111 protein-coding genes and 1 riboswitch (2 of these 112 cut by a window edge) are annotated in these 112,583 nt (G+C 74.8%); of the genes, 40 read left to right on the top strand and 71 right to left on the bottom strand.

Annotation, left to right across the window (positions count from 1 at the left end; all coding sequences use genetic code 11):
- Positions 1-669: the 3' portion of an ABC transporter permease gene (locus KDL28_RS16600; RefSeq protein ID WP_252439573.1), read on the top strand. It extends 162 nt beyond the left edge of the window; 669 of the gene's 831 nt are visible here — the last part of the coding sequence; the start codon falls outside the window, past its left edge; it ends in the stop codon at positions 667-669.
- 243 nt (positions 670-912) lie between these two features.
- On the opposite strand, the gene KDL28_RS16595 is transcribed toward KDL28_RS16600, so the two are convergent.
- Positions 913-1,713, bottom strand: a complete 801-nt coding sequence (locus tag KDL28_RS16595; protein ID WP_252439571.1) for an esterase/lipase family protein — start codon at positions 1,711-1,713, stop codon at positions 913-915.
- Positions 1,714-1,825: 112 nt separating this feature from the next.
- Positions 1,826-2,992, bottom strand: coding sequence for a radical SAM family heme chaperone HemW (gene hemW / locus KDL28_RS16590; protein WP_256501873.1), 1,167 nt, complete (start codon positions 2,990-2,992; stop codon positions 1,826-1,828).
- A 28-nt stretch (positions 2,993-3,020) separates the two neighbouring features.
- On the opposite strand from hemW, the gene KDL28_RS16585 reads away from it, so the two are divergent.
- From KDL28_RS16585 to KDL28_RS16560, 6 genes are all read left to right on the top strand, one after another.
- Positions 3,021-3,848 carry an endonuclease/exonuclease/phosphatase family protein gene (locus KDL28_RS16585; protein WP_252439567.1) on the top strand — a complete coding sequence of 276 codons (828 nt, stop codon included), beginning with the start codon at positions 3,021-3,023 and terminating at the stop codon, positions 3,846-3,848.
- A 231-nt stretch (positions 3,849-4,079) separates the two neighbouring features.
- Positions 4,080-5,747, top strand: coding sequence for a nitrite/sulfite reductase (locus KDL28_RS16580; protein ID WP_252439565.1), 1,668 nt, complete (start codon positions 4,080-4,082; stop codon positions 5,745-5,747).
- A gap of 9 nt (positions 5,748-5,756) precedes the next feature.
- Positions 5,757-5,924 (top strand): Insertion element protein, encoded by a 168-nt coding sequence (locus tag KDL28_RS16575; RefSeq protein ID WP_252439563.1) that lies wholly within the window; start codon positions 5,757-5,759, stop codon positions 5,922-5,924.
- Positions 5,921-6,625, top strand: coding sequence for a phosphoadenylyl-sulfate reductase (locus KDL28_RS16570; protein WP_252439561.1), 705 nt, complete (start codon positions 5,921-5,923; stop codon positions 6,623-6,625). Before KDL28_RS16575 ends, KDL28_RS16570 begins: the two co-directional genes overlap by 4 nt.
- Positions 6,622-7,545: a sulfate adenylyltransferase subunit CysD gene (cysD, locus tag KDL28_RS16565; protein ID WP_252439559.1), complete on the top strand. Its 924-nt coding sequence runs from the start codon at positions 6,622-6,624 to the stop codon at positions 7,543-7,545. Before KDL28_RS16570 ends, cysD begins: the two co-directional genes overlap by 4 nt.
- 2 nt (positions 7,546-7,547) lie before the next feature.
- Positions 7,548-8,855: a sulfate adenylyltransferase subunit 1 gene (locus KDL28_RS16560; protein ID WP_252439557.1), complete on the top strand. Its 1,308-nt coding sequence runs from the start codon at positions 7,548-7,550 to the stop codon at positions 8,853-8,855.
- Here the strand turns inward: KDL28_RS16560 and KDL28_RS16555 are convergent.
- Positions 8,842-8,994, bottom strand: coding sequence for a hypothetical protein (locus KDL28_RS16555; RefSeq protein ID WP_252439555.1), 153 nt, complete (start codon positions 8,992-8,994; stop codon positions 8,842-8,844). The genes KDL28_RS16560 and KDL28_RS16555 overlap by 14 nt on opposite strands.
- 775 nt (positions 8,995-9,769) lie before the next feature.
- On the opposite strand from KDL28_RS16555, the gene KDL28_RS16550 reads away from it, so the two are divergent.
- Both KDL28_RS16550 and KDL28_RS16545 read left to right on the top strand, forming a co-directional pair.
- Positions 9,770-10,705 (top strand): sulfite exporter TauE/SafE family protein, encoded by a 936-nt coding sequence (locus KDL28_RS16550; RefSeq protein ID WP_252439538.1) that lies wholly within the window; start codon positions 9,770-9,772, stop codon positions 10,703-10,705.
- Between the two features lie 146 nt (positions 10,706-10,851).
- Positions 10,852-11,709, top strand: coding sequence for an LLM class F420-dependent oxidoreductase (locus tag KDL28_RS16545; protein ID WP_252439536.1), 858 nt, complete (start codon positions 10,852-10,854; stop codon positions 11,707-11,709).
- Positions 11,710-11,727: 18 nt separating this feature from the next.
- Here the strand turns inward: KDL28_RS16545 and KDL28_RS16540 are convergent, their stop codons facing one another.
- Positions 11,728-13,626, bottom strand: coding sequence for an FAD/NAD(P)-binding protein (locus tag KDL28_RS16540; protein WP_252439534.1), 1,899 nt, complete (start codon positions 13,624-13,626; stop codon positions 11,728-11,730).
- 149 nt (positions 13,627-13,775) lie between these two features.
- Positions 13,776-14,522 carry an N-formylglutamate amidohydrolase gene (locus tag KDL28_RS16535; RefSeq protein ID WP_252439532.1) on the bottom strand — a complete coding sequence of 249 codons (747 nt, stop codon included), beginning with the start codon at positions 14,520-14,522 and terminating at the stop codon, positions 13,776-13,778.
- Between the two features lie 208 nt (positions 14,523-14,730).
- On the opposite strand from KDL28_RS16535, the gene KDL28_RS16530 reads away from it, so the two are divergent.
- The 3 genes from KDL28_RS16530 to KDL28_RS16520 all read left to right on the top strand — a co-directional run bounded on the left by KDL28_RS16530 (position 14,731) and on the right by KDL28_RS16520 (position 18,628).
- Positions 14,731-15,837 (top strand): LLM class flavin-dependent oxidoreductase, encoded by a 1,107-nt coding sequence (locus KDL28_RS16530; RefSeq protein ID WP_252439530.1) that lies wholly within the window; start codon positions 14,731-14,733, stop codon positions 15,835-15,837.
- A 101-nt stretch (positions 15,838-15,938) separates the two neighbouring features.
- Positions 15,939-17,849: an ABC transporter ATP-binding protein gene (locus KDL28_RS16525; protein ID WP_252439528.1), complete on the top strand. Its 1,911-nt coding sequence runs from the start codon at positions 15,939-15,941 to the stop codon at positions 17,847-17,849.
- A gap of 2 nt (positions 17,850-17,851) precedes the next feature.
- Entirely contained in the window at positions 17,852-18,628 is a 777-nt protein-coding gene (locus tag KDL28_RS16520) for an enoyl-CoA hydratase-related protein (RefSeq protein WP_252439526.1), read from the top strand.
- Between the two features lie 82 nt (positions 18,629-18,710).
- On the opposite strand, the gene KDL28_RS16515 is transcribed toward KDL28_RS16520, so the two are convergent.
- Positions 18,711-19,301 (bottom strand): TIGR03086 family metal-binding protein, encoded by a 591-nt coding sequence (locus KDL28_RS16515; protein ID WP_252439524.1) that lies wholly within the window; start codon positions 19,299-19,301, stop codon positions 18,711-18,713.
- Between the two features lie 77 nt (positions 19,302-19,378).
- Here KDL28_RS16515 and KDL28_RS16510 point away from each other — a divergent pair, with 77 nt between their 5' ends.
- Positions 19,379-20,242: an NAD-dependent protein deacetylase gene (locus tag KDL28_RS16510; RefSeq protein ID WP_252439522.1), complete on the top strand. Its 864-nt coding sequence runs from the start codon at positions 19,379-19,381 to the stop codon at positions 20,240-20,242.
- Between the two features lie 4 nt (positions 20,243-20,246).
- Here KDL28_RS16510 and KDL28_RS16505 read toward each other — a convergent pair whose 3' ends face one another.
- A complete protein-coding gene (locus KDL28_RS16505; protein ID WP_252439520.1) occupies positions 20,247-20,603 on the bottom strand; it encodes a hypothetical protein in 357 nt (118 codons plus the stop codon).
- Positions 20,604-20,710: 107 nt separating this feature from the next.
- On the opposite strand from KDL28_RS16505, the gene KDL28_RS16500 reads away from it, so the two are divergent.
- Both KDL28_RS16500 and KDL28_RS16495 read left to right on the top strand, forming a co-directional pair.
- Positions 20,711-21,676, top strand: a complete 966-nt coding sequence (locus tag KDL28_RS16500; RefSeq protein WP_252439518.1) for a zinc-binding dehydrogenase — start codon at positions 20,711-20,713, stop codon at positions 21,674-21,676.
- Between the two features lie 136 nt (positions 21,677-21,812).
- Entirely contained in the window at positions 21,813-22,235 is a 423-nt protein-coding gene (locus KDL28_RS16495; RefSeq protein WP_252439516.1) for a MarR family winged helix-turn-helix transcriptional regulator, read from the top strand.
- 64 nt (positions 22,236-22,299) lie between these two features.
- On the opposite strand, the gene KDL28_RS16490 is transcribed toward KDL28_RS16495, so the two are convergent.
- The 3 genes from KDL28_RS16490 to lepA all read right to left on the bottom strand — a co-directional run bounded on the left by KDL28_RS16490 (position 22,300) and on the right by lepA (position 25,336).
- Positions 22,300-22,977: an MOSC domain-containing protein gene (locus tag KDL28_RS16490; protein ID WP_252439514.1), complete on the bottom strand. Its 678-nt coding sequence runs from the start codon at positions 22,975-22,977 to the stop codon at positions 22,300-22,302.
- Positions 22,978-23,040: 63 nt separating this feature from the next.
- On the bottom strand, positions 23,041-23,412 hold the full coding sequence (locus tag KDL28_RS16485; RefSeq protein WP_252439512.1) for a hypothetical protein: 372 nt from the start codon (positions 23,410-23,412) through the stop codon (positions 23,041-23,043).
- Positions 23,413-23,476: 64 nt separating this feature from the next.
- Positions 23,477-25,336, bottom strand: a complete 1,860-nt coding sequence (lepA, locus tag KDL28_RS16480) for a translation elongation factor 4 (protein WP_252439510.1) — start codon at positions 25,334-25,336, stop codon at positions 23,477-23,479.
- Positions 25,337-25,501: 165 nt separating this feature from the next.
- Between lepA and KDL28_RS16475 the strand changes: the two genes are divergently transcribed.
- The 4 genes from KDL28_RS16475 (at position 25,502) to KDL28_RS41530 (ending at position 29,462) form a co-directional block, all read left to right on the top strand.
- A complete protein-coding gene (locus KDL28_RS16475) occupies positions 25,502-26,251 on the top strand; it encodes a hypothetical protein (protein ID WP_252439508.1) in 750 nt (249 codons plus the stop codon).
- A gap of 202 nt (positions 26,252-26,453) precedes the next feature.
- Positions 26,454-27,335, top strand: a complete 882-nt coding sequence (locus tag KDL28_RS16470) for an SPFH domain-containing protein (RefSeq protein WP_252439660.1) — start codon at positions 26,454-26,456, stop codon at positions 27,333-27,335.
- 3 nt (positions 27,336-27,338) lie between these two features.
- Positions 27,339-27,572 carry a type II toxin-antitoxin system antitoxin gene (locus KDL28_RS16465; RefSeq protein WP_252439505.1) on the top strand — a complete coding sequence of 78 codons (234 nt, stop codon included), beginning with the start codon at positions 27,339-27,341 and terminating at the stop codon, positions 27,570-27,572.
- A 138-nt stretch (positions 27,573-27,710) separates the two neighbouring features.
- Entirely contained in the window at positions 27,711-29,462 is a 1,752-nt protein-coding gene (locus KDL28_RS41530; protein WP_252439503.1) for a GGDEF domain-containing protein, read from the top strand.
- A gap of 7 nt (positions 29,463-29,469) precedes the next feature.
- Here the strand turns inward: KDL28_RS41530 and KDL28_RS16455 are convergent, their stop codons facing one another.
- The 4 genes from KDL28_RS16455 to KDL28_RS16440 all read right to left on the bottom strand — a co-directional run bounded on the left by KDL28_RS16455 (position 29,470) and on the right by KDL28_RS16440 (position 33,213).
- The gene (locus KDL28_RS16455) at positions 29,470-30,342 is read right to left on the bottom strand and encodes an ABC transporter permease subunit (RefSeq protein ID WP_252439501.1); all 873 of its coding nucleotides are present in this window, start codon (positions 30,340-30,342) and stop codon (positions 29,470-29,472) included.
- Positions 30,339-31,289 carry an ABC transporter ATP-binding protein gene (locus KDL28_RS16450; protein ID WP_252439499.1) on the bottom strand — a complete coding sequence of 317 codons (951 nt, stop codon included), beginning with the start codon at positions 31,287-31,289 and terminating at the stop codon, positions 30,339-30,341. The genes KDL28_RS16455 and KDL28_RS16450 overlap by 4 nt, the downstream gene beginning before the upstream one ends.
- 89 nt (positions 31,290-31,378) lie before the next feature.
- A complete protein-coding gene (locus KDL28_RS16445; protein WP_308216012.1) occupies positions 31,379-32,041 on the bottom strand; it encodes a response regulator in 663 nt (220 codons plus the stop codon).
- On the bottom strand, positions 32,038-33,213 hold the full coding sequence (locus KDL28_RS16440) for a sensor histidine kinase (protein ID WP_252439497.1): 1,176 nt from the start codon (positions 33,211-33,213) through the stop codon (positions 32,038-32,040). Before KDL28_RS16440 ends, KDL28_RS16445 begins: the two co-directional genes overlap by 4 nt.
- A 170-nt stretch (positions 33,214-33,383) precedes the next feature.
- Between KDL28_RS16440 and rpsT the strand changes: the two genes are divergently transcribed.
- Positions 33,384-33,650: a 30S ribosomal protein S20 gene (gene rpsT / locus KDL28_RS16435; protein ID WP_252439495.1), complete on the top strand. Its 267-nt coding sequence runs from the start codon at positions 33,384-33,386 to the stop codon at positions 33,648-33,650.
- Positions 33,651-33,720: 70 nt separating this feature from the next.
- Here the strand turns inward: rpsT and KDL28_RS16430 are convergent, their stop codons facing one another.
- Both KDL28_RS16430 and holA read right to left on the bottom strand, forming a co-directional pair.
- Entirely contained in the window at positions 33,721-34,806 is a 1,086-nt protein-coding gene (locus KDL28_RS16430; RefSeq protein WP_252439493.1) for a spore photoproduct lyase family protein, read from the bottom strand.
- An 85-nt stretch (positions 34,807-34,891) separates the two neighbouring features.
- On the bottom strand, positions 34,892-35,848 hold the full coding sequence (holA, locus tag KDL28_RS16425) for a DNA polymerase III subunit delta (RefSeq protein WP_252439491.1): 957 nt from the start codon (positions 35,846-35,848) through the stop codon (positions 34,892-34,894).
- Positions 35,849-35,961: 113 nt separating this feature from the next.
- Positions 35,962-36,082: riboswitch (SAM riboswitch) on the top strand.
- 8 nt (positions 36,083-36,090) lie between these two features.
- Between holA and thrC the strand changes: the two genes are divergently transcribed.
- Complete coding sequence (gene thrC, locus KDL28_RS16420; protein ID WP_252439489.1) at positions 36,091-37,377, top strand: threonine synthase; 1,287 nt, start codon at positions 36,091-36,093, stop codon at positions 37,375-37,377.
- Between the two features lie 42 nt (positions 37,378-37,419).
- Here the strand turns inward: thrC and KDL28_RS16410 are convergent, their stop codons facing one another.
- From KDL28_RS16410 to rsfS, 5 genes are all read right to left on the bottom strand, one after another.
- On the bottom strand, positions 37,420-40,386 hold the full coding sequence (locus KDL28_RS16410; RefSeq protein ID WP_308216011.1) for a DNA internalization-related competence protein ComEC/Rec2: 2,967 nt from the start codon (positions 40,384-40,386) through the stop codon (positions 37,420-37,422).
- Complete coding sequence (locus tag KDL28_RS16405) at positions 40,386-41,342, bottom strand: ComEA family DNA-binding protein (protein WP_252439487.1); 957 nt, start codon at positions 41,340-41,342, stop codon at positions 40,386-40,388. The genes KDL28_RS16410 and KDL28_RS16405 overlap by 1 nt, the downstream gene beginning before the upstream one ends.
- Positions 41,343-41,521: 179 nt before the next feature.
- Positions 41,522-42,373: a DegV family protein gene (locus KDL28_RS16400; RefSeq protein WP_252439485.1), complete on the bottom strand. Its 852-nt coding sequence runs from the start codon at positions 42,371-42,373 to the stop codon at positions 41,522-41,524.
- Positions 42,374-42,432: 59 nt separating this feature from the next.
- On the bottom strand, positions 42,433-43,056 hold the full coding sequence (locus KDL28_RS16395) for a histidine phosphatase family protein (RefSeq protein ID WP_252439483.1): 624 nt from the start codon (positions 43,054-43,056) through the stop codon (positions 42,433-42,435).
- Entirely contained in the window at positions 43,053-43,457 is a 405-nt protein-coding gene (rsfS, locus tag KDL28_RS16390) for a ribosome silencing factor (protein WP_252439481.1), read from the bottom strand. The genes KDL28_RS16395 and rsfS overlap by 4 nt, the downstream gene beginning before the upstream one ends.
- 234 nt (positions 43,458-43,691) lie before the next feature.
- Here rsfS and KDL28_RS16385 point away from each other — a divergent pair, with 234 nt between their 5' ends.
- Genes KDL28_RS16385 through KDL28_RS16375 form a run of 3 tightly spaced genes read left to right on the top strand, consistent with a single transcriptional unit; the run spans position 43,692 to position 45,392 of the window.
- Complete coding sequence (locus KDL28_RS16385) at positions 43,692-44,069, top strand: STAS domain-containing protein (protein ID WP_252439479.1); 378 nt, start codon at positions 43,692-43,694, stop codon at positions 44,067-44,069.
- Positions 44,070-44,083: 14 nt separating this feature from the next.
- Entirely contained in the window at positions 44,084-44,509 is a 426-nt protein-coding gene (locus KDL28_RS16380) for an ATP-binding protein (RefSeq protein ID WP_252439477.1), read from the top strand.
- Positions 44,510-44,513: 4 nt separating this feature from the next.
- On the top strand, positions 44,514-45,392 hold the full coding sequence (locus KDL28_RS16375) for a Vgb family protein (protein WP_252439475.1): 879 nt from the start codon (positions 44,514-44,516) through the stop codon (positions 45,390-45,392).
- A 67-nt stretch (positions 45,393-45,459) separates the two neighbouring features.
- Here the strand turns inward: KDL28_RS16375 and KDL28_RS16370 are convergent, their stop codons facing one another.
- Complete coding sequence (locus tag KDL28_RS16370) at positions 45,460-46,014, bottom strand: GNAT family N-acetyltransferase (RefSeq protein WP_252439473.1); 555 nt, start codon at positions 46,012-46,014, stop codon at positions 45,460-45,462.
- Positions 46,015-46,494: 480 nt separating this feature from the next.
- Here KDL28_RS16370 and KDL28_RS16365 point away from each other — a divergent pair, with 480 nt between their 5' ends.
- Positions 46,495-46,818: a hypothetical protein gene (locus tag KDL28_RS16365; RefSeq protein WP_252439471.1), complete on the top strand. Its 324-nt coding sequence runs from the start codon at positions 46,495-46,497 to the stop codon at positions 46,816-46,818.
- On the opposite strand, the gene KDL28_RS42135 is transcribed toward KDL28_RS16365, so the two are convergent.
- From KDL28_RS42135 to KDL28_RS16345, 5 genes are all read right to left on the bottom strand, one after another.
- Positions 46,802-47,203: a hypothetical protein gene (locus KDL28_RS42135; protein ID WP_372496989.1), complete on the bottom strand. Its 402-nt coding sequence runs from the start codon at positions 47,201-47,203 to the stop codon at positions 46,802-46,804. The genes KDL28_RS16365 and KDL28_RS42135 overlap by 17 nt on opposite strands.
- A gap of 97 nt (positions 47,204-47,300) precedes the next feature.
- Positions 47,301-47,648: a divalent-cation tolerance protein CutA gene (gene cutA, locus KDL28_RS16360; protein WP_252439469.1), complete on the bottom strand. Its 348-nt coding sequence runs from the start codon at positions 47,646-47,648 to the stop codon at positions 47,301-47,303.
- Positions 47,645-47,971 (bottom strand): hypothetical protein, encoded by a 327-nt coding sequence (locus KDL28_RS16355; RefSeq protein WP_252439467.1) that lies wholly within the window; start codon positions 47,969-47,971, stop codon positions 47,645-47,647. Before KDL28_RS16355 ends, cutA begins: the two co-directional genes overlap by 4 nt.
- 138 nt (positions 47,972-48,109) lie before the next feature.
- Positions 48,110-48,703 carry a nicotinate-nucleotide adenylyltransferase gene (gene nadD, locus KDL28_RS16350; protein WP_308216010.1) on the bottom strand — a complete coding sequence of 198 codons (594 nt, stop codon included), beginning with the start codon at positions 48,701-48,703 and terminating at the stop codon, positions 48,110-48,112.
- A 55-nt stretch (positions 48,704-48,758) separates the two neighbouring features.
- Entirely contained in the window at positions 48,759-49,718 is a 960-nt protein-coding gene (locus KDL28_RS16345; RefSeq protein WP_252439465.1) for an RNA polymerase subunit sigma-70, read from the bottom strand.
- 131 nt (positions 49,719-49,849) lie between these two features.
- On the opposite strand from KDL28_RS16345, the gene KDL28_RS16340 reads away from it, so the two are divergent.
- Entirely contained in the window at positions 49,850-50,416 is a 567-nt protein-coding gene (locus tag KDL28_RS16340) for a dihydrofolate reductase family protein (RefSeq protein WP_252439463.1), read from the top strand.
- 17 nt (positions 50,417-50,433) lie between these two features.
- Here the strand turns inward: KDL28_RS16340 and KDL28_RS16335 are convergent, their stop codons facing one another.
- From KDL28_RS16335 to KDL28_RS16325, 3 genes are all read right to left on the bottom strand, one after another.
- Complete coding sequence (locus KDL28_RS16335; protein ID WP_252439461.1) at positions 50,434-51,078, bottom strand: alpha-ketoglutarate-dependent dioxygenase AlkB; 645 nt, start codon at positions 51,076-51,078, stop codon at positions 50,434-50,436.
- Between the two features lie 27 nt (positions 51,079-51,105).
- Positions 51,106-51,675, bottom strand: coding sequence for a TetR/AcrR family transcriptional regulator (locus KDL28_RS16330; RefSeq protein WP_252439459.1), 570 nt, complete (start codon positions 51,673-51,675; stop codon positions 51,106-51,108).
- A 145-nt stretch (positions 51,676-51,820) separates the two neighbouring features.
- Entirely contained in the window at positions 51,821-52,192 is a 372-nt protein-coding gene (locus KDL28_RS16325; protein ID WP_252439457.1) for an SPW repeat protein, read from the bottom strand.
- 117 nt (positions 52,193-52,309) lie between these two features.
- Here KDL28_RS16325 and KDL28_RS16320 point away from each other — a divergent pair, with 117 nt between their 5' ends.
- Both KDL28_RS16320 and KDL28_RS16315 read left to right on the top strand, forming a co-directional pair.
- On the top strand, positions 52,310-53,086 hold the full coding sequence (locus KDL28_RS16320; RefSeq protein ID WP_252439455.1) for a maleylpyruvate isomerase family mycothiol-dependent enzyme: 777 nt from the start codon (positions 52,310-52,312) through the stop codon (positions 53,084-53,086).
- 223 nt (positions 53,087-53,309) lie between these two features.
- Positions 53,310-53,636: a nitroreductase/quinone reductase family protein gene (locus tag KDL28_RS16315; protein ID WP_252439453.1), complete on the top strand. Its 327-nt coding sequence runs from the start codon at positions 53,310-53,312 to the stop codon at positions 53,634-53,636.
- An 85-nt stretch (positions 53,637-53,721) separates the two neighbouring features.
- Here the strand turns inward: KDL28_RS16315 and KDL28_RS16310 are convergent, their stop codons facing one another.
- Both KDL28_RS16310 and KDL28_RS16305 read right to left on the bottom strand, forming a co-directional pair.
- Positions 53,722-55,314: a M28 family peptidase gene (locus KDL28_RS16310; RefSeq protein ID WP_252439451.1), complete on the bottom strand. Its 1,593-nt coding sequence runs from the start codon at positions 55,312-55,314 to the stop codon at positions 53,722-53,724.
- Positions 55,315-55,428: 114 nt separating this feature from the next.
- Positions 55,429-56,859: a vWA domain-containing protein gene (locus tag KDL28_RS16305; protein ID WP_252439449.1), complete on the bottom strand. Its 1,431-nt coding sequence runs from the start codon at positions 56,857-56,859 to the stop codon at positions 55,429-55,431.
- Between the two features lie 127 nt (positions 56,860-56,986).
- Between KDL28_RS16305 and KDL28_RS16300 the strand changes: the two genes are divergently transcribed.
- From KDL28_RS16300 to KDL28_RS16290, 3 genes are all read left to right on the top strand, one after another.
- Positions 56,987-57,697, top strand: a complete 711-nt coding sequence (locus tag KDL28_RS16300) for a response regulator transcription factor (RefSeq protein ID WP_252439447.1) — start codon at positions 56,987-56,989, stop codon at positions 57,695-57,697.
- Positions 57,694-58,794: a HAMP domain-containing sensor histidine kinase gene (locus tag KDL28_RS16295; RefSeq protein ID WP_252439445.1), complete on the top strand. Its 1,101-nt coding sequence runs from the start codon at positions 57,694-57,696 to the stop codon at positions 58,792-58,794. Before KDL28_RS16300 ends, KDL28_RS16295 begins: the two co-directional genes overlap by 4 nt.
- A 92-nt stretch (positions 58,795-58,886) precedes the next feature.
- On the top strand, positions 58,887-60,485 hold the full coding sequence (locus tag KDL28_RS16290; RefSeq protein ID WP_252439443.1) for a DUF4153 domain-containing protein: 1,599 nt from the start codon (positions 58,887-58,889) through the stop codon (positions 60,483-60,485).
- On the opposite strand, the gene KDL28_RS16285 is transcribed toward KDL28_RS16290, so the two are convergent.
- Positions 60,478-61,332: an AAA family ATPase gene (locus KDL28_RS16285; RefSeq protein WP_252439652.1), complete on the bottom strand. Its 855-nt coding sequence runs from the start codon at positions 61,330-61,332 to the stop codon at positions 60,478-60,480. The genes KDL28_RS16290 and KDL28_RS16285 overlap by 8 nt on opposite strands.
- A 104-nt stretch (positions 61,333-61,436) precedes the next feature.
- Positions 61,437-61,619, bottom strand: a complete 183-nt coding sequence (locus tag KDL28_RS16280; RefSeq protein WP_252439441.1) for a hypothetical protein — start codon at positions 61,617-61,619, stop codon at positions 61,437-61,439.
- 116 nt (positions 61,620-61,735) lie between these two features.
- Between KDL28_RS16280 and KDL28_RS16275 the strand changes: the two genes are divergently transcribed.
- The gene (locus tag KDL28_RS16275; RefSeq protein WP_252439439.1) at positions 61,736-63,859 is read left to right on the top strand and encodes a RecQ family ATP-dependent DNA helicase; all 2,124 of its coding nucleotides are present in this window, start codon (positions 61,736-61,738) and stop codon (positions 63,857-63,859) included.
- A gap of 104 nt (positions 63,860-63,963) precedes the next feature.
- Here KDL28_RS16275 and KDL28_RS16270 read toward each other — a convergent pair whose 3' ends face one another.
- Entirely contained in the window at positions 63,964-64,524 is a 561-nt protein-coding gene (locus KDL28_RS16270; protein ID WP_252439437.1) for a TetR/AcrR family transcriptional regulator, read from the bottom strand.
- 104 nt (positions 64,525-64,628) lie between these two features.
- On the opposite strand from KDL28_RS16270, the gene KDL28_RS16265 reads away from it, so the two are divergent.
- Positions 64,629-65,537, top strand: coding sequence for an SDR family NAD(P)-dependent oxidoreductase (locus KDL28_RS16265; RefSeq protein WP_252439435.1), 909 nt, complete (start codon positions 64,629-64,631; stop codon positions 65,535-65,537).
- Between the two features lie 6 nt (positions 65,538-65,543).
- Here KDL28_RS16265 and KDL28_RS16260 read toward each other — a convergent pair whose 3' ends face one another.
- From KDL28_RS16260 to KDL28_RS16175, 18 genes are all read right to left on the bottom strand, one after another.
- A complete protein-coding gene (locus KDL28_RS16260; RefSeq protein ID WP_252439433.1) occupies positions 65,544-66,806 on the bottom strand; it encodes a methyltransferase domain-containing protein in 1,263 nt (420 codons plus the stop codon).
- Positions 66,807-66,898: 92 nt separating this feature from the next.
- The gene (proB, locus tag KDL28_RS16255) at positions 66,899-68,068 is read right to left on the bottom strand and encodes a glutamate 5-kinase (RefSeq protein ID WP_252439431.1); all 1,170 of its coding nucleotides are present in this window, start codon (positions 68,066-68,068) and stop codon (positions 66,899-66,901) included.
- Positions 68,055-69,551 carry a GTPase ObgE gene (gene obgE, locus KDL28_RS16250; protein WP_252439429.1) on the bottom strand — a complete coding sequence of 499 codons (1,497 nt, stop codon included), beginning with the start codon at positions 69,549-69,551 and terminating at the stop codon, positions 68,055-68,057. The genes proB and obgE overlap by 14 nt, the downstream gene beginning before the upstream one ends.
- Positions 69,552-69,648: 97 nt before the next feature.
- On the bottom strand, positions 69,649-69,906 hold the full coding sequence (gene rpmA / locus KDL28_RS16245) for a 50S ribosomal protein L27 (RefSeq protein ID WP_252439427.1): 258 nt from the start codon (positions 69,904-69,906) through the stop codon (positions 69,649-69,651).
- Positions 69,907-69,918: 12 nt separating this feature from the next.
- Positions 69,919-70,239 (bottom strand): 50S ribosomal protein L21, encoded by a 321-nt coding sequence (rplU, locus tag KDL28_RS16240; RefSeq protein WP_252439425.1) that lies wholly within the window; start codon positions 70,237-70,239, stop codon positions 69,919-69,921.
- A 132-nt stretch (positions 70,240-70,371) separates the two neighbouring features.
- Positions 70,372-73,485: a translation initiation factor IF-2 N-terminal domain-containing protein gene (locus KDL28_RS16235; protein WP_252439423.1), complete on the bottom strand. Its 3,114-nt coding sequence runs from the start codon at positions 73,483-73,485 to the stop codon at positions 70,372-70,374.
- A gap of 175 nt (positions 73,486-73,660) precedes the next feature.
- The gene (locus tag KDL28_RS16230) at positions 73,661-74,464 is read right to left on the bottom strand and encodes a TIGR03936 family radical SAM-associated protein (RefSeq protein WP_252439421.1); all 804 of its coding nucleotides are present in this window, start codon (positions 74,462-74,464) and stop codon (positions 73,661-73,663) included.
- A gap of 182 nt (positions 74,465-74,646) precedes the next feature.
- Positions 74,647-75,180 (bottom strand): GNAT family N-acetyltransferase, encoded by a 534-nt coding sequence (locus KDL28_RS16225; RefSeq protein WP_252439419.1) that lies wholly within the window; start codon positions 75,178-75,180, stop codon positions 74,647-74,649.
- A complete protein-coding gene (locus tag KDL28_RS16220; RefSeq protein ID WP_252439417.1) occupies positions 75,173-77,131 on the bottom strand; it encodes a TIGR03960 family B12-binding radical SAM protein in 1,959 nt (652 codons plus the stop codon). The genes KDL28_RS16225 and KDL28_RS16220 overlap by 8 nt, the downstream gene beginning before the upstream one ends.
- 176 nt (positions 77,132-77,307) lie before the next feature.
- On the bottom strand, positions 77,308-78,183 hold the full coding sequence (gene dapA, locus KDL28_RS16215; protein WP_252439415.1) for a 4-hydroxy-tetrahydrodipicolinate synthase: 876 nt from the start codon (positions 78,181-78,183) through the stop codon (positions 77,308-77,310).
- A 94-nt stretch (positions 78,184-78,277) separates the two neighbouring features.
- Positions 78,278-79,069: a TspO-related membrane protein gene (locus tag KDL28_RS16210; RefSeq protein ID WP_252439413.1), complete on the bottom strand. Its 792-nt coding sequence runs from the start codon at positions 79,067-79,069 to the stop codon at positions 78,278-78,280.
- Positions 79,070-79,156: 87 nt separating this feature from the next.
- The gene (locus KDL28_RS16205; protein ID WP_252439411.1) at positions 79,157-79,987 is read right to left on the bottom strand and encodes an ABC transporter permease; all 831 of its coding nucleotides are present in this window, start codon (positions 79,985-79,987) and stop codon (positions 79,157-79,159) included.
- A complete protein-coding gene (locus KDL28_RS16200) occupies positions 79,984-80,814 on the bottom strand; it encodes an ABC transporter permease (RefSeq protein ID WP_252439409.1) in 831 nt (276 codons plus the stop codon). The genes KDL28_RS16205 and KDL28_RS16200 overlap by 4 nt, the downstream gene beginning before the upstream one ends.
- Positions 80,814-81,749: an ABC transporter ATP-binding protein gene (locus tag KDL28_RS16195; RefSeq protein WP_252439407.1), complete on the bottom strand. Its 936-nt coding sequence runs from the start codon at positions 81,747-81,749 to the stop codon at positions 80,814-80,816. The genes KDL28_RS16200 and KDL28_RS16195 overlap by 1 nt, the downstream gene beginning before the upstream one ends.
- Positions 81,750-81,847: 98 nt before the next feature.
- Positions 81,848-82,258 (bottom strand): nucleoside-diphosphate kinase, encoded by a 411-nt coding sequence (gene ndk / locus KDL28_RS16190; RefSeq protein WP_252439405.1) that lies wholly within the window; start codon positions 82,256-82,258, stop codon positions 81,848-81,850.
- A gap of 210 nt (positions 82,259-82,468) precedes the next feature.
- Positions 82,469-83,089, bottom strand: coding sequence for an FMN reductase (locus KDL28_RS16185; protein WP_252439403.1), 621 nt, complete (start codon positions 83,087-83,089; stop codon positions 82,469-82,471).
- Positions 83,086-84,180 carry an LLM class flavin-dependent oxidoreductase gene (locus KDL28_RS16180; protein ID WP_252439650.1) on the bottom strand — a complete coding sequence of 365 codons (1,095 nt, stop codon included), beginning with the start codon at positions 84,178-84,180 and terminating at the stop codon, positions 83,086-83,088. The genes KDL28_RS16185 and KDL28_RS16180 overlap by 4 nt, the downstream gene beginning before the upstream one ends.
- A 151-nt stretch (positions 84,181-84,331) precedes the next feature.
- Positions 84,332-85,009: a TetR/AcrR family transcriptional regulator gene (locus KDL28_RS16175; protein ID WP_252439401.1), complete on the bottom strand. Its 678-nt coding sequence runs from the start codon at positions 85,007-85,009 to the stop codon at positions 84,332-84,334.
- Positions 85,010-85,127: 118 nt separating this feature from the next.
- Between KDL28_RS16175 and KDL28_RS16170 the strand changes: the two genes are divergently transcribed.
- The 3 genes from KDL28_RS16170 to KDL28_RS16160 are packed head-to-tail and all read left to right on the top strand — an operon-like array spanning position 85,128 to position 88,956.
- Positions 85,128-85,637 (top strand): 2Fe-2S iron-sulfur cluster-binding protein, encoded by a 510-nt coding sequence (locus tag KDL28_RS16170; RefSeq protein WP_252439399.1) that lies wholly within the window; start codon positions 85,128-85,130, stop codon positions 85,635-85,637.
- Entirely contained in the window at positions 85,634-86,629 is a 996-nt protein-coding gene (locus KDL28_RS16165) for an FAD binding domain-containing protein (protein WP_252439397.1), read from the top strand. The genes KDL28_RS16170 and KDL28_RS16165 overlap by 4 nt, the downstream gene beginning before the upstream one ends.
- Positions 86,626-88,956, top strand: coding sequence for a xanthine dehydrogenase family protein molybdopterin-binding subunit (locus KDL28_RS16160; RefSeq protein WP_252439395.1), 2,331 nt, complete (start codon positions 86,626-86,628; stop codon positions 88,954-88,956). The genes KDL28_RS16165 and KDL28_RS16160 overlap by 4 nt, the downstream gene beginning before the upstream one ends.
- A gap of 80 nt (positions 88,957-89,036) precedes the next feature.
- Here the strand turns inward: KDL28_RS16160 and KDL28_RS16155 are convergent, their stop codons facing one another.
- The 8 genes from KDL28_RS16155 to KDL28_RS16120 form a co-directional block, all read right to left on the bottom strand.
- On the bottom strand, positions 89,037-89,585 hold the full coding sequence (locus tag KDL28_RS16155) for a DM13 domain-containing protein (RefSeq protein ID WP_252439393.1): 549 nt from the start codon (positions 89,583-89,585) through the stop codon (positions 89,037-89,039).
- 182 nt (positions 89,586-89,767) lie between these two features.
- Positions 89,768-90,178 (bottom strand): DUF4233 domain-containing protein, encoded by a 411-nt coding sequence (locus tag KDL28_RS16150; protein ID WP_252439391.1) that lies wholly within the window; start codon positions 90,176-90,178, stop codon positions 89,768-89,770.
- Entirely contained in the window at positions 90,175-91,644 is a 1,470-nt protein-coding gene (locus tag KDL28_RS16145; RefSeq protein ID WP_252439389.1) for a bifunctional folylpolyglutamate synthase/dihydrofolate synthase, read from the bottom strand. The genes KDL28_RS16150 and KDL28_RS16145 overlap by 4 nt, the downstream gene beginning before the upstream one ends.
- Before the next feature lie 10 nt (positions 91,645-91,654).
- Positions 91,655-94,297 (bottom strand): valine--tRNA ligase, encoded by a 2,643-nt coding sequence (locus tag KDL28_RS16140; RefSeq protein WP_252439387.1) that lies wholly within the window; start codon positions 94,295-94,297, stop codon positions 91,655-91,657.
- 41 nt (positions 94,298-94,338) lie between these two features.
- Positions 94,339-95,049, bottom strand: a complete 711-nt coding sequence (locus tag KDL28_RS16135; RefSeq protein ID WP_252439385.1) for a hypothetical protein — start codon at positions 95,047-95,049, stop codon at positions 94,339-94,341.
- 86 nt (positions 95,050-95,135) lie between these two features.
- The gene (locus KDL28_RS16130) at positions 95,136-96,662 is read right to left on the bottom strand and encodes an alkaline phosphatase D family protein (RefSeq protein WP_252439383.1); all 1,527 of its coding nucleotides are present in this window, start codon (positions 96,660-96,662) and stop codon (positions 95,136-95,138) included.
- Positions 96,663-96,715: 53 nt separating this feature from the next.
- Positions 96,716-97,939 (bottom strand): Cmx/CmrA family chloramphenicol efflux MFS transporter, encoded by a 1,224-nt coding sequence (locus KDL28_RS16125; protein ID WP_252439381.1) that lies wholly within the window; start codon positions 97,937-97,939, stop codon positions 96,716-96,718.
- A gap of 61 nt (positions 97,940-98,000) precedes the next feature.
- On the bottom strand, positions 98,001-98,492 hold the full coding sequence (locus KDL28_RS16120) for a cupin domain-containing protein (protein WP_252439379.1): 492 nt from the start codon (positions 98,490-98,492) through the stop codon (positions 98,001-98,003).
- A gap of 88 nt (positions 98,493-98,580) precedes the next feature.
- Here KDL28_RS16120 and KDL28_RS16115 point away from each other — a divergent pair, with 88 nt between their 5' ends.
- Entirely contained in the window at positions 98,581-99,456 is an 876-nt protein-coding gene (locus KDL28_RS16115; RefSeq protein WP_252439377.1) for a LysR family transcriptional regulator, read from the top strand.
- On the opposite strand, the gene KDL28_RS41525 is transcribed toward KDL28_RS16115, so the two are convergent.
- The gene (locus tag KDL28_RS41525) at positions 99,419-100,036 is read right to left on the bottom strand and encodes a QsdR family transcriptional regulator (protein ID WP_252439375.1); all 618 of its coding nucleotides are present in this window, start codon (positions 100,034-100,036) and stop codon (positions 99,419-99,421) included. The genes KDL28_RS16115 and KDL28_RS41525 overlap by 38 nt on opposite strands.
- Before the next feature lie 115 nt (positions 100,037-100,151).
- On the opposite strand from KDL28_RS41525, the gene KDL28_RS16105 reads away from it, so the two are divergent.
- Both KDL28_RS16105 and KDL28_RS16100 read left to right on the top strand, forming a co-directional pair.
- A complete protein-coding gene (locus tag KDL28_RS16105; protein WP_252439373.1) occupies positions 100,152-101,639 on the top strand; it encodes a carboxylesterase/lipase family protein in 1,488 nt (495 codons plus the stop codon).
- Positions 101,640-101,675: 36 nt separating this feature from the next.
- A complete protein-coding gene (locus KDL28_RS16100) occupies positions 101,676-102,110 on the top strand; it encodes a PPOX class F420-dependent oxidoreductase (protein ID WP_252439371.1) in 435 nt (144 codons plus the stop codon).
- A 107-nt stretch (positions 102,111-102,217) separates the two neighbouring features.
- Here the strand turns inward: KDL28_RS16100 and KDL28_RS41520 are convergent, their stop codons facing one another.
- From KDL28_RS41520 to KDL28_RS41515, 9 genes are all read right to left on the bottom strand, one after another.
- Positions 102,218-103,210: a DUF418 domain-containing protein gene (locus KDL28_RS41520; RefSeq protein ID WP_252439369.1), complete on the bottom strand. Its 993-nt coding sequence runs from the start codon at positions 103,208-103,210 to the stop codon at positions 102,218-102,220.
- A 146-nt stretch (positions 103,211-103,356) separates the two neighbouring features.
- Positions 103,357-103,671, bottom strand: coding sequence for a DUF6457 domain-containing protein (locus KDL28_RS16090; RefSeq protein WP_252439367.1), 315 nt, complete (start codon positions 103,669-103,671; stop codon positions 103,357-103,359).
- A 46-nt stretch (positions 103,672-103,717) separates the two neighbouring features.
- Positions 103,718-103,855 carry an MFS transporter small subunit gene (locus tag KDL28_RS16085; protein WP_252439365.1) on the bottom strand — a complete coding sequence of 46 codons (138 nt, stop codon included), beginning with the start codon at positions 103,853-103,855 and terminating at the stop codon, positions 103,718-103,720.
- The gene (locus KDL28_RS16080; protein WP_252439363.1) at positions 103,852-105,237 is read right to left on the bottom strand and encodes an OFA family MFS transporter; all 1,386 of its coding nucleotides are present in this window, start codon (positions 105,235-105,237) and stop codon (positions 103,852-103,854) included. The genes KDL28_RS16085 and KDL28_RS16080 overlap by 4 nt, the downstream gene beginning before the upstream one ends.
- 162 nt (positions 105,238-105,399) lie before the next feature.
- Positions 105,400-106,680 carry an ATP-dependent Clp protease ATP-binding subunit ClpX gene (gene clpX, locus KDL28_RS16075; RefSeq protein ID WP_252439361.1) on the bottom strand — a complete coding sequence of 427 codons (1,281 nt, stop codon included), beginning with the start codon at positions 106,678-106,680 and terminating at the stop codon, positions 105,400-105,402.
- Positions 106,681-106,879: 199 nt separating this feature from the next.
- On the bottom strand, positions 106,880-107,533 hold the full coding sequence (locus tag KDL28_RS16070; protein WP_305882213.1) for an ATP-dependent Clp protease proteolytic subunit: 654 nt from the start codon (positions 107,531-107,533) through the stop codon (positions 106,880-106,882).
- On the bottom strand, positions 107,530-108,147 hold the full coding sequence (locus KDL28_RS16065) for a ClpP family protease (protein WP_252439646.1): 618 nt from the start codon (positions 108,145-108,147) through the stop codon (positions 107,530-107,532). Before KDL28_RS16065 ends, KDL28_RS16070 begins: the two co-directional genes overlap by 4 nt.
- Before the next feature lie 167 nt (positions 108,148-108,314).
- Positions 108,315-109,781 carry a trigger factor gene (gene tig / locus KDL28_RS16060; protein ID WP_252439359.1) on the bottom strand — a complete coding sequence of 489 codons (1,467 nt, stop codon included), beginning with the start codon at positions 109,779-109,781 and terminating at the stop codon, positions 108,315-108,317.
- Between the two features lie 352 nt (positions 109,782-110,133).
- On the bottom strand, positions 110,134-110,856 hold the full coding sequence (locus KDL28_RS41515; RefSeq protein ID WP_252439357.1) for a (2Fe-2S)-binding protein: 723 nt from the start codon (positions 110,854-110,856) through the stop codon (positions 110,134-110,136).
- Between the two features lie 334 nt (positions 110,857-111,190).
- Here KDL28_RS41515 and gltB point away from each other — a divergent pair, with 334 nt between their 5' ends.
- Positions 111,191-112,583, top strand: the 5' portion of a protein-coding gene (gltB, locus tag KDL28_RS16050) for a glutamate synthase large subunit (protein WP_252439355.1). It continues 3,158 nt past the right edge of the window; only the first 1,393 of its 4,551 coding nucleotides appear in the window; it begins with the start codon at positions 111,191-111,193; its stop codon lies off the right edge, out of view.

The following is a 112,583-nucleotide window of genomic DNA, read 5'->3' as shown; positions in this document are numbered from 1 at the left end:
AACGGGCAGCTGTTCCCGGCCGCGGCGCTGGCCCTGGTGCTGCCGGTGTTCCTGCCGATCACGGTGGCCGTCGTCGCCGGCGACGCGATCGCCGGTGAGGCGAGCGCGGGCACCCTGCGCTACCTGCTGGCCCGGCCGGTCGGACGGCTGCGGCTGCTGGTCGCGAAGCTGGTCTCGGTGACGGCGTTCGTGCTGCTGGCCGTGCTGCTGGTGACGGTGACGGGCTACCTGGTCGGGGTGGCGGCGTTCGGGTTCGGGCCCGATGCCACCCTCGGCGGCGGGGGCGGGATCGCGTCGCTGTCCGGGGCGGTCCTCACGCCGGCCCAGCTGCTCGTCCGGACCGCCGGCACGGTCGCCTACCTGGCGCTGTGCATGCTCACGCTGGGCGCGCTCGGGCTGTTCTTCTCCACCCTGACCGACTCCCCGCTGGCCGCCGCCCTCGGCGTGCTCGCGGTGGTCGTCACGAGCGCGGTGCTGCTGCCGCTCGACGCCGCCGCCGCAATCCGCACATTCCTGCCCACCACCCACTGGCTGGCCTGGATCGACCTCTACCGCGACCCGGTCCTCTGGCCGTCGATCCGGCGCGGCGCGCTCGTGCAGCTCGGCTGGATCTCGGTGGCCTTCGGCGCCGCCTGGGCCAACTTCGCCACCAAGGACGTCACGAGCTGAGCGCGGGCCGGCGGGTCTCGCGCAGCCGGCACTCGGCCGGCAGCTCGGTTGGCAGCTCGGTTGGCACCGGCACTCCCTCGGCCCCGGCACTCCCTCGGCCCCGTGTCAGGAAAGCCACCATCAGGACACCTGGCGTCCTGATGGTGGCTTTCCTGACTGGGGGGCGGGCGGGGTGGGCGGGGGCGGGTGGGGTGGGCGGGGGCGGGTGGGGTGGGCGGGGACGGGTGGACGGGGAGCGGCGGGTCAGCCGGTTGCGGCGGCGCGGAGCGCGGCGCAGTCGGTGGGCGGGGCGAGCGGGTCGGCGGAGATGCCGCGCAGCACCAGACCGGTGACGGCCTGGTCGGTGGGCAGGCCCGAGTGGGCGACGCGGGACGTCGCGCACACCGACTGCAGCTCGACGTTGACCGCGCCGGCCAGCCGCGCCGAGTCGGGTGGGGTGACGGTCTGGTCGTCGGCGGTCCAGATCGACAGCCACGGCAGCGCGCCACCCACCCCGGCCCTGGCCAGCTCGGCCAGCTCCGCGCTGCCCGGCGCCAGCTGCCGGCAGGCGACGGGGCAGGCGTCCGGGGCCGAGGCCGCGCCCGCGGCGGCCACGGTCGTGCCGTTGAGCGGCGAGCCGAGGGTGACGACCCGGCGGGCCCTGGCCGCCCCGTCCGCACGGGCGACCCACAGCCCGGCGACCACCCCGCCCGCCGAGTAGCCAACGACGTCGACGGAGGGTGCGCCGGCGGCGAGCCGGTCGTCGACGGCCTCGTCGAGCACCTCCACCTGGGCGGCCAGGTCGCCGGTGCCGTCGCCGGCCAAGGTGAGGACCTCGGCCTCGCGCCCGGTCGCCTCGATTCGCGCGGCCAGCGCGCCCAGGCTCTCCCGCGACCCGCCGTACCCGGGCACCAACAGGACGGGCCCGAGCGCGGCCTGGTCGGGCCGGGAGTCGGGGTCGATCGACGGCCCCAGCCCCACGACCCAGCGCACCCCCACGACCACCGCCGCCACCGCGACGACCGCGGCCAGCAGCAGCACGAGCACCCGCCGTCGCGGGCTCACCGCCGTGCCGTCCCGTCGGGCCCCCGGCCACCCCCGCCGCGAGGTTCAGGAACCGGGCGGGGGGCGAGGGGCGGAGGGGCGAGGGGCGGAGGGGACGGGGGGTGGGGCGGCGTCACGCGGGCGCTCCGGCGAGCAGCGCGTGCACGACGCCGTCGGCCAGCAGCCGACCGCGCCGGGTCAGCACCGCGCGCCCCCCGTCGACGACGAGCAGCCCGTCGGCCGCGGCCCGCTCGGCGGCCGCGCGCCCGGCCCGGTCGAGCAGGTCGAGCGGGAGCCCGGAGGCCAGCCGCAGCCGCAGCATCACCCGCTCGGTGTGCCGCTCGCCCTCGGTGAGCAGCTCGCGGTCGGCCTCCGGGGTGCCCCCGGCGGCCAGCGCGGCGGCGTAGCGGGCCGGGTGCTTGACGTTCCACCAGCGGGTGCCGGCCAGGTGCGAGTGCGCGCCGGGGCCCAGCCCCCACCAGTCGCCGTCGAGCCAGTAGCCGAGGTTGTGCCGGCAGGCCGCCTCGGCGGTCGTCGCCCAGTTGGACACCTCGTACCAGGCGAAACCGGCGGCGGCGAGCCGGTCGTCGATCATCTCGTAGCGGGCGGCCGCGACGTCGTCGTCGGGCATCGGGAGCTCGCCGCGGGAGACCTTGCGGGCCATCGCGGTGCCGTCCTCGACGATCAGCGAGTACGCCGAGACGTGGTCGACCCCGGCCTCCAGGACGGCGTCGAGGGAGCCGCGCAGGTCGTCGTCGGTCTCGCCGGGGGTGCTGTAGATGAGGTCGAGGTTGACGTGCGCGAGCCCGGCGGCGCGGGCCTCCCGGGCCGCGGCGACGGCCCGCCCCGGCGTGTGGCGCCGGTCGAGGATGCGCAGGACGTGCGGGGCGGCGGACTGCATGCCCAGCGACACCCGGGTGAACCCGGCCTCGACCAGCCCGGCGAAGAACTCCGGCGAGGTGGACTCGGGGTTGGACTCGGTGGTCACCTCGGCCCCGGGGGCCAGGCCGAACGTCGAGCGGATCGCGCCGAGCACGGCGCCGAGCCGCTCCGCCCCGATCAGCGAGGGCGTCCCGCCGCCGACGAAGACGGTGTCGACCGGGCGCGGCCCGACGGTGGCCGCGGCGAGGTCGAGCTCGCGGCGCACGGCCGCCAGCCAGCCGTCCGGGGAGGCGCCGGAGCCGTCGGGCGCCCCGCCCAGTTCCGCGGCGGTGTAGGTGTTGAAGTCGCAGTAGCCGCAGCGGGCCGCGCAGAACGGCACGTGGACGTAGATCCCGAAGGGCGGCAGCACCGCATCCAGGGTAGGCGCGTCCGGCAGGATCCGACCGGTGGCCACCCTGCGCGTGCTGACCTTCAACACACTCGCCCCCGCGTACGTGGACTACGCCGCCCGCCGCGACGTGCTGCGCGCCGAGCTGCACCGGCTCGACCCGGACGTCGCCGCCCTGCAGGAGGTCGAGCCGGGCCAGGCCGCCGACCTGCTCGGGCCGGGCAGGCACGCGGTCCGCCACCGCAGCACCGACCCGGACGACCCGGTCGGGGCGGAACTGGTGAGCCGCTGGCCGTTCGGCGCGGTGCACCACATCGACCTGCACCTCGGCGCGGCCACCGCGGTGCTGCCGTGGACCGGGGCGGTGGCCGCCGAGGTGCTGGCCCCACCGCCGATCGGGCCGCTGCTCGTGGTGCACCACAAGCCGGTCTGGCCGATCGACCGGGAGGCCGTGCGGGAGCGCCAGGCCGTCGCCGTGGCCCGCGCGGTCGAGGACCTGGTGGCCGAGCGCCCCGCGCACGTGGTGCTGCTCGGTGACCTGGACGCCACCCCGGACGCGGCCAGCGTCCGGTTCCTCACCGGCCGCCAGTCGCTCGACGGCACGAGCGCCGCCTACCACGACGCCTGGGAGAGCGTCCGCGGCGACGAGCCCGGCCACACGTTCACCCCGCGGAACACGCTGGTCCGCGACGGGTCCATGCCGCTGGTGCGGCCGCGGCGGATCGACTACGTGCTGGTGCGCGGCGAGGAGCACGGCCCGACCCTGCGGGTGCGCTCCTGCGAGCTGGTCCTGGCCGGGCCGGTGGGCGAGGTGCAGGCCAGCGACCACTACGGCGTGCTGGCGGAGCTGGAGCCGCCAGGGCGCCCGCCGGGCGAGCTCGTGTGAATCCCCTCCCAGCATGCGGACGCCCGTGGATCGCTGACCGGACAGGTGGCACGCTGGGGCCCATGTCCGCGCTCACCCTGCGTCTCGTGGCCCGTCGCCACGTCGACCTGCACCGGGTCAGCAGCGCGCTCTGTCGGCGCTGAGCCTTCTCGACCCCAGCCGACCGACCCCACCACAACCCGGCCACCGGCCGCGCGCCGTCGCGTGCCGCACGCCACCCGGAGGCACCCCTTGCCCCCCAGCAACCAGCCGGTCAAGCGCAAGCGCGGCGAGGGCCAGTGGAAGCTCGGCCACCGCGAGCCGCTGAACCCCAACGAGCGCACCAAGAAGGACGACGACGGGCTCAACGTCCGCGCGCGGATCGAGAACGTCTACGCCAAGCGCGGGTTCGACTCGATCGACCCGGCCGACCTGCGCGGCCGGATGCGCTGGTGGGGGCTCTACACCCAGCGCAAGCCGGGCATCGACGGCGGGCGCACCGCGGCGCTGGAGCCCGAGGAGCTCGACGACCGGTACTTCATGCTGCGCGTGCGCATCGACGGCGGCGCGCTGACCACAGAGCAGCTGCGCGCGGTCGGGGAGATCTCCCGCGACCACGCCCGCGACACCGCCGACGTCACCGACCGGCAGAACATCCAGTACCACTGGATCGAGATCGAGAGCATGCCGGCGATCTGGGAGCGGCTGGAGGGCCTGGGCCTGCTGACCACCGAGGCCTGCGGCGACACCCCGCGGGTGATCCTCGGGTCGCCGGTGGCCGGCATCTCGGCCGCCGAGGAGGTCGACCCCACGTGGGCGATCGACACCATCCTCGACCGCTACATCGGCAGCCCGGAGTTCTCCAACCTGCCGCGCAAGTTCAAGACCGCGATCTCCTGGCAGCAGGACGTCGCGCACGAGGTCAACGACGTCTCGTTCATCGGCGTCGAGCACCCCGAGCACGGCCCCGGCTTCGACGTCTGGGTCGGCGGCGGGCTGTCCACCAACCCGAAGATCGCTCAGCGGCTGGGCACCTGGGTGGCGCTGGAGGACATCCCGGACGTGTGGGCCGGGATCATCTCGATCTTCCGCGACTACGGCTACCGGCGCCTGCGCCACCGCGCCCGGATCAAGTTCCTGATCGCCGACTGGGGCGCGGCGGAGTTCCGCCGCGTGCTGGAGGAGGAGTACCTCGGCCGTCCGCTGGCCGACGGGCCCGCGCCGGCCATCCCGGAGATCCCGATCGACCACGTCGGCGTGCACAAGCAGGTCGACGGCCGCAACTACATCGGCGTCGCGCCCGCGTCGGGCCGGGTCTCCGGCGGCACCCTGATCGACCTGGCCGACGCGGCCGAGGCCGCCGGGTCGGGCCGCGTGCGGCTCACCGCCCAGCAGAAGATCGTGGTGCTGGACGTGCCCGACGAGAACGTCGAGGCGCTCGTCGCCCGGCTCAACACGCTGGGCCTGCAGGCCGAGCCGTCGCCGTGGCGGCGCTCGACCATGGCCTGCACCGGCATCGAGTACTGCAAGCTGGCCATCGTCGAGACCAAGGAGCGGGCCATCCGGCTGGTCGACGACCTGGAGAAGCGCCTGGCCGACCTGCACCCCGACGTGCCGATCTCGATCCACCTCAACGGCTGCCCGAACTCCTGCGCGCGCACCCAGGTCGCCGACATCGGGCTCAAGGGCCAGATCGTCACCGACGCCGCGGGCGACCAGGTGGAGGGCTTCCAGGTGCACCTGGGCGGCGGCCTCGGGCTGGACGCCGGGTTCGGCCGCAAGCTGCGCGGGCTCAAGGTCACCAGCGCCGAGCTGGGCGAGTACGTCGACCGGGTCGTGCGCCGGTTCGTCGAGCAGCGCACCGAGGGCGAGCGGTTCGCGCAGTGGGTGCTGCGCGCCGACGAGGCCGACCTGCGATGAGGGCCCGGGATGAGTGAGCGCGCGGTGCCCTTCTACTGCCCGTACTGCGGCGAGGAGGACCTGCGCCCGGCCGAGCAGACCGAGCGCGTGCCGCACGGCGCCTGGTACTGCGCGGGCTGCCTGCGGACCTTCGCCGTGAAGATGATCGGAATCGGAGTCCCGGAGGTGTCGAAGTGAGTGTTGCGACCGAGACCGATCTTCGAGCAGTCGCCGAGCGGGGTGCGGCCGAGCTGGGCCCCGACGCCACCGCGGGCCGGCTGCTCGACTGGGCCGCCGCGACGTTCGGCCGCCGGCTGATCGTGGCGTCGAACATGCAGGACGCCGTGCTGGTCGACCTGGCCGCCAAGGCCCTGCCCGGCGTCGACGTGCTGTTCCTGGAGACCGGCTACCACTTCGCCGAGACCATCGGCACCCGCGACGCCGTCGAGCACGTGTACGACGTGCGGATGGTCGACGCAACGGCCGAGCACACGGTCGCCCAGCAGGACGGCCTCCTGGGCAAGGACCTGTTCGCCCGCGACCCGAACCGGTGCTGCGCGCTGCGCAAGGTCGCCCCACTGGAGCGCACGCTGAGCGGCTACGACGCCTGGGTGACCGGCGTCCGCCGCGTCGAGGCGCCGACCAGGGCGAACACCCCGCTGATCAGCTACGACGAGAAGTTCGGGCTGGTCAAGATCAACCCGCTGGCGGCGTGGAGCGACGACGAGATGCAGGCCTACATCGACGCCCACGGCGTGCTGGTCAACCCGCTGGTGGCGGAGGGCTACCCGAGCATCGGCTGCGCGCCGTGCACGGCCAAGCCGCTGCCCGGCGCCGACCCGCGCAGCGGCCGCTGGGCGGGCACGGGCAAGATCGAGTGCGGGCTGCACGTCCAGTGACCGCCTTCGTCAGCCCCGCCGCCCCCGCCGTCCGGGACGCGCTCGACGCGCTGGAGTCCGAGTCGATCCACATCTTCCGCGAGGTCGCAGGCGAGTTCGACCGCCCGGTCATCCTGTTCTCCGGTGGCAAGGACTCCACGCTGCTGGTGCACCTCGCGGTCAAGGCGTTCGCCCCGGCCCCGGTGCCGTTCCCGCTGCTGCACGTGGACACCGGGCACAACTACCCGGAGGTCATCGACTTCCGCGATCGGCTCGCCGCGCGCCTCGGGCTGCGCCTGCACGTCGCGCACGTCCAGGACTGGATCGACGACGGCAGGCTCACCGAGCGCCCCGACGGCACCCGCAACCCGCTGCAGACCGTCCCGCTGCTCGACAGCATCAACGAGCACCGCTTCGACGCCGTGTTCGGGGGCGGGCGCCGCGACGAGGAGCGCGCCCGCGCCAAGGAGCGCATCATCAGCCTGCGCGACGCGTTCGGCCGCTGGGACCCGCGCAGCCAGCGCCCGGAGCTGTGGAACCTCTACAACGGACGGCACGCCGCGGGCGAGCACGTGCGGGTGTTCCCGATCTCCAACTGGACCGAGCTGGACGTGTGGCGCTACATCCAGCGCGAGGGCGTCGAGCTGCCCTCGATCTACTACGCGCACCAGCGCGAGGTGTTCCGCCGCGACGGCATGTGGCTGGCCGAGGGCCCGTGGGGCGGACCGCGTGGCGCGGAGAGCCTGGAACTCAGGTCGGTGCGCTACCGGACCGTCGGCGACGGCTCCTGCACCGGCGCGGTGGAGTCCACCGCCTCGACGCTCGACCAGATCATCGACGAGGTCACCGCGTCCCGGCTGACCGAGCGCGGCGCCACCCGGGCCGACGACCGGCTGTCGGAGGCCGCCATGGAGGACCGCAAGCGTGAGGGGTACTTCTAGCCATGTCCCGTGATTTGCTGCGCTTCGCCACCGCGGGGAGTGTCGACGACGGCAAGTCCACGCTGGTCGGACGGCTGCTCTACGACACCAAGTCGGTGCTGGCCGACCAGATCGAGGCCGTCGAGCGCGCCTCGGTCGACAAGGGCATGTCAACGCCCGACCTGTCGCTGCTGGTCGACGGCCTGCGCGCGGAGCGCGAGCAGGGCATCACCATCGACGTCGCCTACCGCTACTTCGGCACCCCGACCCGCGAGTTCGTGCTCGCCGACACCCCGGGGCACGTCCAGTACACGCGCAACACCGTCACCGGGGCGTCCACCGCCGAGCTGGCCGTGCTGCTGGTCGACGCGCGCAACGGCATCGTCGAGCAGACCCGCAGGCACGCCGCGGTGCTCGCGCTGCTGCGGGTGCCGCGGCTGGTGCTGGCCATCAACAAGATCGACCTCGTCGGCTACGACGAGGAGACGCTGACCGCCATCGCCAAGGACTTCGCCGCGCTGGCCCGCTCGGTCGGGTTCGCCGACGAGGCCGTGCAGGTGATCCCGGTGTCCGCGCTGGCAGGCGACAACGTCGTCGAGCGCTCGACGCGCACGCCCTGGTACGACGGCCCGACGCTGCTCGGTCACCTGGAGTCGGTGCCGGTCGCCGGGCCCGAGGTCACCGCGCCGTTCCGGATGCCGGTCCAGTACGTCATCCGCCCCCGCGCGGGGGCCCTGCCCGGCGCCGAGGAGCGCTGGGGGCCGCTGCACGACTACCGCGGCTACGCCGGCCAGGTCGCCTCCGGCACGGTCTCTCCGGGCGACGAGGTCGTCGTGCTACCCGGCGGCGCCCGGACCACGGTGGCCGGCGTCGACACCGCCGACGGCCCGCTCGACGCCGCGGGCGCCGGGCGCAGCGTCACCATCCGGTTGACCGACGACATCGACATCTCCCGCGGCGACCTGATCGCCGCCGCCGGCGCCGCCCCCCGGGTCGGGTCCGAGATCGAGGCCACCCTGTGCTGGCTGGCGGACAAGCCGCTGCGGGCGGGCGCCCGGCTGCTGCTCAAGCACGGCGCCCGCACGACCCAGGTCATCGTGGGGGCGCTGGGCGAGCGGCTCGACGTCGACTCCGTCCGCTTCGTCGACCCGCCCGAGGCGCTCACCGTCAACGACATCGCGATGGTGAGCCTGCGCACGGCCGACCCCCTCCCGGTCGACGACTACGCCGACATCCGGGCCACCGGCAGCTTCCTGCTGATCGACCCGCCCACCGGCGGCACCCTGGCCGCGGGCCTGGTCGGCAACCCCCTCACCCTCACCTCGGGGTGAGCGGCGGCCGCCCGCCGCGGTGGGCGGCCACGACCGCCCGCACCCGCTCGCCGCGCTCGTCGCGGCGAGCGATGTCGGTCTCCCGGTCCAGCGCCCTCAACGCGGCCACGACGTCCTGCTGCAGCGGGGTCTGCGCCACCCACCGGCGGCAGGTCGCCGTAGACGTACTCCCCGTACTCCGGCCCCGACAGCGCTCCGGCGACGAACGCGTCGGCGACGAAGTCCATCCGCCGCTGCGGCGGGGGCAGCGGCACGCCCCTGCTCGTCCAGCATCCGCAGCAGCGGCTCGCGGGCGTCGGCCATCGCCGTCCCCGGCGGCATGCCCGCGACCTCGAGCGTGGCCGGCGTCTCCGCGTCGGCGGCGAGCAGGTCGCCGGCCAGCACGACGGCGTCGTCGATCCCGCCGGGCACGCCCGGGTCCCAGCGGCCGAGCAGCAGGTACGCGCCGACCGCGAACAGCCCCACGCCGGATCGTCTCGTCCACGCACCGACCGTAGCGAGCGTCGATCGGGTCGTCGTGCCGTCATCGCCGGCGCGCTGCCGACCTGGTCGAGCGGCTCCCGCACGGTCCGGGAGAAGTCCGGACATTTGCGGGCCGCTCCCGTAGCGCGGACAACCGGTTGTGACCGCGCCGCTTCCCACGGACGATGGTCCGGTGCCACCCTCCGCGTCCGCTGCCGCCGGCCCCAGGCCGGGCGCCGACGCGTCCATGACGGGGCACCTCTTCACCGGCCTGGAGCGGTTCTGGCCGTCCCGGCGCGGCCACGCCTTCGACGAGTTCTGTCGCTGAGCCCTCAGCCCGTTCCGCGCTGACCACCCGCACCACCCCGGCGCGCTGACCCGCGCGGGTCCCCGGCGCGCCCCCAGGGCGCCCCGGTTCCTCCTGCTGCCCTCCACACCGGAGTCGCTCCTCCATGCAAACGCTCATCGTCTACGCCCTCGTCGGCTTCGGCGCCCAGCTCGTCGACGGCGCCCTCGGCATGGCCTACGGCGTCACGTCCACGTCCCTGCTCCTGGTGGCGGGCATCAACCCGGCCACCGCCAGCGCCTCGGTGCACCTGGCCGAGGTCGGCACCACCCTCGCGGCGGGTGCGTCGCACTGGCGCTTCGGCAACGTCGACTGGAAGCTCGTGCTGCGCCTGGGCGTGCCCGGCGCGGTCGGGGCCTTCCTGGGCGCGACCGTCCTGTCGGCGCTGTCCACCGAGGACGCCGCCCCGTACATGGCCGGCGCGCTGCTCGCCCTCGGCGTCTACATCATGCTGAAGTTCACGCTGCGCCCACCGAAGGTGGCGACCGCGCGGACCTCACCGCACCGCTCGAAGTTCCTGTCCCCGCTCGGCCTGGTCGCCGGCTTCGTCGACGCCTCCGGCGGCGGCGGGTGGGGCCCGGTGGCCACCCCGGCCCTGCTCACCGCGGGCAAGACCGCGCCGCGCACCGTCATCGGCTCGGTGGACACCTCGGAGTTCCTGGTCGCGCTGGCCGCCAGCGTCGGCTTCCTGATCGGGCTGGGCTCGGCGGTGCTCGACCCGTGGACGATCGGCGGGCTGCTGATCGGCGGCGTGCTGGCCGCCCCGCTGGCCGCGTGGCTGGTCACCAGGATCCCGGCGCCGGTGCTGGGGGCCGCGGTCGGCGGGATCATCGTGTTCACCAACACCCGCACGATCCTGCGGGCGCTGGACGTCAGCGACTGGGCCACCACCACCATCTACCTGTTCATCGCCGGGCTCTGGGTGGCCGCCATCGCCATCGCGGTCTCCCGGGTGCGCAGCGGTGCCGTCCCGCGCGAGGCCGTCGTCGACGAGACCGAGGAGCGCCTCGCCGAGGAGGAGGTCGCCGCCCCCAAGTCCTGACCCCGGTCCGTCGAGCACGACGCCATCGCGGATGCGGACCGGTCCACACGACGATGGCGTCGTCCTCGACGGGGCATGCGGAAGCGGCATGGCGGCCTTCCCGATCGTCGGGGTCCGCCCGGCTCGCGCGGACGTAGCGTGGCCCGGTGAGCACCCCGACCATCGGCCTGTTCCTGCACAACCGCACCATCGCGACCGATCCCGTGGCCGCCGCGGCCGTGGCCGAGCTCGCCGAGGAGCTCGGCTACGACTCGTTGTGGGCCGGGGAGCACGTGGTCGTGCCCAGCCCGCGGGTGGCACCGTCCCCCATGGACCCCGACGAGCCGATCCTCGACCCGGTCGTCCTGCTGGCCCACCTGGCCGCGCGCACCGACCGCATCCGGCTCGGCACCGGGGTCATCGTGCTGCCGCAGCGCCACCCGCTGGTCCTGGCCAAGCAGCTGGCCAGCCTCGACGTGCTCTGCGGCGGGCGGCTGGAGGTCGGCATCGGCGCCGGCTACCTCGAACCCGAGCTGAGCGCGATCGGCGTCGCCATGGACGAGCGCGGGACGCGCACCGACGAGTACCTCGCCGCGATGCGCGCGCTCTGGGAGGACGAGGCGCCCGCCTTCGACGGCACGCACGTCCGGTTCGCCGGCGTCGACGCCCACCCCCGCCCGGTGCAGCGCCCGCTGCCCGTCGTCGTCGGCGGCCACGCCCCCGTCGCACTCCGTCGCGCGGCCCGGAGCGCCGAGGGCTGGTACGGCTTCATGCTGTCGCCGGAGGACACCGCCGCCCGGGTCGCGGGCCTGCGCGAGGCCGCCGCCGGGCGCGGTCGCGACCGCCCGCCGCACGTCTCGGTGACCCCGAACCGGCGCCTCGACCCGGCCACCGTCGCCGCCTACGCCGAGGCCGGGGCCGACCGCCTGGTCGTCGCCCTGCGCCCCACCGCCGACCTCGACGCCCTCCGGCGCGCCCTGGACGCGAACTCCCCCGCCGCCCTCGGCGCCCGCCCGCGCCCCTGACCCGTCGAGAACGGCGGGTCAGGCCGCGGCGGAGCGGGAACGGGCCGGCGGGAGGCTGCGCAGCACCGCGCGGGCCACGGCGTCGTTGTAGCGCAGGCTCTGCGCGTTCATCCCGGGCCGGGTGAACGCCCCGGCCACCTTGACCGTCGTGTGCGGCCCCACCGCGAACCGCTGCGGGTGCACATCGCCGGAGGCCCGCACCAGCGCCCCGTCGGCCGGCCGCACGACGACCAGCCCGGTGTTGCGCAGGACGGTGCCGTCGGCGTCGACCAGTTCCTCCTCCACCGCCTCCCCCACGGCCAGCAGGTCGGCCAGCAGCGGGTCGGTGGTGCGCGACGCGCTCGGGTCGGGCAGCCGGGCGTCGACCAGCACGGTCGAGCGGACGGGCTCCGCCCCGGCCAGCGTCGCGCTGGTCGCCCGGAACCCGTCGGGCGCCACGTCCAGCCGCAGACCGGAGCCCAGGAACCGGACGTAGCCGGCGCGGGACAGCGCCAGCAGCTCGCGCACCCGGAACCCGGGCGGGCCGCTGGCCGCGGAGTTGAAGAACGACTGCCACCAGGCCATGTCGTGCGCGCGCGAGCGGGCCGACAGCACGCCCGCCGCGAAGAGCCTCCCGACCTCGCCGTACACGGAGAGCATGGCCACGAAGGCACCGAGGTGCGCCGTGTGCGCGGGGTCGGTGTGCTGGCGCAGGTCCTCCTCGATGCGGGCGCGCACCAGCGGCTGCAGCTCGTCGAGGCTGTCGGCGCGCAGGCCGGTGAGCGGCTCGTTCAGGGCGGCGAGGTCGAGGCGGTCGGTCGGGTCGGGCACCGCCCGCTCCAGCAGCGCGCGCATCCGCGGGGAGTCCCACCCGGCCTCGGCGTAGCGCTGTGCGAACTCGGCCCAGCCCATCCGCACGCGCTCCGGGTGGCCGTTGAACAGCTCGTGGTACCAGCCGCCGGCGATCTCCTTGGCCATGTCCGGCCACAGCCGCTCCAGCAGCTCGACGGGCTCGCCCGCGGCGATCACCGGATCGGTCTGCGCCGGCCCGAAGAACCGCGGCAGCGGCGGGCGGCCGCCGCGCAGCTGGTAGGCGGGCTTGGCGTGGTAGAGCGATCCGCGCGGCGACCCCGCGACCAGGTACGGCTCCGCGCCGGAGGGCACGTACCGCAGGTCCTGCCCGTCGGCGCCGCCTGCGGGCTCGAACCGCCCGCCGCGGCCCTCGAACAGCAGCACCACCAGGTCCACGAAGGCCAGCCCCAGCCCGCGGACCAGGACGGTCTCCCCCGGCTCGATCACCGACAGGTCCGTGTCGGTGGTCTGCTCCGGCGGCAGGTAGCGCAGGCCGTGCTCGGCGGCCCGGGCGGCGAGCGCCAGCTCGTCGGCGGTGGGGGTGGCGTCGAGGTGGCCGGAGGCGAGCACGACGGCGTCGGTCCGCAGCGCGCTGCCGTCGTCCAACCGCAGGACCTGCGCGTCCCCCTCCTCGCGGAGCCCGACGGCGGTGGCCCGGTGCACGTGCACCCGCATCCCGGCGGGCAGCCGGGACGTGACGTCGCGCAGCACCCAGCCGAGGTACTCGCTCTGCAGCCGGCGGCTCGGGAACGTCGAGGCGCTCAGCGCGCGCAGCTCCGCGGCCAGCGAGGGCTCCAGGGTGTCGGGGTCGGTGCGCCCGGCCCACTCCCAGAACGACGGGCCGGCCACGATCGGGCCCTCGCAGACCACCGTGTCGTCGGTGAACATCGTGACGTCGGCGGCCATCGAGTTCATCGCCAGCAGCGGGGACTGGTCGTGGCGCCAGATGCGCCCCGCCCCGGCCGGGTACGGGTCGACGAGGTGCACGTCGAGGTGGTCGGGGTGCAGCTCGGGGGCGCTGGCGGCCAGCCGCTCGAGCAGGCCGACGCCCCGCGGGCCGGCGCCGACGATGGCGATCGAGGACATGCGGGTCTCCTGCCGGGTGGTCGGACGGGACGGGTCCGACGACTCAGACGGCAGAACGGGTGCGGCAGAAGTCGACGTGCCGGCGCCGCGCCAGGAAGACCCCCACGGTCCGACTGTAGGCGCGGTTCCCGGCCCGGACCACCGATTGCCTACGACGTCACGGCGTCGACCAGCGCCGCGAGCGCCGCGGCGGCGACCGCGAACCCCCCGGTGACCGGGCCGGCCGGCTCGACCATGTGGCCGTCGCGGCGCAGCTCGACCATGATCGAGCGGACCCGCCGGTCGGTGCCGTGGTGGCGCGCCGGGACGTAGGTGCCGCCGAACGGCGAGTCGGTCGCCGCCCCGCCGACCTGCGCGAACGCCCGCCGGGCGGCGGCGGTCAGCTCGGGCGGGGTGTGCGCGGGGTCGGTGCCCAGGCACACCGGCGGGCGCGGGCCGTCGGCGTGCAGCTCGTAGGGCAGCGGGGCGCTCGGGTAGGAGTGGAGGTCGATCAGCACCGCGCGGCCGGTGGCGGCGAGCCGGGCGTCGACCAGCCGGGCGACGGTGTCCGCCCAGGTCGTGTAGTAGGCGGCCAGCAGCGCGGCGCGGTGGTCGGCGTCGTCGGCGCGGATCCGCTGGCCGCGGGTGCCGTGCGTGTACACCGCCGCCATCCCGACCGCGGCCATCTCCTCGCGCTCGTCGGGGAAGCGCTCGGGGTCGACGACGAACCGCGACACCCGGTTGACCACCACCCACGGCGCCACCGCCGCCACCGCGGACGCCCGCAGGGCGATCCGGTCGGTCAGGTGGTCGGTGAGCGCGGCCTGCTCGGCGGCCAGCGCCTCGTCGTCGGGCAGCAGGTGGCGGCGCGCCCACCCCGGGACCCCCACCCCGGCGTGCGGGACGTGCAGCAGCACCGGGCTCCTCGGATGCCCCCGGAACAGGTCGTGCGTGCGTATCGCGGCTATGACCGTGATTCTCGCGCACGACCGGCGTTCAATGGGGGTGTGTCCATCCGCGTGCCGCTGGTGACGCGTCGCCACGTCGACCTCGGGCGCGTGTGGTCGGCGGCCTGTCCGGGGTGCTGACGCCCGCCCACCGACGACCACCCGGAAGGACCCCACCATGCCCGTCGAGTTCCTCGGCATCGGCGCCACCAACGACGGCACGGAGACGCGCCCGCGCTCCGGACCCGCCTTCGACAAGCAGTTCACCCTGGCCCTGGCCCGCGCCCACGAGGACAGCGGCTGGGACCGCGTGCTCACCGCGTACGGCTCGGGCAGCCCCGACCCCGCCCAGGCCGCCGCCTACATCGCCGACCACACCGAGCGCCTGCAACTGCTGCTCGCCCACCGCCCCAACGTCTCCTACCCGACGTTCGCGGCGAAGACGGTGGCCACGCTCGACCAGATCAGCGACGGCCGGCTCACCCTGCACGTCATCACCGGCGGCAACGACCACGAGCAGCAGCGCGAGGGCGACACGCTGCCCAAGGACCGCCGCTACGACCGCACCCGCGAAGCCATCCAGATCCTGAAGAAGGCCTGGACCAGCCGGGAGCCCTTCGACTTCCACGGCGAGCACTACGACTTCACCGACTTCGTGCTCGACGTCGAACCCGCCCAGAAGCCCCGCCCGCGCATCTCGTTCGGCGGGTCGTCCGCGGCCGCGTACAAGGTGGGCGCCGAGGAGGCCGACATCTACGCGCTGTGGGGCGAGCCGCTGGCCGGCACGGCCGAGCAGATCGCCACGATCACCGACCTGGCCGCGGCGGCCGGCCGCCCCGCGCCCACCTTCCAGGTCGCCTTCCGCCCGATCCTGGGCCGCACGGAGGAGGCGGCCTGGGAGAAGGCCCACGCCACCGTCGCCCGGATCAGGGAGCGCACCACCGGCGGCCGGCAGCTCACCCGCCGCCACAAGCTCACCGACCCGGAGAACGCCGGCTCGCAGCGGCTGCTGGCCGTGGCCGAGCAGGGCGAGCGGCACGACCGGGCCCTGTGGACGGTGACGGCGGCGGCCACCGGCGGCGCGGGCAACTCCACCGCGCTGGTCGGGACGCCCGAGACCGTGGCGGCCGCGCTGCTGGACTACTACGACCTCGGCGTGCGGATCCTGTCGGCGCGGGGGTACGACCTGCTGGCCGACGCCGAGGAGTTCGGCCGCGAGGTGATCCCGCTGGTGCGCGCCGAGGTGGCGCGCCGCGACGCGGAGGCGGCCAAGCAGCCGGCCTGACGCCGTCGGGGTCCCGTACGGGTCCGTACGAGACCCGGACGGCCGCTCCGCAACACCCCTCCGTTCGGCGAGCATGGGGGCGGGCGGCGAGAGGCGGGGGCGTGGCGGACAGCTCGGAGCCGCTGATCGGGGCGCACGACCTGACGACGCCGTCGTGGGCGCAGGGTTTCGAGTCGGTGGCCGGGGCCGCGCTGGGCGCCGTCGCCCGCGCTGCCCCCCGCACCATGGCGACCGCGGTGCGCTGGGCCTGGCGGGCCTCGCCGCGGATGACCGTCCTCTCCGGGGTCGTGCAGCTGCTGTCGGGCTGCGCGACGGCGTTCGGGCTGTTCGCCACCGCCGACGTCTTCACCCGGCTGCTGGCCGCCGGGCCGACGCCGGAGCGGGTCCTCGCCGCGCTGCCCGCGCTGGCCACCGTGGTCGCGGCGCTGGCCGCGCGCGGGCTGCTGGACGCGGCAGTGGCGATGGTGCAGGGCCGGCTGGCGCCGCTGGTCGAGCAGGCCGCCCAGGACGACCTGCACGCCGCGCTCCTCGACGTCGAGCTGGTGGCGTTCGACGACCCCGACTTCACCGAGCTCGTCGAGCGGGCCAGCATCCAGGGCCTCACGCGGGTGCGCACCGTGGTCGGCGAGACCGGCGACCTGCTCGCCTCGCTGGTGTCCGTGGCGGCGGCGGTCGTCACCGCCGGGGTGCTGCACCCGCTGCTGGCCCCGGTGGTGCTGCTGGCGGCGCTGCCCCAGGGCTGGGCCTCGGTGCGGTCGGCCCGGCTGATGTTCGCCTCGTTCCTGCGGATGAGCTCGGCCCGCCGCCGACTGGGGATCGCCGGCGCCCTGATCACCGGCCGGGACCAGGCCGCCGAGGTGCGCGCGCTGACCACCCGCGGCCCGCTGCTCGCCGAGCACCGCCGGATCGCCGACCAGATCACCGCCGACGCGGTGCGGGTGGCCCGCGACCGCACGCTCGTCGAGCTGGTCGGGCGGACGCTGGCGGGCATCGGGTCGGCGGGCGCCTACGCCGTGCTGGCCCTGCTGATCTACTTCGAGCTGCTGGAGCTGGCGGTGGCCGGGGCCGCCGCCCTGGCGATGCGCATGGCGGCCCAGGCGGTCTCGAACGCGGTCTACGGCGTCAACATGCTCTACGAGTCCGGCTTCTACGTGGAGCTCTTCCGCAGCTGCCTGTCCGAGGCCGCCCGCCGCCGTCGACGGCCGGGCTCCGCACCGCTGACCGGCCCGCCCACCCGCATCGAGCTGACCGGGGTGAGCTTCCGGTACCCCGGTCAGGACGAGCCCGCCGTCGAGGGCATCGACCTGACCCTGCGCCGCGGCGAGGTCGTCGCGCTGGTCGGCGAGAACGGTTCGGGCAAGTCCACCCTGGCCAAGCTCATCACCGGGCTCTACCTGCCCGAGCACGGCACGGTGCGCTGGGACGGCGTCGACGTCGGAGCCGTCGACGCCGACGCGCTGCTCACACATGTCGCCGTGGTGCTGCAGGACCCGGTGAACTGGCCGATGAGCGCGCGCAACAACGTCCGCGTCGGCCGGCTGGAACGCGCCGACCCGGACGGGGCGCTGCTGCTCGACGCGGCCAACGGCTCCGGCACCGACACCGTCGTCGCCGAGCTGCCCGACGGGTGGTCGACCGTGCTGTCCAAGGAGTTCCAGGGCGGGCGCGACCTGTCCGGCGGCCAGTGGCAGCGGGTCGCGGTGGCGCGCGGGTTGTTCCGGGACGCGCCGCTGGTCGTCGCGGACGAGCCCACCGCGGCCCTGGACGCGCGTGCCGAGCACGCGGTGTTCGGCACGCTGCGCGGGCGGACCGGAGCCGGCTCGGACCGGATCACCGTGCTGATCACCCACCGGCTGGCCAACGTCCGCTCCGCCGACCGGATCGTGGTGCTGGAGCACGGGCGGATCACCGAGCAGGGCCGCCACGACGAGCTCATGGCGCTGGGCGGCACGTACCACGAGCTGTTCTCGCTGCAGGCGCGCGCGTACGCCGCCGATCGTGATACGCACTGACGATGGCAGACGAGCTGGTGCACCTCGACGTCGTGCGGGGCGCGGCCACGATCACCCTGGACTCCCCGGCCAACCGCAACGCGCTGTCCGCGCAGCTGCGCCGCGAGCTGCTGGCCGCGCTGGACGCCGCCATCGCCGACCCGGCCGCGCGGGTGATCGTGCTCACCCACACCGGGCCCGTGTTCTGCGCCGGGATGGACCTCAAGGAGACCCGCGGGGCGAGCGCCGACGAGCAGGGGATCATGGATTTCCCGGCGATCCTGGAGCGGATCTGGACCTCCCCCACGCCGGTGCTGGCCCGCCTGGCCGGACCGGCCCGCGCGGGCGGGGTCGGGATGGTGGCCGCCTGCGACGTCGCCGTCGCCGCCGACTCCACCACCTACGCCTTCTCCGAGGTCCGGATCGGCGTCGTGCCCGCGGTGATCTCGGTGACCGTCCTGCCCCGGCTCGTCACCCGCGCCGCCCACGAGCTGTTCCTGACCGGCGAGACCTTCGACGCGGCGCGCGCCGTCCGGATCGGGCTGCTCACCACCGCCGTCCCGGCCGACGAGCTGGACGCCGAGGTCGACCGCTACGTCGGGATGCTGCGCCTCGGCGCCCCCGGCGCGCTGGCCGCGACCAAGCAGCTGCTGCTCGACGCGCCGACCGGCTCGATGGCGGAGCGCTTCGCGGCGATGCAGCGGCTGTCGGCCGGGTTCTTCGCCGGGGAGGAGGGCCAGGAGGGCATGCGGGCCTTCGCCGAGAAGCGCCCTCCCACCTGGGCCGCCCCCACCCCCTGACGCCCCTCGCCCCCAAGCCCCCCGCGCCCCCGCCCCGCCCCTCCGCCCCCCGCGCCCAGGTTGGGGCGAGGGTGGGGGGAGGTCAGGGCGTCCAGGAGGGGTCGCGGCCGGAGGCGGCGAGGGCGCGGTCGAGTGCGGGTGCGTCGGGCGCCACGGTGACCTCGGGGGCGAACCAGCCGCCCTCGCGGCCCATCGGCGCGATGGCGTTCACGCCCTCCAGCACGGCCTCCCCGAGCGGCCCGCCGACCTCGACGCGCTGCCCGGTGGCCGCGGCGACGTCCCAGCCGTGCACGACGAACTCGGCGATCATCATCGAGCCGATGGCCGCGGCGGGCATCGCGCCGCCGCCGAAGCCGGCCTCGCCGTCCCACGCGGCCGGGTCGGCCCAGGCGCGCCGGGTCGCCTCGCCCTGCGCGGCCGCCTTCTCCGCCCACTGCGACTCCGGCACGTCGACGAGGTAGGGGGCGCGGTCGGTGCCCGACCAGCCCTCCTCCCAGTCCTTGCGCAGCGCCGCGTACTCGGCCAGCAGCAGCCCGAACGCGAGGTGGCTCACCACCTGGCCGACGGTGTACTCCGAGCACGGGCTGGGGTCGTCGAAGCGGGCCGGGTCGGCGCCGCGGATCGCCGCGACGGCGACGTCGATGCTCTGCGACATGGTGTCTGCGTGATCCATGCCCCGACCCTCTCGCGGCGGGCGGCCGGGCGATTGTAGGAACGCGACATCGTCGGGGCGGCCGTAGCCTTGACGGTGTGCATGAGCCCGACGGCGCGGTCGACCGCGCCCTCGACCTGCTGGCCGGTCGGCCGCTGGTCGCGCTGACCGGGGCCGGGCTGTCCACCGACTCCGGCATCCCCGACTACCGCGGTCCCGGCTCCCCGAACCGGACCCCGATGACGTTCCAGGAGTTCCGCTCCGGCGCCGACGCGCGACGCCGCTACTGGGCCCGCAGCCACGTCGGCTGGACCCGGATGGCGCGCGCCGCGCCCAACGCCGGGCACCGCGCGCTGGCCGCCCTGGAGCGCTCCGGCCCGCTGCGCGGGCTGATCACGCAGAACGTCGACGGGCTGCACACCGAGGCCGGCAGCCGCGCGGTGATCGACCTGCACGGCCGGGTCGCCGACGTCGTCTGCCTGGATTGCGGGCTGCGGACGCCGCGCGCCGACCTCGCGGCCCGGCTGACGGCGCTCAACCCGGGCTTCGTCGAGGCGGTCGGCCCGGCCGTGGAGCGCCCGGACGGCGACGCCGAGCTCGGGCTCGACGTCATCGCCGGCTTCCGGCTGGCCGACTGCACCGCCTGCGGCGGACCGCTCAAGCCCGACGTCGTCTTCTTCGGCGAGAACGTCCCGCGCGACCGGGTCGCCCGCGCTTACGGGATGGTCGACGCGCTGCTGCCGGCGGGCGGGGCGCTGCTGGTCGCGGGCTCGTCGTTGACGGTGATGTCGGGGCTGCGGTTCGTCCGGCACGCGCGCAAGCACGGTGTCCCGGTGGTGATCGTCAACCGGGGCGCCACCCGGGGCGACGCGCTCGCCGACGTCCTGGTCGACAGCGGCTGCTCGGAGGTGCTGTCGACGCTGGCCGCCGCCGCGGCCGGGGCCGGACGGGCGGCGGGCTGAGCGGTCAGGCCCGGTCGTCGGGCCGGGACCGGTCCGGCACGGTGTCGGCGACGGGCACGGGGTCGGGCACGGGGTCGGGCACGGGGTCGGGCACGGGGTCGGGCACCTCGGGCGAACCGCCGGGCAGGTCGGCGCGGGGTTCGGGCCCGGGCGCGGCCTCCGCCGGCTCCGTCGCGCCGGTCGTGGTCCGGCGGGCGGCCACGGCCGCCAGCAGCCGCTCCACCGCCCGGTCGACGCCCGCCGCGGCCAGCCAGCACCCCGGCAGCAGGACCAGCACCGCCAGCAGCACCTGGAACGGGAAGGACAGCTGGGTGAGCCACAGCTCCACCCCGTCCCACCAGTCCAGCAGATCCCGCAGCACACCCCCACCCTAGGACGGGCCGGGGCCCGGGCGGGGCGCGGCCCCGTCGGGTGGGGGCCGCGACATCGCCGCGACGCGGGGCGCGGATCGGGCTAGGTTCGGATCCCATGTTCGCCGTCTACGCAGCAGAGCCCAACGCCGACGCTCCGCTCGACTCGCTCACCGTGGGCGAGCGGCCCGAACCCGAGGTCCCCGACGGCTGGGTGGCGGTCACCGTCACCGCGGCCAGCCTCAACATGCACGACCTGTGGACGCTTCGCGGGGTCGGCATCAAGCCCGACCAGTTCCCGATGATCCTGGGCTGCGACGGCGCAGGGAAGCTCGCCGACGGCACCGACGTCGTGCTGCACTCGGTGATCACCAGTCCGGGCTGGCGCGGCGAGGAGACCCTCGACCCCAAGCGCACCCTGCTCACCGAGAAGCACCAGGGCACCTTCGCCGAGACGGTGGTCGTGCCGGAGCGCAACGCGGTCCCCATGCCCAGCGGTATGACCGCCGTCCAGGCCGCGGTGATGGGCACGGCGTGGCTGACGGCCTACCGGATGCTGTTCGTGAAGTCGGGTCTGCGCCCGGGCCAGACGATGCTCGTGCAGGGCGCCTCCGGCGGCGTGTCCACGGCCCTGGTGCAGCTGGGCCGGGCGGCCGGTATGCGCGTCTGGGTCACCGGGCGCAGCGAGGAGAAGCGCGCCCTGGCCGAGAAGCTGGGGGCGCACGCCACCTTCCCCAGCGGGGAGCGGCTGCCCGAGCGCGTCGACGCGGTCTTCGAGACCGTGGGCGAGGCGACGTGGTCGCACTCGATGCGGGCTCTGCGTCCGGGTGGGGTGATCGTGGTCTCCGGGTCGACCAGCGGTCCCAACCCCGGCGCCGACCTGCAGCGGCTGTTCTTCCTGCAGCTCAGCGTGATCGGTTCCACCATGGGGACCCGCGACGAGCTGGCCGATCTGCTCACCTTCGTGGCGAACGCGGGCATCAGCCCGGAGATCGGCCTGGAACTGCCCATGGAGCAGGCGGAAGAAGGCTTCCGGGCCATGCTCGACGGCGATACGGCCGGCAAGATCGTGTTCACCAGGTGACGCACCGTTAGACCGTTCACCCTAAAGGTATCCCTCGGAGGCGCACACACCTTGCGCACAACACGTACAGTCGGTAACCGTGCCCGAACCACCAAGTAGAAGGGCGCCGGGCACGGTGTACGCCCCGGCGCCGCGAGTGACAGGTCTGGTCGAGCTGCTCGACCGGCTGGACCGCGCCGTCGAGGCGGCCCTCTCCCCGGCCACGTCCGCCGAAGGGGTCAACCGCGACGGCTGGCGCGTGCTGCTGATGCTGGCCCGTGGCGGGGGCCGGAGCATGGGCGAGATCGCGTCCCACACCGCACTGCCTGCGCCCACCGCCACGCGCGTCGTCGACCGCCTGGTCGACGCCCGCCTGGCCTACCGCAGCACCGACCCGATGGACCGCCGCCGCGTCCTGGTGCACCTGGCGGGGGCCGGCCGGGAGGTCGTCGAGAGGGTCTGCGGGAGCGTCGAACGCTCCGCGAGCGACGCCATCGGCGCGTCCCGCCTGCCCGAGCGGGCGCAGCTCGCCGAACTCCTGGAGGCGCTGGCCAGCCAGGGCCAGGACAGCACCCGCTGATCCGCGTCCGCGATGCCGTCGTCCCGTGGGGCGACGGGCGATCAGCGGTCGGCTTCACGCGGTCTCAGCCGGCCGCGGCTGCGCCCCGCACGCGCGCGTCGTGCACCCGCTCCAGCCACGCCCGCTCACGCGCCCCGAGGAACTCCCGCGCCGCGGCGACGTGCGGGACGCGGTCGCGGTCGACGGTCCGGGCCGCCATCACGTCGGCCGTGGTCACCCCGTGGTCGGGGCGGTCGAGGACGCGGACCGGGTCGCCTGCCCGCACCGTGCCGGGCTGCACGACGGCCAGGTAGGCGCCGGGGCGCCCGCCGGCGATGAAGCGCTTGACGAGGTCGGGCACGCCCAGGAAGCCGGCGAACGTGCGGCACGGCGTGCGGGCGGCGCGCACCTGCAGCACCGCGCCGCCGACCTGCCAGCGCTCACCGATGACGGCGTGCGAGCAGTCGACGCCGGACACGGTCAGGTTCTCGCCCGCGCCGCCCGGTCCGACGGAGCGGTCGAACTCGGTGGCCAGCCACCGCAGGTCGTCCACGGAGTAGGCGTAGACGGCCTGGTCGGGACCGCCGTGGTCGTCGAGGGCGACGATGGTGTCGCCCTCGACGCCGCCGGCCCCCAACCGCACCGGGCCGATCACGGGTTGCTTGTCGATGCCGGTCGACCCGGCCCGTGCGGGCAGGTCGTACCGGGCCCGGGCGGCGCGGTTGACCGATTCGATGCGTCCGGGGGCGTCGGCGTTCAGCACGCTCCCGACGCTAATCGAGGCGGTGCGCCGGTTCCCAGGGAAAGATCCGGAATCGGACCGGGCTCATCCGCCGCCGACCAGCGCGGCGGTGGCCTGGCCGGCCTGGGCGTAGGGGAACACGAGCACCAGCGCCACGGCCAGCACCACCACGAGCACCCGGGTGAACCAGCTGCCCCTGGCGCACAGCCAGCCGGCCAGGTACACCGCGACGAGCGGCAGCCCCAGCAGGTAGAGCCCGGTGAACTCGGCGGCGCGGTCCCCGCCCTGCTGGCGCACCAGCGCGTTCAGCGCGATCACCACCCCGACCATCGCCAGTAGCCCGAACAGCAGCAGCGTGAGCCGCTGCTTCGCGCGCCCGGCCAGGATCCCGATCACCAGCACGCCCAGCAGCACCGCACCGGCCACGGCGGACGAGTTCGGCCCGACATCGATCATGTGCGCTCCTCGGGGGCGGCGCGGGTGTCACCGGGAGCATGGCACCCGCGCGCGGTCCCGAGGGCTACTTCTTGGACTTGCCGTCGCCGTCGGAGTCGGTGGACAGCGCGGCGACGAAGGCCTCCTGCGGGACCTCGACCCGACCGATGGTCTTCATCCGCTTCTTGCCCTCCTTCTGCTTCTCCAGCAGCTTGCGCTTGCGCGTGATGTCGCCGCCGTAGCACTTGGCCAGCACGTCCTTGCGCATCGCCCGGATGTTCTCGCGGGCGATGATCCGAGCGCCGATGGCGGCCTGGATCGGCACCTCGAACTGCTGGCGCGGGATCAGCTCGCGCAGCTTGGTGGCCATCGAGGTGCCGTAGGCGTAGGCGGAGTCCTTGTGCCGGATCGCCGAGAACGCGTCGACCGGCTCGCCCTGCAGCAGGATGTCGACCTTGACCAGGTCGGCGGACTGCTCGCCTGCCTCCTCGTAGTCGAGGCTGGCGTAGCCGCGGGTGCGCGACTTCAGCGCGTCGAAGAAGTCGAAGATGATCTCCGCGAGCGGCATCGTGTAGCGCAGCTCGACCCGGCTCTCGGACAGGTAGTCCATGCCGCCGAGCACGCCGCGCCTGCTCTGGCACAGCTCCATGATCGCGCCGATGTACTCCGACGGGGCCAGGATCGAGACCTTGACGACCGGCTCGAAGACCTCGGCGATCTTGCCGGTCGGCCAGTCCGACGGGTTGGTCACCGTCATCTCGGTCTCGCCGAGCTTGTTCGGGCTGTCCAGCTTCACCCGGTAGACGACGTTGGGCGCGGTGGAGATCAGGTCCAGGCCCGCCTCGCGCTCCAGCCGGTCGCGGGTGATCTCCAGGTGCAGCAGGCCGAGGAAGCCGCAGCGGAAGCCGAAGCCCAGCGCCGCGGAGGTCTCCGGCTCGTAGGTCAGCGCGGCGTCGTTGAGCTGGAGCTTGTCCAGCGCGTCGCGCAGCAGCGGGTACTCCGAGCCGTCGACGGGGTAGAGCCCGGAGTAGACCATCGGGCGCGGCTCGCGGTAGCCGGTCAGCGCCTCGGTGGCGCCCTTGCGCTGGCTGGTGACGGTGTCGCCGACCTTGGACTGGCGGACGTCCTTCACGCCGGTGATCAGGTAGCCGACCTCGCCGACGCCCAGCCCGACCGACGGCTTGGGCTCCGGGGAGACGATGCCGACCTCGAGCAGCTCGTGCACGGCGCCGGTGGACATCATCTTGATCCGCTCGCGCGGGGTGATGCGGCCGTCGACGACCCGGATGTAGGTGATGACGCCGCGGTAGGTGTCGTAGACCGAGTCGAAGATCATCGCCCGGGCCGGGGCGTCGGCGTCGCCCACCGGCGCGGGGACCTGGCGGACGACCTCGTCGATCAGCTCGCGGACGCCGACGCCGGTCTTCGCGCTGACCCGCAGCACGTCCTCGGGCTCGCAGCCGACGATGTGCGCGATCTCGGCGGCGTACCGGTCGGGGTCGGCGGCCGGGAGGTCGATCTTGTTGAGGACCGGGATGATGGTGAGGTCGTTCTCCATGGCCAGGTACAGGTTGGCCAGGGTCTGCGCCTCGATCCCCTGCGCCGCGTCGACCAGCAGGATCGCGCCCTCGCAGGCCTCCAGCGCCCGGCTGACCTCGTAGGTGAAGTCGACGTGGCCGGGGGTGTCGATCAGGTGCAGCACGTGCTCCCGGTCGCCGACCTTCCACGGCAGCCGGACGTTCTGCGCCTTGATCGTGATGCCGCGCTCGCGCTCGATGTCCATCCGGTCGAGGTACTGGGCGCGCATCAGGCGCTCCTCGACCACGCCGGTGAGCTGCAGCATGCGGTCGGCCAGGGTGGACTTGCCGTGGTCGATGTGGGCGATGATGCAGAAGTTCCGGATCAGCTCCGGCGGGGTGAAGGTCTGGTCGGCGAACGAACTCACTCGGTATCCACGGATCCATTCGGCAGGAGGGTTCTGCCCATCGTCCCATGCCGGGGCGGCGGTGGGTCCGAACGGGTGACCGGGGCGCGGGACACCGGTTTCCCGCTCCGCTCGATCGGGAAGAGGACCCCAACCGGACGGACCGGACCGAGAGGGTGCGCTGAGATGACCGAGGTACAGGAGAGCGGCGGCCGGACCCGGTGGTTCCGGCGCGGCAGCGGTGAGCAGCACACCACCGACGAGACCCCGCGCGGGCGCTGGTCCGGTCGCGGGTCCCACGCCGAGGAGCCCGTCACCACCACCGGCAAGACCGACCCCGCCGCGGGCGACACGGTCCCGGTCTCGCGCGACCCGGAGATCGGCAGCCGCCGCCGCGCGGCCGAGCGGGCCCGCCTGCACGACCGCTTCGGCGGGCGCAAGATCGGCGCGGCGTTCTTCGGCTGGCTGGTGGCGGTCGGCATGACGGTGCTGCTGTCCACCATCGCCACCGCGATCGGGGTCGCGATCGGCTCCTCGATGGGCCTGGACCCCAGCGGCGCAGACGCCGCCCCCGTGGGCCTGACCGGCGCCATCGTGCTGCTGGCCGTGCTCGGCGTCTCCTACTTCGCCGGCGGCTACGTCGCCGGGCGCCTGGCCCGCTTCGACGGCGCCCGCAACGGCCTGCTGGCCTGGGTGGTCGGCCTGCTGGTCACGGTGGTCGCCGCGGTCACCGGCATGGTGGCCGGGGCCGCGAACGCCGAGCTGTTCGGCTCGCTGCGGCTGCCCGCGCTGCCCGGCGACCCGACCGAGCTGACCATCGCCGGGGTGATCGCGCTGGCCGCGGTGCTGCTGGTGACCGCGCTGGCCGCCGGGCTCGGCGGCCGGGTGGGCGAGCAGTTCCACCGCCGCGTCGACCGGGCCGCCGAGCGGCCCTGACCCCCGCCCGACCTCGACGGAGGCCCCACGCCGGTCGGCGTGGGGCCTCCGTCGTCTCCGCCTCCGGAAAAAGTGATATCATCGAGCTAGCCAATCGATCGCACATCCGAATGGAGCGCAGCCGATGACCGCCATCGACCCGCGGACCGGGCCCGGCCCGACCACCACCCCGGACGGCCCCGCCGACGTCGTCCCCGTCCGGATGCCCGATCCGGTCGTCCGGGAGCACGCCGCGATCGGCACCAACGGGTTCCTGGCACTGCTCGTCGGCCTGGTGCTGGTGCTCGGCGGCGGGTGGGCGGTCAGCGGCTTCGCCCGCGGCGACGAGGTGGTCGGCGCGGTCGGCATCGTGCTCGTGCTGGCCGGGCTGCTCGTGCTCAACGGCCTGACCACCGTCGCCCCCGGCGAGGCCAGGGTGCTGCAGTTCTTCGGGCGCTACATCGGCACCGTGCGCACCGCCGGGCTGCGCTGGGTCAACCCCTTCAGCAGCAAGCGCAAGATCTCCACCCGCATCCGCAACCACGAGACCGCCGCCCTCAAGGTGAACGACCGCGACGGCAACCCGATCGAGATCGCCGCCGTCGTCGTCTGGCGGGTCGAGGACACCGCCCGCGCGGTGTTCGAGGTCGACTCCTTCGTCGACTTCGTGCACACCCAGGCCGAGACGGCCGTGCGGCACATCGCCACCACCTACCCCTACGACGACCACGTCGACGACGACGGCCTCTCGCTGCGCGGCAACGCCGAGGAGATCACCGAGAAGCTGTCCGCCGAGATCGGCGCGCGCGTCGAGTCGGCGGGCGTGCGGATCGTGGAGTCCCGGCTGACCCACCTCGCCTACGCGCCCGAGATCGCCGGCGCCATGCTGCAGCGCCAGCAGGCCGGGGCGGTCGTCGCGGCCCGCGAGCGGATCGTCGAGGGCGCGGTCGGCATGGTCGACATGGCGCTCGCCCGGCTGTCCGAGCGCGAGATCGTCGAGCTCGACGAGGAGCGGAAGGCCGCGATGGTCAGCAACCTGCTGGTGGTGCTGTGCGGCGACCGGGCGACCCAGCCGGTGGTCAACGCGGGCTCGCTCTACCACTGATCCGTGGTCGAGGAACCGAACGGGCGGGCCGACGGGTCGGCGAAGGGGCGCAAGAGCTTCCTGCTCCGGCTCGACCCGGCCGTCCACGACGCGCTGGCCCGCTGGGCGGCCGACGAGCTGCGCAGCACCAACGCCCAGATCGACTTCCTGCTGCGGGCCGCGCTCGCCGAGGCCGGCCGGCTGCCCAAGGACGCCACCCGTCCGCGCGGGCGGGGCCGGCCGCGCGCCGGCGACTGAGCCACCTGCACGATGTCGGTCGGCCCAACATCGCGCACGTCTGCGGGCATGCCACCATTCCCGTAGACGGGTCGGAACTGCCGGGCACCGGCGCGTCGCGGCGCGCCGACCGCACCGTGCCCGGCACAGGGGGCGGGCGTGACCCGAGCTGGCGTCACCGGGGTCGAGAGCGACCGGTGCGCGCTGGTGCGCGGCGCCCCGGACTGCCGCTGCGCCGCCGACCTCGACCACCTCACCGACGAGCAGCTCTCCGAGCGGGTCGTCGGGATGTCGCGCTGGCACCAGCGGTCCGACCCGGCGGTGCGCGGGGCCGCGGTGCGCGGGATCGACGAGCTGCTGGGCCGGATGCGGGTGCGCGGGGCGAGCACCGCGGTGATGTGCGAGGTGCTGCGGGCGGCGGTGCTGATGCGCCTGCTGCTCCTCGACCGGAGCGCGTCCGGTGAGGCGGCGGCGCTGGTCCGCGAGCACACCACCTGCGCCGAGCACGTCGGCGACCCGCGGCTGCTGGGCGAGGCGGCCACGTTGCGCGCGCACCACGCCGCCGTCTTCGGCGACGGGCAGGCCGCGCTGGCCGACGCCGGCACCGCGCTGGCCCTGCTCACCGACATCGAGCGGCCCCTCCCCGGTGAGGACCCGTCGGAATGGGCCCGACTGCTCTCCCGCAGCCTCAACGGGCTGGTGCTGGTGCTGCTCACGCTCGACGCGCACGAACTGGCCGACGAGGTCTCGCGACGCGCGGTCAGGATCTCCGCCGCCGACGGAGCGGCCATGGACCGCGCCGTCCACCAGATCAACCGGACCCGGCTGCAGCTGGCCTGGGGGCTGCGCCTGGAGCGCGGCGGCCAGGACGCCGAGGCCGCCCGCCGGTTCGCCGCCGCGGCCCGCACCGCCCGGTCCGCTGAGCGGCTCTGGGCGGTCTCGGTCACCCGGTCCGAGCGCGACGCCGTGCCCGGCCACCGGTGCGCGATCCTCGACGCGGCCCCCGCGCTGCGCCGACCCGGGCCGCAGCACGTCGACCGGCTGCTCGCCGTGCTCCCCGACGCCCGGTTCGTCCACGACCGCATCGTGCTGACCATCGCGGTCGCGCGCTGCCTGCTGGCCGACGGCCGCGCCGCGGAGGCGGTGCAGGCGCTGCGCCCGATGCACCTCGAGCTGACCGCCACGGCCGTGGAGCCCGCGCTCGCGCTCTCGCTGCACCGGGAGTACGCCCGGGCCGCGGTGCGCGCGGGCGTCGACCGGCCGGACGCGCTCGCCGCCTACGCGGAGGCGCTGGAGGCCGAGCTGTGGGCGCTGCAGGAGGCCCGGCTCGCGGCGCTGCGCGGGCACCGCGAGCACCACCGCCTGACCCGCGAGCACGGCGCGGTGGCCGCCCAGGCCATGCAGGACTCGCTGACCGGGCTGCCCAACCGGCGCGCGCTCGACCTGACCCTGGAGCAGGTGTCCTCGGGGCGGGAGGCGCCGTGCGCGGTCGCCCTGATCGACCTGGACCGCTTCAAGGACGTCAACGACGGCGGCTCGCACGCCGTCGGCGACGCCGTGCTCCGCGAGGTGGCCGGCTGCCTGCGCGGCGCACTGCGGGCCCAGGACCTGGTGGCCCGCTACGGCGGCGACGAGTTCGTCGTGGTGCTGCCCTCGACCTCGCTGCCGCGGGCCAGGGCGGTGCTGCAGCGCGCGGCGGCGGAGGTCGCCGCGCTGCCGACCGAGACGGCCGCCGGGGTGACGATGTCGGTGGGCGTGGTGGCGATGCAGGCCGGCAGTCGCCCGGCCGACGCGCTGGCCCTGGCCGACGCGGCCATGTACCGGGCCAAGCACGCCGGCGGCAACGCGGTCGTGGCCGGGCGCGGACCGGCCGGGATGATCCCGGCGCCGCGTCGCGCGCCCGGCGGTTGAGCCGGCCTCAGCCGCGCGCCGGCACGTCCCTGCGCCGCACCAGCAGCGCGGACAGCCCGACCGCGAGAACCGCCCAGCCCAGCAGCACCGCCACCGCCGCCACCGGGTCGCCACCCGGGCCGACGCCGAACGAGGCGTCCACCGCGGGCGCGCCGAGCGCCACGGCGAGGGTGCCCACCGCGGGCCCCAGCAGCAGGTCCTGCACCCACCCCACCCCGGGCAGCACGGCGAGCAGGCCGCGCACCGCCGTCTCCACGACCAGCACCCACACCAGCCCCACCCCGATCGCCCCGGCCGGGCTGCGCAGCGCGTGCGCCAGGAGCACGCCGACCAGCGCGAACACCGACCCGGCCAGCCAGCAGGCTGCCAGCGAGGCCAGCAGCGCGCCGCCCGGCGGACCGGTCGCCCCCGCCCCCTCCAGCGCGGCGATCGTGGCGGACACCCCGGCCGCCACGGCGTACTCGGCCAGCACCGCCGCCCCGACGACCACGACGAGCGCCAGCGCCTGCGCCAGCACCAGCCGGGCCCGGCCCGGCCGCTGCACCAGCAGCACGGCCACCGTCCCCCACCGGTACTCGTTGCCCACCAGCACCGCCCCGAGCACCAGCAGGTAGGGCGCGGCGTAGGGGACGTAGCCCGAGGCCACCGTGCCCGGCAGGGCGGGCGGCAACAACCCGGCCAGCACCTGCGACGCCGCCGGCTCCGGGATCCCGCCCAGGCTGACCACCAGGTACAGCACGACCAACCCGAAGAACGGTCCGGCCACGACCCACGCGCCGCAGGCCCACCAGGTCGCCCGGCGGCGCAGCATCGCCCCCAGGTGCACCGCGGCCCCGTCCAGCACGCCGCGCACCCCTCCGGTCCGCTCCACCACGCTCATGCCGGCACCTCCTCGGCCCCGATCCCCCCGGCGGACGCGTCCGCCTCCAGCAGGCCGGCCCGCAGCAGCACGGCCTCCAGCCCGCCCCCGGCCGGGCGCAGCTCGTGCACGGCCACCCCGGCCGCGACGAGGGCCCGGTTGAGCTCGGCCGCCTGCGCGGGCGGCGCCGCCACCCGCAGCACCGCCCCGTCGGCCTCGACCTCGCGGACCGCCGGGTGCGCCCGCAGCAGGCCGATCGCGGCCGCTGCGGGTTCGGCCCGCACCAGCAGCCCACCGACCCGCGCCGCCAGCTCCCCCGGCGGGCCCTCGGCGACCAGCCTGCCGCGGTGCAGCAGGCCGACCCGGTCGCAGACCTGCTCGACCTCGGTGAGCAGGTGGCTGGCCAGCAGCACGGTCGCCCCCGCGTCGACGCGCTCCCGGACCAGCCCTCGGACCTCGGCGATGCCGGCCGGGTCGAGCCCGTTGGTCGGCTCGTCGAGCACCAGCAGCTCGCGGTGCCCGCATAGCGCGACGGCCAGCCCCACCCGCTGGCGCATGCCCAGCGAGTACTCCCCGAACCGCCGGTCCGCGCGGTCGGCGAGGCCGGCCGCGACCAGCGCCTCCTGCACCGCGTCGGCCATGCCCGGCCCGCGCCCGAGACCGCCCAGCCTGGCCATCAGGGCGACGTTCTGCCGCCCGGTCAGGTGCGGGTAGAACCCGCCGGTCTCGGTCATCGCCCCGACCCGCCCCGCGGCCGTCCCCGGTGGGCCGCCGAACACCCGGACGATCCCCTCCGTCGGCCGGGCCAGCCCCAGCAGCAGCCGGAACAGCGTCGACTTGCCCGCCCCGTTCAGGCCCACCACCCCGTAGACCTCCCCGCGGCCGATGTCGAGGTCGACACCGGCCACCGCGCGCACGCCCGACGGGTAGCTCTTCGCGAGCCCCGCCGCCCCCACGACCTCTGCCACGGGCGCCAGCGTGGCCCGGGTGGACCCGCGCGCACATCGGGCCGTGGTCGCCCGGCGCCCCCCGCCCCGGGGACGAGCCGGCTACGACCTCAGGCGGACTCGCCCGCGCGGACCAGGCCCGTCTCGTAGGCGAGCACGACCGCCTGCACGCGGTCGCGCAGGTCGAGCTTGGTCAGCACCCGGCCGACGTGGCTCTTCACCGTGGCCGTGGACAGGTGCAGCTCGGCGGCGATCTCGGCGTTGCTGCGCCCGCGGGCCACCAGCACCAGCACCTCGCGCTCGCGCTCGGTCAGCGCGGCCAGCACGGCCGGGTCGCCCGTCGGCTCACCGGTGCCGACCAGGAACCGGTCCAGCAGGCGCCGGGTTACCCGCGGCGAGACGACCGCGTCGCCCGCGACCACCGCCCGGATCGCCGCCACCAGCTGGGCCGGCGGGGCGTCCTTGAGCAGGAAGCCGCCCGCCCCGCCGCGCAGCGCCGCGTAGACGTACTCGTCGAGGTCGAACGTGGTCATCACCAGCACCTTCGACGTCCCGGCCGCGGTGATCCGGCGGGTCGCCTCGACGCCGTCGAGCACCGGCATCCGGACGTCCATCAGCACCAGGTCCGGGCGCAGCCTGCGGGCCGCCTCCACCGCGGCGGCCCCGTCGCCGACCTCGCCGACCACGGTGATGTCGTCCTGCGCGTCCAGCACCAGGCGCAGGCCCATCCGCATCAGCTCCTGGTCGTCGACCAGCAGCACGCCGATACTCACAGCGCCCCGACCGGCAGCGGCAGCTCGGCCTCGACGCACCAGCCGCCCGAGGGCACCGGGCCGGCGTCCAGCATGCCGCCCGCGGCCCGGGCCCGCTCCCGCATCCCGGCCAGGCCGCTGCCGCCGTCCCGGAGCTCGGGCACCGCGCGGGCCGGGCCGCCGTCGTCGACGACGGAGATCCGCAGGTGGGCGGCGTCGCTCCGGACGCCCACGGTGACCCGGGCCCCGGCCGGGGCGTGGCGCAGGCAGTTGGTCAGCGACTCCTGCACGATCCGGTACCCGGTGGCGTGCAGGCCCGCCGGCAGCCGCGGGCGGTCCGGGTCGAGCCGCACCGCCAGGCCCGCGGCCCGCATGGTGGCGGCCAGGCCGGCCAGGTCGCCGACCGGGCCGGTGTCGGGCTCCCCGCCGGCCGCAGGCGCCGCCTCGGGGCCGCGCAGGGCCCCGACCAGGCCCCGCAGCTCGCCGAGGGTGCGCCGGCCGGCCTCGGCCACCGTGGCCATCGCCTGCTCGGCCCGGTCGGGGTCGCGGCGCACGGCCAGCCGCGCCCCCTCCGCCTGCACCACCATCAGGCTCACCGCGTGCGTGACGACGTCGTGCATGTCCCGGGCGATCCGCACCCGCTCCCGCAGCGCGGCCCCGGTCGCCGCGTCCCGCTGCTCGGCCTCGTGCCTGCGCGACTGCTCGCTCCGGCGGGCGGCCACGACCTCGCCGGTGACCGCCCCGACCACCAGGTACAGCAGGAATGCCAGGAACCACGGCCCCGTCACCGGCACCAGCGCGACGAGCACGACGACCGTCGCCGCCGCGAAGACGACCGAGTCCCGCCGGTCGCCGTGCACCCGCACCGTGGCCGCCATGATCGCGATGACGGCGACCGCGAAGTGGGAGTTCGCGCCCGGCCCGTGGGTCAGCGCGGTGAACGCGACCGCGGCCAGCACCGCCGCGGCCACGGCCCGCGGGGCGCGCCGCCGCGCGAGCAGCGGCGCGCACAGCAGCACCGACGACACCAGCGACCAGACCAGCGGCACCGGCGGCACCGGGGCCGCCGCGTTGCCCCCGCTGACCGCCCACAGCCCGCTGGGCAGGTCGACCGCCAGCAGGGCCAGCGCGATCGCGGCGTCCAGCGGCCCGCCGCGCGACCGCCAGGCCGCCCACCCCGAGAGCCCGCCCATGGTGGGCAGCGTACGAGGCCCGGTCGGTGGTCCGGTCGGGCTGCGCCGGGCCGGTGTCACCCGGTCCGCGATGCGCTGTAACATGGATGGTCGAGCGACCGGCGTGCCGCGGCATCCCCGCCACCGGTCCGGACGAGACCAAGCGGCAATCAGAAACCCGAGGCATTCGCGTGGCCAACATCAAGTCCCAGATCAAGCGGGTCAAGACCAACGAGAAGCGCCGCGTGCGCAACAAGTCGGTCCGCTCGTCGGTGCGGACCGCCGTCCGCAAGTTCCGCGAGGCCGCGGAGTCCGGCGACGTCGAGCAGGCCACCACGCTCCAGCGTGCGGCCTCCCGCGCGCTGGACAAGGCGGCCAGCAAGGGCGTCCTGCACAAGAACCAGGCCGCCAACCGCAAGTCCGCGATGGCGCGGCGGCTCAGCGGCATCTCCGCCTGACCCACCCGCACTCCGCCGACGGCGCCGCCCCACGTGGGCGGCGCCGTCGTCGTGCGTCCCGGACGGCCGCTCAGAAGGCGTAGCGGACCCGCAGCCACGGCGCGTGCGCCGCGATCAGGTCCTGCACGCCCCGCACGCCCTCGCGCTTGCGATCGTTGCGGTAGCGCACGTTCCACATCCCCGACTGCGACCGCTTGGCCTGCTGCAGCTCGGGCCGCCACAGCACGTCCTCGGCCTTCGGGTGCCAGCCCAGGTTGACCTCGTGCAGGTCGCGGTTGTGGGTCAGCAGGATGACCTCGGCGGCGGCCTGCGCCTTCGCCGCGGCCCCCAGCTCGTCGTCGAGGCGGGTGAGCAGCTCGGCCCAGTCGCGCTCCCAGCCCTCGCGCAGCACCACCGGCGACAGGTTCAGGTGCACCTCGTAGCCGGCCTCGACGAAGTCGTCGACCGCGGCGATGCGCTCGCCGATGGAGCTGGTCCGGATGTCGAGCAGCCGCGAGTCGCGATCGGGCATCAGCGAGAACCGGATGCGGGTGCGCCCGCGCGGGTCGTAGCCGAGCAGGTCGCGGTTGACGAACTTCGTCGCGAAGCTCGCCTTGGCCGTGGGCAGCTCCCGGAACGTCGCGACGAGGTCGGCGACGTTCTCGCTGATCAGCGCGTCGACCGAGCAGTCGCTGTTCTCGCCGATGTCGTAGACCCACGCCGCGGGGTCGATCTGGTCGGGCTCGGCCTTCAGCCCCTGGCGCCGGACGTGCCCCCGCAGGTACCGGGTGATCTTGTCGATGTTCGTGAACACCGTGATCGGGTTGGCGTAGCCCTTGCGGCGCGGCACGTAGCAGTAGGCGCAGGCCATCGCGCAGCCGTTCGACGTCGAGGGGGCGATGAAGTCCGCCGAGCGCCCGTTGGGCCGGGCCGACAGGGACTTCTTCACACCCAGCACGAGCGTCTCGGTCTTCACCCGCACCCAGCGCTCGACGTTGCCCGCGTTGCCGTGCAGCTCGGGGATCTGCCAGTGCGAGGCGACCTCGACCACCTCGGCGTCGGGGAAGCGGGCGAGCACCTGGCGACCGCGCTCGGAGTCGCGGGCCTCCGGCTCGGCGTAGACGGTGCGGACCTGCAGCAGGCGCGGGGCGGGGCGCGTCTCGGACGTCGGCGTCACACCGTGGACAACGATGTGGCACGTAGTGCCATTCCGCCGATCGCCCGGGCCGGCACCCACGATCGGGTGAGCGCGCCGGCCCGGTTCACTGCTCGTTGCGGGCGGCGCACATCCGCAGCACGGCCCGCTCCAGGGCGTAGCCCGCGTCGGCCGCGGCGCCCTTCACGTCCGCGTTGACCTGGGCCGCCGCCGCGAAGGCCGCGGCCAGCGCCGTCGGGTTCCAGCCGCGGACCTCGCGCTGCGCCCTGCGGATCTTCCACGGCGGCATGCCGAGCGTGCCGGCCAGCCGGTTCGGGTCGCCCCGGCCCGCCGAGCCGACCTTGGCCAGCGTGCGCATCGCGTCGGCCAGCGCGTCGGCCACCAGCACCGAGGGCACCCCGAGCGCCTGCGCCCAGCGCAGTGCCTCCAGCGCGCCCGCCCGGTCGCCCGCCACGACCTTGTCGGCCACGGCGAACCCGGAGGACTCGGCCTTGCCACGGTAGTAGCGGCGCACGGCGGCCTCGTCGACGCGGCCGCCGGTGTCGGCGACCAGCTGGCCCGTGGCCGCGGCCAGCTCGCGCAGGTCGGACCCGACCGACTCCAGCACCACCCCGATCGCCGCCGGCTCGATCTTCCCGCCGAGCCTGCGGACCTCGGCGCGGACGAAGTCCGACCGCTCCTCCGAGCGGGTGATCCTGGCGCAGGTGGTGACCTTCGCCCCGACCTTGCGCAGGGCGTCGGCCATGGCCTTGTTGCGTGCCCCACCCGCGTGCACGACCACCAGCACGACGCCGTCGGCCGGGTCGGCGGACTGGTCGACGATCGCGGTGGCCAGCTCCTTGCCCGCCTCGTGGGCGGCCTGCAGCACCACCACCCGGCCCTCGGCGAACAGCGACGGGCTCAGCACGTCGGCCAGGTCGACCGGGGTCAGCTCGCTCGCCCGGTAGCGGCGCACCTCGGCGGCCGGGTCGTCGAGGCGGACCTCGGCGGCCACCGCGTCCACGGCCCGCTCGACCAGCAGCTCCTCCTCGCCGACGACGAGCTGGACGGGTGCGACGGTCATGGTGCCCATGCTCGCCCACACCCCCGACGCGACGTGAGCCGGCTCCCACATCGCGGATACCGGCTTGGGCAGCCGGCCGGTCCTGCCGTAACGTTCGCGTCACAACTGAACATGGCTCATCCAGAGGGGTAGAGGGAACGGCCCGTTGAAGCCCCGGCAACCGGCGAGCACGCGTGTCCACGCGGCTCGATCACGGTGCCAATTCCGACCCGCACCGTGCGGGAAAGATGAGGAGATCCTCGATGTCCCTTGCCGCCGACACGTCTGTGCGCGGATCCGGTAGCGCCACGTCCCTCGACCTCGGTCCCGCACGCGCGCTGTCGTGCCGCGAGTGCGGCCACGAGGTCCCGCTGGCCGCCGAGTTCGCCTGTCCGCAGTGCTTCGGCCCGCTCGAGGTCGCCTACGACTTCGGCCGCGTGACCCGCGAGTCCATCGAGGCCGGCCCCAAGTCGATCTGGCGCTATCGCGAGCTGCTCCCGGTGCCCGCCCGCGTCACCTCCGTCCCGAACACCGAGCCGGGCCTCACCCGGCTGATCAAGGCCGACCGGCTCGGCGCCGAGCTGGGCCTGCGCAACCTGTGGGTCAAGGACGACACCGGCAACCCCACCCACTCCTTCAAGGACCGCGTGGTCGCCGTGGCCCTGGCCGCCGCCCGGGAGCTGGGCTTCACCGTTCTGTGCTGCCCCTCCACCGGCAACCTCGCCAACGCCGTGGCCGCCGCCGCGGCGCGCGCCGGCTGGGACTCCGTGGTGCTGATCCCCTCCTCCCTCGAGCAGGCCAAGGTCCTCACGACCGCCGTCTACGGCGGCACCCTGCTGGCCGTCGACGGCAACTACGACGACGTCAACCGGCTGGCCACCGAGCTGGCCGCCGAGCACGAGGACTGGGCGTTCGTCAACGTCAACGTGCGCCCGTACTACGCCGAGGGCTCCAAGACCCTCGGCTTCGAGGTCGCCGAGCAGCTGGGCTGGCGGCTCCCCGAGCAGGTCGTCGTGCCGGTCGCGTCGGGCTCGCAGCTGACCAAGGTGGACAAGGGCTTCACCGAGCTGGGCAGGCTCGGCCTGGTCGAGGCCACCCCCTACAAGGTGTTCGGGGCCCAGGCCACCGGCTGCTCGCCGGTGTCCACCGCCTACGCCGAGGGCACCGACGTCGTGCGCCCGGTCAAGCCGGACACCATCGCCCGCTCGCTGGCGATCGGCAACCCCGCCGACGGCCCCTACGTGCTCGACGCGGTGCGCCGCACCGGGGGCGCGGTCGCCGACGTCAGCGACGCCGAGGTCGTCGAGGGCATCCGGCTGCTGGCCCGCACCGAGGGCGTGTTCGCCGAGACCGCGGGCGGGGTCACCATCGCGACGACCCGCAAGCTCGTCGAGTCCGGGCAGCTCGACCCCGACGCCGAGACCGTGCTGCTGATCACCGGCGACGGCCTGAAGACCCTGGACGCCGTGTCCGGCCAGGTCGGCCCCACCGCCACCGTGCCCTCGACCAGCAAGGCCGTCCGCGAGGCCCTGGCCGCCCAGGGCCTCTGACGCGTCCGCGCCCGGCACGCCCCGCGGGCGTGCCGGGTGTGGTCAGTCGGCGGCGTCGGCCTCGATCGAGACCAGCAGCTCGGGTCGCGCGAGGCGCTGGATGCCCAGCAGGCTCTGCGGGGGTCGGATGCCGGCCGGCGTGATCCACTGGGTGTAGACGTCGTAGTTCTCCAGGAACGCGTCGACGTCGGTGGTGTAGAAGCGCAGCCCCACGACGTGCTCCCGGCGCATCCGGGCCTTCCAGAGGATGGCGTCGACGTTGGCCAGCGAGCACTCGATCTGGCCGCGCATGTCGCCGGGGGCGACGACGGCCAGGCCACCGGGCGAGTCCGGATCGGGCCGCATCGAGACCTGCCCCGAGCACCGCAGCCGGCGGTCGACGCCGGTCAGCAGCTCGGCCTGGTCCAGGCTCCAGGCCAGCCCCCACTCCCATGGGTTGACCGACTCCCTGCGCATGGGCGACCTTCCGCGCTGTCCGGCGACGCTGTGCTGCGACTCACGTGCGGCCACAGTAGCCCGACCCGGCCTCCACCCCGGACAGGTCGCCGCGAGTGCCGGGCCGGTCGTCGGAGGTGACCGGGACCTGCGGCCCGCCGCCGCACGACGTCGCGAGGCGGGCAGCGGGTCGCCGCGGGTGACGACCAGCGGACCGGTCGACCGGGCACCGGCGACACCGCCGTCGCCGGCGACGACGGCGATGTCGCCGGCCACGTCGGTGCGCCGGACGAGCGCCCCCGCCCGCTCCAGCCGTCCCAGCAGGCCCGCGTCGGGGTGCCGGTAGCGGTTGCCGGCCCCCACGCTCACCAGCACCACCCGCGGCCGCACGGCGTCGAGGAACTCCCCGGAGCTGTAGCGCGATCCGTGGTGGGGCATCTTCAGCACGTCGGCGCGCAGGTCCACCCCGGAGGCGAGCAGGTCGGACTGGGCGGCCAGCTCGACGTCGCCGGCCAGCAGCACGGTGCCGGCCGGGGTGCCCGCCCGCAGCACCAGCGAGCCGTCGTTGACCTCGGTGCCGTCGTCGGGGTCGACGTCGGCGGCGGGGTGCACCGGTCCGAGCACGTCGAGGACCAGACCGGGCCAGCGCAACCGCTGTCCGGTAGCCAGCGACACCAGGGGCGCGCCCGCCTCGGCGGCCTGCCGCCGCACCGCGGCGAGCGCATCGTGGGGCTCCCGGACCGGCCCGACCGCCACCCCGCCGACCGGGCGCCCGCGCAGCGCCCCGGCCAGGCCGCCGATGTGGTCGGCGTGCAGGTGGCTGAGCAGGACCAGGGCGATGCCCACCACGCCGAGCCTGCGCAGGCACGCGTCGACCAGGGCGTCGTCGGGTCCGACGTCGACCAGGACGACCCGGCCGGGGTGGCCGGTGGCCAGCACGAGGGCGTCGCCCTGCCCGATGTCGCACGCGGCCACCGCCCAGCCCGTCGGCGGCCACCCCGGCGGCGCGAGCCGCGTGGGCACGAGCACCAGGGCGAGCCCGAGGCCCGCGGCGGCCAGCAGGGCCCGCCAGCGCCGGGACCGGGCGAGCAGCAGCAGGAGCAGCAGCACCCCGGCCAGCAGGAGCCCACCGGTGGGTCCCTCCGGCCACGGGATCTCCGCGCCGGGCACCGCGGCCGCCCGGCCGGCGACCAGCACCAGCCAGCCCACCGCGGGCCCGGCCGCCCACGCGCAGAGCTCGGCCGCCGCACCGGACAGCGGCGACAGCAGCGCCCCCAGCACCCCGAGCACCGTGGCGGGGGCGACCGCAGGCACGGCCAGCAGGTTGGCCAGCACGGCCACCGGGTTGACCGTGCCGTTGAGCCCGGCCACCAGCGGGGCGGTCGCCAGGAACGCCGCCGCCGGGACCGCCAGCGCCTCGGCCGCCCACCGCGGCACGTGCCGCCTGCGCAGCGCCTCGGCCCAGCCCGGTGCGAGCAGCACCAGCGCGCCGGTCGCCACCACCGACAGCGCGAAGCCCGGGTCGACCGCCAGCGCCGGGTCGACCAGCAGCAGCACCAGGACAGCCGCGGCCAGTGCGGGCACAGCCGAGCGCCCGCGGCCCAGGGCCAGCGCCAGCAGCGCCACGCCGCCCATCACCGCCGCCCGCAGCACGCTCGGCGAGGGCCGGGCCAGCACCACGAACCCGACGACCACCACCGCGCTCAGCCCGGCGGCCAGCCGGGGGTCGGCCCGCAGCAACCTCAGCATCGCCAGCACCGCTCCGCCCACGATCGCCAGGTTGGCGCCGGAGACCGCGAGCAGGTGCGTGAGCCCGGCCGTGCGGAAGTCGTCCTCCACCTCAGCCACCAGCGCCGACCGGTCGCCGACGGCCAGGCCCGGCAGCAGGCCGGCCGGGGCGGGCGGCAGCACGGCCGCGGCGGCCCCGCGCAGCCCGGACCGCAGCTCCCCCGCCGCCGTCTGCCACCACGGCGGCGCGGCCGGGTCGACGGGTGGGCCGCGGACCCGCAGGACCGCGGCCAGGAGGTCGCCGCGCTCGGCCGGCGCCAGCAGGCCCTGCGCCCCGACCTCCTGGCCGGGCAGCAGGTCGCGCCAGCCGTCGGCCGGGGCGATCAGCAGCACCCGGCCGCCGGTCGACCACCGGTCGTCGCCGACCTCCGCGGCCGTGAGGGTGGCCGCGACGACCACCGTGGCCGGGGTGGCCGGCCCGGCGACGCCCGCCTCCACCCGCACGGGGCGGGGGTCGTCGGTGACCACCACCCGGACGGTGGCCGAGGCCCCCCGCTCGGCGGGCTCCCGCAGCGGGTGGCCCGCGAGCAGCAGGGTGTGCGCCGTGACGACCAGCCCGGCCGCCGCCGCGCACCCGGCGGCGGCCACCGCCCGCGCGGCCCAGGCCGGTCGGCGGCGGCGCCGCCACGCCACCACGGCCAGTGCGGCGGCCACCGCCGTCAGCGCCCCGGCCGGCCACGGCCCGCCGACGACGCCGACGACCACCACCGCCCACGCCAGCAGGGCCGCCGGCACGAGCCGCAGGTCGGGCGGGCGGATGGGCTCGTGCGGGTCGCGGGCGCGCATCAGACCACCACCAGCTCGCGGAGCTGGGCGAACCGCCGCTCCCCGATGCCCTCGACCTCGCGCAGCTGCTCGACCCGGGCGAAGCGGCCGTTGCGGGTGCGCCACTCCAGGATCCGCTGGGCCGTCACCGGCCCGACGCCGGGCAGCGCGTCGAGCTGCTCGAGGGTGGCCGCGTTCAGGTCGACCTTGCCTGCCGGCGCCCCCGGACCGGCCTGCGCTCCGCCCGCCGGCGCCGGTCCGGTCGCGTCCGGGGCGGGCGGCACGCCGACCGCCACCTGCTCGCCGTCGGCGACCCGGCGGGCCAGGTTGAGCCCGGTGAGGTCGGTGCCGGGCAGCGCACCGCCCGCCGCGGCGAGCGCGTCGGCGACGCGGGCCCCGGACGGCACCTCCACGAGGCCGGGTCGGGCGACCCGGCCGGACACGCTCACGACCAGCGGCCCGGCCGGCTCCGCGGGCGCGTCGGAGGGTGCCCCGGCCCCGGCCGCCGGCTCGTCCAGCACGACCGGGGGCAGCCCGGCGACCGGTTCCACCCGCGGCCGCTCCGACCAGACGCCCACCGCGGCCACCACCGCGGCCACCGTCGCGACGAGGACGAGCACCAGCGCGGCGGGCCGACCGGGATCGAGCCGCGCTCCGCGCCAGCCGGCCGGGGCCAGGCGCCGCAGCGGGCCCCCTTGGCCGGGCCGCGGTGCGAGCAGGCTGATGGGCTCGGTCGGCGGCTCGTCGGCCGCCGGCGGCGGCGCGGGACCCGCCGCGGGCGGGCCGACGTCCTCGGTCCAGGGCAGGGGCGGCGCGTCGCCGCCGGGTCGTTCCGGTGGTCCGGTCGGGGGCCCCGCTCCCCCGGCCCGCCACGTCACCGCCTCGCCGCCGGGGCCGAGCAGGCGCGGCGGGACCACGGCGGGCCGCAGCGCGGTGCCGAGCCGGGTGGTCGGGGTGAGGGGGTCGGGACGAGCCATGCGCCGACGCTAGGTCGGCGCCGCCGCTGCCGGATGACGAATCGTGCCGGCTGTGGACAACTGCCCACTTGTGGACAGACGACCGAGCCGAGCCCCGCGCCGGGCGATTCCGTCGGTCCGACGCGATATCGTTCGGCAGGGGCTCTGACCTGCGCGCAGAGGGAGCCGAGACGCGCGGGTCAGTGGTCGTGCGGCACCACGACGACCCCCAGCAACCCCATCCCGACGTGCGCCCCGATCACCGCGCCCACCTCCGAGACCAGCAGGCGCGCCGCGCCCGGGAGCCGCTCGCGCAGCCGCGCGGCCACCTCCTCGGCCCGCGCCGCCGCGCCGAGGTGGTGCACCGCCAGGTCGACCGGCCCGTCGCCGGCGGCTTTCACCGCCAGCTCGACCAACCGCTGGGCGGCCTTCGCGGTCGTGCGCACCTTCTCCAGCGGCAGGATCCGGCCCTGCGCCACGTGCAGCAGCGGCTTCACCGCGAGCGCCGTGCCGACCAGCGCCGCGGCCGCGCCGATGCGCCCGCCCCGGCGCAGCCGGTCCAGCGTCTCGACCGAGAAGAACATGCGGCACCGGGCGGCCACGTCGGCCGCGGCGGACTCCACCTCGGCGATGTCGGCCCCGGCCCGCGCCGCGTCGGCGGCGGCGAGCACCGCGAAGCCCAGACCCATGCCGGTGGCCTGCGAGTCGACGATCCGGATGCGCGCGGCATCGACCTCGCGCGCCGCCTGGCGGGCGGCGTCCCAGGTGCCGGACAGGCCGCGCGAGAGGTGCACCGAGACCACGCCCGGTGCGCCGGCGTCCAGCGCGGCCCGGAACCGGCGGACGAACTCGGCCGGGGTCGGCCGCGAGGTCTGCACCTCGAGCGAGCGGTCGGCCAGTGCGGCCACCAGCTCGTCGGTGCCGATGTCGACGCCCTCCCGGCCGATCCGCGACCCCAACCGGACCTCGAGCGGGACCACCCCCACGTCGCGGGCCCCGACCAGGCCTTCCGGGAGGTAGGAGGTGGAGTCGGTGACGACGGCGACGGGCACGTCGGGTGACCCTAGTGCCCCAACTCACATCCGCAGCGCAGGGCGCAGCGGCGGCGGGCTCAGCCGGCGGTGCCGACGTTGTAGCCGGTCAGCCGCCAGCGCGGGTGGTCGTCGCGGCGGGCCAGTGCGGCCCAGCGGCAGTTGCCGAGCCCGCCGATCGACGGCCAGGCCGGGGTGGGCAGCGCGAGCAGCCCGCAGACCAGCCCGGCGATCAGCCCGCCGTGCGCGACCAGCACCGCGGTGGCCGCGGGGGTGTCGGCGAGCTCCTCCTCGACCTCCTCCACGACCGGGCGGCTGCGGCGGACCACGTCGATGCGGGACTCCCCGCCCGGCGGGGCCCACGACGGGTCGGACCGCCAGGTCGCGATCGCGCCCGGGTACTCCTGCTCGATCTGGGTGACGGTGCGGCCCTGCCACTCGCCCAGGTGCGTCTCGCGCAGCCGGGGGTCGAGCGTGACCGGCAGCCCGCACGCCCCGCCGACCTGCTCGGCGGTGTCGCGGGCGCGCTGCAGGTCGGAGCTGATGATGCGGTCGGGGCCCACCTTGGCGATGTCCGGGGCGACGGCCACGGCCTGGGCCACGCCGTCCGGGGTGAGCTGGGAGTCGATGTGGCCCTGCATCCGCCCGGCGATGTTGTAGTCGGTCTGGCCGTGGCGCAGCAGCACCACCATCCGCAGCGTCACCCGGCGCCGTCCTCGTCCGCGCCCGCCCCCTCCTCGGGGGTCTCGGCCTCGGGGAACCGGATGCGGGGGCAGTCCTTCCACAGCCGGTCGAGCCCGTAGAAGCCGCGCTCCTCGGAGTGCTGGACGTGCACGACGACGTCGACGAAGTCGAGCAGGACCCAGCGGCCCTCCCGGGTGCCCTCGCGGCGGGTGGGCTTGGCCCCGTGCAGGCGCAGCTTCTCCTCGACCTCGTCGACGATCGCCTGCACGAGGCGCTCGTTGGGCGCCGAGGCGATCACGAAGCAGTCGGTGATCACGAGCTGCTCCGACACGTCGAGCACGACGATGTCCTGGGCCTTCTTGTCCGCGGCTGCGGCAACGGCCACGCGGGCCATGTCCAGGGCCTGGTCGGTGGCCGTCACGGTTCCCCTCTCCCGGTGGACCTGCCGGCCCGCCTCGTCGCGTCCAGTGTCCCAGGCCCGCGCCACGGGGCCCCGGCGGGCACGGGTCGGTCGAAGTGTGGGATGTCCCCCGGGGCGGGTACCACCAGGCATGAGGCGCACAGCGACGACCACGGGGGCCCACCGGGAGCGACGAGCGGCGGGGCGGACCGTGCATCGGGTGGGTGGCTCGGCGCGTCTGTACCCTCCGTCAGCATGAGTGGCCCGCTCGGTGGAGTCCCGCCCGCCGAACTGCTGATGACCGTCGCCCGGCAGGACCGGGGCGGCTGTCTCGTCCTCGCGGTCCGTGGTGAGGTCGATCTGAGCACCGGCGGCCGGTTGGCCGAGTCCGCCGGTGAGGTGCTGCGCGAGGCCGGGAGCCGACCGGTCGTGCTGGACATGCTGGGGGTCGAGTTCCTCTCCTCGTCGGGGCTGGGCGTGCTGGTCTCGCTCAACGACGAGGCCCGCGCCAAGGGGACCCCGCTGCGCGTGGTGGTCGACCAGGACCGCCCGGTCATGCGGCCGATCCGGACGATGGGTCTCGACGACGTGCTGGCGATGTTCGGGACCGTGGACGAGGCCGTCGCCGTCTGATCGGGAGGGTGCACGTGGCCGAGCCCGCCGCGGTCGCCGGTGCCATCTCGATGGTGCTGATGGCCGACCCGGTCTCGCTGTCCGTGGTGCGCCAGCGCTTCCGGGTCTGGCTGGCCGACCTCGCGTGGCCCGACGACGAGGTCGACGACATCGTGCTGGCCGTCAACGAGGCCGTGTCCAACGCCGTCGAGCACGCCGACGCCCCCGGGTTCGCCTCCGAGGTGCGGGTGGCCGCGCGCCAGTTCAGCGAGACCGACGGCGGGCGCCGGATCGTGGTCGGCGTGTCGGACAACCGGCGCTGGTGCCCGCGCGACACCCAGCGCGGCCTGGGCATGCTGATGATCCACACCTGCATGGACGACGTGCGGTTCGAGACGAACCACGAGGTCACGACCACGCTGATGACCAGCGTGAAGGTGCCACCGCTGCGGAGGGGATGAGCGCTTGTCCGTCACCGAGTTCCCGGTCGCCGAGGCCGGGGCCGGTCCCTACGGGATCGTCACCGGCCCCGACGGCGCCCTGTGGTTCACCCAGGTGCACGCCGGCCGCATCGGCCGCCTGGCCACCGACGGGACGGTGTCCAGCCACCAGCTCGACCCGGCGGACGGCGGGCCTTCGCTGCTGGCGGCCGGCCCCGACGGGGCGCTGTGGCTCACCGAGTCGCGGGCGAACCGGATCCGCCGGATGACCACCGACGGCACGACGACGGCGGTCGACGTGCCCACCCCGGCCTCCGGCCCGTTCGGCATCACCGCCGGGCCCGACGGCGCGCTGTGGTTCACCGCGATGAGCTCCGACCGGATCGGCCGCCTCGACCCCGGCGGTGGGGTCCGCGAGTTCGAGCTCCCGCACGCGGGCGGTTTCCCGTCCATGATCGTCACCGGGTCCGACGGCGCGCTGTGGTTCACGCTGAACCAGGCCGGCGCCATCGGGCGGATCACCACCGCGGGCGCGATCACGACGTTCGCGTTGCCCACCGAGGAGGCGGGTCCGGTCGGCATCACCGCGGGCCCCGACGGCGCGCTGTGGTTCGTCGAGATCCTCGCCGGTCAGATCGGCCGCATCGACACCGACGGCCGGATCACCGAATTCCCGCTGCCCGACCGCGGCGCCCGCCCGCACGCGATCACCACGGGCCCGGACGGCGCCTGCTGGTTCACCGAGTGGGGGGCCGACCGCGTCGGTCGCATCGACGTCGACGGACGCGTCAAGACCGTCGCGCTGCCCACGCCCGGCTCGGAGCCGCACGGGATCACCGCCGGTCCCGACGGCGCGCTGTGGGTCGCCCTCGAGATCGGCGCCCTGGCCCGGCTGGAGCCCTGAGGCCCTGCGCGCCGGACAGCCGCTGCGGGGTGGGCCGGATCTGCTCGAGCTGCCAGGTGACCCGCGGCTACGGCGCTGACCCCGGCGACGTCGCCACCCAGAACCTGAGCTTCACCCCCCGCCGGTCCTCGAACTCGCCGCCGCACGCCTCGATCACCTTCCGGGAGGCGACGTTGTCGACGTCGCAGGTGACGAGCGCGCGGTCGATGCCGAGACCGGCGACGACCGGCAGCGCGGCGCGCAGCATGGCGGTGGCGTGGCCGCGTCGGCGAGCGCTCGGACGCACGTCGAAGCCGATGTGACCGCCGCCCTCCAGCAGCCTCGGGGTCAGCCGGTGCCTGACGGCGAGCCGACCGAGGTACTCGGCGCCGTCGACCCACCACAGCGTGGTGGCCGGCACGATGCCGGGCGGCCGTGGCGCGTCCTCCTCCGCCTCGGCGCGCAGGCGGCTCACGTACCGGGCGAACCCCTCCGGGGTGTGCCAGGTCGAGCCGAACTCGCGGATCTCCACGCCGATCATGGTCTGGTCGTCCGGCTTGCCCCGGCCCTCGGCCTGGAACTCGGCCATCGCCGCGACGTACGACTCGCGTACCCGTGGCAGGGGACGGATCAGCTCGGGCACGCGCACAGCCTAGCGATCCGGGCCGACTCCTTGATCATGTTCAGAGGTACCTGTACCCGCTCATCCACAGGTATCGCTCCGGGTCAGGGGCTCGTGTCGCGGTAGAGGCTCCGCTTGGACATGTACTGCCGCTGCCGGAATGCGGACCGGCACGGATCGGCCGACAACCACGTTCGACCTGCACGAACGTCGGGCGACGTCAGTCGATGTGGGGCGTCCTGGGCTGGCGCGCCTTGTGCCGGATTTGTACCGGCGACTCCCCTGACTGCCACGCACCAACAGGGTCGCCCCAACCAGGCGCGCGTCACCCATGTGTGCTGGTGGAGCTTCCACCGTCGTCCATACAGGTCCGCGCTCGGCCCTGCGACGCATGGCAGGCCGAGGTGACGTCGATCTAGCCGTGCGGCAGAGTCCATGACAGCGTTGTTCGCTGCCGGCGACCACTGACAGCCGACGGCGAGTGACCCGAAGGACTGATCTGTGCCTGACAGACCTGAGATCGTGTGCATCTGCGGCTCTACCCGGTTCGAGGCCGAGATGCGCGCAGCGAACCGCGACTTGACCTTTGCGGGCGCCATCGTCGTCGCGCCAGGCGTCTCCCTGCGCGCCGAGGATCACGAAGTAGACGAGTTCATCACCAACGATCAGAAGACCGCGTTGGGCGCCCTCCACCTGCGCAAGATCGACCTGGCTGACCGCGTTCTAGTCGTCAACCCTGGCGGGTATATCGGCGATTCCACGAGCAGGGAGATCGCATACGCCCGCGCCACCGGCAAGCCGATCTCGTTCACCGATCCCGTCTGACCGGTTGACGTTTCAAGGCGCGCGGGCAACGAGGCTCGATGGCTCGTGACGAGCCTCTGACCAGTCCGTTCGACTGTGGGGCGATGCTGGGATCGAACCGGTGACCTCTTCGGTGTGGACACCGCCCCGGCGCGGCGCCCGCAGGGCGCCGCCTTGACGCGCTGGGATTCCTCCGTGGGTGCGCCTGTGCCTGCGACGTAGCGGCACCGGAATGCCGGCGCGACGACTCCGAGCGGGAGGTTCTTGCAGGCGCCGGTGAGGTGCTCGACATCGACCGTGACGCCGGTTTCCTCGGCCACCTCTCGGCGGACGCCTTCCTCAAGGTCTCCCCGAGTTCGAGCACTCCTCCTGGTGGCTCCCAGCGGGCGTTGTCGCGGCGCTGCACGACCAGGACGCGGCCGTCCTCGCGCACGACGACACCGACCACGGCGACGGAGTGCTTCGGCGTGTCAACCACTGACTCGGTACCTGCGGCGTCGCCGTCAGGCGGGCTCGCGGGTCTCGGCGTAGACCCACCGCAAGTATTCGGGGTGTCCACCGGTGATCGGGAGCGCGATGACGCACGGGACGTCGTCGCTGTGCTGCTCGTCCGCGCGGGCGACGATGGCCGGGACGAGCGAGGCGCGGGTGTGCAGCCCGACCCGGGCTTGGGGGTCGTCGTGGACCTGGCCGTCCCAGCGGTAGATCGCGCGGATGCTGGCGATGTTGTGGCCGCACGCGACCAGTCGGTCCTCGACCAGGGTGCGGGTGAAGTCGGCGAGCCAGTCGGCGCTGTCGGCGGTGACGACCACCTCGACGCACTGCAGGTCGGTGGGGCTGGTGTCGGTCATGGCGTGCTGGCCTCCTTCGGGGTCTCGCGGAGCTGGTTCATGATGGCGAGGACGTCGTCCTCGGAGCGGGCGAGCGTGGCCCACCCGGTGACGATCGGTCCGTCGTAGCTGAGGCCGACCCATCGGCCGGTGGCGTTGATGCCGTGCTGGTGCAGCGAGAAGCAGAGCGTTCCCTTCGAGCGCACGGCGCCGTCGCGGGCGGCGTACCAGCCCATCAGGATCTCGTTGTCCCAGAGGCGGAGCTCGCCGCGCCAGAGGTAGCCGCCACCTTCGGTGGGACGCCCGCGGGCTACGGCCACGATCTCGATGTCGTCGCCGTGCACCGGCCGGCGGCCGAGATCGCGGACCGGTACTCACCCATCCCGTACGGCGCGGGCGGCTGCGGCCTCCGGGGCGGCGAGGGCTGAGCGCGGTTGTACCCGGCTTGTACCCGATCGCGACCCTCTCGGTGTCGCCGCTGGTCAGGGGCTCGTGTCGCGGTAGAGGCTCCGCTTGGAGATGTACTGCACCACGCCGTCGGGCACGAGGTACCAGACGGGGTGGCCGGCGGCGACGCGGCGGCGGCAGTCGGACGAGGAGATCGCCATGGCGGGCACCTCGACCAGGGTCACCGCCCCCTTCGGCAGGTGCTCGGCGCCGAGCGGGTAGCCCGGGCGGGTGACGCCGATGAAGTGGGCCAGCTCGAAGAGCCGCTCGAACTTGTGCCAGGACAGGATCTGGGACAGCGCGTCGGCGCCGGTGATGAAGTGCAGCCGGGCGTCGGGGTACTCGGCGTTCAGGTCGGCCAGGGTGTCGGCGGTGTAGGTGGGGCCGTCGCGGTCGATGTCGACCCGGCTCACCGAGAACCGCGGGTTGGACGCCGTGGCGATGACCGTCATCAGGTAGCGGTCCTCGGCCCGGCTGACCTCGTGCTCGGACTTCTGCCACGGCTGGCCGGTCGGCACGAAGACGACCTCGTCGAGCCCGAACCGGTCCGCCACCTCGCTGGCCGCCACCAGGTGGCCGTGGTGGACCGGGTCGAACGTCCCGCCCATCACCCCGATCTTGCGCTGCACCGCCGCAGCGTAGACAACCGACCACGGGCCCGTCGCGTCCCGCGAGACGGCGGTCTCACCCCGCCGGCGCCTCCGGCAGGGCGAACCCGGCGAGCACCGCGGGGTCGGCGAAGGCGGTGTTGCGCGCGATCCGCCCGCCGGACACCTCCAGGACCTGCAGCGTGTGCAGCCGCGGGCCGTCGGGGCCGGGGGCGTAGGCGGCGAGCGCGGGCTGGCCGTTGGCGGCGGCGGGGCGCATCCGCCAGCCCGTCCCGCGCCGGGTGAACACGTGGGAGATGAACCGGCCGTAGTCGTCGCGGCCGCGGTACCACAGCGGCACCGGCGGCATCTCGAGCACGGCGTCGTCGGTGAGCAGCGCGACGAGCGCGGCGACGTCGGCGGCCTCGAACGCCCGGGCGTAGGCGTCGACCGTGGCCCGGGTGGCCGGGTCGTCGGGTTCGGCCACCTCCTCCGCCACGGGTGCGCTGCCGGCGAGTGCGGCGCGGGCGCGCTGCAGGGCGCTGTTCACCGCGGCGACCGAGGTGCCCAGCTGGGCGGCCACCTCGGCCGCGCTGAACTCCAGCACGTCGCGCAGCACCAGCACCGCCCGCTGCCGCGCCGGCAGCAGTTGCATCGCCGCGACGAGCGCCAGGCGCATGCCGCCCCGACCGGCCGCCCCTCCGTCGGGGAGCAGGGCGTCGGGGAAGGGCTGCAGCCACCCGACGTCGAGCACCGGCACCAGCGGCGCCCGCGGTTCCGCGCTCGGCGCGCCCAGCCCGGAGGGCAGCGGCCGCCGGGCGCGCCCCCGCAGGGCGCTCAGGCAGGCGTTGGTCGCGATCCGGTACAGCCAGGTGCGCACCGACGCCCGGCCCTCGTCGTAGCGCTCCCGCGCCTTCCACGCCCGCAGCAGGGTCTCCTGGACCAGGTCCTCGGCCTCGTGCGCGGAGCCGAGCATCCGGTAGCAGTAGGCCACCAGCTCGCGCCGGTGCGGCTCGGTCCGGGCCGCGAAGTCGGCCGCGGCCGCGATGCTGCTCACCCGCCGCATCCTGGCCCACCGCGGAACGGGTTCGCGAGCGAACGGATCCCACAGCGGGGGCGCGATGAGTCCGACCCCTCCCGCCGGTACGTACGGCGACCGCGCCACGGGGCGCGGACCGAGGAGCCGACATGGGACGCGTGATCGTCGTGGAGTTCGTGACGCTGGACGGGGTGGTGGAGGACCCCGACGGGTCGTGGGGGGCGCCCGGGGGCGGCTGGGCGCTCCGGCACGGCCCGGAGGCCGTGATCGGCGACAAGTTCGACCTCGGACCGCTGCTGGGCCGCGGGGCGCTGCTGTTCGGGCGCAGCACCTGGGAGCTGTTCTCCCGGCGCTGGCCGGGCCGCGACGGGGGGTTCGCCGACGCGATGAACGGCGCCGCCAAGCTGGTGGCCTCCCGGACGCTGACCGATGTCGGCGCCTGGTCCGGGTCGTCGCTGGTCGACGGGGACGTGCTCGACGCGCTGCCCCCGCTCGCCGCCGAGCGCGACGTCGTGGTGGTCGGCAGCACGAGCCTGGTGCACGCCCTGGCCGCGCGCGACCTGGTCGACGAGTACCGGCTGCTGGTCTTCCCCACCGTGCTCGGCACGGGCGAGCGGCTGTTCCCCGACGGTGCGCCGGGCGCCGAGCTGGCGCTGACCTCGGTGCGGCGGCGGGGACCGGCGGTGCTGATGGTCCACGAGCGGGTGCGCGGGTAGCGCGCGGGCGCCGCGGGTCAGCGCGGGTAGGCGTGCCGGAACTGGACGCTGACCCGCGGCGCCGACGCCCGCACCTTCGGCACGGCGTGCTGCCAGGTGCGCTGGCAGGACCCGCCCATGACCAGCAGGTCGCCCGGGCCGGGCAGGAAGCCGACGCCCTCGCCGCCGCCGTGCGGGCGCAGCCGGAACGGCCGGACCGCGCCCAGCGACACCAGCGCCACGGTGGCGCTGGGCAGCTCGCGGGCGACCCGGTCGCCGTGCCAGGCGACGCTGTCGGCGCCGTCGCGGTAGAGGTTGGCGCCGATCTGGGTGAACGCGACGCCGTAGCGCCGCCCGAGCACCTCGGCCATCTCGACGAGCTCGGGCGGCGGTGCGGTGTCGGACAGCGGGTCGAAGCCCTCGCCGAGGACCCAGCGGTGGGTGAGCCGGGGCTCGGCGACGACGCCGTCGTACATGCGCACGCGGCGCTGCGGCCCCCACGGCACCTCCCGCAGCAGCCGGGCGAGCAGGCCGTCGGCGCCCTCGCACCAGCCGGGGGCGACGTCGACCCAGGCGCCCTGGGTGAGTTCGTGGCGGCGCAGCCCGGCGAACCCGGGATCGAGCCGGAACCGCCCCTCGGCGCCCTCGAACAGGGACGGCTGCCAGGCCAGCTCGGTGCTCATGCGATCCAGGCTAGCCCGGATCGAACATCAGTTCGAGTGCGGTCGGGGTTCCAGCGCCCGCGCGAGGAAGCTCAGCTCGCGGCGCATGGCGCCCCGCTCGTCGTCGGCGTGGCGGGCCACCGAGTGCCGGTAGCTGACCGCCGAGGCGAGCAGCTCGGCCGCGGGCTCGACGTCGGGTCCCCGCCCGCCCGCGGCCTCGATCACCTCCCGGACCCGCACGACCACCCGGTCGTAGCGGGCGCGCAGGGCGACGAGCACGTCGGGGTGGGTGTCGGCCTCGCGCCACAGCAGGTGCGAGAGCACGGCCGAGGAGTCGAGCGCCCGGTCGAGCACCCCGACCAGCCGGTGCAGGCTCTCCTCCAGGTCGCCCGGCACGACGACCTCGGTCATCGGCACGGGCTCGTCGGGCAGGCGGTCGACGAGTGCGGCGAGCAGGTCGGGCTTGCGCTTGAAGTAGTAGTGGACCAGCCCCTTCGGCACGCCCGCCCGCTCGGCGACCCGCGAGGTCGGGGTGGCGTCGAAGCCGGCCTCGGCGAACAGCTCCTCGGCCGCCCGCAGGATCCGCTCGCGCGCGGGCTCGTCGGCCGGCTCGGTCATGCGCCCCCTCGTTCCGTCGGACCCATCATCGCGAGGGGAGCGCCGCCGCGCCCACCGGAGCCGGACGCGCCGGAGCGGCCGCGACGGGGATGCCGTCACGGCCGCTCGACCTCGGTGCTTCCGGTACCTCAGCGGCTCCGGCGGCTCAGTGCTGGCCCGCCGGGCTGCGGTGGTCGGCCTGCGCCGCGGGCACCGCCGCGAACCCGACCGCGACCGTCAGCACTCCGGCGACCCACGAGGTCCAGGCGGCCCCGGTCAGGTCGGCGTAGGCGAACACCCACGGCGAGACGAACAGCAGCACCCCGAGCACCACGTGCACGTACTCGCTGGCCACCGAGCCCGGTGCGCTCAGCGACCACAGGCCGGCCGCCGCGATCAGCACCCCGAACACGATCAACGTCCAGAGCGCCGCCGTGTCGGTCGCGACCACGATCGGCGACAGGGCCGTCAGCACGCCGATCACCACGGCCGTCCAGTCCTGCCAGCGGTGCCACGTCCGGTTGGTCATCGCAACCATCTCCCTCTTCGAAGCGACACCGCGATCGTGCGCCTTGACTGGCCAGCCGGTCAAGAAATGTGGCGCACGGAACCGACCGGTCCGGAACCGTCAGGGGTGGGGCCTACGTTCCGGTTCATGGACCACCGCGAGCGCTACGACCTCGCCACCGACCTCGATCCGTTCCACCGCATCCGGGTCGACACGCTCGCCATGGCCGACGCCGCCGAGCGCGACCTCACCGCCCCCGTCGAGGGCTGCCCCGGCTGGACGACCGCCGACCTGGTCTGGCACGTCCTGGAGGTGCAGTTCTTCTGGGCCACGGTGGTCGGCGAGCGCCTGCGCGAGCCCGACGGCTACACCGAGCCGCCCCGCCCGGGCACCCGCGAGCTCGTCCCGGCCCTGCGCGAGGGCGTCGAGCACCTGCTGGACGTCCTGCGCGCCGCCGACCCCGCCGAGCCGGTCTTCACCTGGGCCTCCCGCCAGGACGCCGGCTGGGTCGTGCGCCACCAGGTCCAGGAGGCCGCCGTGCACCGCTGGGACGCCGAACGCGCCGCCGGCCGGGAGGCCCCGCTGGACGCCGCGGCCGCCACCGACGGCGTGGAGGAGTTCCTGCGGTACAGCACGCCGTTCCGCGTGGAGGGGGCCACGCCGATGGGCGGCTCGCTGCTGCTGGAGGCGACCGACACCGGGTACCGCTGGCTGGTCCGCGAGGACGCCGAGGGCGCCGCCCACTGGCGCCGCCTCGACCCGACCGAGCCGGTGACGGCCACGACCTCCGCGGAGGCCGCGCTCACGGCTCCCGCGTCGGACCTGCTGCTCTACCTGTACCGGCGGCGGGCGGCCAAGCAGCTCGCACCCCTCGGCGACGAGGCGGTGGCGGAGCGGTTCGCGCTGCGCAACCCGACCGGCTGAGCCGGGACCGGTTCGACGGTGGCGAAGACCGGATGTCGTCTTTCCTCCCGGACGTCGTCAGGGCACGCTGATGGCGCGGGCCGACGCGATGGAGGGAGAGCATGACGATCCTGCAGCGGGCCCGGCGGGCGCTGGAGCGCGGGCTCCCGACCCTGGACCGGGCGCTCTACCGCCGCACCCGCGGCCGGGTGTCGCTGACCGGGCTCGTGTGGGCCTGCCGGTCGTGCTGCTCACGACCACCGGCGCCCGCACCGGGCGGCAGCGCAGCGTGCTGCTGCTGGCCCTGCACGACGACGACCGGATCGTGGTGACCGGGGCCAACTGGGGTGGCCCGCGGAACCCGGCCTGGTACCACAACCTGATGGCCCACCCGGAGGCGACGGTGAGCACCGGGCGGGTGTCGCGACCGGTCGTGGCGCACGAGGCCGAGGGGACCGAGCGGGAGCGGCTGTGGGCCACGGGACTCGCCAGGGTGCCCGTGCGGCTCGGCACGAACTGGACCGACAACCCGCACCGCCGCATCCCGGTGGTGGTGTTGACCCCGCGCTGACGTGCGAGGCCTGCCCCGCCTACGGGGCGGGGTACTGGCCCGCCCCACCGGACGAGACCCGCTCCCGTTGAAGATCGGCCGAGCCTCAGCCGGTGAGACCACCGTGCTCGTGGTCGAGCCCGCCGTCGTCGGCCCCGCCCCCGGCACCCCCGCCTGCGGGCGCCGGCGCACCGGCCACCAGCTCCGGCTGGAACGCCAGCGTGAACGTCGCCGTGGCGATGGCGTCGGAATGCAGGTCCAGCGCCTCGTCGTTGATGTTGCCGGTGGTGTCGCAGGCCTCGTGGTAGCACGAGTCGTAGGGCTGGCCCGCGGTGCCGCCGTAGGTCGCGGCCTGCTCCTCGGTCTTGACGCCCTCGGCGCCGGTGAACGTGCCCCCGGCGGGGATGCCGGCGGCGATGAAGGGGCCGTAGTCGGAGCGCCCGTTGAAGTCGGTGCCCTCGAAGGGCTGGCCGCGGTCGGCGAAGAACTTCTCGAACACGTCCTCGATCTGCGCGGATCCGGCCGGGCCGGGGCCCGCGCCCGCGGCGTCGGAGTCGTCGCCGTCGTAGAGGAAGTTGACGTAGTTCGGCGAGGCCACCATGTCGAAGTTCAGGTAGGCGTAGATCTTCTCCAGCTCGGCGGGCGGCAGCGAGGCCACGTACTCGGTCGAGCCGACCAGGCCCAGCTCCTCGGCACCCCACCAGGCGAACCGGACGGTCACCGGCGGGGTGGTCCCGGCGAGCTGCTCGGCGACGGCGAGGATCGAGGCGGTTCCGCTGCCGTTGTCGTTGATGCCCGGGCCCTCGGGCACCGAGTCGAGGTGCGAGCCGACCACGAGCACCTGGTCGGCGCTCGCCCCGGGCAGCTCGGCGAACACGTTGGAGGTCTGGCGGATCTCGCTGACCGCGTCGACCTGGATGCTCACGGTCGCGTTCTGCAGGGCCTCGCCCAGCGCGAACGGCACGCCGATGACGGGGATGCCGACCGGGACCCCGAGGTTGCCCAGCAGCAGCTCCTGGCGGTCGGGGGCGTTGCCCTCGTTCATGATCACCGCGGCGGCCGCGCCCGCGGCCTCGGCGTTGGTGGCCTTGATGCCGAAATCGCAGGTGCCGCGCTGCAGCAGCGCGATGCTCCCGGCGGGGAAGGCGGCGAAGTCGGCGGCCTCGCAGCCGCTGGTGGAGCCGCCGGCGGAGGGCAGCAGCACGTCGACCGGGACCGCGGTGCCGCTGACCTCGCCGCTGCCCGACAGCGCCATCACCGCGAAGTCGGTGCCGTCGGCGTAGTCGGCCGGAGTGGGGGCGGTCTGCGAGAACGCCGCGCTGTTCTGCTCGAAGAAGGGGAACTCGAAGTCCTGGGTGGTGACCGTGAGGCCGGCCGCGGCGGCCTTCTCGGCGACGTAGTCGGCCGAGGCGTCGTAACCCGCGGTGCCCGATGCCCGGGTGCCGCCGTTGTCGTCGGCGATGCCCTGCAGCGCGTCGAGGTGGCCCTTGACGGCGTCGAGCGACACGCAGTCGAGCAGCTGGGCGCCCTGGGTGGCGTCCAGCGCGCCGCAGCCGGCGGCGGCTGCCGCGGGTGCGACGGGTGCGACGGGTGCCGCGGAGGCGGGGGTCGCGGTCAGCAGCACGCCGGTCATCGCGGCCAGGCCGGCCACGGCACCGGCGCCGAGGCGCGATCGGCGCGGGCGGTGGGGAGCGGTCATGGGGGTCCCGTCTTCACTGGTGGCGACCAACCCCGACGCGGGTCGCCCGGACGGTGCACGACATTGCCGCGAACCTGCACGCAGCGTCAAGTCGGCGACACTCCACGGCACGGGTCAGACCGGGAGCAGGGCCTCCACGACGTCGGCCAGCTGGGCGGCCGTGCGGCACTCGTGCATGGGGATGAGGTCGGCGTAGCGCAGGGCCGCCGAGTCGCCGCTGCCCCACTGCCTGCGCGGCTCCGGGTTGAGCCAGTGCGCGTGCCGGGCCTGCCCGACCAGGCGCTGCAGGACCCGCAGGTTGGGGTCGCGGTAGTTGGTGCGGGCGTCGCCCAGGATCAGCAGCGAGCTCTTCGCGGTGACGGCCTCGCCGTAGAGCTCGGCGAAGCCGCCGAGCGCGCCGCCGTAGTCGCTGTGGCCGTCGAACGCGACGAGCTCTGCCTCGCGCAGCACCCTCTGCATCACCCCGGACAGCTCCGAGCCCGGCGCGAACAGGTGCGTGACCTCGTCGGTGCGCTCGATGAAGGCGAACACCCTGACCTTGCTGAACTGCTCGCGCAGCGCCTGCACCAGCAGCAGGGTGAAGTGGCTGAATCCCGCCACGGATCCGGACACGTCGCACAGCACGACCAGCTCGGGGCGGCCGGGGCGGCGGGTCCTGTAGGCCGGGCGCATCGGCACGCCCCCGGTGGACATCGAGCGGCGCAGCGTGCGGCGCATGTCGAGCGAGCCGCGCTTGGCGTGCTTGCGGCGCACGGCCAGCCGCGACGCCAGCCGCCGCGCCAGCGGGTGCACCAGGCGGCGCAGCTGGGCCAGCTGCTCGGCGTAGGCGGAGAGGAACTCGACCTGCTCGGTCTGCTTGGGCACCGCCGTGCGCGCCACCTGCTCGCGGCCGCGGATCTCGGCGGTGCGCCTGCGGACCTCGTCGGTGATCATCTTGCGGAACCGGGCGATCCGGTCGCGGATCTCCCGGCGCACCATCTCGTCGGAGAACGCGTCCTGGTCCTCGCCGCCGCGCAGGTCGTCCATGATGCGCGCGAGCAGCGTCTCCGGGGAGAGCAGCCGCAGCGCCTGGTAGGCCGACCAGTTGGGCTGCGCGCCGGGTCCGCGCACCCCCGTGCCGCCCGCGCCGGAGTTGCCCAGGGCGTCGACCACGGCCCGGGCCAGCTCGGCGAGCGCGGTGTCGTCGCCGTCGCGCAGGAGGTCGGCGAGGACGTCCCTCAGTGCCGCGATGTCGACGGGGCCGTCGTCGGCGTCGCCGACCCGGGGCACCTCGACCTCGGTGGTGCCGGCGCCGATCGCGATCGGGAAGTACAGCTCGAACAGCGTGTCGAAGGCGGCGCGCTGACCCGAGCGGCGCAGCAGGGCCGCGGCCAGCCCCTCGCGCAGCTGCTCGCGGTGGATCAGGTCGAGCGCGCCGAGCACCTCGGCGGCGGCCACGGTCTCCCCCGGGCCGACGGGGACACCGTTGGACCGCAGCGCGGCAACGAAGTCGACCAGGTGGCCGACGAGGCCGTGCTCGTTGACGGTGCGCCCGGCCGTTGTCATTGCTTCATCATGCCTGGCGATCGACCGATCGGGCAGTGCCGATCCGCGCCGTCGCACCCCGACGACCTGCACAGGATCTTCACACCTCGTCCCGAGCGCCTCCACGGTCGGTCCCTATGGTCAGTGCATGTCCGGTGAACGGCTGGGGGGCGAGCCGCGACGCGTGCTCGTGGTGGACGACGAGCCGACGATCGCCGGCTCGGTGGCCGCGCGGCTGCGCGCCGAGGGGTTCGCCGTCGAGGTCGCGCACGACGGCCCGACGGCGGTCGCGGCCACCGCGGTCCACCGTCCCGATCTGGTGGTCCTGGACATCATGCTGCCCGGCTTCGACGGCCTGGAGGTGTGCCGGCGCATCCAGGCCGACCGGCCGGTCGCGGTGCTGATGCTGACCGCCCGCGACGCCGAGACCGACGTGCTGGTCGGGCTGGGCGTCGGCGCCGACGACTACATGACCAAGCCGTTCTCGCCGCGCGAGCTGGCGGCCAGGGTGCACGCGCTGTTCCGGCGGATGGACCGGATCGCCGAGCTCGCCGGCGCCGTCGCCCCGCCGCGGATCGTGCTCGGCGAGCTGGAGATCGACCCGGCCACCCGGCGCGTGCACCGCGCGGGCGCGCCCGCCCACCTGACGCCCACCGAGTTCGACCTGCTGGTGCACCTGGCCGCACGCCCCGGCACGGTGCACAACCGCGACGCGCTGCTGGCCCACGTCTGGGGCTGGGCCGACGCCACCGGCACCCGCACGGTGGACAGCCACGTCAAGGCGCTGCGCCGCAAGCTGGGCTCCGACCTCATCCGCACCGTCCACGGTGTCGGCTACGCGCTGGAGGTGCCGCGATGACGGCCGTCCCGACCCGCACGACCCGCGAGTGGCTCTCCGACCTGGTCCCCCGCCCGCTCGACCCGGTCCGCTCGATCAAGCTCAAGATCAGCATCCTGCTGCTGGCGTCGGGCGGGGCCGGGCTGACCTACCTGTGGTTCGAGTTCCGCTGGCAGCCGCCGGTGCTCACCCAGCTGGTCACGGTGGCGATCGTGCTGGCCACCGCGCAGCTGCTGGCGCACGGCATGACGCGGCCGCTGCGCGAGATGACCGCGGCGGCGGGGGCCATGGCCCGCGGCGACTACACCCGGCGGGTGCGGGCCACCTCCAACGACGAGGTCGGCCAGCTGGCCACCGCGTTCAACCGGATGGCCGCCGACCTGGCCGCGGCCGACCAGCAGCGCCGCGAGCTGATCGCCAACGTCTCGCACGAGCTGCGCACGCCGATCGCGGCGCTGCACGCGGTGCTGGAGAACGTCGTCGACGGCGTGGCCCAGCCCGACCCGGACACGCTGCGCACCGCGCTGGCCCAGACCGAGCGGCTGGGCTCGCTGGTCGCCGAGCTGCTCGACCTGTCCCGGATCGAGGCGGGCGCGCTGGTCGTCGAGCCCGAGGTGGTGGCGTTGGCGCCGCTGCTCGACCAGGCCGTCGCCGAGGCCGCGGTCGCCGCCGACGTCGCGGGCCGCGGCGTGGGCTTCGCGGTCTCGGTCCACCCGCCCGACGCCACCCTGGTCGCCGACCCCGCCCGCCTGCACCAGGTGGTGGTGAACCTGCTGGACAACGCCGCGCGGCACGCGCCCGCGGGCTCGCGGGTGCGGGTCGGCGGGCGCATCGGCGGCGGCCAGGCGGTGCTGGAGGTCCGCGACGACGGCCCGGGCATCGCCGTGGAGGACCGCGACCGGGTGTTCGACCGGTTCACCCGAGGCGAGCGCGCCGCGGGCGGTGGGACCGGCCTGGGGCTGGCCATCGCCCGCTGGGTCGTCGAGCTGCACGGCGGCCGGATCGCCGTCGTCGAGCCCGGTCCGGCCGACCGCTCCGCCGACCGCCCGCCCGGCGCCGGCCCCGGCTGCCGCATCCGGGTGACCCTGCCCGACGTGCCCTCCCCGCCACCCCCGTAACCCACCTCCCTCACGCACGACGACCCGGGTGCCCGCGCGCTCCGGGCGTCCCGTGCTGCCCTCTTCCGCGCCACGAGACCCAGGAGAACGCCATGACCACGACGCCACCTGCCCCTCCTCCCTCCGCACTGCAGGCCCCCGAGGTGCGGGTCCCCCTCCTGCCCGCGGCGGCCGGACCCGACGTCCCCGTCCCCCGCAGACTGCTGGCCGCGAGCGCGCTGGGCGGCCTGGGCTGCGCGCTGGCCGTCCCGACCGGGCGCTCGGGGATCGGCTGGCCGGTGGCCGTCGCGGTGCTGGTCCTGGCCGTGCTGCTGGTCGGCCTGCGCACGCCCGGCGGGGTGCGCGCGCTGCTGGCCGGCGCGGCCCGGATCGAGACGCTGGCCTGGGCCGGTGCCGCGCTGGCGCTGACCGCGGTGGCCTGGGTGCGCGCCGCCGAGTGGCTGGTGGCGCTGTGCCTGTTCACCGCGTGCGTGTGCGCCGCGCTCGCGGTGTCCGGGCGGCTGGTGGGGGGCGTGCTGCGGGCGGTGCTGTCGGTGCCGCTGGGGATGCTGCGGGCCGTGCCGTGGCTGGGCCGCGCGGTCCGCCGCTCGTACGGCACCGGGGCCACCGGGCGCGACGTGCGGATCGTGCTGTCGGTCGCGGTCGGCGTGGTGCTGCTGCTGGTGTTCGGGTCGCTGCTGGCCTCGGCCGACGCCGTCTTCGCCGGGCTGGTCGACAGCCTGCTGCCCACCGCCGACGAGGACGCGGTCGGCAGTGCGGTGGTGCTGTTCGTCGTCGGGGCCGCGCTGGTCGCCGGGACGGCGTTGGTGCTGGCCGCGCCGCCGGTGCTGACCCTGACCGTGCCGCAGCCGACCCGGCTGCGGACCCTCGACTGGGCGGTGCCGGTCGGGCTGGTGGTCGCGCTGTTCGCGGTGTTCGTGGGGGTCCAGTTCGCCGCGTTGTTCGGGTCGGACGAGTACGTGCAGGCCACCACGGGGCTGACCTTCGCCGAGTACGCCCGCAGCGGCTTCTGGCAGCTGCTGGCGGTCAGCGCGCTGGCCCTCGGGGTGATCCTGGCCGGCATCCGGTGGGCTCCCGCGGCGTCCGCGGTCGACCGCTCGACCAAGCGGCTGCTGCTCGGCGCGATGGCCGTGCTGTGCCTGGTGATCGTGGCCTCGGCGCTGCGCCGGATGTGGCTCTACCAGCAGGCGTACGGGTTCACCGTGCTGCGGCTGCTGGTGGGCGCCTGCGAGCTGTGGCTGGGCCTGGCGTTCCTGCTGGCGCTGCTGGCCGTGCTGCGGCTGCGCCCGACGGGCACCGTGCGCCCGATGGTGGCCACCGCGGTGGGCGCGCTGCTCCTGCTGGCCGTGCTCGACCCGGAGCGGCTCGTCGCCCAGCAGAACGCGACCCGGTTCGCGGTCACCGGCGACCTCGACTCGGAGTACCTGTCGCGGCTGTCCGCCGACGCCGTCCCCGCCCTGCTGGAGCTGCCGGACTCGCCCGTGCGCACCTGCATCCTGGCCACGATCGCGGCCCGCAGCGCCCCGGACCCCGACGAGGACTGGCGCAGCGCCAACCTGAGCCGCGCGGCCGCCCAGGGGGCCGTCGGGCACCTGGCCGGACTCACCGACCGCACCGGTGGCGGCGACCCGCTGTTCGGCGGGGGCGGGCGCTACCCCGGCCTGGACGAGCCGGCCTGCTCGCTCAGTTGAGCCGCAGCTCGGCGGCCGCCTTCACCGCGTCGGACTGGTGCTTGAGCACGACCCCGAGGGTGGCGTGCACGGTCTCCTCGTCGAGGGTGTCGAGCCCGAGCGCGAGCAGCGTGCGGCCCCAGTCGATGGTCTCGGCCACCGACGGCGACTTGCGCAGTTCCAGCCCCCGCAGCACGCGCACCGTGCGGACCAGCGCGTCGACCAGCGACTCGGCCAGCTCCGGCACCCGGGAGATCACGATGCGGCGCTCGAGGTCGGCGTCGGGGAAGTCCAGGTGCAGGAACAGGCAGCGGCGCTTGAGCGCCTCGGACAGCTCGCGGGTGGAGTTGGAGGTGAGCAGGGCGAACGGCCGGCGCAGGGCGGTCATCGTGCCCATCTCCGGGATGGTGACCTGGTAGTCGGACAGGACCTCCAGCAGCAGGCCCTCGACCTCGACGTCGGCCTTGTCGATCTCGTCGACCAGCAGCACGGTCGGCTCGCTGCGCCGGATCGCCGTGAGCAGCGGCCGGGGCAGCAGGAACTCCTCGGAGAACACGTCGTCACGCGTGTCGTCCCAGGACTCCTTGCCCTGGCCCGCGGTGATCCGCAGCAGCTGCTTGGCGTGGTTCCACTCGTAGAGCGCGCGGGCCTCGTCGATGCCCTCGTAGCACTGCAGGCGGACGAGACCGGCGTCGGTGGCCGCGGCGACGGCCTTGGCCAGCTCGGTCTTGCCGACCCCTGCCGGGCCCTCGACGAGCAGCGGCTTGCCGAGGCGGTCGGCCAGGTACACCGTGGTGGCGACGGCGGTCGAGGCCAGGTAGCCGACGCCCGCCAGCCGCTCGACGACGTCCGCCACGGACCCGAACATCGGCGACTGGTGGGCGTTCACGCCCACATCCTGCCCCGACCGCCCCTGATCCGCCCAGGCGCCGGTTCTGGAATCGCGTTCGGAGTGACCCGTCACACAGCGGATCAGACGGTGCGCCTGCGGCCCGTCCACTCGTCGACGTCGAGCAGGAACACCCACTCCAGGTGGTCGACGCAGGCCCCGACCGGCGGGGCCTGCTCGACCGGCTCGACGACGACCACCGCCGCCCGCGTGCACCGCGTGCAGCGGCGGACGGCGAACGGGCGGCTGCGGAACAGGCTGCTCATGGCGGAGGCGTTCCCCGCCCCGGCCCCCTTCACACGCCCGGGTGGACGGGCGGGTTGTCCACAGGCGCGCGGGTGCCCCTGCGGCGCTGTCGGTCGCCTCGGCCACCATGGAGCACGTGAAGAGCACCGGAGAGCGCATCGACCCGGCCCTGCGCGAGCGCGCGGAGGCCGTGCTGGCCACCCTGGCCGGCCCGCACGCCCGGCTGCGCGAGGACCAGTGGACCGCGATCCGGGCGCTGGTCGAGCAGCGCCGCCGCGCGTTGGTCGTGCAGCGCACCGGGTGGGGCAAGTCGGCGGTGTACTTCGTGTCCACCGCCCTGCTGCGGGCCCGGGGCGCCGGCCCGACGGTGATCGTCTCGCCGCTGCTGGCCCTGATGCGCAACCAGATCGACGCCGCCGCCCGGGCCGGCATCCGCGCCGTCACGGTGAACTCGGCCAACACCGGCGACTGGGAGCGCACCTACGCCGCGGTCGATGCCGGAGAGGTCGACGTCCTGCTGGTCAGCCCGGAGCGGCTGAACAACCCCGACTTCCGCGACCGGGTCCTGCCCCGGCTGGCCGCCGGCGCCGGGCTGCTGGTGGTGGACGAGGCGCACTGCGTGTCCGACTGGGGCCACGACTTCCGCCCCGACTACCGCCGCCTGCGCTCGCTGATCGCCGAGCTGCCCGCGGGCATCCCGGTGCTGGCCACCACGGCCACGGCCAACGACCGCGTCGTCACCGACGTCACCGAGCAGCTCGGCCTGGGTCGCGAGGCCGGCCCGGACGATGAGGGCACGCTGGTGCTGCGCGGCTCGCTCGACCGCGAGAGCCTGCGGCTCTCGGTCGTCCCGCTGCCCACCCCGGCGCAGCGGCTGGGCTGGCTGGCCGCGAAGCTCGCCGAGCTGCCCGGCGCCGGCATCGTCTACACCCTCACCGTGCAGGCCGCCGAGGAGGTCGCCGACTTCCTGCGCGAGCGCGGCTTCCCGGTCGCGGCCTACACCGGCAAGACCGAGCCGGAGGAGCGCCTCGCCGCCGAGGGCGACCTGCTGGCCAACCGGGTCAAGGCGCTGGTGGCCACGAGCGCGCTGGGCATGGGCTTCGACAAGCCCGACCTCGGCTTCGTGGTGCACCTGGGGGCACCGGCCTCGCCGGTGGCCTACTACCAGCAGATCGGGCGCGCCGGGCGCGCGGTCGAGCGGGCCGAGGTCGTGCTGCTGCCGGGCCGCGAGGACCGCGACATCTGGGCGTACTTCGCCTCGCTGGCCTTCCCGCCCGAGCCGCTCGTCCGCCAGACCCTGGCCGTGCTCGGCCCCGATCCGCTGTCCACCGCGGCCATCGAGACCAGGGTCGACATGTCGCGCAGCCGGCTGGAGATGCTGCTCAAGGTCCTCGACTGCGACGGCGCGGCCAAGCGGGTCAAGGGCGGCTGGATCGGCACCGGCCAGGAGTGGGTCTACGACCGCGAGCGCCACCAGCGCATCGCCCAGGCCCGCAGGGCCGAGCAGCAGGCCATGCTCGACTACCTCACGACGAGCGAGTGCCGGCTGGTCTTCCTGCGCCGCCAGCTCGACGACACCGACGCCGCGCCCTGCGGTCGGTGCGACAACTGCGCGGGCTCGACCTGGTCCGCGCGGGTCGACGAGGGCGCGGCCGAGGCGGCGGGCGAGCGGCTGGCCCGGCCGGGCGTGCCGGTGCCGCCGCGCAAGCAGTGGCCGTCGGGGATGACCGAGCTGGGCGTGCCGGTCTCGGGGCGCATCGCGGCCGGCGAGCAGGCCGCCGAGGGCCGGGTGATCGGGCGGCTGTCCGACATCGGCTGGGGCACCCGCCTGCGCGAGCTGGTCGGCGCGGACGCCGAGGACGCGCCCGTCGGCAAGGACGTGCTCGACGCTGTCGTGCGGGTGCTGGCCGGGTGGGGGTGGGAGGAGCGCCCGGTGGGCGTGGTCGGCATCGGCTCCCGCCGCCGCCCCCACCAGCTCGAGCACCTCGCCCGCCGGATCAGCGAGATCGGCAGGCTCCCGCTGCTGGGCACCCTCGTCCCCGGCGGCGACCGGCCCTCCGGCCAGGCCAACTCCGCCCAGCGCCTGGCCGCGGTCTGGGAGTCCTGGAAGGACGTCCCCGACCTCGGCGCTGTCGACGGCCCGGTCCTGCTGGTCGACGACGTGATCGGCTCCGGCTGGACGATGACGGTCGCCGCCCGCGCGCTGCGCCAGGCCGGCGCCCCGGCCGTGCTGCCGTTCGCGCTGGCCCTGGACGGCTGATCCCCCTCCTCGCAGGCCGAGCGGCCTCCTCGCAGGGGCCGCCGCGCCTGCGGGGAGCACACCGCCGCTGCGAGGACGCGTCACCGGGGCGGCGGCCCCGCGGGCTACGGCCGCAGGCCGGCGAGCAGCAGCTCGGTGTAGAGCTCGGCCCGCTCGTGCGGGTCGGCGCCGCCCAGGCGGGCGGCGTGGCCGATCCCGCAGACGAGGCGCTGGACGTCGCCCGCGGTCACGTCGGCGCGCACGACCCCCGCCGCCCTGGCCCGCTCGAGGACGCGCTCGGCCACCGCGATCAGCTCGGCCCGCTTCGCCGCGGTGGCGGCCGCGGCGGGGTCGTCGCCGGTGAGCACCTCGGCGAAGCCGACGTTGTCGATCTCGATCCGGCCGGCCGCCCGCACCAGCCGGGCGAACCCGCCGCCCGGGTCGGGGTCGGCCGCCGCGGCGCGGACCTCGGCCAGCAGCAGGGCAAGCGGCTCGTCGGTGACGGCCTCGAGCAGGGCCTGACGGGTCGGGAAGTGGCGGTAGACGGTGCCCACGCCCACTCCGGCCCGGCGGGCGATCTCGTTGAGCGGCAGCGAGGCGTCGCCGGCGATCACGGCGGCCCGGGCGGCGGCCAGCACGCGCTCGCGGTTGCGGGCGGCGTCGGCGCGCAGCGGGGCGGGGGGCACGGCCCCAGTCTACCGATCCGGATCTCGCATCCGAACGGATAGGTCATCCGGTTAGCTGCTACGGTGAAACGGATTGCCAATCCGATTCTCCCCCGGAGGTTCCCGTGGACGTCCCGCCCCTCACCGGCCGCCGGATCGTGGTCACCGGCGCCAGCAGCGGCCTCGGCCTGGCCGCGACCCGCGAGCTCGCCCGCCGCGGCGCCGCGGTCGTGCTCGCCGTGCGCGACGTCGACAAGGGCGCCGCGGTTCGCCGCGACCTCCTGGCCGACCTGCCCGGCGCCGACCTCGACGTGCAGCGGCTCGACCTCGGCGACCTCGACTCGGTGCGCGCCTTCGCCGAGCGCGTACCCGCCGACGGCCGCCCCGTCGACGCCCTGCTGAACAACGCCGGCATCGGCGGCGGCCCCCGCGCGCTGAGCCCCCAGGGCCACGAGCTGGTGTTCGCCACCAACCACCTCGGCCACTTCGCCCTGACCGGCCTACTGCTGCCCCGGCTCGTCACCGGGACCGACCCGCGCGTGGTGACGGTCTCGTCCGGGCTCTACCCCCTCGGCCGGATCGACTTCGCCGACCTCACCGCGGCCACCCGGTACTCCCAGACGCGGGCCTACGTCGGCTCCAAGCTGGCCAACGCGCTGTTCGGGCTGGAGCTGGAGCGGCGGCTGCTGGCCGCCGGTTCCCCGGTGCGCAGCCTGCTCGCCCACCCCGGCGTCGCCCGCACCGCGATGCCGACCAGCGCGCCGTCGGCCGGGGCCAGGGCGGTGGGCAGGCTGCTGGGGTCGCTGCTGGGCCGCAGCGCCGAGGCGGGCGCGGCCGCGCTGGTGCACGCCGTGGCCGCCGACCTGCCCGGCGCCACGATGGTCGGACCCGGTCCGCGCCGCGGGCCGTTCCGGCCCGCGGTCGAGCCGATCCGCCACCCGGCCGACGACCCCGACCTGGCCCGGCGGCTCTGGGAGGTGTCCGCGGAGCTGACCGGCGTCCACCCGGCCGCCCTGACCGGGCCCTCCGCCTGACGCGCCTCAGCCGGCGACGGCGGGCGAGCCGTGCGAGCGGACCTCGGCCAGCACCGTGGCGTGCGGCTTGGGCACCACGCCCGGCCCCGGCTCGCCGGTCCCGCCGGGCACGACGGTGAGCCGCCAGTCCGGGGCGCCGGGCCGGCCGACGGCCGCCCAGGCCTGCATCGAGCCGACCAGCACCGCGGCCAGGTCGACCCCGGCGGGGCCGAAGCAGCGCAGGGCCTGGCGCCCGTCGGCGGTCTGCACCACCAGGGCCAACCCCACCGGCCCGTGCGAGGTGACCAGGGCCAGGCTGGCGGTCGACGACCCGACCGGCAGGAGGTCCTCGGCGACGAGGTCGATCCCTGCCCTGGCCGGTGTCCCGGAGCCCGCCGCGACCAGCCGGCACGCGCCCGGCTCGGTGAGCGCCAGCCACAACCCGAAGCCGTCCCAGATGTCGGCCTGGCGCAGCGGGAACGGCATCCGGATCACCTCGCCCGGCTCGACGAGCGCGGCGAGCAGGCGGTCGGGGTCGGCGGGCAACCCGTCCGACGGCACCTCGACGGCCAGGTCGGTGCGCCCCAGCACGACCGTGCTCCCGGTCGCCGAGCCGATGCCGCGCAGCCGGATGAACATGCAGCTCTGCACCGAGTCGCTGCGCAGCACCCCGTCCTCGCCGAGGTCGAGCGCGACGCAGAGCTGGCTGCCGCGCACCGCGAGCGGCAGCAGCAGCCTGCCGCCCTCGGCCAGCTGGGCCAACCACTCGGGACGGACGTCGTCGCTGCCGACGGTCAGCACGATCCGGTCGTAGGGGGCGCGCTCGGGGTGCCCGAGTGCTCCGTCGGCGCAGACCAGCTCCACCGGGCCGGCACCGGCCGCGTCGAGCCGGGGACCGGCGGCCGCCAGGTGCGCGGCGGCGTCGTCGATGAGCTCCTGGTCGATGTCGACCGCGACCACCAGACCCTCGCGGCCGACGACGGTGGCCATCAGGGCCGCGTTGTAGCCGGTGCCCGCGCCGATCTCCAGGACCCGCTGCCCCGAGCGCAGCTCCAGCTGCTCCAGCATGATCGCCATCATCGACGGCTGCGACGCCGAGCTCGTGGCGGCCCCCTCGGCGAACCGGATGGGGATCGCGTCGTCGGCGTAGGCCTCGTGCACCGCGAACGAGGGCAGGAACACGTGGCGCGGCACGCTGCGGAACGCGCGCTCGACGGCGGGGCTGCGGATGCGCCCGGCCGCGCACAGCGCGTCGACCATGTGCGCGCCCGCCCGGTCCGCCGCCGTCACCGGCCCGAGTCTGGCCGCCCCCCGCTCATCTGAGCAACCGCTGACCGGTCACTTCTCCGGCACCCGGTCGGGTGCGGGTCGGCCGGGTGCGCTCAGAAGGGCACGAGGTCGTCGGCGTGCACGACCTCGCGGCGCTGCTCGGGGGCCAGGTCGCGGGTGCGCCGCCCGATCAGCGCGGGCAGCTCGCCCGCGTCGAAGCCGGCCACCCCGCGGGCGACCACCGTGCCGTCGGGGGCGACCAGGTCGACGACGTCGCCCGCGTCGAAGTCGCCGGAGATGGCGTGGATGCCCGCGGCCAGCAGCGATCGCCTGCGCCCGACCACCGCGGCCACCGCGCCGTCGTCGAGCTGGAGCCTGCCGCGGACGTCCGCGGCGTGGCGCAGCCAGAACCGGCGCGCCGACATCCGCCGCCCGGACGGCCGGAAAGCCGTGCCGACGGTGGGCCCGCCGGAGCCGACCGCCAGCGCCGCGCCGACCTGCTCGGCCGCGGCCAGCAGCACCGGGATGCCCGCCGCCGACGCCATCGCCGCCGCTGTGATCTTGGTCGCCATGCCGCCGGTGCCGAGGCTGCCCGCGCCGGGGGAAGCGATGCGCACGGTCTCCAGGTCGGTGGGCGCCTCGACCTCGGGCAGCAGCCGCGACCCCGGCCGGCGGGGGTCGCCGTCGTAGAGGCCGTCGACGTCGGACAGCAGCACCAGCGCGTCGGCCCCGACCAGGTGCGCCACCAGCGCGGCCAGCCGGTCGTTGTCGCCCACCCGGATCTCGTCGGTGGCGACCGTGTCGTTCTCGTTGACCACCGGCAGCACGTCGAGCCCGAGCAGCCGCTCCAGCGTGCGCTGGGCGTTGCGGTAGTGCGCGCGGCGGATCATGTCGTCGGCGGTGAGCAGCACCTGGCCGATCAGCTGGCCGTGCCGGCCGAAGGACTCGCCGTAGGCCTGCGCCAGCGCCAGCTGGCCGACGGCCGCCGCGGCCTGCTGGGTGGCCAGGTCGCGCGGGCGGCGGGCCAGCCGCAGCGGGGCCAGCCCGGCCGCGATCGCGCCGGAGGACACCAGGACCACCTGGCTGCCGGCGGCGCGGCGGGCGGCCAGCGCGTCGACGATGGCGTCCAGGCGGGCCGGGTCGAGCCCCCCGGCCAGGCTGGTCAGCGAGGACGACCCGACCTTGACCACGACGCGGCGGGCCGCGCCGAGCGCGGTCCGCGGCGGGACGGGCGGTGCACCGGGTGCGCCGGTGGCGGTCTCGTTCTCGTCAGTGCTCGTCATCGTCGGTGTCGGAGCCCAGGTCGGCGGAGTCCGCTGGGCCGAACAGCTCCTCGTCCGTGTGGTGGCGGCGACGGTCCGCGCGGGCGGCCTTGCGCACCGCGGCGTTGATCCGACCGGTGCGGTCGAGGCGGGCGTCGGTGCCGCGCCGACCCATCATCACCGCCATACCGGCCGGGGTGTTCGGTTCCCAGTCGAAGGTCACATCACCGATCGTCACGGGGCAGCCGGGCTCGGCGCCCGCCTTGGCCAGCGCCTCCTCGACCCCGAGCCGGGCGAGCCGGTCGCCCAGGTAGCCGACGGCCTCGTCGTTGTCGAACGAGGTCTGGCGGACCCACCGCTCTGGCCGCGCACCGCGCACGACGAAGCCGCCGGGCAGCTCGCGGTCCTCCTCGATGGTGAAGCCCGAGTCGTCGACCGCGACCGGGCGCAGCACGGCCCGGGTGGGCTCCGCGACGGGCTGGGCGGCGCGGTGCGCCCGCACCCGCTCGGCCATCGCGAACGACAGCTCGCGCAGCCCGGTCCGGCTGGCCGTGGAGATCGGCAGCACCGGCCAGCCGAAGCGCTCCGTCAGGTCGGCGGTGACGATCTCGGCGAGGTCGCGCGCGTCGGGTACGTCGATCTTGTTGAGGGCGATCAGGCGGGGCCGGTCGGTCAGGTCGCCGCCCAGCGCCGGGGTGTAGCGGGCGAGCTCGTCCTCCAGCGCCTGCACGTCCGAGACCGGGTCGCGGTCGGACTCGAAGGTGGCGCAGTCGACCACGTGCACCAGCACCGAGCAGCGCTCGATGTGGCGCAGGAAGTCCAGGCCCAGCCCGCGCCCCTCGGAGGCGCCCGGGATCAGCCCGGGCACGTCGGCGACGGTGAACACGTCCTCGCCCGCGCTGACCACCCCGAGCTGGGGCACCAGCGTGGTGAACGGGTAGTCGGCGATCTTCGGCCGGGCCGCGGACAGCGCGGCCACCAGCGACGACTTGCCCGCCGACGGGAAGCCGACGAGGCCGACGTCGGCCATCGAGCGCAGCTCCAGGACCAGCTTGCGGGTCTCCCCCGGCTCGCCGAGCAGCGCGAAGCCGGGCGCCTTGCGCGCCGAGGAGGCCAGCGCGGCGTTGCCCAGCCCGCCCCGACCGCCCGCCGCGGCCACGAACCGGGTGCCCGAGCCGACCAGGTCGGCGACGATGTCGCCGAACTCGTCGAACACGACCGTGCCGTCCGGGACGCGCAGCTCCGTGTCCTCGGCGTTGGCCCCGGCCTTGAACCCGCCCTGGCCCTGCTTGCCGTTGCCCGCGGTGGCGTGCGGGTGGTGGTGGAAGTCCAGCAGGGTGTGCACGTTCGGGTCGACGACGAGCACGACGGACCCGCCGCGCCCCCCGTTGCCGCCGTCGGGCCCGCCCAGCGGCTTGAACTTCTCCCGGTGCACCGAGGCGCAGCCGTTCCCGCCGGCGCCCGCAGTGGCGTGCACGACCGCGCGGTCGACGAACCTCGACACCTTGTTCTCCCTCTCTGGTCAGCCCGCCGAACGACAGCGGCGGGCCACCCGTTCCCGGGCGGCCCGCCGCAGCGGAGCTGTGTCTGCCTGCCGGGTCTCAGACCTCGGCCGGCACCACGTTCACGACCTTGCGGCCCTTGGTGTAGCCGAACTGGACCGCGCCCTCGACCAGCGCGAACAGCGTGTCGTCGGCACCGCGGCCGACGCCGGCGCCGGGGTGGAACTTGGTGCCGCGCTGGCGGATGAGGATCTCGCCCGCGCTGACGACCTGGCCGCCGAAGCGCTTCACGCCCAGTCGCTGTGCGTTCGAGTCGCGGCCGTTGCGCGAGCTGGACGCACCCTTCTTGTGTGCCATGGCTGCGTCTCCCTACTTCGACTTCGACTTCGAGATGCCGACGACCTGGACCTTGGTCAGCGGCTGGCGGTGGCCCTGCCGCTTGTGGTACCCGGTCTTGTTCTTGAACTTGTGGATCCGGATCTTCGGGCCCTTGGTGTGCTCGACGACCTTCGCCGTCACCGTGAACCCGGCCAGCGCGTCGGCGTCGGTGGTGACGTCCGCGCCGTCGACCAGGAGCAGCGGCGCGAGGCTGAACTCCGCGCCGGGGTCGCCCTTGACCTTCTCCACGGTGATCACGTCGTCGACGGCCACCTTGTACTGCTTACCGCCGGTCTTGACGATCGCGTACATCGACGCACTGCTCCAAAGCTCGGGGGGACGAAGCGCCTGGTCGCCCAGGCGCGTGCCGCGATGCGCCGGCCGGCTGAGCCGACCGCGGACTGCGGCGCAGGTCTCCAGGGTACGGAAGCGGTTCTCGGAGGGTCAAACCGGGTCGCCCTCCCCCGGTGCCGGGCCGTCCGCGGGGGGCCCTGCGGGCCGCGACGCGGCGCGGCGGGCCCGGCGCGGACGGGTCGCCGCGGTGGGCTCCGGCTGGGGCGGCACCGGGGCGGCGGCCGGGGCGGGGCCCGTGCTCGCCTGGTCGGCGCCGACCGTGACGACCGCGGCGGTGGGGGCGTCGCCGCTGGCCGGCGCGGGTGCGCCGGCCGTGCGGGTGACCCGGCCGCGGCGCCGGGGGCGGGTCTGGCCGTTGCGCTCGTCGGCGTGCCCGTTGGCGCTGGGAGCCGCCGGGGGCGCCTCCTCGGCGGGGGCGTGGCCGTTGCGCTGCTCGACGAGCGCGCGCTCGACCACCACCTCCTCGACGGCGTCGGCCGCCGGGTCGGCGGCGCCCGACCGCTCGTGGTCGGCCGCCGTCTCGACGGCACCGCTCTCGACGGCGCCGGCCGGCACCTCGACGGCGACCGTCGCGGGCTCGACGGCGGGCGCGTCGCTGACGGGGGCGTCGGCGTCGACCTCGACCGGCGCCTCCAGCACGGGAGCCTCGACCTCGGCGACGACGTCCGACGGCGCCGGGGCGAGCCCGCTGGCCGCGGCCACCTCGGCGATCGGGGACGGCGCGCCCACCTCGACGCTCGCCGCGCCGCGGTCGGCGCGCTCGTCGGCGTCGCCGCGCCGGTTGCGCCCGCGCGAGCGGCGCCCGTTCTCCCGCTCGGAGCGGCGGCCGTTGTCGCCGCGCCCGTTCTCGCGGACGGCCTCCTTGCCGTTCTCCCGCCCGGCCTCGCGGACGGGCGCCTCGACGGCCGGGTCGACGTTCACGACCACGCCACGGCCCCGGCAGTGCTCGCACGGCGTGGAGAAGTGCTCCAGCAGCCCGCCGCCGACCCGCTTGCGGGTCATCTGCACCAGGCCGAGCGAGGTGACCTCGGCGACCTGGTGGCGGGTGCGGTCGCGGGCGAGGCACTCGGTCAGCCTGCGCAGCACCAGGTCGCGGTTGGCCTCGAGCACCATGTCGATGAAGTCGATGACGATGATGCCGCCGATGTCGCGCAGCCGCAGCTGGCGAACGACCTCCTCGGCCGCCTCCAGGTTGTTGCGGGTGACCGTCTCCTCGAGGTTGCCCCCGGAGCCGGTGAACTTGCCCGTGTTGACGTCGATGACGGTCATCGCCTCGGTGCGGTCGATGACCAGCGTGCCGCCGGAGGGCAGCCAGACCTTGCGGTCGAGCGCCTTGAGCAGCTGCTCGTCGATGCGGTGCTCGGCGAACACGTCGCTCGGGCCGACGTGGCGGTGCAGCCGGTCGGCCAGCTCGGGCGCCACGTGGCCGACGTAGTTCTGCAGGGTCTCCCACGCGTCGTCGCCCTCGACGACCAGCCGGGTGAAGTCCTCGTTGAACTGGTCGCGCACGACCTTGATGAGCAGGTCGGGCTCCTCGTAGAGCAGCACCGGCGCCTTGGGCCGGTTCGGCCCGGTGGCCTCGGCCTTGCCCTTGATGACGTCCCACTGCACCTGCAGCCTGCGGACGTCGCGCTCCAGCGCCTCGTGGCTCACGCCCTCCGACGCGGTGCGGATGATCACCCCGGCCTCGCTGGGGACGATCTCCTTGAGCATGTCCTTGAGCCGCTTGCGCTCGACGTCGGGCAGCTTGCGGCTGATCCCGGCCGCGCCCCCGGAGGGCACGTAGACCAGGAACCGGCCGGCCAGGCTGATCTGCGTGGTCAGCCGGGCGCCCTTGTGCCCGACCGGGTCCTTGGTGACCTGGACGAGCACGCTGTCGCCGCTGCTGAGGGCCTGCTCGATGCGCCGGGCCTTGCCGCCGAGGCCGGCGGCGTCCCAGTCGACCTCGCCGGCGTAGAGGACCGCGTTGCGGCCCCGGCCGATGTCGACGAACGCCGCCTCCATGCTGGGCAGCACGTTCTGCACGCGGCCGAGGTAGATGTTGCCGACCATGGACGGGCCGGTGCCGCCCTGGCCGCCGCCGACGTCGGCGACGAAGTGCTCGACGAGGATGTCGTCCTCGAGGACGCCGATCTCGACGCGCCTGCCGCGCTCGCGGATGACCATGGTGCGGTCGACGGACTCGCGGCGGGCCAGGAACTCGGCCTCGGTCAGGATCGGGGCGCGGCGGCGACCGGCGTCGCGGCCGTCGCGGCGGCGCTGGCGCTTGGCCTCCAGCCGGGTGGAGCCGCGCACGCTCTGCACGCCGTCGGAGCTGTCGGAGCCGGAGTCGTCCCGGCTCTCCGAGCGGCGGGGCTGGCGGACCTTGGTGACGGTGTTCGGCGGGTCGACGGCGTCGGCGGTGTCGTCCGCGTCGTCAGCCGAACCGCGGCGACGGCGGCGACGGCGACGGCGGCGCGAACCGCCGCCATCGCCGTCGGCGTCGTCCGCGGACTCGTCGGCGGCGTCGTCGTCCTCGGCCTCCGCGTCGTCGGCCGACTCGGCCTCGTCGGTCGCCTCGTCGTCGTCATCGGACTCGTCGGTGCCGTCGTCGGTGCCGTCCTCGGCGCCGCGACCGCGGCCGCGACCCCGGCGCCCGCGCCGGCGACGCCGGCGGGTGCCGTCGTCGTCGAGGTCGTCGCCCGCGCGGTCGTCGACCTGGTCGGTGTCGGCCTCGTCGACCGGTGCGTCGTCCTCGGGCTCGGGCTCCACGTCCAGGACGGGCTCCGGCTCGGGGGCGCGGCGGCGCCGCGACGGGCGCGTCGGGGGCTGGAACAGGGGCGTCGGCGGGGCGAACACCGGCGCCAGCGACGGCGCCGCCCCGGCCACCGGCTCGGGGATCGCCGGCTCGGCGATCCCCGGCTCGGGCGCCGCGACGGGCTCGGCCTCGGAGGTGACCTCGACGACCTCCGGCGCCTCGGCGACCGCGACGGCGGCGCCCGCGGCGTCGGGCGCGAGCGCCGCGATCACCCGCTCGGCGGCCGCCCGGTCGACGCTCGACTGGGCGCTGCGCACCTCGACCCCGAGGTCGGCCAGCGCGGCCAAGACCTCGCGGCTGGTCCGGGAGATCGCCCTGGCCAGGGCGTGCACGCGCATCCGTGCGGGCAGATCGGGTACTCCGACGAGCCCGCCGGCGTTCCCGGCGGGCGGCTCGTTATTCGACATTCAGCTCCTCCGCCCCCGGGCGCCTCCAGTGAGAGGCGGCCGCGCAGGGGCACGTGCAGTTCTCCCTCCGCGCGGTGCGCGCAGGGCAATCCTTCGTCCCAGCCGCCCCGAGGGGCGGATCGTCCTCGACGGCGTGCGACCACCGGTAGGGGCCCGGTGTGAACCGCCCGCAGGCTCAATTCCGGGTGGTGACCCGATCTGAGCCGAGTGGGTCGGCCAGGTCGCCTCGATGGTCGAGCAGTCCCTGGGCCATCCGGGTCGCCTTCGCGGGGGCCGGCGGCCTGAGGCCTGCGACAACATCGAGTGCGCCCAACACGTCGTCGGGTCGAACGGCGGGTGTCGTCTGCCGTACGACCGCCGTCATTATCGCACAGGTTCGACCCGCGCCGGGGGTTCCGTCCGGTGGCACCGCCTCCACCGGCGCGTCGCCGGGTGCCGGCGGGTCGACCTCGGCCCGCACCAGAGCAGCGCGGACGTCGATGTTCCGGCGCCCCGAAGGGGTGACCCGCTCGACGATCAACGAGTCGGTTGCCAGCAGCGCGTCGAGCGCTGCGAGCAGCTCGTGCGGCTCCACGCCCGGCAGCTCCACCCGCCAGCGGCTGGCGTCGATCCGGTCGGCCAGCGCCGCGCCCTCGGCCACCGCGGCGTCGAGCACGTCCAGGCCGGCCGGCAGCGCCGCGTCCAGGGCCGCGGCGAGCTCGGCCGGCTCCATCGGCCGGGTGAGCCCGATCTCGACGTACTCGGCCTCGCTGGCCGACCCCGTCGGGGCCGCCCCGATCCAGGACAGCCGCGGGTGCGGGCTGAACCCGTGCGAGTGCGCGACCGGCACCCCCGCACGCCGTACGGCCCGCTCGAAGCTGCGGGCCACGTCGCGGTGGGACAGGAACCGCAGCCGCCCGCGCTTGGCGAACCGCATGCGGACGCGCTGGACCGTGGGCGGTGCGGGGTTGGCGGCCTCTCCCGGCCTGACGCGGGCCATGCCCCCACCCTAGGGGCTGCCCACCCGATCCCCTCCCACAGCGCCCCTCCCACCCCTCCCACCCCTCCCACCCGATGTCAGGAAAGCCACCATCAGGACGCCAGGTGTCCTGATGGTGGCTTTCCTGACATCCGAGAGCGGGGGCGGGGCGACGGCGGAGTGGGCGGAGGGCGGCGGGAGGGTCAGCGGGGGCGTTCGGCGGCGGGGTGGGGTTCCGCGGCGGGCGGGGCGAGGGTGGACGGGTCGAGGGCGAGCAGCGAGTTGCCGGCCGGGACGAAGCCCTGCCGCAGGTAGAACGGCGTGCTCGCGGCGGTGGGCGCGAGCAGCAGCCTGCGGTAGCGGCGGGTCCTGGCGTGCTCGATCACCGCGGACAGCAGCGCGCCGGGCAGGCCCCGGTCGGCGAAGGAGGCCAGCACGAACGCGTTGCCCACGTGCCCGATCCGCCCGCCGCGGGCGCCGGGGCGCGGCATGTGCACGATCTCCACGACGTTGATCGAGCCGACCGCCGTCCAGCCACTGCGCTCGGAGCCCACCTCGGCCAGCCAGAACGTCCGGCGCGGCTGCTCCACCCGCCACCACTGGGCGAAGGTGGCCTCGAAGCCGGGGTCCTCGACGGGCGCCCCGGTGCGTTCCTCCAGCCAGGCCCGGCGGAGCCCGGCGAGCGCGGTGACGTCGCGCTCGTCGGCCACCCGGATCGTGACCGGTGGATCAGCCACCCGCACTCGCGCCTCCACTGGTCGGTCCCCCGCCGACCACGGTCAGCGGGATCAGCGTGGTGCCGCTGGGGCCCACCTCGATGTCGGTGCCCGTGGACGGGCACACCCCGCAGTCGAAGCAGGGCGTCCAGCGGCAGTCGTCCTGTTCGGTACCCGCCAGCGCGTCCTGCCAGTCGTCCCAGAGCCAGTCGCGGTCGAGGCCGGAGTCGAGGTGGTCCCACGGGAGGATCTCGTCGCGGTCGCGCTCGCGGGTGGTGAACCACTCCAGCGACACGCCCAGCGGCTCCAGCTCGGCCTGCGCCGCGGCCGTCCACCGGTCGTAGGAGAAGTGCTCGCTCCAGCCGTCGAAGCGCCCGCCCTCGCGCCAGACCCGCTCGATCACCCGACCGACCCGGCGGTCGCCACGGGCCAGCAGCCCTTCGATGAGCGAGGGGCGCCCGTCGTGGTAGCGCATGCCGATGTTGCGGCCCAGCTTGCGGTTGCTGTTGACCGCCTCGCGCAGCTTGCGCAGCCGCTCGTCGACGACGTCGGGGTGGGCCTGGGGGGCCCACTGGAACGGGGTGTGCGGCTTGGGCACGAACCCGCCGATGGAGATGGTGCAGCGCACGTCGTTGCGCCCGGATGCGGCCCGGCCCGCCTGGATGACGCGGTGGGCCATGCCGGCGATCTCCAGGACGTCCTCGTCCTCCTCGGTGGGCAGCCCGCACATGAAGTAGAGCTTGACCTGCCGCCAGCCCTGCGCGAACGCCTCGGAGACCGTGCGGATCAGGTCTTCCTCGGAGACCATCTTGTTGATCACTCGGCGGATGCGCTCGGAGCCGCCCTCCGGGGCGAACGTGAGCCCGGATCGGCGGCCGTTGCGGCTGATCTCGTTGGCCAGGTCGATGTTGAACGCGTCGACCCGGGTGGAGGGCAGCGACAGCGAGGTGTTGGTGCCCTCGTAGCGGTCGGCCAGGCCCTTGGTGATCTCGGCGATCTCGGAGTGGTCGGCGCTGGACAGCGAGAGCAGGCCCACCTCGTCGAACCCGCTGGCGCGCACGGCGGCGTCGACCATCTCGCCGACGCCGCGCAGCGACCGCTCGCGCACCGGGCGGGTGATCATGCCGGCCTGGCAGAACCGGCAGCCCCGGGTGCAGCCGCGGAAGATCTCCACGCTGGCCCGCTCGTGCACGGTCTCGGCCAGCGGCACCAGCGGCGCCTTCGGGTAGGGCCAGGAGTCGAGGTCGGAGGTGGTGCGCTTGGTGACCGACGCCGGCGCGCTCTCCCGGGGCCGGACGGCGGCGATCCCGCCGTCGGGCGCGTACTCGACCTCGTACATCGACGGCACGTAGCAGCCGTCGGTGGCGGCGAGGCGGGCCAGCAGCTCCGCCCGGCCACCGGGGCGGCCCTGCGCCTTCCAGTCGCGCACGACGTCGGTGATCTCGCCGACCACCTCCTCGCCGTCGCCCAGCACGGCCACGTCGACGAAGTCGGCGATGGGCTCCGGGTTGAACGCGGCGTGCCCGCCGGCCACGACGACCGGGTGCTCGTCGGTGCGGTCGACGGCGTGCAGCGGGATGCCGGCCAGGTCGAGCGCGGTGAGCAGGTTGGTGTAGCCGAGCTCGGTGGAGAAGCTGACGCCCAGCAGGTCGAACGCGCCCAGCGGGCGGTGCCCGTCGACGGTGAAGGCCGGGACGCGGTGCTCGCGCATCAGGGCCTCGAGGTCGGGCCAGACCGCGTAGCAGCGCTCGGCCAGCGCGTCGGCGCGCTCGTTGAGCACCTCGTAGAGGATCATGACGCCCTGGTTGGGCAGCCCGACCTCGTAAGCGTCGGGGTACATGAGGGCCCACCGCACCGCGGCCGACTCCCAGTCCTTGAGCTGCGCGTTCAGCTCCCCGCCGACGTACTGGACGGGCTTGGCCACGCGGGGCAGGAGGGGTTCGAGATCGGCGAACACGGACGGAGCTGTCACGCTGATCCAGGGTAGCCCCACCCCGGTGGGCCCCCTGTGAGCGCACCCGCCACGCGGTCTCCCCCGCGCCGCCGCCGGCGCCGGAAGTTCAGGAAGGCCACCTTCATGGCGGCCTGGGTTGCGGCGCGGGCAGGGCGAGCGGGCTGGGCGCGGGTTGGAGCGAGGAGCGCGGGTGGCTACAGGAGGGCGGCCGAGCGGAGGGCGGCGCGGACGGTCTCGTGGTGGGCGGGGTCGAGCGGGACGAGCGGCAGCCGGATGCCCGCCTCGCACAGCCCCAGCTCGGCCAGCGCCCACTTGACCGGTATCGGGTTCGGCTCGGCGAACAGCGCGCTGTGCAGCGCGGCCAGCTTCGCGTCCAGCTCGGCCGCGGTCGCCGCGTCGCCGGCCACCGCGGCCGCGCACATCCGGGCCATCAGCTCCGGTGCGACGTTGGCGGTGACCGAGATGGTGCCGTGGAAGCCGGCCAGGATGGACTCCCGGACCGTGGCGTCGTCGCCGGAGTACAGCGCGAAGTCGTCGAGGCCGAGCGCCACCAGCTCGCGGACCCGGTCGAGGGTGCCCAGCGCCTCCTTCAGCCCGACGATGTTCGGCACCGCGGCGAGCCGCTCGACGGTCGCGGGCAGCATGTCGCAGGCGGTGCGGGCGGGCACGTTGTAGAGGTACTGCGGCAGGTCGACGGCCTCGGCGACGGCCCGGAAGTGCCGGTACAGGCCCTCCTGGGGCGGCTTGTTGTAGTACGGGGTGACCAGCAGGGCCGCGTCCGCGCCTGCCTGCTTGGCCGCCGCGGTCAGGTGGATGGCCTCGGCGGTGCTGTTCGCGCCCGTCCCGGCGATCACCGGCACCCGCCCCGCCACCACCTGCACGGTGTTGCGGATGACGTCGGTGTGCTCGGCGACGTCGAGCGTGGCCGACTCGCCGGTCGTGCCGACCGAGACGATCGCGGCCGTGCCCGCCTCGACCGCGCGGTCGGTGAGCTTGGCCAGCGCCGCGTGGTCGACCGCGCCGTCCTCGCGCATCGGGGTGACCAGGGCGACGATGCTGCCGGTGATCATGGGTGGCCTCCCGCCTGGACCGCGGCCTGGGTGCGGTCGCAGCAGAGGGTACGGCCGGAAGGCGCCGCGGACCGAGCCGATGTGACGGGGGACCTCAGCCCCAGGCGGCCCGCTTCGGGTTCCCCGCCGTGCTCACGCGGCGCGCCGTCGCGGCCAGCGCCACCACGATCGCCAGCACCGCCGCCGCCGCGACGGCGCCGGGCCGGTCGTTGAGCGCGATCCCCGCCAGCCCCCACACGACCGCGGCCGCGTACCCGACGACCGCGGTGCCCGAGATCAGCACCCAGCCGACGATCGCCGCCGTGGCCACCAGCACGACGACCCCGGCCACCGTGGCCAGCGCGCCGTCGCCGGGCAGCCCCGCCCACACGCCGGTGGCCGCGGTGCCGAGCACCGTGGCCAGCGAGACCCAGCCCGTGTAGAGCGCGACGGTGCCGCGCAGCACGATCCGCTCGACGACGCCGCTGGCCGGCGTGCGGCTGAGTCGACCGAACACCACCGCCAGCACCGCGAGCAGCCCGACCAGCATCACCTCGGCCAGCGGCAGCCAGCGGGCCCCGAACGAGAGGATCCAGCCCATGTTGAGCACCGCCGACGCGGCCAGCCACCAGCCCGTCTCGCGGTGCACGGCGCGCCGGCGCTGCGCGGGCAGCAGCTGGTAGACCGCGTAGGCGAGGAACCCGAGGTAGATCGGCCCCCAGATGGCGAACGCCCAGCCGGCGGCCAGCAGCGGCGTCGGGTAGTCGCGGGCCACGTCGCCGACGGAGTCGCCCACGCCGCCGATCCCGCCCACTCCGGACACCACGATCTGGGCCACCGCGAGCAGGGCCACCACCGCGCTGCGCACGGTGTCGGTCAGGGCGGAGCGTTGCGAGGTGACCGTCATGGCCACATTGTCACCGCGTCGGAGCACCCCGGCCACAGCAACCGACGGCGGGTCCGGATCCGCACGTCACCGGGTCGTCGCGGCGTGTCACCGCAGCAGCAGCGCCTCCAGCCTCCGGGCCGCGACGGCCCCGCCCAGCACGGCCATCACCAGGAAGTAGGCGACGTGGCCCAGCAGGGCGAGGGACACGGCCCCGGTCGTGAGCCCGCGCATCAGCTCGACGGCGTGGTAGAGCGGCAGGCACTCGACCACCACCTGCAGCCAGCCCGGGTAGACCGACAGCGGGTAGAAGGTGGTGGAGAACAGGAACATCGGCACCGTGACCAGCGTGACCAGGTCGAAGTCCTGCCAGGAGCGCATGAACGAGGTGGCCGCCATGCCCACCGCGGCGAAGGCCAGCGCGACCAGCAGCGCCGCCGGCAGCGCCAGCAGCGCCCACGGCGTGCCGAGCAGCCCGAAGCCGGCCATGACCAGCAGGAAGCCGACGGCGTACAGCCCGCCGCGCACCAGCGCCCAGCCGATCTCCCCGAGCGCGACGTCGACCGCGCCGAGCGGCGTGGCCAGCATGGCGTCGTAGAGCTTGGCGTACTTGAGCTTGAAGAACACGTTGAACGTGGAGTCGAAGACGGCGCCGTTCATCGCCGAGGCGGCCAGCAGTCCGGGGGCGATGAAGGCGGCGTAGCCGATGGGCGCGCCGTCCGGGCCGGGCAGCTCACCGACCAGCGAGCCCAGCCCCTGGCCCATCGCCAGCAGGTAGAACACCGGCTCGAAGAACCCGGACAGGAACACCAGCCACGAGCGGCGCGACGCCGTGGCCGAGCGCTCCAGCAGCAGGTGCGCCCGCCCGGCGTAGCCGCCGGAGGGCAGCAGCCGCCAGGCGCGCGGCGGGTGCGGGACCGTGCCCACCGGGCCGGTCATCGGGCCAACCGCCGGGTGAACGTGCGCACGGCCAGCACCGTGCCGACGCCGAGCAGCGCCAGCAGGTACGCCACGTGCCCGAGGACCGCGGGCCACGGCGGCCACGGGCCGCCCAGCGCGGCCGCCCGGGCCAGCTCGGTGCCGTGCCACAGCGGCGAGACCCCCACCAGCGGGCGCACCAGCTCGGGCAGCCTGTCGACCGGGAAGAAGGTGCCCGAGAACAGGGTCATCGGGATGACGACGAAGCGGAAGATCGCCGGGAAGGAGGCGCCCTCGGTCTCCAGCGTGGCCGAGTAGGCGGTGATCGGCGCCGCGACCGCGGCCCCGGTGAGCACCGAGACCAGCACCGCGAGCAGGATGCCCGGCCCCGCGACCCCACCCAGCAGCGCGATCACCGCGGCGCAGACGAGCCCGGCGCCCGCCGTCTTGACCGCCAGCCAGCCGAGGTGGCCCAGCGCGACCTGGCCCGGGGTGATCGGGCCCGCCGTCATCGCGGTGTAGGTGCGCTGCCACTTGAACCCGGACAGCACCGGGTAGGTGGAGTCGAAGGCGCCGGTCTGCACCGCGGACATGGCCAGCAGGCCGGGCGCGATCCACACCAGGTAGTCGACGCCCCCGGTGGCCGCCGCGACCTGGCCCGAGCCGCGCACGAGCGCCCCGAACCCCACCCCGAAGGCCAGCACGAACAGCAGCGGCTGGACGACGGTGGACACCGCCGTCGCCCGCCAGTTGCGCCGGTACCACTCCCAGTGGTTCTCCACGACCAGCGCCACACCGCCCCAGGGCCCGGGGACGCGCCCGGTGGCCCGGTCGGCCTCGCCGGCCATCAGTCGACCAGGGTGCGGCCGGTGAGCCGGAGGAAGACGTCCTCCAGCGAGGACCGGCGCACCAGCGCGGCGAGCGGCCGGTGCCCGGCCGCGGTGACGGCGGCCTGCGCGGCCTCGCCGTCGGCGGTGTAGACGAGCAGCCGGTCGGGCAGCTCCTCGACCCGCTCCACCCGCCCGGCCAGCACGCCGGAGAGGACGTCGCCGGAGGGCCGGTGCTCGGGCTCGAAGCGCAGTTCGAGGACCTCCCGGGTGGAGTAGCGCCCGATCAGCTCGTGCGGTGCCCCCTCGGCCACGATGACGCCGCCGTCCATCACAACGAGCCGGTCGCACAGCTGCTCGGCCTCGTCCATGTAGTGGGTGGTGATGATCTGCGTGACGCCCTCGCGCTTGAGCCGGTAGAGCCGCTCCCACACCAGGTGCCGGGCCTGCGGGTCGAGGCCGGTGGTGGGCTCGTCGAGCAGCAGCAGCTCGGGGTCGTTGACCAGGGCGCGGGCGATCGTCAGCCGCCGCTTCATGCCGCCGGACAGCGGCTCGACCTCGTCCTCGGCGCGCTCGGTGAGCCGGGCGAACTCCAGCAGCTCGACGGCCTTGGCCCGGACCGCGGACCGCGACAGCCCGAAGTAGCGCCCGTAGAGGTGCAGGTTCTGCCGGACGCTGAGCTCGAGGTCGAGGTTGTCCAGCTGCGGGACGACCCCGATGCGGGACCGGATGGCCGGCCCGTCGCGGTCGGGGTCCATGCCCAGGACCTGCAGGTCGCCCGCGCTGCGCGGGGACACGCAGGCGATCATCCGCATGGCCGAGGACTTGCCGGCGCCGTTGGGCCCCAGGAAGCCGAACACCTCGCCGCGCCCGACGTCGAGGTCGATCCCGCGCACGGCCTCGACGCGACCGAAGCGCTTGGTCAGCCCGCGGGCCTGCACGAGTCCGTCCGCCATGGGTCAGACCGTACGTCGGACCCCCGACAGACCCGCTCGATCGGCCCGGGGGCGGCGGAGCCTGCGGCGCGGGGCGGCGACGCCGCCCCGCGAGGGCGTCAGAGGGCGGGGAACCAGAGCTTGATCTCGCGCGCCGCGCTCTCCGCCGAGTCCGAGCCGTGCACCAGGTTGAACTGGGTCTCCAGGCCGAAGTCGCCCCGGATCGTGCCCGGGGTGGCCTTCTCCACCGGGTCGGTGCCCCCGGCCAGCTGCCGGAACGCGGCGATCGCCCGCGGGCCCTCGACCACCGCGGCCAGCAGCGGCCCGGAGGTGATGAACTCCAGCAGGTCGTTGAAGAACGGCTTGCCGTCGTGCTCGGCGTAGTGCTGGGCGGCCAGCTCGTCGTCGATGGTCCGCAGCTCCGCCGCGACCAGGCTGAGCCCCTTCCGCTCGATGCGGGACAGGACCTCGCCGACCAGCTTGCGCTGCACGCCGTCGGGCTTGACCAGGACCAAAGTGCGCTCACTCACGCAGGGCAGCGTATCGGCGCTCTCCGCACCCACCCCCGGAGCCCCCGTCACCGACGACGACGCGTCGGCCCGCGCGGGCCGGGCGAGGGCCGGTCCTCGCAAGGGGAGTGCGTCCTCGCAGCGCTGGCGGTGTCCGCACAGCCCGCCGACGCGCTGTGCAGACCACCCGCGAGCTGCGAGGTGCCCCGATGGAGACCCCGAACCGGAGCCTCACCGCCCCCCGAGCAGCTCCGCGAACGACACGACCGGGTCGGCGAAGGGGTCGACGACCTCCGGCGCGGGCCGCGCCGCGACGAGCTCGGCCAGCTCCCCCGCCGCCCGGGCGATCCGCTGGTCGAGCGGGGCCACGCCGTCGGCGCCCCCGGCCCAGTCCTCCGGCGCCGCGTAGACCGCGGTCGGGACCACGATCGAGCGCAGGTAGGTGAACAGCGGCCGGACGGCGTGCTCCAGGGCCAGCGAGTGGCGCCCGGTGCCCCCGGTCGCGCCGATCAGCGTCGGCTTGCCGGCCAGCACCCCGTCGTCCAGGCCGTCGAAGAACGTCTTGAACAGCCCGTTGTAGGACCCGGAGAAGATCGGCGTGACGGCGATGACGCCGTCGGCGCCGGTCACGGCCTCGACGGCGGCGCGCAGCCCGGGCGCCGGGAAGCCGGTGAGGACCGCGTCGAGGACCTCGTGGGCGTGCTCGCGCAGCTCGACGACCTCGACGTCGGCGTCGACCCCGCGCTCGCGCAGGGCGGCGACGGTGGCCTCGGTGAGGCGGTCGGCCAGCAGCCGCGTGGACGAGGGGACCCGCACCCCGGCGCTGATCACCGCCAGCTTCCGGGTGGTCATGCCGGCACCTCCTCGCGGGCGACCGCGGCGGCCTTCAGGCTCTCGTGGGTGGGGGCGTCCGGTACGTGGGCAGGCTTGCTCGCGGCGTACTCCCGGCGCAGTTCCGGCAGCACCTCCTCGCCGAACAGGTCCAGCTGCTCCAGCACGGTCTTCAGCGGCAGGCCGGCGTGGTCGACGAGGAACAGCTGGCGCTGGTAGTCGCCGGCCACCTCGCGGAACGACAGGGTCTTGTCGATCACCTGCTGGGGGCTGCCCACGGTCAGCGCGGTCAGGGTGCTGAAGTCCTCCAGCGACGGGCCGTGGCCGTAGACGGGGGCGTTGTCGAAGTAGGGGCGGAACTCGCGCACCGCGTCCTGGGAGTTCCTCCGCATGAAGAACTGCCCGCCCAGCCCGACGATCGCGGTGTCGGCGGGGCCGTGGCCGTAGTGCTCGAAGCGGCGCCGGTAGAGCTGCACCATGCGCCGCACGTGCCCGGCATCCCAGAAGATGTTGTTGTGGAAGAAGCCGTCGCCGTAGTAGGCGGCCTGCTCGGCGATCTCGGGGCTGCGGATCGAGGCGTGCCAGACGAACGGCGGGACGCCGTCGAGCGGGCGCGGGGTGGCGGTGAAGCCCTGCAGCGGCGTGCGGAACCGGCCCTCCCAGTCGACCACGTCCTCGCGCCACAGCCTGCGCAGCAGCGCGTAGTTCTCGACGGCCAGCGCGAGGCCGTCGCGGATGTCCTGGCCGAACCACGGGTAGACCGGGCCGGTGTTGCCGCGGCCCAGCATCAGGTCGACCCGCCCACCGGACAGGTGCTGCAGCATCGCGTAGTCCTCGGCGATCTTCACCGGGTCGTTGGTGGTGATCAGCGTGGTCGCGGTGGACAGCAGCAGCCGCTCGGTGCGGGCCGCGACGTAGCCGAGCAGGGTCGTCGGGGACGACGGCACGAACGGCGGGTTGTGGTGCTCGCCGGTGGCGAAGACGTCGAGCCCGATCTCCTCGGCCTTGAGCGCGATCGCCACCATCGCCTGGATCCGCTCCGCCTCGGTGGGGGTGCGGCCGTCGGTCGGGTCGGGGGTGACGTCCCCGACGGTGAAGACGCCGATCTGCATCTCAGCCTCCGGTAGTTGCATCTGCAATTACTTCGTCGAACGCCGCCCGGTCGTCGTTTATGCCCGGCCGCGGCCGAGGACGGCGGCGACACGACAGGCGGGCGCCCCCCGGTTCGGGCACGGTGGGGGCGTGCCCCGTGGACCCGCCGCGTCAGTCGCCGGTGCGGCGCAGGCCGGTCAGGTAGACGCGGATGAAGCGGGCCACCGACGCGGCGAAGCCCGCCGAGGAGTGCTCGCCCAAGCTGATCGACAGGCCCGGCTCCGCGTAGAGCGCCACCACCACCGGCGGCGGGTGGGCCATCTGCCACAGCCCGGCCGAGACCAGGCCGGTGGCCCCCAGCAGCTCGAAGCAGTTGTCGCGGCTGAGACCGGGCAGCGCCCGGTGCAGCGCGTCGGAGACCGCGCCCGCCGCGCCGGTGGCCGCGACCTTGGACCGGCGCACGGCGTCGAGGGAGACGTTGCGCTCCAGGGTCAGCGAGGCGTGGATGAGCAGCTGGCAGAACAGCGGCCGGTCGGCCAGGGAGCGGGTCAGGACGTCGACCACGCGGTCCTCGTCCGACGGGGCGGCGTCCAGCTCGGCGACGGTGGCGACGGCCCACTCGTTCCACTCGGTCTCGGCCAGCCGCAGGAAGATCTCCTCGCGGGTGCCGAAGTACTTGAGCAGCGCCGACTTGTGCATGCCGACGTCGGCGGCGATCGCGGCCAGGCTGACCGAGCCGACGCCGTCGCGCAGGGCCAACTCGCGCGCGGCGTCCAGGATGGACGCCTCGCGCAGGCGCTTCTGCTCCGGCCGCCGGGCCCGCAGGAAGCCGGCCCCTTCCGTGCTCACGGCACGACCCTAGCTGGTCCGGGCGGAGCAATCGAGATAAGTCGACGTCGTTCTCTTGTTAGGTGAACGGTGTTGCCCTAACGTGGGTGTCCCGAACGACGCGAGAACAGGAGCCACCGTGATCGAGGTGGAACTACGAGTGAACGGGACGGCCCACCGGGTCGAGCTCGATCCGCGGGTCAGCCTGCTCGACGCGCTGCGCGAGCAGCTCGGGCTGACCGGCACCAAGAAGGGCTGCAACCAGGGCGCCTGCGGGGCGTGCACGGTGCTGGTCGACGGCGACCGGATCGCCGCCTGCCTGGCCCTGGCCGTGCAGTACGGCGGCCGCGAGATCACCACCATCGAGGGCGTGGCCCACCCGCTGCAGCGCGCGTTCGTCAGGACCGACGGCCTCCAGTGCGGCTACTGCACCCCCGGGCAGATCTGCTCGGCGCTGGGCATGCTGGCCGAGGCCGACGCGGGCATGCCCAGCGCGGTCACCGAGCACCTCGCCGAGCCCCGGGTAACGCTGAGCTCGGCCGAGGTCCGCGAGCGGATGAGCGGCAACCTCTGCCGCTGCGGCGCCTACAACGGCATCACCGACGCCATCCGCGAGGTCGCCGGAGCCCGGCCGGGGGTCTCGTCGTGAGGCCCTTCGAGTACGTCAGCGCGCCCGACGTGGCCACGGCCGTGCGCGCGATCTCCGACGCGCCGGGGGCCAAGCTGCTCGGCGGCGGCACCAACCTGGTCGACCTCATGCGCCAGGACGTCGAGCGGCCCACCACCGTCGTCGACATCTCCGGCGTGCCGCTGACCGGCGTCGACGAGCTGCCCGACGGCGGGCTGCGGATCGGCGCGCTGGTGCGCAACAGCCGACTGGCCGCGCACCCGGTCGTGCGCGCCCGCTTCCCGGTGCTGGCCCAGGCGTTGCTGTCCGGGGCGTCGGGGCAGCTGCGCAACATGGCCACGGTCGGCGGCAACCTGCTGCAGCGCACCCGCTGCCTGTACTTCGTCGACGCCTCGGCGGCCTGCAACAAGCGCGAGCCCGGCAGCGGCTGCGACGCCGTCGGCGGCTTCCACCGCGGCGGCGCGGTGCTCGGCGCGAGCGAGCACTGCATCGCCACGCACCCCTCGGACATGGCGGTCGCGCTGGCCGCGCTGGACGCCGTGGTCGAGGTGGAGAGCGTGCGCGGCACCCGGCGCGTGCCGCTGGTCGAGCTGCACCGCCTGCCCGGCGACACCCCGCACCGCGAGACCGAGCTGGAGCCCGACGAGCTGATCACCGCCGTCGAGGTGCCCGCGTCGACCGCGGCGGCCACGTCCCGCTACCGCAAGGTCCGCGACCGCGCCTCGTTCGCGTTCGCCCTGGTGTCGGTGGCCGCGGCCATCGACGTGCAGGACGGCGCCGTGGCCGCGGTCCGGATCGCGCTGGGCGGCGTGGCGGCGAAGCCGTGGCGCGCCTACGAGGCCGAACGGGTGCTCACCGGGGCCCGGGCCACCGAGGCGGTCTTCCGCGAGGCGGCCGAGGCCGAGCTGGCCGGGGCGGTCGGGCTGCCCGGCAACGAGTTCAAGATCGAGCTGGCCCGGCGCACGATCGTGGCGACGCTGCGGCAGCTGCGCGTCGAGGGAGGTGCGGCGTGACGCAGGCACCCGAGCGGGTCAGCCCACCCGTCGAACCTCCGGTGGTGGACTCCGGCCCGGTGGTCGGGCGTCCGGTCGACCGGGTCGACGGCACCGCCAAGACCTCCGGACAGGCCCGGTACTCGGCCGAGTTCCCCTACCCCGACATCACGCACGCCGCCCTGGTGCACGCCGACGTCGCCCGGGGCCGGATCACCACCATCGACTCCGCCGACGCCGAGGCCGTCGACGGCGTGCTGGCCGTGATCACCCACCGGAACGCGCCGAAGATGGCCGAGGCGCCGAAGGTCAGCCTGCTCGACCTCAGCACGATGGCGGCCGGCACGCGGGTCAACTACCTCAACACCGACGAGGTCCACTGGAACGGCCAGCCGGTCGCGGTGGTCGTCGCCGAGACGCTGGACGCGGCGCACGCGGCCGCCCGGCTGGTGCGCGTGCAGTACGAGGCCCTGCCCGCGGTCACCGACTTCGCCGCCGCGCAGGGCGACACGAAGCCGGCCAAGGGCGGCATGATGGGCGCGGGCGAGGCGAAGAAGGGCGACGCCGAGGCCGCGCTGGCCACGGCCCCCGTCTCGGTCGACGCCACGTACACGACCCCGCCGCAAAACCACAACGCCATCGAGCCGCACGCCACCACGGCCTTCTGGGACGGCGACGAGCTCACGGTGCACGACGCGACCCAGAGCATCGACTGGGTGCGCAAGCACCTGGCCATCCGGTTCAAGGTGCCCGCGGCCGGCATCCGGGTCGTGGCCACCTACGTCGGCGGCGGGTTCGGCGGCAAGGGCTCGGTCTGGGCGGGCACCTTGCTGGCCGTGCTCGCGGCCCGGGTCACCAAGCGCCCGGTGCGGATGGCGCTCACCCGGGAGGCCGTGTTCCGCACGGTCGGCGGGCGCGCCCCGACCGTGCAGCGGGTGGCGCTGGGCGCGGGGCACGACGGCCTGCTCACGGCCCTGGTGCACACCGGCGTCAGTGCCGTCGGCCGCACGGGCGGCAACGCGGAGCCGGTGGGCTCGCAGTCCCAGCACCTCTACGCCGCCCGAAGCGTCCTGATCCAGCACCGCACCACCGAGCTGGACATGCTGCCCAACACGTTCATGCGGGCCCCCGGCGAGGCCGTCGGCTCGTTCGCGCTGGAGTCCGCGGTCGACGAGCTGGCCGTGGAGCTGGCCATCGACCCGGTCGAGCTGCGCACGCGCAACGAGCCCGAGCGCAGCCCGACCGACGGCAAGCGGTTCTCCCGGCAGAACCTGGCCCGGGTCTACGCCGACGGCGCGGAGCGGTTCGGCTGGGCCGCGCGCGATCCGAAGCCCCGGTCGATGCGCGACGGGCGCCGCCTGCTGGGCTGGGGCGTGGCCACGGCGTTCCACATGCCGATCCAGCTGCCCGCGGACGTCTCGGTGCGGCTCTCGGCCGACGGTACGGTGCTGGTGCGCTCCTCGTTCCACGAGATCGGGGTGGGCGCGGCGACCGCGCAGGCGCAGATCACCGCGGACGCGCTGGGCGTGCCGCTGGACGCGGTGACGGTCGAGCACGGCGACTCCGACCAGCCGCCCGCGCCGATGGCCGGTGGCTCGGGGCAGACCGCGAGCCTGGCCGCCGCGGTGCTGCAGGCCTGCGACCGGATCAAGCGCGAGGCGCTCGCCCTGGCAGGCAAGGCGCCCGGCTCGCCGCTGCACGGGCTGCGCCCCGCCGACCTGCGGGCCACCGGCGGTGGCCTGTTCCGGGCCGACGTCCCGGCCGGGGCCGAGCACGCGGGCGAGACCTACGCCGACATCCTGGCCCGCGCCGGGCGCGACCACCTGGAGGCGCGCACCGGCTCGGACAACCGGTTCCGCTCGGCCGTGGGGCAGGCCCGGTTCATGGCCGGCTTCCTGAACGACCGCCGCAAGTGGGTGCGCGCCGCGATCGGCGCGCACTTCTGCGAGGTCGCGGTCGACGAGGACACCGGCGAGGTGCGGGTGACGCGCTGGGTCGGCGTGTTCGACGTCGGGCGCGTGGTCAACGCGAAGACGGCGGCCAGCCAGCTGCGCGGCGGAGTCGTCATGGGCATCGGCGCGGCGCTGGGCGAGGAGACGCTGCTCGACCCGCGCACCGGCCGGATCATGAACCCGGGCCTGGGCGAGTACCACCTCCCGGTGCACGCCGACGTGCCGCGCATCGACGTCTCCTACCTCGACGAGCCCGATCCCACCGCCCCGCTGGGCATCCTCGGGATCGGCGAGGTGAGCATCGTCGGTGTGGCGGCGGCGGTGGCCAACGCCGTGCACCACGCCACCGGGGTGCGGGTGCGCGACCTGCCCGTCACCCTCGACCGCCTGCTCTGACCCGATCGGTCGGTCCCCCGGCGCCGGGCCCTCGCGTCACTCCCCGCGGGACGGGGGCGGGGTACCGGCGCTGGGGTCGGTCAGGCCGGGGTCAGCACGGCCGCGCCGAAGGAGACGTCGAACCGGTCGCACCAGATGCTGACGCTGGTCAGCCCGGTGAGGTCGGCGTCGGCGGGGACCGGGTAGTTGGCGCTGCCGATGTTGCCCTTGAGGTCGCCCAGGTCGACGTGGCGGCCGTCGTCGAAGACGTGCCAGCCGTCGCGGCCCTCGATGACCGGCTGGTCGGTCAGCCACACCTTGAGCAGCGGGCCGTTGCTGGTGTCCAGGTCCTGCACGCGCAGCACCTTCGAGCCGTCGGGCAGCTGCAGCAGCTGGACGGTCCCGGTCGTCGCGTGCTCGTGGGTGATCAGCTCGCCGGTGGCCAGCACCGTGGGCCCGACGGGCGCCGCGGGGGCGTCCGCCGCGGCCGGAGCGGCGGCCACCGGGGCGGCCTCGGCGACGGTCTGGTCGACGAACAGCTTCCAGGGCTGGAACAGGTAGAGCCCCACCCCGACCGCCACGACGAGCACGGCGAGCACGGCGATGACGGTGGGGCGGCGCAGGAGGCGGCGCGGTGCGGCGGTGGCCATGGCGGAAGCATGCCGGGTTCGTCCCGCTCTCGGCTCTCCGTTGTCTTACCGAACTCGGACACCAGGCCCCTCTCCGATGACCGACGACCCCGCGACATGAACCTGGTGGGGCTGATCCGGGCCCGTGACCCCCATGAGGTTCATGTCGCGCGAGGGCCCGGGCCGTCGAGGGGCCGATCGCGTCAGGAGCCGTCGGGGTCGGTCCCGGCGCGCTGCTGGGAGGGCAGCTCGCCGCGGGCCATCCGGGCCTGCACGTCGCGGCGCATCCACAGGATGCCGCCCCAGACCACCGCGAACACGACGCCCATCACGGCCAGGGCGGGCAGCAGCACCAGTCCGACGACGATCGTGGCGACCTGCAGGCCGAGGGCGAGCCCGAGCCCCCACGGGCGGCGCTGCAGCCCGGCGGCCACCACCATGAGCACGGTCAGGCCGGTGATCAGGGTGATGGCGATCGAGTTGGTGCCCGGGTCGTCCTTGGGCAGCACCAGCATCGACAGCGCCACCGCGATCGACTCCAGGACCAGGATCGCCGCGTACACGCCGCGCAGGCCCTTCAGGGGGTCGGGCGGCGCGGGAGCGGGATCGCTCACTCCGGTTCCTTCCCGAACAGCGCGCGCGTCTCCCCCGCCGTGACCACCGAGCCGGTGACGACGACGCCGACGCCGGACTCGCCGCCCTCCTCGGCCAGCTCGCTCGCCTGCTCCAGCGCGGCGCGGAGCACCGGCTCCACGCTCACCCGCCCGGCCCCGAACACCTCGGCGGCCAGCGCGCCCAGCTCGTCGGCGTCCATGGCGCGCGGCGAGGAGTTGGCGGTGACCACGACCTCCTGCAGGACCGGCTCCAGCTCGGCCAGGATGCCCCGGGCGTCCTTCTCGCGCATGACCCCGAGCACGCCGACCAGCCGGGCGAAGCGGAACTCGGTGGTCAGCGCGGCGGCCAGGGCGCGGGCGCCGGCCGGGTTGTGGGCGGCGTCGGCGAGCACCGTCGGCACGCCCTGCCCGGCGGCGAGGCGCTCCAGCCTGCCCGGCGAGGTGACCCGGGCGAACGCCGCGCGCACGGCGTCGGGGTCGAGCGGCTGCCGGGGCCCGGCCCCGACCAGCGCCTCGGCGGCGGCCAGCGCCAGCGCGGCGTTGCCCGCCTGGTGCTCGCCGTGCAGCGGCAGGAAGATCTCGTCGATCCGCCCGCCCAGGCCCTGCAGCACCAGCCGCTGCCCGCCGATCGCGACCTCCCGGTCGACGACGCCGAACTCGGCGCCCTCCCGGGCGACCTGCGCGTCGACCTCGGCGCAGTGCTCCAGCAGCACCTCGGCGACGGCCTTGTCCTGGGCGGCCAGCACGGCCACCGCGCCGGGCTTGATGATGCCGGCCTTCTCCCGGGCGATGCCGAGCACGTCGGTGCCCAGGTACTCGGCGTGGTCGAGGCCGATCGGGGTGATCACCGCGACGGTGCCGTCGACGACGTTGGTGGCGTCCCAGCGACCCCCGAGCCCGACCTCCACGATCCCCGCCTCGACGGGCGCGTCGGCGAACGCGGCGAAGCCCATCGCGGTGAGGATCTCGAACTTCGACAGCGCCACCGGCCCGCGGGCGTCGACCATGTCGACGAACGGCGCCACGTCGCGGAAGACCTCGACGTAGCGCTCCGGCGCGATCGGCCGGTTGTCGACGTTGATCCGCTCGGTGGCGCGCTGCAGGTGCGGGCTGGTGTAGCGGCCGGTGCGCAGCCCGATCTCGCTGAGCAGCGCGTCGACCATGCGCGCGGTGGAGGTCTTGCCGTTGGTGCCGGTCAGGTGCACGACGGGGTAGCCGCGGTGCGGCTCGCCGAGCAGGTCGACCAGCGTGGCGATCCGGTCGAGCGAGGGCTGCATGACCGTCTCGGGCCAGCGCCGGTCGAGCTCGGCCTCCACGGCCAGGAACTCGGCGAACCCGGCCGCGGTCGACTGCGCGGGGACGACGTCCGGGGTGTCGCCACCCCGGATCGCCTCCAGCACGTGCGCGATGACGCCGTCCTCGACGGTGTCGCGCTCGCCGTCCCCGGTCCCGCCGGCGGAACTCATGATCCTGCGCTCATGACTGCGGCAGCGCTCCCAGCCGGCTCGTGATCCGCTCGATGTCGGCCGCGGCGGTCGCCCGCCGCGCCCGGATGCCCTCGACGACCTCGGCCGGTGCCTTCTCCACGAACTTCGGGTTGCCCAGCTTCTTGTCGGCCTGGTCGAGCTCCTTCTGCGCGGCGGTGAGGTCGCGGCCGAGCCGGGCGCGCTCGGCGGCCACGTCGATGGCCCCCGAGGTGTCGAGCTCGACGTGGACCGTGCCGCCGGGCAGCGCGATCTCCAGGGTGGCGGTCGGGGTGAAGTCGGGCGACTCCGCGAGGTCCAACCGGTTCAGCGCGGCCACCGCACCGCGGTGCCCGCCCAGGCCCGTCCCGTCGAGGCCGCCGAGCCGGGCCGCGACGCGGCGGGCGTCGGGGACGCGCTGCTCGGTGCGGAACCGGCGGATCTCGGTGACCACCTTCTGCAGGTCGGTGACCCGCCCGGCGGCCGCGGCGTCGACCGGCGAGCCCGCCTCGGCGGGCCACGGCGCGACGACGACCGACTCGCCCCCGGTGAGCGCCTGCCACAGCGCCTCGGTCAGGAACGGGCTGACCGGGTGCAGCAGCCGGAGCAGGACGTCGAAGGTGTGCCCGAGGACCGCACGGGTGCCGTCGGCGCGGGACTCGTCGCGCAGCTGGACCTTGGCCAGCTCGACGTACCAGTCGCAGAGCTCGTCCCAGGTGAAGTGGTAGAGCGCCTCGACGGCCTTGGCGTACTGGAAGTCCTCCAGCAGCGCGTCGACGTCCGCCGCGACCTCGTTGAGGCGCCCGAGGATCCACGCGTCGGCGTCGGTGGGCTCGCTCGGCAGCGGCAGCGCCGGGTCGGCCCCGTTGGCCAGCGCGAACCGGGTGGCGTTCCACAGCTTGGTGCCGAAGTTGCGGGAGGCCTGGACGGCGGCCTCGCCGACCGGGGCGTCGGTGCCCGGGTTGGCCGAGCGGGCCAGGGTGAACCGGACGGCGTCGGTGCCGTAGGCGTCCATCCACTGGATCGGGTCGACCGTGTTGCCCGCCGACTTCGACATCTTCTTGCCGCGCTCGTCGCGGACCATGCCGTGCAGCGCGATCGTGTGGAACGGGATCGACTGCTCGGGGCCGCGGTCCGCCATCGCGTACAGCCCGAACATCATCATCCGGGCGACCCAGAAGAACAGGATGTCGTAGCCGGTGACCAGGACCGACGTCGGGTAGAAGCGGTCGAGGTCGGCGGTCTGCTCGGGCCAGCCCAGCGTGGAGAACGGCCACTGCCCGGAGGAGAACCAGGTGTCGAGGACGTCCTCGTCCTGGGTCCAGCCGGCGGGCGGCTGCTCGTCGGGGCCGAGGCAGACCTGCTCGGAGCCGTCGGGCGAGTACCAGACCGGGATGCGGTGGCCCCACCACAGCTGCCGGGAGATGCACCAGTCGTGCATGTTGTCGACCCAGGCGAAGTAGCGCGGCTCCATCTCCTTCGGGTGGACCGCGACCCGCCCGTCGCGGACGGCGTCGCCGGCGGCCTGCGCGAGCGGCCCGACCTTGACGAACCACTGCAGCGACAGCCGCGGCTCGATCGGCTCCTGCGGGCCGCGGCTGGAGTGGCCGACCGAGTGCAGGTAGGGGCGCTTCTCGGCGACGATGCGACCCTGCGCGGCGAGCGCCTCGCGGACCGCGACCCTGGCCTCGAACCGGTCCATGCCGTCGAACTCGGTGCCGGTCCCGGTGATCCGCCCGGACTCGTCCATGATCGTCGGCATCGGCAGGCCGTGCCGGCGGCCGATCTCGAAGTCGTTCGGGTCGTGCGCCGGGGTGACCTTGACGGCCCCGGTGCCGAACTCCGGGTCGACGTGCTCGTCGGCCAGGATCGGGATCGTGCGGCCGACCAGCGGCAGCTCGATCTGCGTGCCGATCAGGTGGGCGTAGCGCTCGTCGTCGGGGTGGACCACGACGGCCGTGTCGCCCAGCATCGTCTCGACCCGCGTGGTCGCGACGACGATCGCGTCGTCGCCGTCGCCGTAGCGGATGGAGACGAGCTCGCCCTCGACCTCGACGTGGTTGACCTCGATGTCGGACAGGACGCTGCGCAGCGCAGGCGACCAGTTGACCATCCGCTCGGCGCGGTAGATCAGGCCGTCGTCGTAGAGCTTCTTGAACATCGTGAGCACGGCGTGGTTGGCGCCCTCGTCCATGGTGAAGCGCTCGCGGGTCCAGTCGACGCTGTCGCCCAGGCGGCGCATCTGGGACAGGATCGACCCGCCGTGCTCGGCCTTCCACTGCCAGGTGCGCTCGATGAACGCCTCGCGGCCCAGCTCGCGGCGGCTGGTGCCCTCCTCGGCCAGCGCCTTCTCGACCAGCGCGTGGACGGCGATGGAGGCGTGGTCCATGCCGGGCAGCCACAGCGCGTCGTAGCCCTGCATGCGCCGGCGGCGGACCAGGACGTCGATCAGCGTGTGCTCGAACGCGTGCCCGATGTGCAGGCTGCCGGTGACGTTCGGCGGCGGGATGACGATGCAGAACGGGGGCTTGTCGCCCTTGCCCTCGGGGGTGAAGTACCCGGCCTCGACCCACCGCTGGTACATGCCGGCCTCTACCTCGCCCGGGATCCACTGGGCGGGCAGGTCGGCTGTACGCGGGGGGAGGGTTTCGGTCACCTGTCAAGTCTACGAGCCGCCGTCGACCCGCTTCCCGCACCCTATTCGGGCAGCAGGACGGCGTGCAGGTGGTCGAAGCCCAGCAGGGGGCGCAAGGCGCGGCGGGCGATGAGCGCGGGGTCGACCGCGCGGACCTGGGCGCTGGTGGGCTCGTAGACGCGCCAGGTGCCGTCATGGCGGCTCAGGGCCATGCAGTAGTGCCGCGGGACGAACGCCCCGACCAGCAGCGGCACCGGCCGCCCCGAGGACAGTGCCGCCTCGACCTCGACGACCACGGCGGCGACGTCGGCGGCGGAGGCGTCGTCGACCAGCCGCACCCGGTAGGGCCCGGCGGCCGGGGCGTGCTCGCGCAGCCAGCGGGTCATCCCCCACGGCGAGGTGCCCAGCGCCCGCGGCCAGAACCGGGTCGACTCGGCGTGCACCTGCTTCTGGCGGGCGTCCCAGCGGGCCCCGAACCCGGCCGCGACGCCGGCCCCGGCCCCCGCGGCGACCGCGCCGGTCTCGCCGTCGAGGTGGGCCACCTCGGCCGGGTCGGCCCACGCCGACAGGGCCACCAGCACCGCGCTCCCGCACGTCGTGCCGTCGACCTGGTCGAGCCGGGCGCCGCCGCGGCGCTGCTCGCCGAGGCGGTCGGTCAGCAGCGGGCGCCTGCCCCCGGTGAGCGGGCTGACCGCCGCGCCCGCGGCCGGCGCGCCCCGCCCGCGCGAGACCAGGACCTGGACCGCGCGCGCGAGCCCGCACACCGTTCGCATGCCCCGATCCTCCCCCTCCGCGCGGCGGCGCGCACTCCGCTCGACGGGCGCCCCCTGCTGCCCCGAGCTCCCCGCGCTCCCCGCGTTCAACGGGCGGGGGTGAGCGCGGTGGACCAGAGCGCGGAGCCGTACTGATCGCGCAGCGTCACCCGCAGCTCCTCGCCGCCCGGGGCCACCTCGACCTCGCCGAAGTGCTGGAAGCCGTCCAGCGGGGAGCTGCCCGGGTCGACGGGCGCGTGCACGAACACCTGCTCGGGCCCGAACGTCGGGTCGAGCGCGGCCGGGGTGAACGCCCCGGCGTTCAACGGGCCGGACACGAACTCCCAGAACTCGTCGAACCCGGTGAACGCGGCCCGCTCGGGCGAGTAGTGGTGCGCCGAGGTGTAGTGCACGTCCGCGGCGAGCCAGACGACGTTGCGCACCCGGCGGTCGCGCAGGCCGCCCAGCAGTCCGGCCATCTCGGTCTCCCGCCCCAGCGGCGCGCCGCCCGCGGCGTTGGAGACCGAGTCCCAGCCGACGTCGGTGCCGCCGACCACCCGCCCGATGGGCAGGTCAGCGGCGACGATCTTCCAGGTGGCCCGGGACGCGGCCAGCCCGTCGAGCAGCCAGCGGGCCTGCCGCGGCCCCAGCAGCGCCCCGGACGGCCCGAGGTTGGGCCCGTTGGGGTCGCGGTGGCTGCGCATGTCGAGGACGAAGACCTCGACGTGCGGGCCCTGGCGAAGGCTGCGGAACACCCGGCCGTCGACGGCGCGCCGCCGGTCGAGCGGTACCCACTCGTGGAAGGCCCGGTAGGCCCGCGCGGCCAGGACGTCGGTCCGGCGCTCGGTGTAGCGGTCGTCGTCCAGGATCCCGCCGGGGTACCAGTTGTCGTGCACCTCGTGGTCGTCCCACTGGTTGACCTGCGCGACCCCGGCGGTGAAGGCGCGCAGGTGCTCGTCGGTGCGGTTGTAGGCGAAGGCGCCGCGGTACTCGGCCAGGGTCTCGGCGGGCTTCACCTTGGCCTCGCTCACGACGTTGCGCCAGACGCGGCCGTCGGGCAGGACGACGGTCGCGTCGAGGGTGCCGTCGGCGTAGACGGTGTCGCCGCTGCAGAGGAAGAAGTCGGGGTCGCGGGCGGCCATCGCGGCGAACACGCGCATGCCGCCGATGTCGGGGTTGATCCCGAAGCCCTGTCCGACGATGTCGCCCGACCAGAGGAACCGGACGGGCTCGTCGGGCCCGGGCGGGAGGCGGAACGACCCGGTGACCGGCGCGCTCGTCGTGCGCAGGTCGAGGTCCTCCGCGCTGACCCGGTAGTGCGCGGTGCGGCCGCCTGCCGGCACGCGCAGGCGGCCGGTGAAGTCGGTGTCGGGGGTGAGGACCGGGCCCGTCAGCCGCAGGGCCCCGCGGAAGTCGGGGCGGTCCGACACCTCCACGACCATCCGCGACGGCCGGTCGGCCCGCGCCCACACCAGCCCGGAGCCGGGCAGCACGTCGCCGGACTGCACGCCGTGGGTGATCACCGGGCGGTCGCTGCGCAGCAGCGGGGTCGCCGCGGGCGAGGCCAGCGCGGCCAGGCCGCTCACCGCGGCGGCGCGCAGCAGCGTGCGGCGCGGGACGCGGGCGGACGGCACCCCCCAGGTCTACCCCGGGAGGCGGCGCACGGCCCGGTGGTCGTCGCAGGACGTCACGGCGTCCGGGCGGCGGCCGCGCCCGGCCGCGCCCGGCGGGCGTCGCGGGCGTCCAGGGACCAGGACGTGAACCCCGCCGCGATGGCTCCCACGGCCAGCACGACCCCCACCCATGCCGTGGCGGCGTAGCCCCAGCCCGTGCTGATCACCAGGCCGCCCAGTGCGGGCCCGACGGTGTTGCCGACGTTGAACGCCGAGGTCGTGGTCGCGCTGGCCAGCGTGGGTGCGGCCCCGGCCAGCTCGTACACCCGGGCGTTCAGCGGCGCGGCCACCAGGAACGACACCACCCCGAGCAGCACCACCAGCACCACGGCGGGGACCGGCCACGCGGCCAGCACCCCGATCAGCCCGATGACCACGGTCATGGCGACCAGTGACCCGAACAGCACGCTCCAGGGGTGCGCGTCGGCGAGCCTGCCGCCGACGGTGATGCCGACGAAGCAGCCGATGCCGTTGCCCAGCAGGATCAGCGGCACCCACCGCGCCTCGATGCCGGCGACGTCGGTGAGCAGCGGGGCGACGTAGCTGAAGACCCCGATCGTGGCCGCGGCGTGCAGCGCGATGGTGCCCAGCGCGAGCCAGAGCCTGCCCTGCCGGAACACCGCGAACTCGGCGGCCAGACCGCTGGAGGGGGCGCCGGAGGTGCCCTCGCGCACCATCGCCAGCACGCCCGCGAGCCCGATCGCGGCGACCGCGCCGACCGCCCAGAACGCCGCCCGCCACCCCCACAGCTGGCCGATGAACGTGCCCACCGGGACCCCGACGATGTTGGCCAGGGTGAGCCCGGCCAGCAGCACCGACAGCGCGCGGGCCCGGTCCTGGGGGCCCACCACCGACACCGTGACCACCGCGGAGACCACCCAGAACGTGGCCGTGGCCACCGCGGTGACGACCCGGGCCACCAGCAGCAGCGGGTAGTCGTCGGCGAGCGCGGCGAGGAAGCTCCCCGCGGCGAACACGACCAGCGCGGCGATCATGGTGATCCGCCGGGGCAGGCGCAGCGTCAGCACCGCCATCACCGGCGCCCCCACGATCATGCCGAGGGCGAAGGCGGAGATCAGGTAGCCGGCCTGCGGGATGCTGACGCGCAGGTCGGTCGCGATCTCGGGGAGCAGGCCGATGATGATGAACTCGCTGGTGCCGATGGCGAAGATGCTCAGCGCCAGCACCGGCACGACCGCCGGGACGCGGTCGCGCCCGCGCCGCTCCTGCTCGACCATCGGGTCCCCCTCGCTCGCCGGCCGTCGGCAACGCTACGAACGGGCGGCCGGCGGGGCACCCTCAATTCGCGTCGGCTCCGTCACGCCCGGCCCACGCCGGGCTGTCGACGTAGTGGTTGTCGAAGCGGTCCTGCGAGGCCCCGACCTGCGTCCACTCGGCCTGGCCGCGGTGGACCCGGTCGAGCAGCCGGTAGTACTCGGCCCGCTCCCGCGCCGGGGCCAGCACGAACAGCACCTCGGCGTCGTGGCCGGGGGCCGCCTCGAAGGCGTGCGGCACCCCGGCCGGGACGACCAGCAGGTCGCCGGCGCGCAGCACGGTCACCTCCTCGCCGAGCAGGACGCGCAGGGCGCCGCCGAGCACCAGGAACAGCTCGCTCGCCTCGTGGTGGGTGTGCGGTGGGGCGCCCACGGCGCCGGCGCGGAAGGTGGACCGGTGCGCCGAGAGCGCGCCGCCGGTGTCGGCGGCGTCGGCCAGCAGGGTGATGGTGCCGCCCGGGTCGCCGTCGAGGACCTCGGCGTCGGCCGCGCGGACCAGGTGCGTCGTGTTCGTCATGAGCACGACGATCGTCCGGTCGGGCCCGGCGATCACCGTCCGATCCGGCCCCGATCGATAACCTGTGCATTATCGACGGAGGTGACGGGTGGAGCGGCGCGACATCGAGGTCTTCCTGGCCCTGGCCGAGGAGCTGCACTTCGGCCGCACGGCCGAGCGGCTGCACGTCTCCCAGGCCCGGGTGAGCCAGACGATCGCCGCGCTGGAGCGCCGGTTCGGGGCGGCGCTGTTCGCCCGCAGCAGCCGCCGGGTGGCGCTCACGCCGCTGGGCGCCCGCCTGCGCGACGACCTCGCCCCGGCGTTCGCCCGGATCGAGGGGGCCGTGGCCCGCGCGGTCGCGGCGGGCCGCGGGCTCGACGGCGAGCTGCCGGTGGCGTTCGAGGCGCCCGGGGTGGCCGATCTGATCCGCCCGCTGCTCGAGGCCTACCGCACGCCCGACCGGTCGGTCGCGGTCCGCGAGGCCGACTTCACCGACGTGTTCGCCTCGCTGCGCGCCGGTGAGGTCGACGCGCTGGTCACCCTGCTGCCGGTGGCCGAGCCCGACCTGGTGGTCGGCCCGGAGCTGCTGGTGGAGCCGATGGTGCTGGCCGTGGCCACCGGGCACCCGTTCGCCCGGCGCGACCACGTCACCCTCGACGACCTCGCCCGCGACACCGTCCTGCGCGCCGCCCGTCCCGCCCCGGCCTACTGGCGCGACCCGCCGGCGCCCTGGACGACCGCCCGCGGCGCACCCATCACCCGCGGCCCGACCTTCGCCACGTTCCAGGAACTGCTCGCCGCGGTCGCCGCCGGCACCGGCGTCTGCCCGCTGGCCGCGCACGCCGCCGACTACTTCACCCGGCCCACCGTGCGGTTCGTCCCGTTCCGGGACGCGCCCCCGGTCGCCTGGGCGCTGGTCTGGCGGGCCGGCGGCGCGACGGCACGGGTCACGGCGCTGGCGGCGCTGGCGGCAGCAGCGCCCTGACCACCCGGGTGGCCCGCTCGGGGTCCGGCCGCTCGCCGGTGATCAGCCCGATGTAGACGTGCGACTCCATGATCCGCACGACGGCGAAGGCCAGGTCGTCGGCGGGGACGTCGGTGCGCAGGCAGCCACGCTCCAGGTCGTCGGTGATGAGACCGTGCGCCAGTCCCACCAGCCGGGCCTGGTAGTCGCTGGCCTTCGTGGTCAGCAGCCGCAGCGCGAGCTCACCCTCGGACTCGATGAACTGCTGCATGCCGCGGTTGCCGATGACGGCGTGCAGCAGGCTCTCGACGATCCGGGCGGCGCGACCACCGGGCGGGCCGTCGTCCTCGGCGATGACGCGGTCGGCGGTGCGCCGCATCAGGTACCAGATGACCTCGACGAGCAGCTTGTCCCGCGAGCCGACCCAGCGGTACAGCGTGGCCCGGTTGACCCCCAGCTCGCGGGCCAGCACGCCCATGTCGATCCGGCAGCCCTTCAGGAAGGCGCGCCGGGCCAGGGCGAACGCGTCCAGCGCGGTGGGCCGGGCCGGCGCGGCGCCGGCGAGCTGGCGCTGCAGCGGCGTGGCCTCGCTGCGCGTCACGAGTGGTTCACCTCCGGTGGTGGGGGGGCAGCGGATGCTTGACAACGCTAGCGCCTCGGTCGACGGTGATGCGACATCATCCGATTTTGTCGCAACGGGGTACCAGATGAGCGATATGTCGTCAGCGCCGGTCGTCCGGGTCCAGCAGGGCGAGCTGCGCGGGACCACCGACCGCGGGGCGCTGGCCTTCCTCGGGGTGCCGTTCGCGGCTCCGCCGTTCGGCGCCGACCGGATGCGCGCGCCCCGCCCGGCGGCCGCGTGGGAGGGCGTGCGCGACGCCACCCAGTTCGGTCCGACCAGCCCGAAGGGGCCCTACCCCCCGCAGTACCGGTCGCTGTTCACCGAGGTCGACATCCCGGGCGAGGACTGCCTCAACCTCAACGTCTGGACCCCGGACACCGCGGGCTCGGCGCCCGTGCTGGTGTGGATCCACGGCGGCTCGTTCATGAACGGCTCCGGCTCGGTGGCCGCGTACAACGGCGCCGCCTTCGCCCGCGACGGCGTGGTCTGCGTGACGATCAACTACCGGCTCGGCGCGGAGGGCTTCCTGCACACCGGCGACGACGTCGCGAACCCCGGCCTGCTCGACCAGGTCGCCGCGCTGACCTGGGTGCGCGACAACATCGCCGCGTTCGGCGGCGACGCAGGCCGGGTCACCGTGGCCGGCGAGTCGGCCGGGGCGATGAGCGTGACCACGCTGCTGTCGATGCCGGCGGCGTCCGGGCTGTTCCAGCAGGCCATCGCGCAGAGCGGGGCGGCCGCGCACACCATGGGGCCCGACGACGGGCGCCGCGTCGCCGGGTTCCTCGCCGAGGCACTGGGCGTCGAGCCCAGCCGGGAGGCGATCGCCGCGGTGCCGGTCGAGCGGGTGACGGCGGCTGCCTCGGCGCTCACCGAGGAGGTGCAGACCGCGCCCGACCCGCAGAAGTGGGGCGCGCTGGCGATGAGCCTGCTGCCGTTCATGCCGACCGTCGACGGCGAGGTCGTGCCCCGCCCACCGCTGGCGGCCATCGCCGACGGGGCGGGTGCCGACGTGCCCCTGCTGATCGGTTCCACGAAGGACGAGGGCCGGCTGTTCTCCGTCCCCGCAGGCGCCATCGCGGCCATCGACGAGGCCACGCTCGCCGCCGCGGCCGGCGCATACGGCCTGACCCCCGAGGACGTCGAGGTCTACCGCCGCAACCGGCCCGACGCCCGCCCCGGCGACCTGATGGCCGCGATCGTCACCGACTGGTTCTTCCGCATCCCGGCGCTGCGCGTCGCCGAGGCCCGCGCCGGGGCCACCGCGCCGACCTGGGTCTACCGCTTCGACTTCTGGTCCACCTCCTACGACGGCGAGCTCGGCGCCTGCCACGCGGTGGAGCTCCCGTTCGCGTTCGACACGCTGCACGAGCCGAGCACGCGCGCCCTCGTCGGCGAGGCCGCCCCACAGGCCGTCGCCGACACCACGCACGCCACCTGGGTGAACTTCATCCGCCGGGGCGACCCCGGCTGGGCGCCCTACGACCCGGGGTCGCGCACCACCGGGCTGATCGACGACAAGGTGGAGGCGGTCGACGACCCGGCGGGCGACGAGCGCAGGCTCTGGGAGGGCGTCCGCTGACCCGGTCCCGGCCGCGATCTCACTACGCTGCCCGGAATGAGCAGCCTGGACCCCGAGATCCGCGCCTTCCTGTCCGAGGGCACCCGCACCGGCAAGCTCGCCTGGGTCGCCGCCGACGGCCGCCCGCTGGTGGCCCCGGTCTGGTTCGTCGTCGAGGGCTCGGACGACGCGCCCGAGCTGTTGTTCAACACCGGACGGGACACCGCGAAGGGCCGCGCGGTGCGCCGCGACCCGCGGGTGTCGGTCTGCGTCGACTCCGAGCTGCCGCCCTACGGGTTCGTGCAGGTGCAGGCCGAGGCCACGGTCGTCGAGGACCCCGACGAGCTGGTCCGCTCGGCGACGGTCATCGCCGCCCGCTACATGGGCGAGGACCGGGCCGAGGAGTTCGGCAAGCGCAACGGCGTGCCCGGCGAGCTCCTGGTCCGCCTCCGCCCCACCAAGATCGTCGCCAACCTCGACATGACCGCCTGAACCCCTCCCCCACCCCCGTCGAGAACGAAGTTGCTGTCGGTTGGACCGGTCCAAAACGACAACGACTTCGTTCTCGACGGGGGTGGGGCACGGGCCGAACTCTGCCCTCAGCGCAGCAGCGCGGGCCGGCGTGCCCAGGTGGCCCAGCGCCACAGCCACTCCAGCGGACCCTGCCGGAAGCGGCGCAGCCACAGCGCCGAGAACACCCACTGGACGACCAGCACGACCGCGACGATCGTCAGCACGGCCTTGGTCGACCAGCGCTCCGGGTGCCCGACGACCGCGACCACCAGCAGCACCGCCGCCGTGGCCGACAGGTAGTTCGTCAGCGCCATCCGCCCCAGCGGCGCGAACGCCGCCGCCAGCGGCCGCCGCAGCGGGGTGCGCAGCAGCACCAGCAGCACGCACACGTACACCCCGGCGACCAGCAGGCCCGCCACTCCGCGGGCGTGGGTGCCCGCCGGGTCGTCGGCGTCATCGCCCACCGCGACCTGCCACCACACGGCGGGCACCGCGAGGACCGCGAACGCCGCCCCGGCCAGCGCCACGGCGGGCAGGTCGCGGTCGAGCCGGTCGATCACGCCGTACCGGACGAGCGCGGCCCCGGCCAGGAACAACCCCGCGATCAGTACGGGGCCGCCACCGCCGATCACCAGGCCGGCGGCGCACACGAACCCGGCGAGGACGGCGACGGCCCACCGGGGCAGCCACGTCGACGGCAGCAGCACGACCAGCCCGACCAGGGCGTAGACGGTGAGGATCTCCCCGCCCCACAGCCCGAACCGGTGCGCCAGGCCGACCACCAGCAGTGCCAGCAGCCTGCGCAGCAGCACCAGCCGCGGGGTGGCGGTGCGGGCCGCGGCCGAGTCGACCAGCAGCGCGAAGCCGATGCCGAACAGCAGCGAGAAGATCACGTAGAAGCGCTGCTGGGCCAGCAGGGCGAACCACTCGGGGTCGGCGGGTGCGTCCACGGCGGCGGCGATGGGGCGCACGTTGACCAGCAGGATGCCGCACAGCGCGACCCCGCGGACGACGTCGAGCGCGAGGATCCGGGACCGGGCGGCGGCGGGGAGGGTGTGGGGAGCACCGGGGAGGGACACGCCCGAAGCCTGGCGCCGCTCCCCCGCTCACGGATCGGCCGAAGCTCCAATCCCCCTCGGCCGAAAGACCGACCCCGTCGAGAACGAAGTCGTTGTCGGTTTGGACCGGTCCAAACGGCAACGGGTTCGTTCTCGACGGGGTGGGGTCAGGCGCGCTGGGACTGGTCGTTGGCCGGGACGGCGCGCTCGGTGTCGGCGTCCCAGCCCGCGGCCATCCGCGACACCTTCCCGGCGTAATCGCGGGCGGCCACGGCGGGGTCGTCGGCGCGGCCCGCGGCCACCCCGATCAGGAACGCCGTGACGGGCGCGGCGGGCCGGCTGACACCGTGCGCCACGTCCGAGGTCAGGTCGAGGACCATGTCCACGGTCGGGCCGGCTTCCACGGCGTTCTCCAGGCCCAGCTCGCGGGCCACCGCGGTGACCCACTCGGACATGGCCTTCGCATCGCTGCTCTCACTCACGGTGCGACCGTAACCGCGTCCGCGCGGGAACGCCCGTCGAGCGCCGTCAGGTGCCGAACAGGGCCGGGATCTTGATCAGCAGCTGGTACAGCCCGTACCCGAACGGGATCAGCACCCACAGCCAGGCCAGAGCGGCCAGGACCGGGTTGATCGCGCGCGGGGCGCTCTCCGACTGCGTGCTCATGCCGCCGCCTCCTTCTTCTCCGCGGCCGCCGCGGCGCCCTCCGGCTCGTGGAACCGCGGGTTCACCGGCTTGATCAGTTCGTTGCAGACGAACGCGATCACCAGCAACCCGATCATGATCATGAACGCGGTGGTGTACCGGCCGGGCCCCTGCACCCCGGCGGCGATCTGCGCGTCGGCGATGGCGTTGACGATCAGCGGGCCGAGCACGCCCGCGGTGGACCACGCGGTCAGCAGCCTGCCGTGGATGGCGCCCACCTGGTAGGTGCCGAACAGGTCGCGCAGGTAGGCGGGCACGGTGGCGAACCCGGCGCCGTAGAACGACAGGATCACCATCGCGCAGACCAGGAAGACGACCTTGTTGGCGTTGGTCGTCAGGGTCAGCGCCAGGTACAGCAGCGCCCCGACGCCCAGGTAGATCCGGTACATGTTCTTGCGGCCGAGGAAGTCCGACGTGGACGACCACAGGATCCGGCCGATCGCGTTGGCCAGCGACAGGATCGCCACGAACCCGGCCGCCGCGGCGGCCAGCGCCTCCGGCGTCGTGGCGTCGGGGAAGAAGTCGCGGTAGATCGGCGCGGCCCGTTCCAGGATGCCGATGCCCGCGGTCACGTTGAAGGTGAGCACCACCCACAGCAGCCAGAACTGCGGGGTCTTGATCGCGTTGGCCGCCGAGACGTGGTTCTGGCTGATCATGGCGTTCGACTTGACCCGCGACGGGTCCCAGCCCGCCGGCTTCCAGTCGTCGGCGGGCACCCGGATCAGCAGCCAGCCCACCGACATGAACACCGCGTAGATCAGGCCCATGGTCAGGAACGTCTGGGCGATGCCGGGCACCGACGGGTTCTCCCCCGTCGCCCCGTACGCGCCGAGCAGCTGCTGGGTGAGCGGGGACGCGATCAGCGCACCGCCGCCGAAGCCCATGATCGCGATGCCGGTGGACAGGCCCGGCCGGTCCGGGAACCACTTGATCAGCGTGGACACCGGCGAGATGTAGCCGATGCCCAGGCCGATCCCGCCGACGAACCCGTAGCCCAGCACCACCAGCCAGTACTGGTCCAGGAACAGCCCGACGGCGGAGATGAGGAACCCGCTGACGAAGCAGCACGACGCCACGAACATCGCCCAGCGCGGGCCGTTGGCGTCGACCTTCGTGCCGAAGACGGCGGCCGAGAGGCCCAGCATGATGATGCCGAGCGTGAACGGCAGGGCGCTGGCCACGCCCGAGATGTCCATGCCCGCCTCTAGCGGCGGCTTGAACACGCTCCACGCGTAGGCCTGGCCGATGGCCAGGTGGATCGACAGGGCCGCGGGCGGTATCAGCCAGCGACTCCACCCCGGGCGAGCGACGATCCGCTCGCGTTGCAGGAACCCGACCGCCATTGCTGCTCCCCGCTGCACCGCGACGACATGACAGCGGGTCACGCTAGATCGGGTTAGTTGACACAGCAACCCGGAGCCTCACCCACCGGAGAAGCACCGGTACACGAACGGGACCGCCCGCCGCTACGCGGCGTGGACGGTCCCGTCCGGTCGGGAAGCGGATCAGGCGGAGCGCTCGCGACGCTCCCGGCGGGCCGGGGTGCGCGGCACGATCGTCGGGTAGACGTTGGACCGCACGTTCAGCTCGGTGACGACCACCTTGGCGGCGTCGTCGCTGCTGGGGATCTCGTACATCACGGGGAGCAGCACCTCCTCCATGATCGCCCGCAGGCCGCGGGCGCCGGTGCCGCGGCGGATGGCCTGCTCGGCCACCGCCTTGAGCGCGTCGGGGGTGAACTCCAGCTCGACGCCGTCCATCTCGAAGAGCTTGCAGTACTGCTTGACCAGCGCGTTGCGCGGCTCGGTGAGGATCTTGATGAGGGCTTCCTCGTCGAGCGAGGTCACCGAGGCCACCACCGGGAGCCTGCCGATGAACTCCGGGATCAGCCCGAACTTGATCAGGTCCTCGGGCATGGTGTCGCCGAAGCTCTCCGCGGCGTCCAGGTCGTTCTTGGAGCGGATCTCGGCGCCGAAGCCCAGACCGCGGCGGCCGACCCGGTCGCCGATGATCTTCTCCAGCCCGGCGAACGCACCGGCCACGATGAACAGCACGTTCGTCGTGTCGATCTGGATGAACTCCTGGTGCGGGTGCTTGCGACCGCCCTGCGGCGGGACGCTCGCGGTGGTCCCCTCCAGGATCTTCAGCAGCGCCTGCTGCACGCCCTCGCCGGAGACGTCGCGGGTGATCGACGGGTTCTCCGACTTGCGGGCGATCTTGTCGACCTCGTCGATGTAGATGATCCCGGTCTCGGCCCGCTTGACGTCGTAGTCGGCCGCCTGGATGAGCTTGAGCAGGATGTTCTCGACGTCCTCGCCCACGTAGCCGGCCTCGGTGAGGGCGGTGGCGTCGGCGATGGCGAACGGCACGTTGAGCAGCTTGGCCAGGGTCTGGGCCAGGTAGGTCTTGCCGCATCCGGTGGGGCCGAGCATCAGGATGTTGGACTTGGCCAGCTCCACGCCGTCGCCGTCGGCGCCGCGGCCCTTGTCGCCCGCCTGGATGCGCTTGTAGTGGTTGTAGACCGCCACGGACAGCGTGCGCTTGGTCCGGTCCTGGCCCACCACGTACTGGTCGAGGAACTGGTGGATCTCGGCGGGCTTGGGCAGCTCGTCGAGCTTGACCTCACCGGCCTCGGCCAGCTCCTCCTCGATGATCTCGTTGCAGAGATCGATGCACTCGTCGCAGATGTAGACGCCGGGGCCGGCGATCAGTTTCTTGACCTGCTTCTGGCTCTTCCCGCAGAAGGAGCACTTGAGCAGGTCACCACCATCACCGATGCGTGCCATGAGTGCAGACCCCATATCCCATCTGGTGCTTCCCCGTCCGGCGGGTCCGGCAGGAGAGAGCGCCCTGGTGACGTTACCCGTCGAAGACGGTCCCGGGGGAGCATCCGCCGCCCTCGGATTGCGGACGTGTCGGCAGGCGGTCGGTGTCGGGACCGTGACCGGTCACCGATCCGACCGACCCGCCGGACGTCGTGGTTCGTCAGACAGCCGAGAGCTTCCGGCTCTGGATGATCTCGTCGATGATCCCGTAGTCCTTGGCCTCGTCGGCGGTGAGGATCTTGTCCCGCTCGACGTCCACGCGGACCTGCTCCGGGGTGCGGCCGCTGTGCTTGGCCAGCGTGGTCTCCATCAGCTTGCGCATCCGGGAGATCTCCGCCGCCTGGATCTCCAGGTCGGACACCTGGCCGTAGAAGCCCTCGGTGGCCGGCTGGTGGATCAGGACGCGGGCGTTCTGGACGGCGAGGCGCCGGCCCGGGGTGCCCGCGGCCAGCAGCACGGCCGCCGCGGAGGCGGCCTGGCCCAGGCACACGGTCTGGATGTCCGGGCGGATGAACTGCATGGTGTCGTAGATCGCCATCAGCGACGTGAACGACCCGCCGGGCGAGTTGATGTACATGCTGATCTCGCGGTCCGGGTCGGCCGACTCCAGGCACAGCAGCTGCGCCATGACGTCGTTGGCCGACGCGTCGTCGATCTGCACGCCGAGGAAGATGATGCGCTCCTCGAACAGCTTGTTGTACGGGTTGGACTCCTTGACCCCGTAGCTGGTGCGCTCGACGAACGACGGCAGCACGTAGCGGCTCTGGGCGCCCTGCGGCGCGCGGCCACCAGGCATCTCGAACCTACTGCTCATCGGGTGCTCCCGTTCCCGTTCTCACTGATCGCGTCCGGCAGCTGGCCGGCGCGCGAGATCACGTGGTCGACGAAGCCGTACTCCAGCGCCTCGGCCGCGGAGAACCAGCGGTCGCGGTCGAAGTCGGCGGTGATCTTCTCGACGGTCTGGCCGGTGTGGCTGGCGATCAGCTCCGCCATCTCCCGCTTGTGCCGCTTGAACAGCTCGGCCTGGATGGAGATGTCGGACTCGGTGCCGCCGACGCCCGCCGAGGGCTGGTGCATGAGGATCTGGCAGTGCGGCAGCGCGTACCGCTTGCCGCGGGTGCCCGCCGACAGCAGGAACTGGCCCATCGACGCGGCCAGGCCCATGGCGTAGGTGGCCACGTCGCAGGGGATGAACTCCATCGTGTCGAAGATGGCCATCCCCGCGGTGACCGAACCGCCCGGCGAGTTGATGTAGAGCGCGATGTCGGCGTCCGGGTCCTCCGCGGAGAGCAGCAGCATCTGCGCGGCGATCCGGTTCGCGATGTCGTCGTCGACCTGCTGGCCCAGCACGATGATCCGCTGCTGGAGCAGACGCTCGTACACCGAGTCGGACAGCGTCATGGACGTGGGCGCGGAGCCCCGCCGCATGACCGGTCCGAAGGGGTTGTCCTGTGGGCTCACGAGCCCTCCTTGCTGACGCTCGTCGGTCGCGTTGACGTGGGGTGTTGCTCCGACCCTACGCGGCGGGAGGTGCCCCCCGCCGCGTACGGGGCCGTTGTTCGCTCTGGGGTTGACGTCCGGGTTCGCCGCGCCGATCAGGCGCTGGTGGGGGCCTTGGACGTGGACGCCTCGCCGGACTCGCCGGCGGCCGTCCCGGCCGTGTCGGCGCTCTCGTCGGCGCTCTCCTCGGCGCTCTCATCGACGCTGCCCTCGACGACGGCCGGGGGCTGCTCGTCGGTGTCGTCGCCGAGGAGGTCGGACAGGTCGACCGGCTCGCCGGCGGCGTCGGTGACCGTGGCCGCGCGGACGGCCACGATCAGCGCCTTGCTGCGCCGCACGTCGGCGTAGACGGCGCCGAGCTGACCGGCCTGCTGGATCCGCTGGACGAACTCCTCGGGCGGCATCTGGTACTGCTGGGCCTGGAAGATGATGCGCTCGGTGAGCTCCTGGTCGTTGACCGAGACCTCCTCGGCGTCGGCCAGCGCGTCGAGCACGAGCCGGGTGCGCACCGAGGTCTCGGCGGCCTCCCGGGTCTCGGTGTCGAACTCCTCGCGCGTGCGCCCCTGCGTCTGCAGGAACTCGGCGAACTTGTCCTCGTCGTGGTCGAAGCCGTGGACGGCGTCGTGCACGGCGTTGTCGACCTCGGCCTTGACGACGCCCTCGGGCAGCGGCACCTCGGTGGCCTCGACGATGGCCTCCAGGACCTTGTCGCGGGCCTGGGTGACCTGCTCCATCTTGCGCACCCGGCCGAGCCGCGTGCGCAGGTCGGCGGTGAGCTCGTCGAGCGTGTCGAACTCGCTGGCCAGCTGGGCGAACTCGTCGTCGGCCTCGGGGAGCTGGCGCTCCTTGACCGCGGTGACCTTGACGGTGACCTCGGCGTCGCGGTCGGCGAACTCGCCGGCGACCAGCTTCGAGGTGAACGTCTTCTCCTCGCCGGCGGACAGGCCCTCGATGGCCTCGTCGATGCCGTCGATCAGCCCGCCCTGGCCCACCTGGTAGGAGAACCCGGTGGTCGCGGCCTCCTCGACGGCCTGGCCGTCCACGGTGGCCGACAGGTCGATCAGGACGAAGTCGTCCTTGGCGGCCGGGCGGTCGACGCCGGTCAGCGTGCCGAAGCGGGCGCGCAGGTTCTCCAGCTGCTCGTCGACCTGCTCGTCGGTGACCTCGACGTCGTCGACCGAGACCGAGATGGAGTCCAGGTCGGGCAGCGTGATGTCGGGGCGGACGTCGACCTCGGCGTGGAAGGCGAGCTTGTCGCCGTCGGCGATCTCGGTGACCTCGATCTCCGGGCGCCCGATCGGGGTGAGGTCCGCGGCGGCGGAGACGGCCTCGGTGTACTTGGCCGGCACGGCGTCGTTGACGACCTGCTCCAGCACCACCCCGCGGCCCAGCCGGGCGTCGATGATCCGGGCCGGGACCTTGCCCGGGCGGAAGCCCGGGACGCGGACCTGCTGGCCGATCGTCTTGTAGGCGCGGTCGAAGTCGGACTTGAGCTCGTCGAACGGCACCTCGACGTTGATCCGGACTCGCGTCGGGCTCAGCCGCTCGACGGTGCTCTTCACGGTGGGGTACTCCTCGCAGACGGATGTGGCTTGTGCGGCCCGCGGCTCGGGCGGATCGGGAGGTGCGCGGCACGCGACGGAGGCGCACACGCCCGGTGCTGACGCGAGTCTAGGCGAGACTGCGTTCCCCCGGTCGGGCGCGGTCCCCACGACGGTGGTCGCGGGCGTGTCGGCGGGTCGTCGCAGCTCAGAGGGTGGGTCTGGGGTGCTCCTCGCAGCCCTGGCTGGGTGTCGCAGCGCTGGCGGTGTCCTCGCAACCCGCCGGCGCGCTGCGAGGACCCACCCAGCCCTGCGAGGACCCACCTCGAGCCCGGCACCCGAGACGACCGCGAGCGAGCACCGCCGAAGGCCCTCACGCCCCCGCGAGCACGCAGTCGCCGCAGTACCCCCCGCCCGGCACCCGGTAGAACAGGCAGCAGCTCCGCCGCCGGAACGTCCAGTGCACGTCGGGCGGCCGCGGCGCCTCCCGCACCCCGCTCCCGGCGAGCCGCCCGCGGTCCAGCAGCAGCGCCCCCACCTCCGCGGCGCGCCGTGCCGCGGCGGGTCGCGCGGTCGTCACCATCCGGGTGGTCCCCGCGACGACCGAGGCCACGTTCCCCCACAGCACCCGGGGCGACACGGCGGCGACGCCCCGGACGGCGGCGACCAGCGCCGGCAGGTGCGCGTCGTACAGCTCCCCCAGCGCGGCGGCGGCGGCCGGGGCGTCCGGAGCCGGTGCGCCCGTCGGCGCGGGCGCCCACAGCGGCAGCGGGCCGGTCGCGCTGTCGCGCCAGTGCAGCTCGGCCGGGTCGAGCGAGGGCACGACGCCGTGCAGCACCGCGGCGCCGAACGCCGGCGACACGATCACCCCGACCACGCCCTGGAAGGCGATGGAGGCCGCCACCCGGGGTTCCACGGCGTCGTCGCCGCCGAGCGCGCGTCGCACGTGGGCGATCCGGCGGCGCAGGGGCGGGCCGTCGGTCTCCATGGCCGAGAGCGGCTGCCAGGTCGGGTCGGCCGATTCCGCGTCGCCTGTACGGACCGTGAAGAAGGGCCCGAGCGCGGCCACGTCGGCCAGCACCGCGCGCACGTCCACCCCGCCGAGTCTGCCCCTGTCGGGTGGCACATGTGGCGGTCACCCGCGTCACTGCGGCTGTCACTGGCGAATCGCCGCATCCACGTGCGACATTGAGCGTTCGTAACTGACGCACCCACCGACGTGTGCGCTCGCTTCCAGACGCCACGCCGGCCGGGCCCCGCACAACGGGGTCCGGTCCGTTCCGTGTCGGCGCCCGGCCACCACACGGGGACGTCCGATGCCGCTGCGTGACGCTCACGACACGGCAGGCGCCGCCGCCTGCATCCCCGGACACCGATCACGTCGTCCCGATGCTTGATGTCGGGGTGCACCGAGACGACAGGAGGCACTGTTGGCTGCGAACCCAGCGGTTTCCTCGGGGGGCCTCTACGCCCCCGACTTCGAGCACGACGCCTGCGGCGTGGCCATGGTGGCCGACCTCGCGGGCCGGCGCGACCACGGCATCGTCAGCAAAGCGCTGACCGCCCTGCTGCGCCTGGAACACCGCGGGGCTCGCGGCAGCGAGGCGAACACCGGCGACGGGGCCGGCATCCTGATCCAGGTCCCGGACGAGTTCTTCCGGGCCGTGGTCGACTTCGACCTGCCCGACGCGGGCGGCTACGCGGCGGGCACCGCGTTCCTGCCGCTCGACCGGGCCGCCGCCGACGACGCGGTCGCCCGGATCGACGCGATCGCCGCCGAGGAGGGCCTGCGGGTGCTCGGCTGGCGCGACCTGCCGACCGACCCGGAGGAGGCCGACCTCGGCCCGTCCGCGCTGGCCGCGATGCCGGGCTTCCGGCAGCTGTTCGTGGCCGGCCGCGCCGGTGAGACCGGCATCGACCTGGAGCGGCTCGCGTTCTGCCTGCGCAAGCGGGCCGAGCACGAGACCGGCACCTACTTCCCCAGCCTGTCCCCGCGCACCATCGTCTACAAGGGGATGCTGGCCGAGCCGCAGGTCGAGGCGTTCTACCCGGACCTGTCCGACGAGCGCGTCACCAGCGCGCTGGCCGTCGTGCACTCCCGCTTCTCCACCAACACGTTCCCGGCCTGGCCGCTGGCCCACCCGTACCGGTACGTCGCGCACAACGGCGAGATCAACACCCTGCGCGGCAACCGCAACTGGATGGCCGCGCGCGAGGCGCTGCTGGAGTCCGACCTCATCCCGGGCGACCTGCAGCGGCTCAGCCCCATCGTCACCCCGGACGCCAGCGACTCGGCCACCTTCGACGAGGTGCTCGAACTGCTGCACCTGGGCGGGCGCAGCCTGCCGCACGCGGTGCTGATGATGATCCCGGAGGCGTGGGAGAACCACGCCGAGATGGACGCCGCGCGCCGCGCGTTCTACGAGTTCCACGCCACGCTGATGGAGCCGTGGGACGGCCCGGCGCTGGTCACCTTCACCGACGGCACGGTCGTCGGGGCGGTGCTCGACCGCAACGGCCTGCGCCCCGCCCGCTACTGGGTCACCGACGACGGCCTGGTCGTGCTGGCCTCCGAGGTCGGCGTGCTGGACGTGGCACCGGAGAACGTGGTGCGCAAGGGCCGGCTGGAGCCGGGCCGGATGTTCCTGGTCGACACCGCGGCCGGGCGGATGATCGACGACGCGGAGATCAAGGGCGCGCTGGCGGCCGAGCACCCGTACCAGGAGTGGGTGCACGCCGGCGTGATCCACCTCGAGGACCTGCCGGTCCGCGAGCGCGAGGTGCCGACGCACTCCACGCTCACCCGCCGCCAGCAGGCGTTCG

This window comes from Pseudonocardia humida, assembly GCF_023898865.1.
In the GTDB taxonomy this organism is placed as follows: domain Bacteria; phylum Actinomycetota; class Actinomycetes; order Mycobacteriales; family Pseudonocardiaceae; genus Pseudonocardia; species Pseudonocardia humida.
Note: the sequence above shows the minus strand (reverse complement) of the source record. Positions and strands in the feature narration are given on the sequence as shown.

Bases quoted from the DNA above. Each gene is read 5' to 3' on its own strand.
- KDL28_RS16340 (WP_252439463.1), top strand. From the start codon at position 49,850: ATGGGACGCGTGATCGTCGTGGAGTTCGTGACGCTGGACGGGGTGGTG.
- KDL28_RS16200 (WP_252439409.1), bottom strand. From the start codon at position 80,814: ATGGCCGGCGAGGCCGACCGGGCCACCGGGCGCGTCCCCGGGCCCTGG.
- KDL28_RS16325 (WP_252439457.1), bottom strand. From the start codon at position 52,192: ATGGTTGCGATGACCAACCGGACGTGGCACCGCTGGCAGGACTGGACG.
- KDL28_RS16320 (WP_252439455.1), top strand. From the start codon at position 52,310: ATGGACCACCGCGAGCGCTACGACCTCGCCACCGACCTCGATCCGTTC.
- thrC (WP_252439489.1), top strand. From the start codon at position 36,091: ATGTCCCTTGCCGCCGACACGTCTGTGCGCGGATCCGGTAGCGCCACG.
- KDL28_RS16085 (WP_252439365.1), bottom strand. From the start codon at position 103,855: ATGAGCACGCAGTCGGAGAGCGCCCCGCGCGCGATCAACCCGGTCCTG.
- KDL28_RS16575 (WP_252439563.1), top strand. From the start codon at position 5,757: ATGAGTGAGCGCGCGGTGCCCTTCTACTGCCCGTACTGCGGCGAGGAG.
- rplU (WP_252439425.1), bottom strand. From the start codon at position 70,239: ATGTACGCGATCGTCAAGACCGGCGGTAAGCAGTACAAGGTGGCCGTC.
- KDL28_RS16455 (WP_252439501.1), bottom strand. From the start codon at position 30,342: ATGAGCGTGGTGGAGCGGACCGGAGGGGTGCGCGGCGTGCTGGACGGG.
- KDL28_RS16100 (WP_252439371.1), top strand. From the start codon at position 101,676: ATGAGCAGCCTGGACCCCGAGATCCGCGCCTTCCTGTCCGAGGGCACC.
- KDL28_RS16135 (WP_252439385.1), bottom strand. From the start codon at position 95,049: ATGCGAACGGTGTGCGGGCTCGCGCGCGCGGTCCAGGTCCTGGTCTCG.
- holA (WP_252439491.1), bottom strand. From the start codon at position 35,848: ATGACCGTCGCACCCGTCCAGCTCGTCGTCGGCGAGGAGGAGCTGCTG.
- KDL28_RS16105 (WP_252439373.1), top strand. From the start codon at position 100,152: ATGTCGTCAGCGCCGGTCGTCCGGGTCCAGCAGGGCGAGCTGCGCGGG.
- KDL28_RS16120 (WP_252439379.1), bottom strand. From the start codon at position 98,492: ATGACGAACACGACGCACCTGGTCCGCGCGGCCGACGCCGAGGTCCTC.
- clpX (WP_252439361.1), bottom strand. From the start codon at position 106,680: ATGGCACGCATCGGTGATGGTGGTGACCTGCTCAAGTGCTCCTTCTGC.
- KDL28_RS16290 (WP_252439443.1), top strand. From the start codon at position 58,887: ATGACCACGACGCCACCTGCCCCTCCTCCCTCCGCACTGCAGGCCCCC.
- KDL28_RS16280 (WP_252439441.1), bottom strand. From the start codon at position 61,619: ATGAGCAGCCTGTTCCGCAGCCGCCCGTTCGCCGTCCGCCGCTGCACG.
- KDL28_RS16385 (WP_252439479.1), top strand. From the start codon at position 43,692: ATGAGTGGCCCGCTCGGTGGAGTCCCGCCCGCCGAACTGCTGATGACC.
- KDL28_RS16500 (WP_252439518.1), top strand. From the start codon at position 20,711: ATGTTCGCCGTCTACGCAGCAGAGCCCAACGCCGACGCTCCGCTCGAC.
- KDL28_RS16305 (WP_252439449.1), bottom strand. From the start codon at position 56,859: ATGACAACGGCCGGGCGCACCGTCAACGAGCACGGCCTCGTCGGCCAC.
- KDL28_RS16405 (WP_252439487.1), bottom strand. From the start codon at position 41,342: ATGGCTCGTCCCGACCCCCTCACCCCGACCACCCGGCTCGGCACCGCG.
- KDL28_RS16560 (WP_252439557.1), top strand. From the start codon at position 7,548: ATGTCCCGTGATTTGCTGCGCTTCGCCACCGCGGGGAGTGTCGACGAC.
- KDL28_RS16285 (WP_252439652.1), bottom strand. From the start codon at position 61,332: ATGTTCGGGTCCGTGGCGGACGTCGTCGAGCGGCTGGCGGGCGTCGGC.
- KDL28_RS16070 (WP_305882213.1), bottom strand. From the start codon at position 107,533: ATGAGCAGTAGGTTCGAGATGCCTGGTGGCCGCGCGCCGCAGGGCGCC.
- KDL28_RS16205 (WP_252439411.1), bottom strand. From the start codon at position 79,987: ATGACCGGCCCGGTGGGCACGGTCCCGCACCCGCCGCGCGCCTGGCGG.
- KDL28_RS16440 (WP_252439497.1), bottom strand. From the start codon at position 33,213: ATGGGCGGGCTCTCGGGGTGGGCGGCCTGGCGGTCGCGCGGCGGGCCG.
- KDL28_RS16210 (WP_252439413.1), bottom strand. From the start codon at position 79,069: ATGACGGTCACCTCGCAACGCTCCGCCCTGACCGACACCGTGCGCAGC.
- KDL28_RS16310 (WP_252439451.1), bottom strand. From the start codon at position 55,314: ATGACCGCTCCCCACCGCCCGCGCCGATCGCGCCTCGGCGCCGGTGCC.
- KDL28_RS16335 (WP_252439461.1), bottom strand. From the start codon at position 51,078: ATGAGCACCGAGCTGGCCTGGCAGCCGTCCCTGTTCGAGGGCGCCGAG.
- KDL28_RS16065 (WP_252439646.1), bottom strand. From the start codon at position 108,147: ATGCGGCGGGGCTCCGCGCCCACGTCCATGACGCTGTCCGACTCGGTG.
- KDL28_RS16195 (WP_252439407.1), bottom strand. From the start codon at position 81,749: ATGGCGGACGGACTCGTGCAGGCCCGCGGGCTGACCAAGCGCTTCGGT.
- KDL28_RS16485 (WP_252439512.1), bottom strand. From the start codon at position 23,412: ATGATCGATGTCGGGCCGAACTCGTCCGCCGTGGCCGGTGCGGTGCTG.
- KDL28_RS16515 (WP_252439524.1), bottom strand. From the start codon at position 19,301: ATGGATCACGCAGACACCATGTCGCAGAGCATCGACGTCGCCGTCGCG.
- KDL28_RS16540 (WP_252439534.1), bottom strand. From the start codon at position 13,626: ATGTCCTCGATCGCCATCGTCGGCGCCGGCCCGCGGGGCGTCGGCCTG.
- KDL28_RS16080 (WP_252439363.1), bottom strand. From the start codon at position 105,237: ATGGCGGTCGGGTTCCTGCAACGCGAGCGGATCGTCGCTCGCCCGGGG.
- KDL28_RS16470 (WP_252439660.1), top strand. From the start codon at position 26,454: ATGCCCGATCCGGTCGTCCGGGAGCACGCCGCGATCGGCACCAACGGG.
- KDL28_RS16410 (WP_308216011.1), bottom strand. From the start codon at position 40,386: ATGCGCGCCCGCGACCCGCACGAGCCCATCCGCCCGCCCGACCTGCGG.
- dapA (WP_252439415.1), bottom strand. From the start codon at position 78,183: ATGATCACCGGCAGCATCGTCGCCCTGGTCACCCCGATGCGCGAGGAC.
- KDL28_RS16145 (WP_252439389.1), bottom strand. From the start codon at position 91,644: ATGAGTTCCGCCGGCGGGACCGGGGACGGCGAGCGCGACACCGTCGAG.
- KDL28_RS16330 (WP_252439459.1), bottom strand. From the start codon at position 51,675: ATGACCGAGCCGGCCGACGAGCCCGCGCGCGAGCGGATCCTGCGGGCG.
- KDL28_RS16550 (WP_252439538.1), top strand. From the start codon at position 9,770: ATGCAAACGCTCATCGTCTACGCCCTCGTCGGCTTCGGCGCCCAGCTC.
- KDL28_RS16295 (WP_252439445.1), top strand. From the start codon at position 57,694: ATGACGGCCGTCCCGACCCGCACGACCCGCGAGTGGCTCTCCGACCTG.
- KDL28_RS16475 (WP_252439508.1), top strand. From the start codon at position 25,502: ATGACCGAGGTACAGGAGAGCGGCGGCCGGACCCGGTGGTTCCGGCGC.
- rpmA (WP_252439427.1), bottom strand. From the start codon at position 69,906: ATGGCACACAAGAAGGGTGCGTCCAGCTCGCGCAACGGCCGCGACTCG.
- KDL28_RS16520 (WP_252439526.1), top strand. From the start codon at position 17,852: ATGGCAGACGAGCTGGTGCACCTCGACGTCGTGCGGGGCGCGGCCACG.
- KDL28_RS16155 (WP_252439393.1), bottom strand. From the start codon at position 89,585: ATGGCCACCGCCGCACCGCGCCGCCTCCTGCGCCGCCCCACCGTCATC.
- KDL28_RS16180 (WP_252439650.1), bottom strand. From the start codon at position 84,180: ATGCAGATCGGCGTCTTCACCGTCGGGGACGTCACCCCCGACCCGACC.
- proB (WP_252439431.1), bottom strand. From the start codon at position 68,068: ATGACGAGCACTGACGAGAACGAGACCGCCACCGGCGCACCCGGTGCA.
- KDL28_RS16530 (WP_252439530.1), top strand. From the start codon at position 14,731: ATGCCCGTCGAGTTCCTCGGCATCGGCGCCACCAACGACGGCACGGAG.
- KDL28_RS16125 (WP_252439381.1), bottom strand. From the start codon at position 97,939: ATGGTCGAGCAGGAGCGGCGCGGGCGCGACCGCGTCCCGGCGGTCGTG.
- KDL28_RS16235 (WP_252439423.1), bottom strand. From the start codon at position 73,485: ATGTCGAATAACGAGCCGCCCGCCGGGAACGCCGGCGGGCTCGTCGGA.
- cutA (WP_252439469.1), bottom strand. From the start codon at position 47,648: ATGACCGACACCAGCCCCACCGACCTGCAGTGCGTCGAGGTGGTCGTC.
- KDL28_RS16300 (WP_252439447.1), top strand. From the start codon at position 56,987: ATGTCCGGTGAACGGCTGGGGGGCGAGCCGCGACGCGTGCTCGTGGTG.
- KDL28_RS16230 (WP_252439421.1), bottom strand. From the start codon at position 74,464: ATGGCCCGCGTCAGGCCGGGAGAGGCCGCCAACCCCGCACCGCCCACG.
- KDL28_RS16185 (WP_252439403.1), bottom strand. From the start codon at position 83,089: ATGACCACCCGGAAGCTGGCGGTGATCAGCGCCGGGGTGCGGGTCCCC.